Annotated in this window: 96 protein-coding genes, 2 tRNA genes, 1 other RNA gene and 1 pseudogene (1 of these 100 running past the window's edge); 37 read left to right on the forward strand and 63 right to left on the reverse strand. The window is 59.4% G+C overall.

Annotated elements, in window-relative coordinates:
• Positions 1 to 250: 250 nt before the first annotated feature.
• The 6 genes from msrQ to HX851_RS24375 form a co-directional block, all read right to left on the reverse strand.
• Positions 251 to 877 carry a protein-methionine-sulfoxide reductase heme-binding subunit MsrQ gene (gene msrQ / locus HX851_RS24350; RefSeq protein ID WP_177066185.1) on the reverse strand — a complete coding sequence of 209 codons (627 nt, stop codon included), beginning with the start codon at positions 875 to 877 and terminating at the stop codon, positions 251 to 253.
• Positions 877 to 1,890 carry a protein-methionine-sulfoxide reductase catalytic subunit MsrP gene (msrP, locus tag HX851_RS24355; protein ID WP_177058798.1) on the reverse strand — a complete coding sequence of 338 codons (1,014 nt, stop codon included), beginning with the start codon at positions 1,888 to 1,890 and terminating at the stop codon, positions 877 to 879. The genes msrQ and msrP overlap by 1 nt, the downstream gene beginning before the upstream one ends.
• 63 nt (positions 1,891 to 1,953) lie before the next feature.
• Complete coding sequence (pssA, locus tag HX851_RS24360; protein WP_017126852.1) at positions 1,954 to 2,811, reverse strand: CDP-diacylglycerol--serine O-phosphatidyltransferase; 858 nt, start codon at positions 2,809 to 2,811, stop codon at positions 1,954 to 1,956.
• 145 nt (positions 2,812 to 2,956) lie between these two features.
• The gene (gene ilvC, locus HX851_RS24365; protein ID WP_003185459.1) at positions 2,957 to 3,973 is read right to left on the reverse strand and encodes a ketol-acid reductoisomerase; all 1,017 of its coding nucleotides are present in this window, start codon (positions 3,971 to 3,973) and stop codon (positions 2,957 to 2,959) included.
• A gap of 47 nt (positions 3,974 to 4,020) precedes the next feature.
• Complete coding sequence (ilvN, locus tag HX851_RS24370) at positions 4,021 to 4,512, reverse strand: acetolactate synthase small subunit (protein ID WP_003176102.1); 492 nt, start codon at positions 4,510 to 4,512, stop codon at positions 4,021 to 4,023.
• A gap of 1 nt (position 4,513) precedes the next feature.
• Positions 4,514 to 6,238: an acetolactate synthase 3 large subunit gene (locus HX851_RS24375; RefSeq protein WP_042935595.1), complete on the reverse strand. Its 1,725-nt coding sequence runs from the start codon at positions 6,236 to 6,238 to the stop codon at positions 4,514 to 4,516.
• Positions 6,239 to 6,640: 402 nt separating this feature from the next.
• Between HX851_RS24375 and HX851_RS24380 the strand changes: the two genes are divergently transcribed.
• Positions 6,641 to 7,072, forward strand: coding sequence for a DUF4124 domain-containing protein (locus tag HX851_RS24380; RefSeq protein ID WP_177058796.1), 432 nt, complete (start codon positions 6,641 to 6,643; stop codon positions 7,070 to 7,072).
• Between the two features lie 176 nt (positions 7,073 to 7,248).
• Here HX851_RS24380 and HX851_RS24385 read toward each other — a convergent pair whose 3' ends face one another.
• From HX851_RS24385 to mrcB, 3 genes are read right to left on the reverse strand one after another with little or no spacing between them, the layout of a single operon-like run.
• Positions 7,249 to 7,578, reverse strand: coding sequence for a YqcC family protein (locus tag HX851_RS24385; RefSeq protein ID WP_177058794.1), 330 nt, complete (start codon positions 7,576 to 7,578; stop codon positions 7,249 to 7,251).
• A complete protein-coding gene (locus HX851_RS24390) occupies positions 7,578 to 8,321 on the reverse strand; it encodes a tetratricopeptide repeat protein (protein ID WP_177058792.1) in 744 nt (247 codons plus the stop codon). Before HX851_RS24390 ends, HX851_RS24385 begins: the two co-directional genes overlap by 1 nt.
• A gap of 16 nt (positions 8,322 to 8,337) precedes the next feature.
• Positions 8,338 to 10,662 carry a penicillin-binding protein 1B gene (gene mrcB / locus HX851_RS24395; RefSeq protein WP_177058790.1) on the reverse strand — a complete coding sequence of 775 codons (2,325 nt, stop codon included), beginning with the start codon at positions 10,660 to 10,662 and terminating at the stop codon, positions 8,338 to 8,340.
• Between the two features lie 117 nt (positions 10,663 to 10,779).
• On the opposite strand from mrcB, the gene HX851_RS24400 reads away from it, so the two are divergent.
• The 4 genes from HX851_RS24400 to HX851_RS24415 all read left to right on the forward strand — a co-directional run bounded on the left by HX851_RS24400 (position 10,780) and on the right by HX851_RS24415 (position 14,111).
• On the forward strand, positions 10,780 to 12,336 hold the full coding sequence (locus HX851_RS24400; protein WP_177058788.1) for a bifunctional aminoglycoside phosphotransferase/ATP-binding protein: 1,557 nt from the start codon (positions 10,780 to 10,782) through the stop codon (positions 12,334 to 12,336).
• 90 nt (positions 12,337 to 12,426) lie between these two features.
• Positions 12,427 to 12,771: a pentapeptide repeat-containing protein gene (locus HX851_RS24405; RefSeq protein ID WP_177058786.1), complete on the forward strand. Its 345-nt coding sequence runs from the start codon at positions 12,427 to 12,429 to the stop codon at positions 12,769 to 12,771.
• A 251-nt stretch (positions 12,772 to 13,022) separates the two neighbouring features.
• The gene (locus HX851_RS24410) at positions 13,023 to 13,295 is read left to right on the forward strand and encodes a TfoX/Sxy family protein (RefSeq protein ID WP_010444127.1); all 273 of its coding nucleotides are present in this window, start codon (positions 13,023 to 13,025) and stop codon (positions 13,293 to 13,295) included.
• 15 nt (positions 13,296 to 13,310) lie between these two features.
• The gene (locus tag HX851_RS24415; protein WP_177066186.1) at positions 13,311 to 14,111 is read left to right on the forward strand and encodes a Crp/Fnr family transcriptional regulator; all 801 of its coding nucleotides are present in this window, start codon (positions 13,311 to 13,313) and stop codon (positions 14,109 to 14,111) included.
• 206 nt (positions 14,112 to 14,317) lie between these two features.
• On the opposite strand, the gene deoC is transcribed toward HX851_RS24415, so the two are convergent.
• The 4 genes from deoC to HX851_RS24435 form a co-directional block, all read right to left on the reverse strand.
• On the reverse strand, positions 14,318 to 15,109 hold the full coding sequence (gene deoC / locus HX851_RS24420; protein ID WP_177058782.1) for a deoxyribose-phosphate aldolase: 792 nt from the start codon (positions 15,107 to 15,109) through the stop codon (positions 14,318 to 14,320).
• A 231-nt stretch (positions 15,110 to 15,340) separates the two neighbouring features.
• Entirely contained in the window at positions 15,341 to 16,105 is a 765-nt protein-coding gene (locus HX851_RS24425; protein WP_439899235.1) for a heme ABC transporter ATP-binding protein, read from the reverse strand.
• A gap of 2 nt (positions 16,106 to 16,107) precedes the next feature.
• On the reverse strand, positions 16,108 to 17,145 hold the full coding sequence (locus HX851_RS24430; RefSeq protein WP_177058778.1) for a FecCD family ABC transporter permease: 1,038 nt from the start codon (positions 17,143 to 17,145) through the stop codon (positions 16,108 to 16,110).
• On the reverse strand, positions 17,142 to 18,017 hold the full coding sequence (locus tag HX851_RS24435; RefSeq protein WP_177066188.1) for a heme/hemin ABC transporter substrate-binding protein: 876 nt from the start codon (positions 18,015 to 18,017) through the stop codon (positions 17,142 to 17,144). The genes HX851_RS24430 and HX851_RS24435 overlap by 4 nt, the downstream gene beginning before the upstream one ends.
• A gap of 206 nt (positions 18,018 to 18,223) precedes the next feature.
• Here HX851_RS24435 and HX851_RS24440 point away from each other — a divergent pair, with 206 nt between their 5' ends.
• Complete coding sequence (locus HX851_RS24440; RefSeq protein WP_177058774.1) at positions 18,224 to 18,541, forward strand: Rieske (2Fe-2S) protein; 318 nt, start codon at positions 18,224 to 18,226, stop codon at positions 18,539 to 18,541.
• Positions 18,542 to 18,545: 4 nt separating this feature from the next.
• Here the strand turns inward: HX851_RS24440 and sfsA are convergent, their stop codons facing one another.
• Positions 18,546 to 19,253 carry a DNA/RNA nuclease SfsA gene (gene sfsA, locus HX851_RS24445; protein WP_177066189.1) on the reverse strand — a complete coding sequence of 236 codons (708 nt, stop codon included), beginning with the start codon at positions 19,251 to 19,253 and terminating at the stop codon, positions 18,546 to 18,548.
• On the reverse strand, positions 19,253 to 20,425 hold the full coding sequence (locus tag HX851_RS24450; RefSeq protein ID WP_177058771.1) for a pyridoxal phosphate-dependent aminotransferase: 1,173 nt from the start codon (positions 20,423 to 20,425) through the stop codon (positions 19,253 to 19,255). Before HX851_RS24450 ends, sfsA begins: the two co-directional genes overlap by 1 nt.
• Before the next feature lie 397 nt (positions 20,426 to 20,822).
• Between HX851_RS24450 and dksA the strand changes: the two genes are divergently transcribed.
• From dksA to HX851_RS24520, 14 genes are all read left to right on the forward strand, one after another.
• On the forward strand, positions 20,823 to 21,269 hold the full coding sequence (gene dksA / locus HX851_RS24455) for an RNA polymerase-binding protein DksA (RefSeq protein WP_017126836.1): 447 nt from the start codon (positions 20,823 to 20,825) through the stop codon (positions 21,267 to 21,269).
• A 96-nt stretch (positions 21,270 to 21,365) separates the two neighbouring features.
• On the forward strand, positions 21,366 to 22,265 hold the full coding sequence (gluQRS, locus tag HX851_RS24460) for a tRNA glutamyl-Q(34) synthetase GluQRS (protein WP_177066190.1): 900 nt from the start codon (positions 21,366 to 21,368) through the stop codon (positions 22,263 to 22,265).
• Positions 22,266 to 22,342: 77 nt separating this feature from the next.
• A complete protein-coding gene (locus HX851_RS24465) occupies positions 22,343 to 22,519 on the forward strand; it encodes a hypothetical protein (protein WP_003176118.1) in 177 nt (58 codons plus the stop codon).
• Entirely contained in the window at positions 22,503 to 25,457 is a 2,955-nt protein-coding gene (locus tag HX851_RS24470; RefSeq protein WP_177058767.1) for a sensor histidine kinase, read from the forward strand. Before HX851_RS24465 ends, HX851_RS24470 begins: the two co-directional genes overlap by 17 nt.
• Positions 25,458 to 25,479: 22 nt before the next feature.
• Positions 25,480 to 26,913 (forward strand): sigma-54-dependent transcriptional regulator, encoded by a 1,434-nt coding sequence (locus HX851_RS24475; protein ID WP_177058765.1) that lies wholly within the window; start codon positions 25,480 to 25,482, stop codon positions 26,911 to 26,913.
• A 751-nt stretch (positions 26,914 to 27,664) separates the two neighbouring features.
• On the forward strand, positions 27,665 to 29,053 hold the full coding sequence (locus HX851_RS24480) for a polynucleotide adenylyltransferase PcnB (protein ID WP_177058763.1): 1,389 nt from the start codon (positions 27,665 to 27,667) through the stop codon (positions 29,051 to 29,053).
• A 4-nt stretch (positions 29,054 to 29,057) separates the two neighbouring features.
• Complete coding sequence (gene folK, locus HX851_RS24485; RefSeq protein ID WP_177058761.1) at positions 29,058 to 29,540, forward strand: 2-amino-4-hydroxy-6-hydroxymethyldihydropteridine diphosphokinase; 483 nt, start codon at positions 29,058 to 29,060, stop codon at positions 29,538 to 29,540.
• 354 nt (positions 29,541 to 29,894) lie between these two features.
• The gene (panB, locus tag HX851_RS24490) at positions 29,895 to 30,695 is read left to right on the forward strand and encodes a 3-methyl-2-oxobutanoate hydroxymethyltransferase (protein WP_177066191.1); all 801 of its coding nucleotides are present in this window, start codon (positions 29,895 to 29,897) and stop codon (positions 30,693 to 30,695) included.
• Complete coding sequence (gene panC, locus HX851_RS24495) at positions 30,692 to 31,552, forward strand: pantoate--beta-alanine ligase (RefSeq protein ID WP_177058757.1); 861 nt, start codon at positions 30,692 to 30,694, stop codon at positions 31,550 to 31,552. Before panB ends, panC begins: the two co-directional genes overlap by 4 nt.
• Before the next feature lie 302 nt (positions 31,553 to 31,854).
• Positions 31,855 to 33,519, forward strand: coding sequence for a glucose-6-phosphate isomerase (gene pgi / locus HX851_RS24500; protein ID WP_177058755.1), 1,665 nt, complete (start codon positions 31,855 to 31,857; stop codon positions 33,517 to 33,519).
• Between the two features lie 212 nt (positions 33,520 to 33,731).
• Positions 33,732 to 35,669: an acetate--CoA ligase gene (gene acs, locus HX851_RS24505; RefSeq protein WP_177066192.1), complete on the forward strand. Its 1,938-nt coding sequence runs from the start codon at positions 33,732 to 33,734 to the stop codon at positions 35,667 to 35,669.
• A 152-nt stretch (positions 35,670 to 35,821) separates the two neighbouring features.
• Positions 35,822 to 36,838 (forward strand): class I SAM-dependent rRNA methyltransferase, encoded by a 1,017-nt coding sequence (locus HX851_RS24510; protein ID WP_177058751.1) that lies wholly within the window; start codon positions 35,822 to 35,824, stop codon positions 36,836 to 36,838.
• 109 nt (positions 36,839 to 36,947) lie between these two features.
• On the forward strand, positions 36,948 to 39,872 hold the full coding sequence (locus HX851_RS24515; protein ID WP_177066193.1) for a DUF748 domain-containing protein: 2,925 nt from the start codon (positions 36,948 to 36,950) through the stop codon (positions 39,870 to 39,872).
• A gap of 2 nt (positions 39,873 to 39,874) precedes the next feature.
• Positions 39,875 to 40,174, forward strand: coding sequence for a DUF2845 domain-containing protein (locus tag HX851_RS24520; protein ID WP_177058747.1), 300 nt, complete (start codon positions 39,875 to 39,877; stop codon positions 40,172 to 40,174).
• Between the two features lie 167 nt (positions 40,175 to 40,341).
• Here HX851_RS24520 and HX851_RS24525 read toward each other — a convergent pair whose 3' ends face one another.
• The 16 genes from HX851_RS24525 to rlmE all read right to left on the reverse strand — a co-directional run bounded on the left by HX851_RS24525 (position 40,342) and on the right by rlmE (position 56,381).
• Entirely contained in the window at positions 40,342 to 40,698 is a 357-nt protein-coding gene (locus HX851_RS24525; RefSeq protein ID WP_177058745.1) for a BON domain-containing protein, read from the reverse strand.
• A 291-nt stretch (positions 40,699 to 40,989) separates the two neighbouring features.
• Positions 40,990 to 43,095, reverse strand: a complete 2,106-nt coding sequence (gene pnp, locus HX851_RS24530) for a polyribonucleotide nucleotidyltransferase (protein ID WP_177058743.1) — start codon at positions 43,093 to 43,095, stop codon at positions 40,990 to 40,992.
• Between the two features lie 236 nt (positions 43,096 to 43,331).
• The gene (rpsO, locus tag HX851_RS24535; RefSeq protein ID WP_177058741.1) at positions 43,332 to 43,601 is read right to left on the reverse strand and encodes a 30S ribosomal protein S15; all 270 of its coding nucleotides are present in this window, start codon (positions 43,599 to 43,601) and stop codon (positions 43,332 to 43,334) included.
• Positions 43,602 to 43,743: 142 nt separating this feature from the next.
• On the reverse strand, positions 43,744 to 44,661 hold the full coding sequence (gene truB, locus HX851_RS24540; RefSeq protein ID WP_017126821.1) for a tRNA pseudouridine(55) synthase TruB: 918 nt from the start codon (positions 44,659 to 44,661) through the stop codon (positions 43,744 to 43,746).
• A 3-nt stretch (positions 44,662 to 44,664) separates the two neighbouring features.
• Entirely contained in the window at positions 44,665 to 45,081 is a 417-nt protein-coding gene (gene rbfA, locus HX851_RS24545; protein WP_177058734.1) for a 30S ribosome-binding factor RbfA, read from the reverse strand.
• A gap of 159 nt (positions 45,082 to 45,240) precedes the next feature.
• Entirely contained in the window at positions 45,241 to 47,766 is a 2,526-nt protein-coding gene (gene infB, locus HX851_RS24550; protein WP_177058732.1) for a translation initiation factor IF-2, read from the reverse strand.
• Positions 47,767 to 47,793: 27 nt separating this feature from the next.
• Positions 47,794 to 49,275 (reverse strand): transcription termination factor NusA, encoded by a 1,482-nt coding sequence (gene nusA, locus HX851_RS24555; protein ID WP_177058730.1) that lies wholly within the window; start codon positions 49,273 to 49,275, stop codon positions 47,794 to 47,796.
• A gap of 47 nt (positions 49,276 to 49,322) precedes the next feature.
• Positions 49,323 to 49,781, reverse strand: a complete 459-nt coding sequence (rimP, locus tag HX851_RS24560; protein ID WP_042935593.1) for a ribosome maturation factor RimP — start codon at positions 49,779 to 49,781, stop codon at positions 49,323 to 49,325.
• A 143-nt stretch (positions 49,782 to 49,924) separates the two neighbouring features.
• A tRNA-Met gene (locus HX851_RS24565) sits at positions 49,925 to 50,001 on the reverse strand.
• Between the two features lie 96 nt (positions 50,002 to 50,097).
• Positions 50,098 to 50,183 (reverse strand) — tRNA-Leu (locus HX851_RS24570).
• Positions 50,184 to 50,212: 29 nt separating this feature from the next.
• Positions 50,213 to 50,599 (reverse strand): preprotein translocase subunit SecG, encoded by a 387-nt coding sequence (gene secG, locus HX851_RS24575; RefSeq protein WP_177058803.1) that lies wholly within the window; start codon positions 50,597 to 50,599, stop codon positions 50,213 to 50,215.
• Positions 50,600 to 50,603: 4 nt separating this feature from the next.
• Positions 50,604 to 51,359: a triose-phosphate isomerase gene (gene tpiA / locus HX851_RS24580; protein ID WP_177058726.1), complete on the reverse strand. Its 756-nt coding sequence runs from the start codon at positions 51,357 to 51,359 to the stop codon at positions 50,604 to 50,606.
• A 66-nt stretch (positions 51,360 to 51,425) separates the two neighbouring features.
• Entirely contained in the window at positions 51,426 to 52,763 is a 1,338-nt protein-coding gene (gene glmM, locus HX851_RS24585; protein WP_177058724.1) for a phosphoglucosamine mutase, read from the reverse strand.
• A 16-nt stretch (positions 52,764 to 52,779) separates the two neighbouring features.
• Positions 52,780 to 53,631, reverse strand: coding sequence for a dihydropteroate synthase (gene folP, locus HX851_RS24590; RefSeq protein ID WP_177066194.1), 852 nt, complete (start codon positions 53,629 to 53,631; stop codon positions 52,780 to 52,782).
• Positions 53,632 to 53,639: 8 nt separating this feature from the next.
• Positions 53,640 to 55,550 (reverse strand): ATP-dependent zinc metalloprotease FtsH, encoded by a 1,911-nt coding sequence (ftsH, locus tag HX851_RS24595; protein ID WP_177058720.1) that lies wholly within the window; start codon positions 55,548 to 55,550, stop codon positions 53,640 to 53,642.
• Between the two features lie 201 nt (positions 55,551 to 55,751).
• On the reverse strand, positions 55,752 to 56,381 hold the full coding sequence (rlmE, locus tag HX851_RS24600; RefSeq protein ID WP_177058718.1) for a 23S rRNA (uridine(2552)-2'-O)-methyltransferase RlmE: 630 nt from the start codon (positions 56,379 to 56,381) through the stop codon (positions 55,752 to 55,754).
• A gap of 104 nt (positions 56,382 to 56,485) precedes the next feature.
• Between rlmE and HX851_RS24605 the strand changes: the two genes are divergently transcribed.
• Positions 56,486 to 56,794 (forward strand): YhbY family RNA-binding protein, encoded by a 309-nt coding sequence (locus HX851_RS24605; protein WP_017133097.1) that lies wholly within the window; start codon positions 56,486 to 56,488, stop codon positions 56,792 to 56,794.
• A gap of 12 nt (positions 56,795 to 56,806) precedes the next feature.
• Here HX851_RS24605 and HX851_RS24610 read toward each other — a convergent pair whose 3' ends face one another.
• The 8 genes from HX851_RS24610 to grpE form a co-directional block, all read right to left on the reverse strand.
• Positions 56,807 to 57,211 carry an MFS transporter gene (locus tag HX851_RS24610; protein ID WP_177058716.1) on the reverse strand — a complete coding sequence of 135 codons (405 nt, stop codon included), beginning with the start codon at positions 57,209 to 57,211 and terminating at the stop codon, positions 56,807 to 56,809.
• 28 nt (positions 57,212 to 57,239) lie between these two features.
• Positions 57,240 to 57,716, reverse strand: coding sequence for a transcription elongation factor GreA (gene greA / locus HX851_RS24615; RefSeq protein WP_177058801.1), 477 nt, complete (start codon positions 57,714 to 57,716; stop codon positions 57,240 to 57,242).
• A 2-nt stretch (positions 57,717 to 57,718) separates the two neighbouring features.
• Positions 57,719 to 60,940, reverse strand: coding sequence for a carbamoyl-phosphate synthase large subunit (gene carB, locus HX851_RS24620; RefSeq protein WP_177058714.1), 3,222 nt, complete (start codon positions 60,938 to 60,940; stop codon positions 57,719 to 57,721).
• 103 nt (positions 60,941 to 61,043) lie between these two features.
• Positions 61,044 to 62,180 (reverse strand): glutamine-hydrolyzing carbamoyl-phosphate synthase small subunit, encoded by a 1,137-nt coding sequence (gene carA / locus HX851_RS24625; RefSeq protein WP_177066195.1) that lies wholly within the window; start codon positions 62,178 to 62,180, stop codon positions 61,044 to 61,046.
• A gap of 345 nt (positions 62,181 to 62,525) precedes the next feature.
• Positions 62,526 to 63,332, reverse strand: a complete 807-nt coding sequence (gene dapB, locus HX851_RS24630; RefSeq protein ID WP_177058697.1) for a 4-hydroxy-tetrahydrodipicolinate reductase — start codon at positions 63,330 to 63,332, stop codon at positions 62,526 to 62,528.
• Between the two features lie 10 nt (positions 63,333 to 63,342).
• Positions 63,343 to 64,467 (reverse strand): molecular chaperone DnaJ, encoded by a 1,125-nt coding sequence (gene dnaJ, locus HX851_RS24635; protein WP_177058695.1) that lies wholly within the window; start codon positions 64,465 to 64,467, stop codon positions 63,343 to 63,345.
• Between the two features lie 161 nt (positions 64,468 to 64,628).
• Positions 64,629 to 66,545: a molecular chaperone DnaK gene (gene dnaK / locus HX851_RS24640; RefSeq protein WP_177058692.1), complete on the reverse strand. Its 1,917-nt coding sequence runs from the start codon at positions 66,543 to 66,545 to the stop codon at positions 64,629 to 64,631.
• A gap of 100 nt (positions 66,546 to 66,645) precedes the next feature.
• Positions 66,646 to 67,212 carry a nucleotide exchange factor GrpE gene (grpE, locus tag HX851_RS24645; protein WP_177058683.1) on the reverse strand — a complete coding sequence of 189 codons (567 nt, stop codon included), beginning with the start codon at positions 67,210 to 67,212 and terminating at the stop codon, positions 66,646 to 66,648.
• Positions 67,213 to 67,444: 232 nt separating this feature from the next.
• Here grpE and recN point away from each other — a divergent pair, with 232 nt between their 5' ends.
• Complete coding sequence (gene recN, locus HX851_RS24650) at positions 67,445 to 69,118, forward strand: DNA repair protein RecN (RefSeq protein ID WP_177058681.1); 1,674 nt, start codon at positions 67,445 to 67,447, stop codon at positions 69,116 to 69,118.
• Between the two features lie 118 nt (positions 69,119 to 69,236).
• Here the strand turns inward: recN and fur are convergent, their stop codons facing one another.
• Positions 69,237 to 69,641 carry a ferric iron uptake transcriptional regulator gene (gene fur, locus HX851_RS24655; protein ID WP_177058679.1) on the reverse strand — a complete coding sequence of 135 codons (405 nt, stop codon included), beginning with the start codon at positions 69,639 to 69,641 and terminating at the stop codon, positions 69,237 to 69,239.
• 97 nt (positions 69,642 to 69,738) lie between these two features.
• On the opposite strand from fur, the gene HX851_RS24660 reads away from it, so the two are divergent.
• Entirely contained in the window at positions 69,739 to 70,266 is a 528-nt protein-coding gene (locus HX851_RS24660; protein ID WP_177066196.1) for an outer membrane protein assembly factor BamE, read from the forward strand.
• A 190-nt stretch (positions 70,267 to 70,456) separates the two neighbouring features.
• On the opposite strand, the gene HX851_RS24665 is transcribed toward HX851_RS24660, so the two are convergent.
• Together HX851_RS24665 and HX851_RS24670 are read right to left on the reverse strand one after the other, a co-directional pair.
• The gene (locus HX851_RS24665; RefSeq protein WP_177066197.1) at positions 70,457 to 70,771 is read right to left on the reverse strand and encodes an RnfH family protein; all 315 of its coding nucleotides are present in this window, start codon (positions 70,769 to 70,771) and stop codon (positions 70,457 to 70,459) included.
• Positions 70,764 to 71,198 (reverse strand): type II toxin-antitoxin system RatA family toxin, encoded by a 435-nt coding sequence (locus tag HX851_RS24670; RefSeq protein ID WP_177058673.1) that lies wholly within the window; start codon positions 71,196 to 71,198, stop codon positions 70,764 to 70,766. Before HX851_RS24670 ends, HX851_RS24665 begins: the two co-directional genes overlap by 8 nt.
• 127 nt (positions 71,199 to 71,325) lie before the next feature.
• On the opposite strand from HX851_RS24670, the gene smpB reads away from it, so the two are divergent.
• Positions 71,326 to 71,808, forward strand: a complete 483-nt coding sequence (gene smpB, locus HX851_RS24675) for an SsrA-binding protein SmpB (RefSeq protein WP_177058671.1) — start codon at positions 71,326 to 71,328, stop codon at positions 71,806 to 71,808.
• 228 nt (positions 71,809 to 72,036) lie between these two features.
• Here smpB and HX851_RS24680 read toward each other — a convergent pair whose 3' ends face one another.
• Positions 72,037 to 72,804, reverse strand: coding sequence for a GntR family transcriptional regulator (locus HX851_RS24680; RefSeq protein ID WP_177058663.1), 768 nt, complete (start codon positions 72,802 to 72,804; stop codon positions 72,037 to 72,039).
• A 261-nt stretch (positions 72,805 to 73,065) separates the two neighbouring features.
• Here HX851_RS24680 and HX851_RS24685 point away from each other — a divergent pair, with 261 nt between their 5' ends.
• The 9 genes from HX851_RS24685 to HX851_RS24725 all read left to right on the forward strand — a co-directional run bounded on the left by HX851_RS24685 (position 73,066) and on the right by HX851_RS24725 (position 84,405).
• Positions 73,066 to 74,760 carry a lactate permease LctP family transporter gene (locus HX851_RS24685; protein WP_177058661.1) on the forward strand — a complete coding sequence of 565 codons (1,695 nt, stop codon included), beginning with the start codon at positions 73,066 to 73,068 and terminating at the stop codon, positions 74,758 to 74,760.
• Positions 74,761 to 74,828: 68 nt separating this feature from the next.
• Entirely contained in the window at positions 74,829 to 75,974 is a 1,146-nt protein-coding gene (gene lldD, locus HX851_RS24690) for an FMN-dependent L-lactate dehydrogenase LldD (protein WP_177066198.1), read from the forward strand.
• 80 nt (positions 75,975 to 76,054) lie between these two features.
• Positions 76,055 to 78,862: an FAD-binding and (Fe-S)-binding domain-containing protein gene (locus HX851_RS24695; protein ID WP_177066199.1), complete on the forward strand. Its 2,808-nt coding sequence runs from the start codon at positions 76,055 to 76,057 to the stop codon at positions 78,860 to 78,862.
• A 105-nt stretch (positions 78,863 to 78,967) separates the two neighbouring features.
• Positions 78,968 to 79,246, forward strand: coding sequence for a PA2433 domain-containing protein (locus tag HX851_RS24700; protein ID WP_177058655.1), 279 nt, complete (start codon positions 78,968 to 78,970; stop codon positions 79,244 to 79,246).
• Between the two features lie 86 nt (positions 79,247 to 79,332).
• Positions 79,333 to 79,722: a transfer-messenger RNA gene (gene ssrA, locus HX851_RS24705) on the forward strand.
• Between the two features lie 187 nt (positions 79,723 to 79,909).
• On the forward strand, positions 79,910 to 81,166 hold the full coding sequence (locus tag HX851_RS24710) for an integrase domain-containing protein (protein ID WP_177066200.1): 1,257 nt from the start codon (positions 79,910 to 79,912) through the stop codon (positions 81,164 to 81,166).
• Between the two features lie 953 nt (positions 81,167 to 82,119).
• On the forward strand, positions 82,120 to 83,100 hold the full coding sequence (locus tag HX851_RS24715; protein WP_177066201.1) for an integrase domain-containing protein: 981 nt from the start codon (positions 82,120 to 82,122) through the stop codon (positions 83,098 to 83,100).
• A complete protein-coding gene (locus HX851_RS24720; protein WP_177066202.1) occupies positions 83,097 to 83,363 on the forward strand; it encodes a hypothetical protein in 267 nt (88 codons plus the stop codon). The genes HX851_RS24715 and HX851_RS24720 overlap by 4 nt, the downstream gene beginning before the upstream one ends.
• Before the next feature lie 106 nt (positions 83,364 to 83,469).
• A complete protein-coding gene (locus HX851_RS24725) occupies positions 83,470 to 84,405 on the forward strand; it encodes a restriction endonuclease (RefSeq protein ID WP_177066203.1) in 936 nt (311 codons plus the stop codon).
• A 279-nt stretch (positions 84,406 to 84,684) separates the two neighbouring features.
• Here the strand turns inward: HX851_RS24725 and HX851_RS24730 are convergent, their stop codons facing one another.
• The 6 genes from HX851_RS24730 to HX851_RS24755 all read right to left on the reverse strand — a co-directional run bounded on the left by HX851_RS24730 (position 84,685) and on the right by HX851_RS24755 (position 94,881).
• Positions 84,685 to 85,788, reverse strand: a complete 1,104-nt coding sequence (locus tag HX851_RS24730; RefSeq protein WP_177066204.1) for an HNH endonuclease — start codon at positions 85,786 to 85,788, stop codon at positions 84,685 to 84,687.
• Positions 85,781 to 87,439, reverse strand: coding sequence for an AAA family ATPase (locus HX851_RS24735; protein ID WP_369680904.1), 1,659 nt, complete (start codon positions 87,437 to 87,439; stop codon positions 85,781 to 85,783). The genes HX851_RS24730 and HX851_RS24735 overlap by 8 nt, the downstream gene beginning before the upstream one ends.
• A 104-nt stretch (positions 87,440 to 87,543) precedes the next feature.
• Positions 87,544 to 89,478: a restriction endonuclease subunit S gene (locus HX851_RS24740; RefSeq protein WP_177066206.1), complete on the reverse strand. Its 1,935-nt coding sequence runs from the start codon at positions 89,476 to 89,478 to the stop codon at positions 87,544 to 87,546.
• Complete coding sequence (locus HX851_RS24745; RefSeq protein ID WP_177066207.1) at positions 89,475 to 91,928, reverse strand: type I restriction-modification system subunit M; 2,454 nt, start codon at positions 91,926 to 91,928, stop codon at positions 89,475 to 89,477. The genes HX851_RS24740 and HX851_RS24745 overlap by 4 nt, the downstream gene beginning before the upstream one ends.
• Before the next feature lie 20 nt (positions 91,929 to 91,948).
• Positions 91,949 to 94,681, reverse strand: coding sequence for a type I restriction endonuclease subunit R (locus HX851_RS24750; protein WP_177066209.1), 2,733 nt, complete (start codon positions 94,679 to 94,681; stop codon positions 91,949 to 91,951).
• Positions 94,678 to 94,881: a helix-turn-helix domain-containing protein gene (locus HX851_RS24755; RefSeq protein WP_177066210.1), complete on the reverse strand. Its 204-nt coding sequence runs from the start codon at positions 94,879 to 94,881 to the stop codon at positions 94,678 to 94,680. Before HX851_RS24755 ends, HX851_RS24750 begins: the two co-directional genes overlap by 4 nt.
• Before the next feature lie 683 nt (positions 94,882 to 95,564).
• Between HX851_RS24755 and HX851_RS24760 the strand changes: the two genes are divergently transcribed.
• The 3 genes and pseudogenes from HX851_RS24760 to HX851_RS45160 all read left to right on the forward strand — a co-directional run.
• Complete coding sequence (locus HX851_RS24760; RefSeq protein ID WP_177058653.1) at positions 95,565 to 95,804, forward strand: hypothetical protein; 240 nt, start codon at positions 95,565 to 95,567, stop codon at positions 95,802 to 95,804.
• A 471-nt stretch (positions 95,805 to 96,275) separates the two neighbouring features.
• Positions 96,276 to 96,800: a LasR-specific antiactivator QslA gene (locus tag HX851_RS24765; protein ID WP_177058651.1), complete on the forward strand. Its 525-nt coding sequence runs from the start codon at positions 96,276 to 96,278 to the stop codon at positions 96,798 to 96,800.
• A 77-nt stretch (positions 96,801 to 96,877) separates the two neighbouring features.
• Positions 96,878 to 97,097, forward strand: a pseudogene (locus tag HX851_RS45160) (AAA family ATPase); the annotation flags it as partial.
• Between the two features lie 807 nt (positions 97,098 to 97,904).
• Here HX851_RS45160 and proX read toward each other — a convergent pair.
• From proX to HX851_RS24810, 9 genes are all read right to left on the reverse strand, one after another.
• Entirely contained in the window at positions 97,905 to 98,939 is a 1,035-nt protein-coding gene (gene proX / locus HX851_RS24770) for a glycine betaine/L-proline ABC transporter substrate-binding protein ProX (RefSeq protein ID WP_177058650.1), read from the reverse strand.
• Between the two features lie 119 nt (positions 98,940 to 99,058).
• Positions 99,059 to 99,958 carry an ABC transporter permease gene (locus HX851_RS24775; RefSeq protein ID WP_177066211.1) on the reverse strand — a complete coding sequence of 300 codons (900 nt, stop codon included), beginning with the start codon at positions 99,956 to 99,958 and terminating at the stop codon, positions 99,059 to 99,061.
• Positions 99,951 to 101,153, reverse strand: coding sequence for a quaternary amine ABC transporter ATP-binding protein (locus HX851_RS24780; protein ID WP_177058645.1), 1,203 nt, complete (start codon positions 101,151 to 101,153; stop codon positions 99,951 to 99,953). The genes HX851_RS24775 and HX851_RS24780 overlap by 8 nt, the downstream gene beginning before the upstream one ends.
• 131 nt (positions 101,154 to 101,284) lie before the next feature.
• Positions 101,285 to 101,599 carry an NIPSNAP family protein gene (locus HX851_RS24785; RefSeq protein ID WP_177066212.1) on the reverse strand — a complete coding sequence of 105 codons (315 nt, stop codon included), beginning with the start codon at positions 101,597 to 101,599 and terminating at the stop codon, positions 101,285 to 101,287.
• A complete protein-coding gene (locus HX851_RS24790) occupies positions 101,599 to 102,420 on the reverse strand; it encodes an alpha/beta fold hydrolase (RefSeq protein ID WP_177058641.1) in 822 nt (273 codons plus the stop codon). Before HX851_RS24790 ends, HX851_RS24785 begins: the two co-directional genes overlap by 1 nt.
• Positions 102,417 to 103,487, reverse strand: coding sequence for an LLM class flavin-dependent oxidoreductase (locus HX851_RS24795; protein WP_177066213.1), 1,071 nt, complete (start codon positions 103,485 to 103,487; stop codon positions 102,417 to 102,419). The genes HX851_RS24790 and HX851_RS24795 overlap by 4 nt, the downstream gene beginning before the upstream one ends.
• Positions 103,488 to 103,509: 22 nt before the next feature.
• Positions 103,510 to 105,021, reverse strand: a complete 1,512-nt coding sequence (locus HX851_RS24800) for an aldehyde dehydrogenase (RefSeq protein WP_177066214.1) — start codon at positions 105,019 to 105,021, stop codon at positions 103,510 to 103,512.
• A gap of 10 nt (positions 105,022 to 105,031) precedes the next feature.
• The gene (locus tag HX851_RS24805; RefSeq protein WP_177058635.1) at positions 105,032 to 106,021 is read right to left on the reverse strand and encodes a flavin reductase family protein; all 990 of its coding nucleotides are present in this window, start codon (positions 106,019 to 106,021) and stop codon (positions 105,032 to 105,034) included.
• 214 nt (positions 106,022 to 106,235) lie between these two features.
• Entirely contained in the window at positions 106,236 to 106,829 is a 594-nt protein-coding gene (locus HX851_RS24810; protein WP_177058633.1) for an amino acid synthesis family protein, read from the reverse strand.
• Between the two features lie 192 nt (positions 106,830 to 107,021).
• Here HX851_RS24810 and HX851_RS24815 point away from each other — a divergent pair, with 192 nt between their 5' ends.
• Positions 107,022 to 108,794, forward strand: coding sequence for a helix-turn-helix domain-containing protein (locus HX851_RS24815; RefSeq protein WP_177066215.1), 1,773 nt, complete (start codon positions 107,022 to 107,024; stop codon positions 108,792 to 108,794).
• 37 nt (positions 108,795 to 108,831) lie between these two features.
• Here HX851_RS24815 and HX851_RS24820 read toward each other — a convergent pair whose 3' ends face one another.
• The 5 genes from HX851_RS24820 to HX851_RS24840 all read right to left on the reverse strand — a co-directional run.
• Positions 108,832 to 110,079, reverse strand: a complete 1,248-nt coding sequence (locus tag HX851_RS24820) for an OprD family porin (protein WP_177058629.1) — start codon at positions 110,077 to 110,079, stop codon at positions 108,832 to 108,834.
• Between the two features lie 598 nt (positions 110,080 to 110,677).
• Positions 110,678 to 112,132, reverse strand: a complete 1,455-nt coding sequence (locus HX851_RS24825) for an NAD-dependent succinate-semialdehyde dehydrogenase (RefSeq protein WP_177066216.1) — start codon at positions 112,130 to 112,132, stop codon at positions 110,678 to 110,680.
• Between the two features lie 41 nt (positions 112,133 to 112,173).
• Positions 112,174 to 113,454: a 4-aminobutyrate--2-oxoglutarate transaminase gene (gabT, locus tag HX851_RS24830; protein ID WP_177058625.1), complete on the reverse strand. Its 1,281-nt coding sequence runs from the start codon at positions 113,452 to 113,454 to the stop codon at positions 112,174 to 112,176.
• A 228-nt stretch (positions 113,455 to 113,682) separates the two neighbouring features.
• Complete coding sequence (locus HX851_RS24835) at positions 113,683 to 115,233, reverse strand: PucR family transcriptional regulator (RefSeq protein WP_177058623.1); 1,551 nt, start codon at positions 115,231 to 115,233, stop codon at positions 113,683 to 113,685.
• A 47-nt stretch (positions 115,234 to 115,280) separates the two neighbouring features.
• A protein-coding gene (locus HX851_RS24840; RefSeq protein ID WP_177066217.1) for an FAD-binding and (Fe-S)-binding domain-containing protein crosses the window boundary here: on the reverse strand, positions 115,281 to 115,343 show its final stretch. Its footprint extends 2,865 nt past the window's final position; only the last 63 of its 2,928 coding nucleotides appear in the window; its start codon lies off the right edge, out of view; its stop codon occupies positions 115,281 to 115,283.

A 115,343-nucleotide genomic window follows, 5' to 3' on the forward strand; every position in this document is an offset into this window, starting at 1 on the left:
CATCTTTCTGTCACAAGGGTCAAAAACCGGTCAAAACACGCAACCTGTAGGAGCTGGCTTGCCGGCGATGAGGCCTGCAAGCCTTGCACCGCCCATAAAGACGCCATCGCCGGCAAGCCGGCTCCTACAGTTGATTGTGGCGCATGCAAGGCCGATGGACGACAACACATTGCAGGAGCCGGCTTGCCGGCGATGAGGCCTGCAAGCCTTGCGCCGCCCATAAGGACGCCTTCGCTGGCAAGCCAGGCGCCTACAATGGCCGTGTTGCTGCGGGGCTCGGCTTCTTTGCTATAAGGCGGGGAATTCGACGCGCCAGTGCCGGGATACGTAGTGCCAGTAGCAGCGCACCTATAGCGGCATACACCGTCCACTCCTTCAGATCAGCCCGCACGATCCACAACATGTGCAGCAGCCCCAGCCCGAGAATCACATAAACCAGACGGTGCAACTTCTTCCAGCGTGTCCCGAGGCGACGCTGACTGTAGCGGTTCGACGTCACGGACAGTGCCAGGAGACAGAGAAAGCCCAAGGCCCCGACAATGATGTAGGGACGCTTGCGCAGCTCGACACCCAACTGCGACCAATCCAGCCCCAGGACAAACACCAGGTAAGCCGCCAGATGCAACACCACATAGGCAAAACACCACAGCCCCAATTGGCGCCGCACGGCAATCCAGCCCGGCCACCCGCTCAACTTCTGCAGTGGCGTCATACCCAGGGTAATCAGCAACAGGATCAGCGTACCCAAGCCCAACCGGTCGACCAGCACCTTTCCCGGGTCCGGCCCCAAGGCAAAGATCCACGCCTGATACAACCAGAGCAACGGCCAGATCGCCGCCACGATAAAGACGCCCACACGCCAGAATGGATATCGCATCAGTAGTTCTTCCGCAGGTCCAGGCCGGTATACAAAGAGGCGACCTCATCCGAGTAGCCGTTGAACATCTGCGTCTCGCGCACATTCGGACTGAACAGGCCACTGGGCAACCGGCGTTCCCGGGCCTGGGTCCAACGCGGGTGATCGACCGTCGGGTTCACGTTGGCATAAAAGCCATACTCATCCGAGGCGATACTCTGCCAGGTGGTTTTCGGCTGCTCCGTCACCAGGCTGATCCGGACGATGGACTTGACACTCTTGAAGCCGTACTTCCACGGCACAACAAGACGCAACGGCGCACCGTTCTGATTCGGCAATTCCCGCCCATACATGCCCACGGCCAGAATCGCCAACGGGTTCATCGCTTCATCCAGACGCAGGCCCTCGACATAGGGCCAGTCGATCAGGGCAAACCCGGAGCGCTGCCCCGGCATGCTCTTGGGGTCCTGCAGGGTTTCAAAACGAATGTACTTGGCCTTGGAGGTCGGCTCGACCTGCTTGAGCAACGCCGAGATCGGAAAGCCGATCCACGGGATCACCATCGACCAGGCTTCGACACAGCGCAGGCGATAGATCCGCTCCTCCAACTGATAAGGCTTCATGAAATCTTCGAGGGCATAACGCCCGGGCTTGCCGACCTCACCATCGATCACCACCGACCAGGGTTCGGTTTTCAGCGAGCCGGCGTTCTGCGCCGGATCGCCCTTGTCGGTACCGAACTCATAGAAGTTGTTGTAGTGCGTTGCATCCTTGTACGGGGTAATCGCTTCATCCTTGACCGTTACGGCGCCCCAGCGGGTATCCGGCAGCTTGCCGGTAAACCAGGACGGCGCGTTCCCTGCCTCCACATCGGCGTAACGTGCCGCCTCGGCCGCACTGGCCCAACGCGGCAGACTGCCGAGCGCCAGACCGGCCAGCGAACTGCCCAATACGGCACGACGGGAAAGATAGAGTGACTCGGGGGTAACTTCCGACTCTTTGGAGTCGGAAGTCCTAGGAAGCTTGATCAGCATGGCAACTCCGCAGTATTGGACGACTGATGCACCAATAGACTACGGAGTGTAAGGGAAATTACATCACTCGACGCTTTTGTGACGACGCAGGTGCAACAGGTACTGAACAGGGCCGGAAGCCGCATAGGCGAGGAAGATCAACAGCAGGATCCGCGGCGGATCGCTGAACACCACGGCGAACACCAGCACTACCGCCAGGATCGCGACAAACGGCACACGCCCCTTGAGGTCCAGCTCCTTGAAGCTGTTGTACTTGATGTTGCTGACCATCAGCATCCCCGCCGCCGCCACCAGCAAGGCCACCAGGAAGGACATCTTCGAACCCTGGATACCGTAGTCGCTGAAAGCCCAGACAGTACCCGCCACCACACCGGCCGCAGCCGGGCTGGCAAGGCCGATGAAGTAACGCTTGTCCGCGGTACCGACCTGGGTATTGAAGCGCGCCAGGCGCAGGGCCGCACCCGCCACATAGATAAAGGCCACCATCCAGCCGACCTTGCCCATATCGCCCAGCGCCCAGCCGAAGGCCAGCAATGCCGGCGCCACACCGAACGCGACCATGTCGGACAGCGAGTCATACTCGGCACCGAAGGCACTCTGGGTATTGGTCATCCGCGCCACGCGCCCATCCAGCCCATCGAGGACCATGGCGACGAAGATCGCGATCGCGGAAAACGCGAAATACTTGCTCGCCCCGGCAGGATCACCCGCACTGGCGGCACTTTGCGCACTCATCGCACTGATGATCGCGTAGAAACCGGCGAACAGGTTCGCGGTGGTGAACAGGTTCGGCAGCAGATAGATACCACGATGCCGGACTTTACGGCCTTCGGCGTCATGCCCTTCCTCGACATGTTCATCGATCGGCAGCAGGCTTTCGGCGTCAGGAGCCTGGTTCGGCTCTTCGGGACGTTCGCTCATGGACAGTACCTTGCAACGGTGAAAAAAATTCGACAGAAGTTTGCGACCAGGGTTCGACCGCAAAACGATGCAGCTTTATACCAGAAGCAGCCCCCTAAACGAAAAAACGCGGCCGAAGCCGCGTTTTTCCAGACAGGCCTCGAACTTAGTTCTTGGCTTTGTCGACGATCTTGTTCGCACCGATCCACGGCATCATCGAGCGCAGTTGCTCACCGATGATCTCGATACCGTGAGCGGCGTTGTTACGACGCTTGGCGGTCATCGACGGGTAGCCGGTTGCGCCTTCGCTGATGAACATCTTGGCGTATTCACCGTCCTGGATGCGCTTCAGAGCATTGCGCATGGCCTGGCGGGATTCGGCGTTGATGACTTCAGGGCCGGTCACGTACTCGCCGTATTCGGCGTTGTTGGAGATCGAGTAGTTCATGTTGGCGATACCGCCTTCGTACATGAGGTCAACGATCAGCTTCAGTTCGTGCAGGCATTCGAAGTAAGCCATTTCCGGCGCGTAGCCAGCTTCAACCAGGGTTTCGAAACCGGCTTTTACCAGTTCAACGGTACCGCCGCACAGAACGGCTTGTTCGCCGAACAGGTCGGTTTCGGTCTCGTCCTTGAAGGTGGTTTCGATGATACCGGTACGACCGCCACCCACACCGGCGGCGTAGGACAATGCAACGTTCTTGGCGTTGCCCGAGGCGTCCTGGTAGATCGCGATCAGGTCAGGGATACCGCCGCCCTTGACGAACTCGGAACGCACGGTGTGGCCTGGAGCCTTCGGCGCGATCATGATCACGTCGAGGTCGGCGCGCGGCACAACCTGGTTGTAGTGGATCGCGAAACCGTGGGAGAAGGCCAGGGTGGCGCCTTTCTTGATGTTCGGCTCGATTTCGTTCTTGTACAGCGCGGACTGGAACTCGTCCGGGGTCAGGATCATGACCAGGTCGGCAGCAGCAACAGCGGAAGCAACGTCAGTCACTTTCAGGCCGTGGGCTTCTGCCTTGGCAACAGTGGCCGAACCTTTACGCAGGCCGACGGTAACGTCGACGCCGGAATCTTTCAGGTTGCAAGCTTGTGCGTGGCCCTGGGAGCCGTAACCGATAATGGCGACTTTCTTGCCCTGGATGATCGACAGGTCACAGTCTTTATCGTAGAAAACCTTCATGAAATACCCCTTTATATCCAGGCCTTCCGGCCATTCGCTAAATTAAGTTAGATGCTCAGTACTTTGTCGCCACGGGCAATCCCGGTGACGCCACTACGCACGGTTTCCAGAATCGAGGCCGTCCCGATCGACTGGATGAAGCTGTCCAGCTTGTCGCTTGTACCGGTCAATTGCACGGTATAAACGCTGGCGCTCACATCAACGATCTGCCCGCGGTAAATATCGGTAGTCCGTTTTATCTCGGCGCGCTGGGCGCCAGTGGCCTTGACCTTGACCAGCATCAGCTCGCGCTCGATGTGAGCACTTTCCGACAGGTCGACCAGCTTGACCACTTCGATCAGCTTGTTCAGGTTCTTGGTGATCTGCTCGATGACCTCGTCATGCCCTACGGTGGTCAGCGTCAGACGCGACAGGGTCGGGTCTTCGGTCGGGGCCACGGTCAGGCTTTCGATGTTGTAGTTGCGTTGCGAAAACAGGCCAACCACACGAGACAGAGCGCCAGGTTCGTTTTCCAGAAGCAGGGAAATGATATGCCGCATGTTAGGTACGCTCCGTCTTGCTCAGCCACATATCGCGCATGGAGCCGTCTTTGATCTGCATCGGGTAGACGTGCTCGCTGGTATCGACCTGGATATCGAGGAACACCAGACGATCCTTCATGGCGAACGCTTCTTCCATCTTCGGCTTCAAGTCTTTCAGATCCGTGATACGGATACCGACGTGACCATAGGCCTCGACCAGCTTGACGAAGTCAGGCAGCGATTCCATGTACGAGTGCGAGTGACGGCTGCCGTAGCTCATGTCCTGCCACTGGCGCACCATGCCCAGCACACCGTTGTTCAGGCTGACGATCTTCACCGGCAGACCGTACTGCAGGCAGGTCGACAGTTCCTGGATGTTCATCTGGATACTGCCTTCGCCGGTGACGCAGGCGACATCCACATCCGGGAAGCTCAACTTCACGCCCATGGCCGCCGGGAAACCGAAGCCCATGGTGCCCAGGCCGCCGGAGTTGATCCAGCGATTGGGCTTGTTGAACTTGTAGTACTGCGCCGCGAACATCTGGTGCTGGCCCACGTCGGAGGTCACGAAGGCATCGCCCTTGGTCACTTCGCACAGGGTTTCGATCACCGTCTGTGGCTTGATGATGCTGCCGTCGCCCTTGTCATAAGGGAACAGGCCGCGATCACCGCGCCATTCGTCGATCTGCTTCCACCAGCTGGCGACCGACTCCTTGTTCGGGGTCTCGCCGATTTCCTTGAGGGCCGCGACCATCTCGGTCAGCACGCTCTCCACCGGACCCACGATAGGCACGTCTGCCTTGATGGTCTTGGAGATCGATGCCGGGTCGATGTCGATATGGATGATCTTGGCATTCGGACAGAACTTCGGTGCACCGTTGATGACACGGTCGTCGAAGCGCGCACCGACGGCCAGGATCACATCGGCATGGTGCATGGCCAGGTTGGCGGTGTAGCTGCCATGCATGCCGAGCATGCCGACGAACTGACGATCGGTGCCAGGGTAGGCACCCAGGCCCATCAGGGTGTTGGTCACCGGCAGGTTGAGCAGCTTGGCCAGTTCGGTCAAGGGTGCCGAACCGCCGCCGAGGATCACGCCGCCACCCGAGTAGAGCACCGGACGCTTGGCGGCCAGGAGCATTTCGGCAGCCTTGCGGATCTGGCCGGAGTGGCCACGTACCGCCGGGCTGTAGGAACGCAGCTTGGCTTTTTTCGGGAAGATGTATTCGAACTTCTCGGCCGGGTTGGTCATGTCTTTCGGGATATCGACAACGACAGGACCAGGGCGGCCGGACTGCGCCAGGTAGAACGCCTTCTTCATGACTTCCGGGATTTCCGAGGCGTGCTTGATCATGAAGCTGTGCTTCACGATCGGCCGGGAGATACCGATCATGTCGGTTTCCTGGAACGCATCGGTACCGACCAGGGTGCTCGGCACCTGACCGGAGATGATCACCATCGGAATGGAGTCCATGTAGGCCGTGGCGATACCGGTGATGGCGTTGGTTGCGCCAGGACCGGAAGTCACCAGTACCACGCCGGCTTTACCGGTGGCACGGGCATAGCCGTCAGCCATATGGGTCGCGGCCTGCTCGTGACGAACCAGGATGTGGGTCACTTCCGGCTCTTTGAACAGGGCGTCGTAGACATGCAGAAGAGCACCACCCGGGTACCCATAGATATATTTGACGCCTTCGTCACGCAAAAAGCGGACGAGCATCTCACCGCCAGATAAAAGCTCCACGTTGTTCACCTCTAAAACGCCAGAATACCGTCCACAAACGCTGGAGACGGGTCTTAATAGGTTTACTTCTCGGCAGAGCATGAGCGACGGTGGTCGCCGACTACGTCAGCACTGACTGAGCAAGTATTGGGAGTGCCCCAAGTGTTGCGGGGGTTTCCCACCCAGCGCGAGGTAACGCGTTGCGGGTGTAACAGGTCGGCGCGGATGTGCGCCTCATGATCTGCCGAGTGGGTCTGCTTCTGGCAGTCCCTCTACAGCGGACTTTGGATTGTTCTGATTCGCCTCGCTCAAGTCAAGTCATCTGTGCGCTTTCTTCGAACTAAGCGCATGAGAAAGCAGAAGAAAACCTTTCCCGAAGGAATGTGCTAGGTTGCTGATTGAACCGTCTGACAAGGAAACCTGATGCGTACGAGCATTCTCATAGGCAGCCTGCTGTTTGCCTTGAGCCCCCTGTGCCTGGCCGCCCCGATCTACAAATGGGTCGATGCTCAGGGCGTCACTCATTTCGATGCCCAGCCACCACCGGGACAGACAGCGACCGTGGTCACGCCGGCGATCGGCACCCCACCTCCGCCACCGCCCAGGCCCGAGGTCCCGGCCAGCGCTCCGGTAGGTGATCAGAAAGCCGTGGATGCCAGGGTCAGGAAACAGGTGGCCGAACGGGACGCCACGCTCAAGGTGTTCTGCGACAAGGCGCGCACCAATCTGGCGCAATTGCAGAACGATCCGCGGGTACGCGAGGAAGTGAACGGAGAACTGCGGCGCCTGACCGAGGAAGAACGGCAGACCCGACTGGTTGAAACACGCAAGGCGATTGAAGAGAACTGCTCTTGAGTCCCGTGGTGAGGGGGTTTGTCGTAACAACGCGCCGCGCAGCTTGATGATCGTTCCCACGCTCTGCGTGGGAATGCAGCCAGTGACGCTCCGCGTCACCCATATGGCGCGGACGCGGAGCGTCCAGAGAGGCGTTACCACGCGGAGCGTGGGAACCATCGCGGTTCACAGCGTTGTTAGCGCGATTCGCTGATCAATTGATCGAACTGTGCAAGCAGCGCCTGCAACGCCCTGCCCTGCCCCGGACGCTGGGCATAGACCATCTCGGCCATGGCCAGGATGCCCGAGGCATTGGGCAGCGGCAGATCCTGCTCGAGGATGACTTTCATCTTCGGCAGGAAGATCCATTGCAACCATTGCTCGAACTCCAGGGTGTCGACACTGAAAGGCTCGACACTGGACAGGGCTTCTTCGCCCGGGGACACCTCGTCCCACCAGCCCTGCACACGCAACTCACGCTCGATCAACAGCAGTTGATCGGCGATCAACAGAAAACGACCATCCATCAGAGACGACCCTGGGCCTTCTGACGAGCCTGTGCGGCGCCTGCGGCATCACCCTGCTTGTCCCGCGCCTGGGCGATCAGGCCCCAAAGGCTGGCTTGCAGGTCCGGGCGCCCGTTGGCGAAACCCAGGCCACGACGCGCCAGTTGCTCGGCTTGCGGGGCATCGCCCTGGGCCATGCGTACCTGGGCCAGGCGATAGAGCACTTGTGGCTCACGCGGCGCCACGCGCTGGGCACGCTCCAGGCTCGAGGATGCGCCATTCAGGTCACCGCTGGACTGTTGCTGCTGGGCCGTGGTCAACAGCGCCAGGACCGGCCCGTCCAGTTGCTCGTCGGCGGACAAGCCACCGCCGTTGCCGGACGGAATACCGCTGGGCGGCAGCGAACTCGGCACGTTGTAGCTGCCCTGATTGATCGACGACGTCTGGATCGGCGCACTGTCCACGGGGCCCGGTGTAATCGGTGCCGACGAGGAAGGCGGCGTCCAGGGCTCGCTGCTGATCGGCGCGGAAGCCGCGGCGCCACCGCCCGGAACCATCACCACCACGCCGGAATCCTGCGGCACGGCCTGGTTCTGCACGGGTCGTTTGGTCACGGTCTGCCGGAAACCGCCCGTGGCGGAAATCCGATCGTTGTTGGAGACAGCCGTCCCGGAATCGACTACCGGAATCGAGCCATGGGGCACGCTCGAGCAACCGCCAAGCAAAGCCAGAGCCGTAAAAGCTGGAAACCACCACTTGTTCACTGCAAACCCTCTTCGCTTAATTCAACCAGCCCTTGACCCAATCCATCACTTCGGTGGCCGGCGCAGGCGCCGCACCACCGCAAGCCGTACCTGGCGCAGGTTCACTGCCGCGAATATACGGCATCTGCACCGCACCCGGGCAATTGGCATCGGAGCCCTGCCCGGTATGCGGATCGATCCAGGCCTGCACAATATTATCCGGTTGCGGCATGTCCAGCGGCAGCGGATCGGCTTTCTTCATGAAACTGGTCCAGACCTGCAAGGCACCGGTGGCACCGGTAAACGGCGTCTTGCCGTTGTCGTCGCGACCGAGCCAGACCACCGCCAACAGGTCCTGGCTGAAACCGGAGAACCAGCTGTCACGGGAATCGTTACTGGTGCCGGACTTACCTGCCAATGTCAGGGTTTTCGGCAAGACATTGTAGGCACTTGCCCCAGTACCCTCGCGCATCACCCGCTGCATCGCCGCCTGGATCAGGTAGATCGAACCCGGATCGAAACGCTGCTGGATCTGGAACGGATAACGCTTGAGCGGCTCACCCTCGGCCGTCAGCACGCTGCGGATACCGCGCATCGGCGTATTGAAGCCACCGTTGGCGATGGTCTGGTACATGGTCGCCACTTCAATCGGGGTCATGCCACCGGCACCCAGCAATATCGCCGGGTAAGCCGGGAACTCACGGGTAATCCCCAGGCGGGCGACCGTCTTGAGAACGTTCGGCACCCCGACTTCCAGACCCAGGCGTGCCGTTGACAGGTTGTAGGAATGCGCCAGCCCCTGATACAGGAAGATCGTGCCATGGGAGCGGCGATCGAAGTTCTGCGGTTTCCAGACCTGGCCATCCGCGCCTTTCACCGAGAACGCTTCGTCCGACAACCAACTGGTCAGCGTGTACTGGCTCGGTTTCTCCAGCGCGGTCAGATACACCGCCGGCTTGATCAGCGAGCCGATATTGCGCACTGCATCCAGAGCGCGGTTGAAGCCGGCGAAACCGGGCTGACGACTGCCGATCATGGCCTGGACCTCACCGGTTTCCGGGTTGGTCACCACCATCGCCGCCTCGACATCCTCCGAGCCCTTGCGACCGGCAAGGCGCTTGAAGGTGTCATTGACCGACGCTTCGGCCTTCATCTGCAGGATCGGGTCGAAGCTGGTGAAAATCCGCAGCCCCTCCTCGGTCAAGTCTTCGTCTCGATAGTCTTCACGCAACTGACGCTTGACCAGATCGAGGAACCCGGGGAACGAACTGTCGGCCAGGCTGCCACGCTTGGTCACGCCCAGCGGCATTTTCTTCGCCGCCTCGACCTGCTCGACAGGCACCACGCCCTGCTGCGCCAGCAGGTCGAGCACCAGGTTACGCCGTTCAAGCGCACGGTCGGGGTAACGACGCGGGTTGTAGTAGGACGGTCCCTTGACCATGCCCACCAGCAACGCGACCTGGTGCAGCTTCAATTCGGACAACGGCTGGCTGAAGAAGAACTGGCTCGCCAGGCCGAAACCGTGCACGGCGCGCTGGCCGTCCTGACCGATAAACACCTCGTTGAGATAAGCCTCGAGAATCTCCTTCTTGTCGTAGTGCAGTTCCAGCAGCAAGGCCATCATGGCCTCGGTGAGCTTGCGACTCAGGCTGCGCTCATTGGTCAGGAAGAAGTTCTTCACCAACTGCTGGGTCAAGGTACTGCCGCCCTGGCGCATCTGGCCGGCCGAGGTATTGACCCAGATAGCCCGGGCAATCGACTTCGGCGAGACACCGAAGTGATGATAGAAATCCCGATCCTCGACGGTCACCAGGGTATCGAGCAGATACGGCGGAACCTGATCGATCTTGATCAGGATCCGGTCCTCGAGGTTTTTCGGGTACAGGCCGCCGATCAGCAACGGCTCGAGCCGCACCACCGAGAGCTTCGAGCCATTGAGCGCCGACAACTCGGCGACATAATCGCCGGAGAAACGCACGCGTACCGGTTGTGCCGCTTCCATGCCCTCGTAGAACTGGAAGCCACGGGTGTTCAGGTCGACCGTGTTGCCATTGACCGCCGCCGCTCCCGGACCGTTGATCACCGCTTCGCGACGATAGCCCAGGGCATCGAGTTCGGTGAGGAAGTCCTCCTTGCTCAGCTTCTGGCCGACGAACAGCTCCAGCGGCCGGGCGTAGACCTTGGCCGGGATGGTCCAGCGCTTGCCGGAGAACTTCTCCTGCACCACGGCATCGAGGTAGACGGCAAAGCCCGCCAGCACCACGAGGCCGACCAGACTGAGCTTCAGCGCCCAGCCGAGCCAGGGACGAAGGCCGCCGGACGGAGGTTTGGGTTTGGAACGAGGGGATCGGGTACGAGTCATGGGCGCGGATTATACGCACTTTAATTCATGATCAACATGACGCTCCGGCAGTTTGCAGTCCCTTGCGCAGCGGCCATAATGGCGCCCTTGAATTTTCCGACCTTTGAAGGATCGCCCGTGAGCCAGTCCCTGATCGCCGCCCTGCAAAACCCGGCCCTCTACCCCCATCCGGTAGACGGGTTCCAGCTCATCGAGACCCATATTTCCTGGGTGCTGCTCACCGGCTCCCATGCCTACAAGATCAAGAAACCGGTCAACTTCGGCTTTCTCGACTTCACCGAACTGTCCGCCCGCGAGCACTTCTGCGCTGAAGAACTGCGCCTGAACCAGCGCCTGACCGACGACCTGTACCTGGAAGTCCTGCCGATCACCGGCACTGTCGACGCACCGCGACTGGGCGGCGACGGCCCGGCCATCGAATACGTGCTGAAAATGCGCCAGTTCCCGCAAAGCCAGCTGCTCAGCACCTTGCAGGCCAATGGTGAACTGACCGCCCAGCATATCGACGAGATGGCGCAGCAGATCGCCCGCTTCCACCAGACCGCCCCCGAAGTGCCGAAGGATCACTACCAGGGCACTCCGGAAGCGGTCATGGACCCGGTCCGGCAGAATTTCGAACAGATTCGTCCGTTCCTGCAGGACAAGGCCGACCTGGTGCAACTCGACGCCCTGCAAGCCTGGGCCGAGACCAGCTTCGAACGCCTCAAGCCGCTGTTCGCCCAGCGCAAGGCCGCAGGCTTCACCCGTGAATGCCATGGCGACATCCACCTCGGTAACGCCACCGTCATCAACGGCAAAGTGGTGATTTTCGACTGCATCGAGTTCAACGAACCGTTCCGTTTCACCGACGTCTATGCCGACACCGGCTTCCTCGCCATGGACCTGGAAGACCGCGGCCTCAAGAGCCTGGCACGACGCTTCATCAGCCAGTACCTGGAACTGACCGGCGATTACCAGGGCCTGGAAGTGCTGAACTTCTACAAGGCCTACCGTGCCCTGGTCCGCGCCAAGGTCGCACTGTTCAGCATGCCGGCCGACGCCACCGCCGTACAACGCGCGACCACCCTGCGCCAATACCGCAACTACGCCAACCTGGCGGAAAGCTACAGCACCATCCCGTCGCGTTTCCTGGCCATTACCCATGGTGTGTCCGCTGTCGGCAAGAGCCACGTGGCCATGCGCATGGTCGAGGCCCTCGGCGCGGTACGCCTGCGTTCCGATGTCGAGCGCAAGCGCCTGTTCGGTGAGCAACAGGGCAGCCAGGCAGTCGGCAACGGCATCTATAGCCAGGATGCCAGTGCACAGACCTACCAGCGCCTGCATGAAATCGCCGACATCATCCTGCGTGCCGGTTTCCCGGTGGTGATCGATGCCACCTACCTCAAGCGCGACCAGCGCGACGCCGCCGCCAAGGTTGCCGAAGCCACCGGCGCGCCCTGCCTGATCCTCGATTGCGACGCACCCCAGGCCGTCATCGAAAGCTGGCTGGCCCAGCGCCAGGCCGACGCCGTCGACCCTTCCGATGCAACCCTGGAAGTCATTGCCACCCAACAGGCGACCCGTGAAGCCCTCAGCGCCGATGAAATCCTGCGGACCAAACGTGTCCAGACCAACGAGAGCGGCAGCCTCGATACCCTGATCGCGCAGATTCGCCTGCGCCTGCCAGGTCTGTAAAAAACTATTTCAGCCGTGAAGCGGCAATTGCTTCACGGCTGAAACATAGTGGCATTATACTGGCGTCATAAATCCAACAGGAGACGTCCCATGAGCCACCCCAAGCTTCTCGACTCCGCCTTGTTCGCCTTGCTGCATAAAGATGACATTGCCGGTTTCAATAAAGCCCGTCCCAAGGACGGTCCGATCGACATGCGTGGCGGCGACTTCCGCGGCCTCGACCTGCGTGAACTGAATGCCGAAGGGGTCGACTTCACCGACGCCTACTTCCGCTCCGCCGACCTGCGCGGCGTGGATTTTCAGAATTCCATACTGGAAGGCGCCAGCGTGGCACACGCGCAGATCTCCGGTGCCTACTTTCCACCACGACTGAAAGCGGCCGAGATCCTGATGTCCGTGCAATTCGGCACACGTCTGCGCTACGACCCGGAGTAACCGCCCCGGCCTGTAGCGACTACAGACGTTGAAGTTCGCTGCCGATTGCTGCCCTGGACGGCGGCAGGCATTGCTTTTCCCCTTCTCCCGACTGGCTCGAAAACGCCAGGCCCGCGCAGCCCATGGCTTGGGCTTAGAAGCTTTTGCGCACAAGCCGACCAAAGAACCACGCTTTTCCTACTGACCGCTACACTCTTTTCAGGCTTGCCTACTCTCGTCAACGCAGCGTTCGGCCATCGCAAGGAGGCTTGATGAACGATGAACTGCAACACCTGAAGAACCTTGGCAAGACGTCGGCGCAATGGCTGCACGCTGTGGGTATCCACAGCGCATCGGATTTGCGTCGACTAGGGGCAGTGGATGCCTATCGTGCAGTAAGAACCCGCGGATTCAGAGCCTCGAAAGTACTGCTGTACGCCATCGAGGGCGCGCTGATGGACATTCACTGGAATGACATCCCGCTGGAGCGCAAAGAAGCCTTGAATAAACAACTGGAAGCGATATCGTCACGCCACAAAAATTGATTGTGCAGGTTTGTCATGTATCTACTCGGGGAGCAACCGGCGTACGCCGATGAATTGATCAATCGGCTGCAGAGCATTCCCGCTCGACTACTTGAAGGTCTGCCGCCCTGTGGCGAGGCCATCGAGTTCGAACAGACCCAGGACCTTTCCTCCCGCCTGGCCGACGATCAGCTCTATCTGATCGACAGCGGCCTGTTGCATGCGCGGGTCGACGAACGCCCGCTGTTCTACCTGCAGGAAGGCGATCTGGTGGGTTTGCGCCAGGGCATCGACTGGCCGCGCTGCCTGCTCAGCAGCGACAGCCCGCTGCGGCTGCTACCGTATCGACGCCGCGAAGTGTTCCAGCATATCCATGCCGACGAAGCCCGCAGCGAACTGCTGTTGCGTTATCTGGTCGGCCAGACCGCTCTGCTGTCGGACGCGGTTACCCGCCTCAAGCAGCCGGAGTTCCGCAGCAGCAGCGGCTTCCAGCAGGTCGCGGTCGGCGACGTGCTGATCCGCCAGGGCGACGATGCCGATCACGTCTTCATCATCATCGACGGACATGCCGAAGCCTTTGTCGATGGACACAAGGTCGGTGATGTGCCCAAGGACGAGATCTTTGGTGCCATGGCGGTTTTCACCGGCGAGAAACGCAGCGCCAGTGTGATTGCCAGCCAACCGTGCACGGTCATGCTGATTCCCAAGGAACAGTTCCTCAACCTGACCCAGAGCAACCCGCGTATTGCCCATAGTCTGATCGAGAGCATGGCCCGGCGGATCGACCTGCTGAACAAGGAAGTCACGCGCTTGAGCACGGCTGCCCAACAAGGCTGAAAGGACCTGATAAGCGGTGGCGACGGACGGTCGAGAAAAATCTGTTGACTTAGAAATGAGAATCGTTATGATTATCACAACTGATCGCGAGATCGGTTGGATTTTCTGGAAGGCCCTTGGTTCGGACTCTCAGATTATCTCCTCATCAGGCTAATCACGGTTATTGACCCGGCTTTTTGCCGGGTCTTTTTTTGCCTGGAAAAAGCTCATTGCCGTCCACGCCGTTTCGTCGCGGGCGCGGCCGACCATTCCAGTTGCGCCAGCAGCTCGTCCAGCAGCCCCGAAGCGCCCAGGCGCAGGTGATCGGCGTTGACCCAATCCGCGCCGAAACGGGCTTTCGCTAGCTCGATGTAGGTGCGCGCATCATCGAAGGTACGAATCCCTCCCGCCGCCTTCAGTCCCACCAGGCCGCCCCGCTCCGCGATGGCTTCGAGCATGATTCGCGCGGCCTGCTCCGTGGCGTTGACCAGGACCTTGCCGGTACTGGTCTTGAGAAAATCGGCACCGGCGGCAATCGCATCCTGGCTGGCCTGGCGAATCATCTGCGGATCGCGCAGCTCGCCGGTTTCCAGGATCACCTTGAGTCGACCCCGTCCCGTACACAGCTCCCGGCATGCCGAGACCATGGTCCTGCCCGTCTGGGTATCGCCCATCAACAACGAACGATAGGGGTAGACCAGATCCACTTCGTTCGCGCCAGCCTTGAGCACCGCTTCCGTTTCCGAAACCGCCGACGCCACATTCGGCCCGCCATAGGGAAAATTGACCACCGTGGCCACACGTATCCCCGGGGCATCGAGCTTGTCCAGGGTCTTGCGGGCCAGGGCCACGAACCGCGGGAATACACAGACCGCCGCCACCGGCCCGAAAGGCGTCAAGGCCCGCTGGCACAGCGAAATGATTCGCTCGGCATCGTCATCATTGCTCAGCGAGGTCAGGTCGAGCAGACCGATAGCCTGACGCGCCAGCTGCTGATCTGCCTGATTTATCTGCTTCATGTTTGCTCCCACATCCGATCATTGCATCAACGTGACAAACATCCGCGGGTCGAAACCCTCGGACGGCGCGGAGTGCGCGTTGCCGACACAATAAAGGACTCATTCGGACGAAATCACAGTGAGCCAAAGACAAAGACCTGGACTACATGAGAACAGGAGAGTTCTCCGTATAACCGGGGGAATGAGCTGACACCGTCAGACCAGCTCGACCTGAGCAGGCCCGCTATCGCTTCAGCGCGCGATGATCATCGGATGACCACGCTCCGGATGAGGCAGCACCAGCACTTCCAGGCCGAACACCGCTTTCAGCATGTCGGGCTGCAGGACCCGCTCAGGGGACTCAAGAGCATGCGGGCGACCCTTTTCCAGGAGTAGCAGACGGTCGCAGTAACGTGCTGCCAGGTTCAAGTCATGCAGGATGATCAGCACGGCGGCACCCCGGTCGGCGAACTGGCGAATCGCCTGCAAGGTGGTGTGCTGATGCAGCGGGTCGAGCATCGAGGTCGGCTCATCGAGCAGCAGCGTCTGGCCGCTGTGTCCCGGCCAGAGCTGGGCCAGTACCCGCGCCAGATGCACACGCTGGCGCTCGCCACCGGACAGCGCCAGGTAGCTGCGCCCGGCCAGGTGCCCGGCATCGGCGGCCTGCAGCGCCGCGACGACGATTTCCTGGTCGCGGGCCTGCCCGGTCTGGTGCGGCAGGCGCCCCATACCCACCACCTCCTCGACCCTGAAGGCGAAATCCAGCGTCGACGTCTGCGGCAATACTGCCAGGCGCCGGGCCCGCTCCGCGCCTTTCCAGTGCCCGAGGGGTTGCTCGTCCAGCCAGACATTGCCGTGGCTCGGCACCAGTTCACCGCTCAAGGCACCGAGCAAAGTGCTCTTGCCCGCACCGTTGGGCCCTAGCACGCCCAGCACTTCGCCCGGTTTGAGCTCAAGATCGATATCCGCCAGCACGGTCTGCCGGCCGCGACGGATCTGCAGGTTCTGCGCACGCAACATCAGGCACGCCCCCGCAACAGGAGATAAAGGAAGAACGGCGCCCCGATAAAGGCGGTGACGATACCGATCGGCAGTTCCGCCGGCGCCAGCGCCAAGCGCGCCACCAGGTCGGCGAACAACAGCAGGCTGGCGCCCGCCAGGACGGAGGCCGGCAGCAACACCCGATGATCCGGCCCGGCCAACAACCGTACCAGATGTGGAACCACCAGCCCGATAAAGCCGATCATGCCGGCTGCCGCCACCGCCGCGCCGACACCCAGTGCCGTACAGAGCACCAGTTCGCGCTTGAGCCCTTCGACATCGATGCCCAGGTGACTGGCCTCCGACTCACCGAGCAGCAGTGCATTCAGGGCCTTGGCCCGCCGCGGCAACCAGAACGCGACCGCCGCGGTGACCAGCAGCAACGGCCATAGCCGCGCGTAGCTGGCGCCGTTGAGGCTGCCCAGGTTCCAGAATGTCAGGGTGCGCAAGGTCGCATCGTCGGCCAGGTAGGTGAAGAGACCGACCGCGGAGCTGGCCAGGGCCGTCAGGGCGATCCCGGCGAGTAACATGGTGGCGACACTGGTCTGGCCGTTGCGGCGGCCGAGCCGATAGACCAGCGCCGTCACCCCAAGCCCGCCGAGAAAAGCGCAGAGCGACAGCAGATAAGGCCCCAGAGCCTCCGGCAGCCCGCCGAACGCCGCACCGCCGACGATGGCGATAGCCGCCCCAAGCGCGGCCCCACTGGAAACACCCACCAGGCCGGGATCAGCCAGCGGATTGCGAAACAGTCCCTGCATCGCCACGCCGGACAAGGCCAAGACCCCGCCCACGGCCAGCCCTAGCAGGGTGCGCGGCAAACGAATCTGCCCGAGGATCAGTTCCGCCTGCTCCAACCCCTCGGCGGGCAATGGCAAACCCAGCAAGCGCAATGCGGCACGCAGGGTATCGACCAGCGGCAGGCTGACCGGTCCCAATGCCAGCGATAGCCAGACCGCCAGCGCACACAGCAGACTCAAGCCGATAAACAGGGCTCGGGGCTTGACCAGGGTCGTCATGGCGCCGCCGATGCCGTCGGATAGAACTCACCGGCCAGGGTTTTCAGCGCTTGCGGCAGTCGCGGGCCAAGACCGCCGACCAACAAGGTCGGGTCGAGTTCGAAGACCCTTCCCGCCTTGGCGGCCCGGGTCGAAGCCAGAATCGGGTTTTCCTTCATCAGCGCCTGGCGGGCCGCCTCGCCCGTCAGGCTCCGATCGGCGAAGACCAGGACTTCGGGGTTCAACCCGGCCAGGGCCTCCACGGAAAACGGCTTGTAACCGCTGTGGGTCGCCAGGTTATGACCACCCGCCCGGGTCAGCAACCAGTCGGCTGCGGTGTCCTTGCCGGCAATCAGTGGTTTGCCACCGGCGTGCCCGAGCAACAGCAGCACGCCTGGAGCCGCCTGCTTGCCCTGCGCCTGCCTGACCCAGTCCTGTTGCTGGTCGAGCTGTTGCTGGTAGCCCTGGAACAACTGGCCGGCCTGGGCCTCGTTACCCAGCAGTTTGCCCAGGTGCTGCAAGTTGCCTTGCAACGTCGGCAAGTCGGCTTCGGCGGAGAACAGTTCCACCTGCACCCCGGCATTGCGGATCTGCGCCAACACCGGCGGCGGGCCCATTTCCTCGGTACCGACCAGGATCTGCGGACGCAGGCTGAGGATGCCTTCGGCCGACAACTGCCGCTGATAGCCGATGCTTGGCAGGGCCTTGAGGGTCTCGGGATGCTGGCTGGTGGTATCGACGCCGACCAGTTTCGCCTCACCGCCCAGCACACTGACCCACTCGGACAACGCGCCGCCGGCACTGACCCAGCGTTGCGGCAGCTCGGCGGCCATGGCGGCATGGCTGAGCGCAAGCCCGGCTCCAAGTGCAATCAGGCGGGAACTCAGGCGCATAGACGAATTTCCTTCGAAAGGTTGATCAAGCAAGCGGCGGGATCAAGGTGGCGGGTAAGAGACCGCCCCAGGGCAATCAGCTATTTGATAATTATTTGCATTTAAACGTCAACCCAAGACATGCCCTGTCACAGGTTTCGTTCAGCTCCAGCAGCCGCCATACTGCTTCATTAATTAAAGGCAAGGCGGGCGGTCAAAGGATCAGCATGAAGTTTCTCTGCGCATCACAGATACTCGCCGACAACAGCAGCCGTGGTTTCGAAGTGGATGGCAGGCCGGTGCTGGCGGTACGCCGCGAGGGTCGGGTGTATCTCTATCAGAATCGCTGCCCGCATCGGGGTATTGCCCTGGAGTGGCAGCCCGACCAGTTTCTCGACGCCAGTGCGAGCCTGATCCAGTGCGCCACCCATGGCGCACTGTTCCTGATCGAAAGCGGTGAATGCGTGGCCGGGCCTTGTGTCGGACAGTCACTGCTGGCACTGCCCTGCCGGGAAGATGCCGAGGGGATCTGGGTCCAGGCCTGAGGTGTCAGAGCAACACCGGCAAACGCTGATCGATCCGTACTTCTTCGGCGCTGAGGCTGACCCCGTAGGCAAGCACCTCGACGCCCACCGCCACGGCCTCATGCAGCGCATCGGCATAGCCCGGATCGATCTCGTGGGCCGGCCGCACTGCTTCGATCCCTGTCAGGTTCACGCAATACAGTTGCACCGCCCGCACGCCTTCCCGGGCCAGGGCGGCCAACTCGCGCAGATGCTTGGCTCCGCGCTGGGTGACCGCATCGGGAAACGCCGCGACGGCGGTTCCGTCAAAGCCGAGGGTGACGCTTTTCACTTCGACAAACGCCGGGCCCGCCGGGTAATCCAGGCGAAAATCGATCCGGCTGTTTTCCTGGCCATAAGCGACCTCGCGCTTCAGCCCGGTGAAGCCGTTGAGCTCGACGATCAGGCCGGCGCGCAAGGCCTCTTCAACCAACTGATTGGCCCGCGCCGTGTTGACACACGCCAGCCGCCCTTGCGGGGTCTCGCCTATTTCCCAGGTACCGGGCAATTTGCGCTTGGGGTCGCTGGAACGACTGAACCAGACCTGCCCGCCCTCAACCATGCAGTTGAGCATCGAGCCGGTATTCGGGCAGTGGATCGTCAGCAGTTCGCCGGCGGTGGTTTCGATATCCGCCAGGAAACGCTTGTAGCGCCTGATCAGTCGTCCTTCTTCGAGTGCAGGAGAAAAACGCATCAGCCTTGCCAACTCCGCAGGCCACGGGCAATCCGCTCCACCGCTTCCTGCAACCGCGGCAGGCTTTGGGTGTAGGCGAAACGCACATGGTGACTGGCCAGGTGACGACCGAAATCCAGTCCCGGAGTGAACGCCACATGCTCGGTCTCGAGGAAATGCTTGCAGAACGCGAAGGCATCGCCGCCAAACGCGCTGACATCCGCGTACAGATAGAAAGCCCCTTCAGGCTCCACCGCAATCCCGAAGCCCAACTCACGCAACGCCGGCAGGAGGAAATCCCGACGCCGGCCGAACTCGGCCCGACGCTCTTCGAGGATGCTCAGGGTTTGTGGCTCGAAACAGGCCAGGGCAGCGTGCTGAGCCATGCTCGGTGCGCTGATGTAGAGGTTCTGGGCCAGTTTCTCCAGATCGGCCACGGCCTCCGGCGGTGCCACCAGCCAACCCAGGCGCCAACCGGTCATGCCGAAATATTTGGAAAAGCTATTAAGGACAAAGGCGCTGTCATCGACTTCCAGCACACTGGCGGCGTCACAGCCATAGGTCAGACCGTGATAGATCTCATCGACGACCAGATGGCCGTTACGCGCCTTGATGGCCTTCGACAACCCCGCCAGTTCGTCGCGACCCAGCAGGGTGCCGGTCGGGTTGGCCGGTGACGCGACCAGGGCGCCGACGCTGTCCTCGTTCCAATGCCGGTCCACCAGTTCGGCGGTCAGTTGATAACGCACATCCGGTCCGACCGGTACTAACTGTGCCGCACCTTCCACCAGCCGCAGGAAATGGCGATTGCACGGGTAGCCGGGGTCGGCCAGCAGCCAGTGTTTGCCCGGATCCACCAGCAGGCTGCTGGCCAGCAGCAACGCCCCGGAACCGCCGGGGGTGACCAGGATGCGCTGCGGATCGACGCTCACGCCATAGCGCTGCCGGTAGAAACCGGCGATCGCCTCGCGCAGCTCCGGCAACCCGCGCGCCGCGGTGTAGCGGGTCTTGCCCGCGGCCAGGGCGGCCTGCCCGGCCTGGATGATCGGCTCCGCCGTGGTGAAGTCCGGCTCGCCGATCTCGAGGTGGATCACATCGTGCCCGGCCGCCTGCAGCTCATTGGCGCGCGCCAGCAGGGCCATCACGTGGAACGGTTCGATCGCGCGGCTGCGCGCACTGTAGGGCTGAGCCATTAGCCTTCCTTGATTGGGGTGGGCAAAATTCGATTCTACCCAACCTCGCTCCCCCGGGAACCTTTAAAACGTCCCCGATGCCAAGGTTGCCCCGGGGCAAAGCAATACGACGATGCGCCCAGGATTGACTAAAATGAACATTCAACCATCCCGTCGATCAGCCCGTCACGGTCCTGAAACCACCGTGAAACCTGCCGGCGCGATACTTGCCGACGAAGGTCCCGTCGAAGATCACCGGAAACCGACGGGGCTCGCCCGCATCTCAAGGCTCGACAACCGGGAGTAGCGCGCCCCGATTCGATCTGGTAAGTTCGCCCGCTTGCAGCCGCAGGGCCGGCAGGTGTCGGTGATGTTGAAATCCTGCGCAATGGATTAGAAGAGTAGAGGCGGTCCATTCATGCCCACCCAAGCAAAGCAGCAAAGCACTGAGCAAAAGATCAGCGGCTTCGAACCCTATGTTGAAGGCAAGGGCGAGGAGTACATGGGCGAGCCCATGCGCAAGCACTTCACCAAGATCCTGCAAAAATGGAAGCAGGACCTGATGCAGGAAGTCGACCGCACCGTTGACCACATGAAAGACGAAGCGGCCAACTTTCCTGATCCCGCCGACCGCGCCAGCCAGGAAGAGGAATTCAGCCTCGAACTGCGCGCCCGCGACCGCGAACGCAAGCTGATCAAGAAAATCGACAAGACCCTGCAGCTCATCGAAGACGAAGAGTATGGCTGGTGCGAGTCCTGCGGTGTCGAGATCGGCATCCGCCGTCTGGAAGCCCGACCGACCGCCGATATGTGCGTCGACTGCAAGACCCTTGCAGAGATCAAGGAAAAACAGGTCGGCAAGTAATCCATGCCGGACTGAACGAACGGAGCGTGCGAACGCTCCGTTTTCGTTTCTGCGTTTTCTGGCGCTGCCCTCCACGGATTCAGTACCCTGCGACTTATGACTGCCATCACCGCTTCGCCCACCTATATCGGACGCTTCGCTCCCACGCCCAGCGGACACCTGCACTTCGGCTCGCTGGTCGCGGCACTGGCCTCCTACCTGGACGCCCGTTCGGTCGGCGGTCGCTGGTTGCTGCGCATGGAAGACCTCGACCCGCCACGGGAGGTCCCCGGCGCCCAGGCCGCGATCCTCGATGCACTGGAACGCTACGGCTTCGAGTGGGATGGCGAAATGGTCCGCCAGAGCGACCGGCATGAAGCCTACGCCCAGGTACTCAATCGCCTGTTCAGCCAGGGACTGGCCTACGCCTGCACCTGCTCGCGCAAAGAGCTGGAAGCCTATGACGGGATTTACCCCGGCCTGTGTCGCAACCTCGGGCACGACATCGACAACGCCGCCATCCGCCTGCGTGTCCCGGAGCTGAGCTACAGCTTCAGGGACCGGGTCCAGGGCGAGTTCCGCCAGCACCTGGGACGCGAGGCCGGCGACTTCGTGATCCGTCGCCGTGATGGGCTGTATGCCTATCAACTGGCGGTGGTGCTCGACGATGCCTGGCAAGGCGTGACCGATATCGTGCGCGGGGCCGACCTGCTGGATTCGACACCGCGTCAACTGTACCTGCAGGAATTGCTGGGACTGTCGCAACCGCGTTACCTGCATGTGCCGCTGATTATCCAGCCGGACGGCAACAAGCTCGGCAAGTCCTACCGTTCCCCGCCGCTGACCGGCGATCAGGCCACGCCGTTGCTGATGCGGGCCCTGCGTACACTGGGGCAGACACCGCCCGCCGCCCTGGAACAGGCCACGCCCAGGGAAGTCCTCGACTGGGGAATTGGCCATTGGGATGCCACACTGATTCCCAGGGTCGCGACCCTGGCCGAAGCGCAATTGCACTGACGCCCCTTGCAGGTTGGCGCCCATCCGTTACCATCGCCGCACGTTTTCGGGCACGCCTATAAAAAAGAGAGGCCAGGATGTACATCTATCGATTGGTCCTGCTCCTGGTAGTCGGGATCTACCTGTTCTCGCCGGCGATCATGGACTGGTGGATCGACGCGACGGGCGCCTGGTATCGGCCCTATCTGCTCTGGCTGATTCTGATCGTCGTGACCTTCATCCTGCAGAGCCAAAAAGATGCCGATGAGCTTTAGCCTGACCCAGATGCTGCTGATCAGCGCCGCGTACCTGCTGGCCCTGTTCGGCGTCGCCTGGATCAGCGAACGAGGCGTGATTCCACGCTCGATCATTCGTCACCCGCTGACCTACACCCTGTCGCTGGGTGTCTATGCCAGTGCCTGGGCATTCTATGGCACCGTGGGCCTGGCCTATCAGTACGGCTATGGTTTCCTGTCCAGCTACCTTGGCGTTTCCGGGGCCTTCCTGCTGGCACCGGTGCTGCTGTACCCGATCCTGAAGATCACCCGTACCTACCAGTTGTCGTCCCTGGCCGACCTGTTCGCCTTCCGCTTCCGCAGCACCTGGGCCGGGGCGCTGACCACGGTATTCATGCTGATCGGCGTGCTGCCGCTGCTGGCCCTGCAGATCCAGGCCGTGGCCGACTCCATCGGCATCCTCACCCGCGAACCGGTGCAACACCGCGTGGCCCTGAGCTTCTGTGCGCTGATCACTCTGTTCACCATCTTCTTCGGCTCGCGCCATATCGCCACCCGGGAGAAACATGAAGGGCTGGTCTTCGCGATTGCCTTCGAATCGGTGATCAAGCTGATCGCCATCGGCGGTGTCGGCCTCTATGCCCTCTACGGGGTGTTCGACGGCCCGCAACAGCTCGAACTGTGGCTGCTGCAGAACCAGACCGCCCTCGCCGCCCTGCACACGCCATTGCAGGAAGGCCCGTGGCGTACCCTGCTGCTGGTGTTCTTCGCCTCGGCCATCGTGATGCCGCACATGTATCACATGACCTTTACCGAGAACCTCAACCCACGCTCGCTGGTCAGCGCCAGTTGGGGCCTGCCGCTGTTCCTGCTGCTGATGAGCCTGGCGGTGCCGCTGATTCTCTGGGCCGGTCTGAAGCTGGGCGCCACCACCAACCCGGAATACTTCACCCTGGGCATCGGCATTGCCGCCAACAACGAAGCCCTGGCGCTGCTGGCCTATGTCGGCGGGCTTTCGGCCGCCAGCGGGTTGATCATCGTCACTACGCTGGCGCTCTCGGGCATGGCCCTGAACCACCTGGTGCTGCCGCTCTACCAGCCACCGGCCGAAGGCAATATCTACCGCTGGCTGAAGTGGACCCGCCGCGCCCTGATCGTCGCGATCATCATGGCCGGCTATGGTTTTTACCTGTTGCTCGGGGCCGAACAGGACCTGGCCAACCTCGGTATCGTCGCCTTTGTCGCCACCCTGCAATTCCTCCCGGGCGTGCTCTCGGTGCTGTACTGGCCGACCGCCAACCGCCGTGGCTTCATCGCCGGCCTGCTGGCCGGGATCATCGTCTGGATGGTCACCATGATGTTGCCGTTGATCGGCAACCTGCAGGGTTTCTATATTCCACTGCTGAATATGATCTACGTGCTGGACGATACCAGCTGGCATATGGCGGCCATCGCCTCGCTGGCGGCCAACGTGCTGATGTTCACGCTGATCTCTCTGTTCAGCAACGCCAGCCCGGAAGAAGCCAGTGCCGCCGAAGCCTGCGCGGTGGACAACGTGCGCCGTCCGCAGCGACGCGAACTGCACGCGGCGTCGCCCCAGGAGTTCGCCACGCAACTGGCCAAGCCGCTGGGGGCCAAGGCCGCGCAGAAGGAGGTCGAACAGGCCCTGCGCGACCTCTACCTGCCTTTCGACGAACGCCGCCCCTATGCCCTGCGCCGCCTGCGCGACCGGATCGAGGCCAACCTGTCGGGCCTGATGGGGCCGAGCGTGGCCCAGGACATGGTCGAGACCTTCCTGCCGTACAAGGCCGGCGGTGAAAGTTATGTCACCGAAGATATCCACTTCATCGAAAGCCGCCTCGAGGACTATCACTCGCGCCTGACCGGGCTGGCCGCCGAACTCGATGCCTTGCGCCGCTACCACCGCCAGACCTTGCAGGAGCTGCCCATGGGCGTCTGCTCGCTGGCCAAGGACCAGGAAATCCTGATGTGGAACAAGGCCATGGAAGAACTCACCGGCGTGGCCGCGCAACGGGTCGTCGGTTCGCGACTGGCCACCCTGGGCGAACCGTGGAAAGAATTGTTGCAAGGTTTTATCAACCTGCCGGACGAACACCTGCATAAACAGCACCTGGCCCTCGACGGCCAGACCCGCTGGCTGAACCTGCACAAGGCGGCGATCGACGAACCGCTGGCCCCGGGCAACAGCGGCCTGGTGCTGCTGGTCGAGGACCTGACCGAAACCCAGATGCTCGAAGACAAGCTGGTGCACTCCGAGCGCCTGGCGAGCATCGGCCGCCTGGCCGCCGGGGTCGCCCACGAGATCGGCAACCCGATCACCGGCATCGCCTGCCTGGCGCAGAACCTGCGCGAGGAGCGTGAGGAAGACGGCGAGATCACCGAGATCAGCGGGCAGATCATCGAGCAGACCAAACGCGTCTCGCGCATCGTCCAGTCGCTGATGAGCTTCGCCCACGCCGGCAGCCACCAGCACAACGACGAACCGGTGTGCCTGGCCGAGGTCGCCCAGGATGCCATTGGTCTGCTGGCCCTGAACCGGCGCAATTTCGAAGTACAGTTCTTCAACTTGTGCGACCCCGAACACTGGGTCGACGGCGATCCGCAGCGCCTGGCGCAAGTGTTGATCAACCTGTTGTCCAACGCCCGTGACGCGTCGCCCGCCGGCAGCGCGGTACGGGTCAAGAGCGAAGCCTTCGAACACACGGTCGACCTGATCGTCGAAGACGAAGGCAGCGGCATCCCGAAGAACATCATGGACCGATTGTTCGAACCCTTCTTCACCACCAAGGATCCTGGCGAAGGTACCGGACTGGGCCTTGCACTGGTCTATTCCATCGTTGAAGAGCATTATGGACAAATCACCATCGACAGCCCGGCTGACACCGAAAGCCAACGCGGCACCCGTATCCGGGTGACCTTACCGCGTCATGTCGAAGCGACGTCCGCTGTGAACTGAGACCGTCGAGAGAACCGAATCAATGCCGCACATTTTGATCGTCGAAGACGAAACCATTATCCGCTCCGCCTTGCGTCGCCTGCTGGAGCGCAATCAGTACCAGGTCAGTGAAGCCGGCTCGGTGCAGGAAGCCCAGGAACGCTTCAGCATCCCCTCGTTCGACCTGATCGTCAGCGACCTGCGCCTGCCCGGCGCTCCGGGCACCGAGCTGATCAAGCTCGGCCAGGGCACGCCGGTGCTGATCATGACCAGCTACGCCAGCCTGCGTTCGGCCGTGGACTCGATGAAGATGGGCGCGGTGGACTACATCGCCAAGCCCTTCGACCACGACGAGATGCTCCAGGCCGTGGCCCGCATCCTGCGTGATCGCCAGAGCGGCCAGGGCGCACCCGCCGAGCGGGTCGCCAAGAGCAACGGCGCGGCGGAGAAAGCCGGTGCCGACAACAGCAATGGAGAGATCGGCATCATCGGCACCTGCGCGCCGATGCAGGACCTCTACAGCAAGATCCGCAAGGTCGCGCCCACCGACTCCAACGTGCTGATCCAGGGTGAGTCGGGGACCGGCAAGGAATTGGTGGCCCGCGCCCTGCACAACCTGTCCAAGCGCGCCAAGGCCCCGATGATCTCGGTGAACTGCGCGGCCATTCCGGAAACCCTGATCGAGTCCGAGCTGTTCGGCCACGAGAAAGGCGCGTTCACCGGCGCCAGTGCCGGTCGTGCCGGCCTGGTGGAAGCCGCGGACGGCGGTACGCTGTTCCTCGACGAAATCGGCGAACTGCCGCTGGAAGCCCAGGCCCGTCTGCTGCGGGTACTGCAGGAAGGCGAAATCCGTCGGGTCGGCTCGGTCCAGTCGCAGAAGGTCGACGTGCGCCTGATCGCCGCGACCCACCGCGACCTCAAGAGCCTGGCCAAGATCGGCCAGTTCCGTGAAGACCTTTACTACCGCCTGCACGTGATCGCCCTGAAACTGCCGGCCCTGCGTGAGCGCGGCGCAGACGTCAACGAGATCGCCAATGCCTTCCTCGCTCGCCAGAGTGCCCGTGTCGGGCGCAACGACCTGAAGTTCGCCCCGGATGCCGAACAAGCCATCCGCCACTACTCATGGCCGGGTAACGTCCGTGAACTGGAGAATGCGGTCGAACGGGCGGTGATCCTGTGCGAAAGCCCGGAGATCTCGGCCGAGCTGCTGGGCATCGACATCGAGCTGAGCGATCTGGAGGAAGACGACTTCATCGGCCTCGCGCCGCAGCAGAGCAACCCGGGCAACACCAGCCACGAGCCGACCGAGGATCTGTCGCTGGAAGACTACTTCCAGCACTTCGTCCTGGAACATCAGGACCACATGACCGAGACCGAGTTGGCGCGCAAGCTGGGGGTCAGCCGCAAGTGCCTGTGGGAACGGCGCCAGCGCCTGGGCATCCCGCGGCGCAAGACCGGGGTGGCCAGCGAAAGCTGAACGGGCCCCCAGTTCCCCAGGTAACACGCTGAGATGTGAAAAAACTGTTACCTCAGGTTTTTCGCGTAACAAAAGCCGGGTCTATCGGTAACGAAGATCCGGCTTTTTTGTGCCTGCAAAAAACTGGAAAACCCTGGGAAGCCCCGGTTTCATTGGCCCTTGCAAAAGTTGGCACGACACCTGCTATATGTCCTGTACAAGAACAATAACAAGCAATGTACAAGACAATAAAAATAAGACGAATCGACTCACGCACAATAAAAACAACACGGCGGAGGCGCAGCTAACTGATTCTTTTGGAGAGGCGTTGTATTTGGGGCTTGCCCCACGACCAGGCCGAGAACAACAAAAACTACCCTCAAGGTAGAGCCTGAACTGGTTGGATCCGATGGATCATGACAACACAGCGACCAAAGCAATCCGTTTGCTCTTATCTCCCGATTGGGAGGCGTCACAGGCATGAAGACCTGCGACACAGGGCGATCAACAAAAACAAGAAGCCCGCAACCATAATAAAAAAAGAGCACGCAACTACTTCTGGGGGAGCTTCGGCTCCCCTTGTAGTTTCCGACATATCGCTTCCGACACGCCCCCTGCGCTACCGCCAAGGCCCGCCCCATAAGGCCCCGAGCAACTCTTGCGCACTGCCGCCGCAGCTTCCTACACCATCCCTCGACTAAATGCTAGAATCCCCGCCCATCATGCGGTCATTCTTCGTGTTGGCCGAATATCCCTTCAAACAGTGCATCCCATGCTGAAGAAGCTGTTCCAGTCATTCCGTTCTCCCTTGCGTCGAACGCAACATAAACGCAGCACCCCTGAAGTGCTCAACAGCAGCCAGCATTCGCTGCAAAAGGCCCAGTTCAGCCGGTATGCGGTGAACATCGTCGAACGCCTGCAGAACGCCGGCTACCAGGCTTACCTGGTCGGCGGTTGCGTGCGCGACATGTTGCTCAATATCACTCCCAAGGACTTCGACGTCGCCACCAGCGCCACGCCGGAGCAGATTCGCGCCGAGTTCCGCAACGCCCGCATCATCGGTCGGCGGTTCAAGCTGGTGCATATCCACTTCGGCCGGGAAATCATCGAAGTCGCGACCTTTCGCGCCAATCACCCGCAGAACGACGAGGAGGAAGACAGCAATCAGTCCTCCCGCAACGAAAGCGGGCGAATCCTGCGCGACAACGTCTACGGCACCCTCGAAGACGATGCCCAGCGCCGCGACTTCACGATCAACGCGCTGTATTACGATCCGGTCAGCGAACGCATCCTCGACTACGCCAACGGTGTACACGACATCCGCAACCGCCTGATCCGCCTGATCGGCGACCCGACCCAGCGCTACCAGGAAGACCCGGTACGGATGCTGCGGGCCGTGCGCTTTGCCGCCAAGCTGGACTTCGGTATCGAGAAACACACCGTCGCGCCGATCCGCGACCTGGCACCGATGCTGCGCGAGATTCCCTCGGCCCGCCTGTTCGAGGAAGTGCTCAAGCTGTTCCTCTCCGGTTATGCCGCCGACACCTTCGAGATGCTGGTCGACCTGAACCTGTTCGAACCGCTGTTCCCCGCCAGTTTCGAAGCGCTGGAACACAACCCGAGCTACACCCATACCCTGATCAGCGAAGCCCTGATCAATACCGACCTGCGCATCAAGCAGAACAAGCCGGTGACGCCGGCCTTCCTGTTTGCCGCCTTGCTGTGGCCGGCCCTGCCGGCACGGGTATTGCGCCTGCAGGCCCGTGGCATGCCGCCGATTCCGGCGATGCAGGAAGCGGCCCACGAACTGATCAGCGAACAATGCCAGCGCATTGCGATCCCCAAGCGTTTCACCCTGCCGATCCGCGAGATCTGGGACATGCAGGAACGCCTGCCCCGCCGCAGCGGCAAACGCGCCGACCTGCTGCTGGACAATCCGCGCTTCCGTGCCGGCTATGACTTCCTGCTGCTGCGCGAAACCGCCGGCGAGCAGACCGAAGGCCTGGGTGACTGGTGGACCGATTATCAGGACGCCAATGACGCCGGTCGCCGTGACATGATCCGCGACCTCAGCGGCAAGGAAGACGCCAGCGGCGCCCCCCGTAAACGTCGTCGCACCAGTGCCGGCAAGCGCAAGCGCACCGCGGGCTCGGAAGAGTAAGTCGATGGAACGTGTCTATATCGGCCTGGGCAGCAACCTGGCAGATCCGGCGGAGCAATTGCGCAATGCCGTGCAGGCCTTGGCGCAACTGCCGGAGACCGAACTGGCAGGCGTCTCGGCGTTCTATCAGAGCGACTCGCTGCTTCCCGGCCAGCCACGCTACACCAACGCGGTGGCCGCGCTCGACAGCGGCCTGGCGCCGCTGGCCCTGCTCGATGCGCTGCAAGCCATCGAGATCGACCAGGGCCGCGAGCGTCATGAACGCTGGGGGCCGCGCACGCTGGACCTGGATATCCTGCTGTTCGGCGACCGGCTGATCGACGAGCAGCGCCTGAAGGTCCCGCATTACCATATGCAGGCCCGCCCTTTCGTGTTGTATCCGCTGGCGGAACTGGCGCCCGTCGACCTGCAACTGGCCGATGGCCGCAGTTTGAAAACGCTGTTGGCCGACTGCCCGTTCGTCGGCCTGGAACGCCTGCTTCAGTAACACCTCTTCTGGCGTGGCAGCCGGCTTGCTGGCGATAGCGATCGGTCAGTCACGACGACGTTGAATGATCCATCGTCATCGCCAGCAAGCCGGCTCCCACAGTGGTCGCCTGCCGAGGCTTTGCTGAATCGCATCAGTTACACCGGTAACACTCCCGACGTAACATTGCGGTAACACACCCGATTGACTTCCCCCGTTCTCCTCACGACTATAGGCGTCCCGTTGCCGCCCCTGCGGCGTTAAAGGGCGCAATCCAGGCTTTATAAGCACGACAAAAGAACGTGCGCCTGCATAAATGACGAATCACGCGCGTTACTCGCAGTAATTTGCACGGCGCCTGAAGAGGACTTTTTCATGCCAGACATTACCCTGACCACCTTGCAAAGCCTCAAGCAGAAAGGTGAAAAAATCACCATGCTGACCTGCTATGACGCAACCTTCGCCCACGCTTCCTGCGAAGCCGGTGTTGAAGTACTGCTGATTGGCGACTCGCTGGGCATGGTTTCCCAAGGGCATGACAGCACACTGCCCGTGACTGTGGCCGACGTCGTGTATCACACCGCCAGCGTCAAGCGCGGCAACCAGGGCGCCTTCATCGTCGCCGACCTGCCGTTCATGGCCTACGCCACCGTCGAACAGACCCTGCACAACAGCGCCCTGCTGATGCAGGCCGGTGCCAACATGGTCAAGGTCGAAGGTGCCGCCTGGCTGGCCGAGTCCATTCGCCTGCTGGCCGAACGGGGTGTACCGGTCTGCGCGCACCTGGGCCTGACCCCGCAGTCGGTGAACCTCTTTGGCGGCTACAAGGTCCAGGGCCGCGGTGAAGCCCAGGCCCGGCAGATGCGCGCCGACGCCATCGCCCTGGAGCAGGCCGGCGTCGCCATGATCCTGCTGGAGTGCGTGCCGAGCGAACTGGCCGCGGAAATCACCCAGGCGGTCAAAGTACCGGTCATCGGTATCGGTGCCGGCACCGCCACCGACGGCCAGGTACTGGTGCTGCATGACATGCTCGGTCTCTCCATCAGCGGTCGCGTGCCCAAGTTCGTGAAGAACTTCATGGCCGGCCAGACCAGCATCCAGGGCGCACTGGGCGCCTACGTCAGTGAGGTCAAGGCCGCCACCTTCCCTGGCACCGAACACGGGTTTTCGGCATGAACACAGTCAAGACCGTCCGTGAACTGCGGGCCGCTGTCGCGCGCGCGCGCAGCGAGGGCAAACGCATCGGCTTCGTGCCGACCATGGGCAACCTGCATGCCGGCCACGCCGCGCTGGTGACCAAGGCCGCCCAGCGTGTGGACTTCGTGGTGGCGAGCATTTTCGTCAACCCGCTGCAATTCGGCGCCAACGAAGACCTCGACAAGTACCCGCGCACCCTCGCCGCCGACCAGGAAAAACTGCTCCAGGCCGGCTGTCACCTGCTGTTCGCCCCGACGATCGAGGAGATGTATCCCGACGGCATGGCCGGACAGACCCGGGTCAGCGTCCCGCATCTCTCCGAGGGCCTGTGTGGCGCCAGCCGCCCCGGGCATTTCGAAGGCGTGGCGACCGTGGTCAGCAAGCTGTTCAACATGGTCCAGCCCGACCTGGTGGTGTTCGGCCAGAAGGACTACCAGCAGTTGGCGGTGATCCGTGCCCTGGTGCACGACCTGAACATGCCGATCCAGATCATCGGCGAGCCGACCGTACGGGCCGCCGACGGCCTGGCGCTGTCATCGCGCAATGGCTTTCTCAGTGAAACCGAACGGGCCACGGCCCCAGTGCTGTATCGCAGCCTGAGCACGATTGCCGGGGCCATCGAACAGGGCGAGCGCGACTATCCGAAGCTGCTCGCCGAACATACCCGGCTGATCGAAAGTGCCGGCTTTCGCCCCGATTACCTGGAAATCCGCCACGCCCTCAGCTTGCGCCCGGCCACTGCGCAGGATCGCGACCTGGTGATCCTGGTTGCTGCGTTCCTCGGCACCACCCGCCTGATCGACAACCTGCACCTGAACCTCGACACACCCGCCTGAGCAGCGATTGCCCGAGCCTCGGGCTTCGGGCAAACTGCCGCCGCCCGGGATCGCCTGAGCGGCCCGGCTCGGGCTGAAAAACGCCTGTCGGACCCGAGAGTGCGAAAAAGTACCGAGAAAAGGTCAGACAAAGCCAAGACAGACGCCTGCGTCAGGTTTACTGTAATCGCGCTGCGTCTCCCAACCGTGCCGACGCAGGTTGCCGGACACTGCCACCGATAAAAGCAGGACGTTCCGGCGTTTCTGGTGTCCAAAAAGCCAAATGTCCAAAAGGCAGTTCTCGTAAAAGGAAATCCGCAGCGATGGCGTACTACCGCACTCCTCACGACGTGACCGCTCTGCCCGCCTGGCAGGCGTTGAACCAACACCGCGAAAACATGCACAACTTCAGCATGCGCGAAGCCTTTAATGCCGATCCGCAGCGCTTCAATCAATTCACCCTCAGCAGCTGCGGGTTGTTCCTCGACTACTCCAAGAACCTGATCACCAACGAGACCCGCAACCTGCTGGTGGGCCTGGCCAATGAAGTCGACCTGCAAGGCGCGATCAAGTCGCTGTTTGCCGGCGAACTGGTCAACGCCTCCGAAGGTCGCCCGGCGCTGCACACCGCGCTGCGCCGTCCCGTGGGCGACAAGCTGTCGGTCAACGGCGTCAACGTGATGCCCGACGTGCACAAGGTCCTCAACCAGATGACCGAGCTGGTCGGGCGCATCCACGACGGCCTGTGGCGCGGCTACACCGAGAAGCCGATCACCGACGTGGTGAACATCGGTATCGGTGGTTCGTTCCTCGGCCCGGAGCTGGTTTCCGAGGCGTTGCTGTCCTACGCCCACAAAGGCGTGCGTTGCCATTACCTGGCGAACATCGACGGCAGCGAGTTCCACGAACTGTCGGCGAAGATTCGCGCCGAGACCACCCTGTTCATCGTCTCGTCGAAAACCTTCACCACCCTCGAAACCCTGAAGAACGCCCGTGCCGCCCGTGACTGGTACCTGGCCCAGGGCGGTTCCGAGGCGGAGCTGTACAAGCACTTCATCGCGGTATCGAGCAACAACGCCGCCGCCGTGGCCTTCGGCATCCGCGAAGAGAACATCTTCCCGATGTGGGACTGGGTCGGCGGGCGCTACTCGCTGTGGTCGGCCATCGGCCTGCCGATTGCCCTGGCCATCGGCATGTCGAACTTCAAGGAACTGCTGTCCGGTGCCTACACCATGGACCAGCACTTCCAGACCGCGCCGTTCGAACAGAACATGCCGGTGCTGCTGGCGCTGCTCGGCGTCTGGTACGGTAACTTCTGGGGCGCGCAGAGCCACGCGATCCTGCCGTACGACCACTACCTGCGCAACATCACCAAGCACCTGCAGCAACTGGACATGGAATCCAACGGCAAGAGCGTGCGCCAGGACGGCACCCCGGTGTCCACCGATACCGGCCCGGTGATCTGGGGCGGCGTCGGTTGCAACGGCCAGCACGCCTATCACCAGTTGCTGCACCAGGGCACCCAACTGATCCCGGCCGACTTCATCGTGCCGATCGTCAGCTTCAACCCGGTGGCCGACCATCACCAGTGGCTGTACGCCAACTGCCTGTCCCAGAGCCAGGCGCTAATGCTCGGCAAGACCCGCGCCGAAGCCGAGGCCGAGCTGCGTGAAAAAGGCCTGAGCGAAGCCGAGGTGCAGAAACTGGCACCGCACAAGGTGATCCCGGGCAACCGTCCGAGCAACACCCTGGTGGTCGAGCGCATCAGCCCGCGTCGCCTCGGCGCCCTGGTGGCGATGTACGAACACAAGGTCTTCGTGCAGAGCGTGATCTGGGGCATCAACGCCTTCGATCAATGGGGCGTGGAGTTGGGCAAGGAACTGGGCAAGGGCGTCTACAACCGCCTGGTCGGCAGCGAGGAGACTTCGGCCGAAGATGCCTCGACCCAGGGCCTTATCAACTACTTCCGTGGTCGTCATCGCGGTTGATAGCGTGCTCCCGCAGTGACCTGTGTGTACGCAGGACCTGCGGGAGCCGGCTTGCCGGCGATGAGGCGATGAGGCCCTGGGGCCTTGTGTCGCTCTGGCGGCCGCCATCGCCGGCAAGCCGGCTCCTACAGGGACCAGCACTCTATCCACTTGAACCCTCCCGCTACAGGGCGCACCCTTAGGCTTGTCGCAGACAAGAACAAGGAACCGCCATGTTCGATATCAGCACATATCCCAAGGCCGAAGCCGTCCGCCAGGCTGCACAACTGAGCCAGGCTGACTACCAGCGGCTCTACCGGGACTCCATCGACCACCCCGACACCTTCTGGGCCGAACAGGCCAGGCGCTTTCTCGACTGGTCCCGGCCATGGGACAAGGTCCAGCAATGGGACCTGCGTACCGGCCAGGCGCAATGGTTCGCCGGCGCCCGACTGAACGTCAGCTACAACTGCATCGACCGCCACCTCGCCGAGCACGGCGACAACACCGCCCTGATCTGGGAAGGTGACAATCCTGCCGAATCGGCGCAGATCACCTACCGCAAGCTGCACCACAACGTCTGCCGACTGGCCAATGTGCTGAAAGACCGCGGCGTGAAGAAAGGCGATCGGGTATGCATCTATATGCCGATGATCCCCGAAGCGGCCTACGCCATGCTTGCCTGCACGCGGCTCGGCGCGATCCATTCGGTGGTGTTCGGCGGGTTCTCTCCCGATGCCCTGCGCGACCGTATCCTGGATGCCGACTGCCGCACCGTGATCACCGCCGACGAAGGCGTGCGCGGTGGCAAGTACATTCCGCTCAAGCAGAATGTCGACAAGGCGCTGCTCAGTTGTCCGGGAGTCAATACCGTGCTGGTGGTGGAGCGCACCCAGGGCGACGTGCAGTGGGTCGAAGGCCGTGACCTCTGGTATCACCAGGCCATGCATGGTGTCAGCGATGACTGCCCGCCCGAGCCGATGGACGCCGAGGACCCGCTGTTCATCCTCTACACCTCCGGCAGCACCGGCAAACCCAAGGGCGTGCTGCACACCACCGGCGGCTACCTGCTGCAGGCGGCGATGACCTTCCAGTACGTCTTCGACTATCGCCCGGGCGAGGTCTTCTGGTGCACCGCCGATGTAGGCTGGGTCACCGGCCACAGTTATATCGTCTACGGCCCGCTGGCGAACGGCGCCACCAGCCTGATCTACGAAGGCGTGCCGAACTACCCGGACAGCTCGCGCTTCTGGCAGGTGATCGACAAGCACCAGGTCAATATCTTCTACACCGCGCCGACCGCCCTCAGGGCCTTGATGCGCGAAGGCGCCGCACCGCTGCAACGGACCTCTCGGGCGAGCCTGCGCCTGCTCGGCAGTGTCGGCGAACCGATCAACCCGGAAGCCTGGGAATGGTATTTCAATGTGGTCGGCGAGCAGCGCTGCCCCATCGTCGATACCTGGTGGCAGACCGAGACCGGCGGCATCATGCTCACGCCGCTGATCGGCTCCCGGCAGCTCAAGCCGGGCTGTGCCACCCAGCCGATGTTCGGCGTGCAACCGGTGCTGCTGGACGAGCAGGGCCGGGAAGTCAGCGGTGCCGGCAGCGGCGTGCTGGCGATCAAGGCCAGTTGGCCGGGGCAGATCCGCAGCGTCTATGGCGATCCACAGCGCATGCTCGACACCTACTTCAAGCCCTATCCCGGCTACTACTTCACCGGTGACGGTGCACGCCGCGATGAAGACGGCCATTACTGGATCACCGGGCGGATCGACGATGTGATCAACGTATCCGGCCACCGTATCGGCACCGCCGAGGTGGAAAGCGCGCTGGTGCTCCACGAGAGCATCGCCGAAGCCGCCGTGGTCGGTTACCCCCACGACCTCAAGGGCCAGGGCATCTACGCCTTTGTCACGCCGATGAATGGCATCGAGCCGAGCGACGCCCTCAGGAAGGCATTGCTGGCCCATGTCAGCCAGGAGATCGGCAGCTTCGCCAAGCCTGACCTGATCCAGTGGGCACCGGCCTTGCCGAAAACCCGCTCGGGGAAAATCATGCGGCGCATCCTGCGCAAGATCGCCTGCAATGAACTGGACAGCCTGGGTGACACCTCGACCCTGGCCGACCCGAGCGTGGTCGAGGGCCTGATCGACAAGCGTTTGAATCAATAGCTCGGAGGAATGGCTCGAAGGGATAGCTCGAAGGGATAGCCCCGCTGGTGGCGAAAGACCTCTTTCGCCACCAGCCCGACCGCGCTGCATGGGCCTGATACGCGGAAGGCTGGTAAACTCCCGCGCCACCTCCAACCCCCAAGGCGCGCTCCATGTCTTCCTTGAACCAGGCGCTGCGCGCCGCCCTCGATCATCGCCAGGACCTGCTGGCCGAACTGCATGCCCAGGGCACCGACTGCTATCGGCTGTTCCATGGCAGCCAGGAAGGTGCCGGTGGCCTGACCATCGACCGCTACGGCCCGCAACTGATGGTACAGACCTTCCACCAGACGCTGGAGCGCGAAGCACTGCTGGCCTTGCACGAGGCGATCAACCAGCACCTGCAACTGGACACCCTGCTGGTCTACAACGACCGCTCCCGCGGCAACTCGCGGATCGATCGCGAAGACCCGGTCTACCGCGCCGACGAAAGCGCCCTCGCCGACCTGGTCGGCCACGAATGGGGCCTCAACTACCGCGTACGGGGCCGCCATGCCGGGCAGGACCCGCTGCTGTTCCTCGACCTGCGCAATGCCCGCGGCTGGGTCAAACAGCACAGCCAGGGGAAAAGTGTCCTCAACCTGTTTGCCTATACCTGCGGCGTCGGCCTGAGCGCGGCCGCCGGCGGTGCCCGGGAAGTCTGCAACCTCGACTTCGCCGAGGGCAACCTGGCCGTGGGTCGCGAGAACGGCATGCTCAACCCGCAACTGCCGGCCATGCAATTCGTCCAGTCCGACTATTTCCCGGCCATCCGCCAGCTCGCCGGCCTGCCCATCACCCAGCGTCGCGGCCAGAAACTGCCGAGCTACCAGCGCCTGGAACAGCGTCAGTACGACCTGGTGCTGCTCGACCCGCCCGCCTGGGCCAAGAGTGCCTTCGGCACCGTCGACCTGCTGCGCGACTACCAGAGCCTGCTCAAGCCGGCCCTGCTGACCACCGCCGACAATGGCGTGCTGATCTGCTGCAACAACCTGGCAAAAGTCAGCCTGGACGACTGGCGTGAACAGGTCCTGCGCTGCGCGGAAAAAACCGGTCGGCCGGTACGCGATTGGCAGGTACTGGCGCCGGCCGCCGACTTCCCTTCGCTGGACGGGCAACCGCCGCTGAAAACCCTGATCCTCCAGTTGTAGGAATGGCGCCAGAAAACCGCGTCCGGCGATGTAAAAAGGGGATTGCTTCGGAACCGTAAACGCGTGCCATACTCCAACGCACCTCCGACTGAGATAGACGACGCCTCACATGTCCAAAGGATTGAAACGCGCCCTCGGCGCCTTGCTGACCGTCCTCGCGCTATACACCGTGCTGGGGTTCTTCATCTTGCCGGGCGTGGGCCTGCGCATCGCCAACCAGCAACTGGCGCACTATGCCACGGTGCCGGCCAAGCTCCAGCGCCTGGAGTTCAACCCGTTCAGCCTCGAGCTGACGCTGTGGGGCCTGAACATCGGCGAGCCGGGCAAGGAGCAGGTCGCGTTCGAGCGTCTCTATGTCAACCTGCAGACCGACAGCCTCTGGACCCACGCCCTGCACCTGGCCGAGATCCAGCTGGACAAGCCCAGGACCGAAGTGACCTTCAGCAAGGACGGCACGCTCAACCTTGCCCAGCTGTTCAAATTGCCGGCCAGCGAACCGACTCCGGCCGATCCGAATGCCAAGCCTTTCCCGGTGCGCATCGACCAGATTGAACTGGCCGGCGGTTACCTGCACTTCCAGGACCTGCGTCCGAGCGAACCCATCGAGTTCCTCTACGACAAGATGGACCTGCAACTGAAGAACCTCAGCACCCTGCCGGAAGACAACGCCGACATGACCCTGGTGGCCGCCGGCCCCGAAGGCGGGCGCATCGACTGGAAAGGCAATTTCAGCCTGGTGCCGATCACCTCCGAGGGCTCGCTGAAAGTCACCGATGGCAAGATGAAGCTCTGGTGGCCTTATGTCCGTGATGCACTGCCGTTGGACCTGGAAGACGGCGTCCTCAATCTCAGCACCGATTACAAGCTCAGCCTCGCCAAGGAAACCGAGATGCTGCTGAGCAACACGTCCCTCAGCATCGCGCCGTTTGCCATCAAGGCTCCCGATGGCCGGCCCCTGGCGCGCCTGGAGCGGCTGGACGTCAGCGAGACCAGCGTCGACCTCGCCAAACAGCAGGTCGTCGTCGGCAAAATCCGCAGCAACAATCTGGAAACCTGGGCCGCCCGTGAAGCGGATGGACAACTGGACTGGCAGAAACTGTTCGCCAGCCAGCCGGCCAAACCCACGGTGAAAGAACCGGCCCCGGCCACCGCCGACACACCGGCTCCCGCACCGGCGGCGCCGAGCAAACCCTGGCAGGTGCTGCTCAAGGACGTGCAATTGCGTGACTACCGCGTCCATCTCGCCGACCGTGCGAACAAGACCCCGGTCGCCCTCGATCTCGGCCCGCTGAACCTCGACCTGCAGAACTTCGACAGCCTCAACCAGTCGCCCTTCACCCTCAAGCTCGATACCGGGCTGGGCAAGCAAGGCAAGGTCCTCGCCAGCGGCGAAGTCAACCTGAGCCCGATCAGCGCCAGACTGAAGGTCAAGACCCAGGACATCGACCTGCGGGTGGCCCAGGCCTATGTCGAGCCGTTTATCCGCCTGGAAGTGCGCAGCGGCATGCTCGGCAGCGACCTCGACGTCAATCTGAAAAACGTCGATCCGCTGGCTTTCAGCGTGACCGGACGAGCCCAGGTCGATCAGTTGCACACCCTCGATACCCTCAAGACCCGGGACTTCGTGAAATGGCAGAAACTGGTGGTCGACGGCCTCAACTACCAGCACGGCGACAGCCTGTCGATCGACAAGGTCAGCCTGTTCCAGCCCTACGCCCGCTTCATGATCAACGACGACCGCACCACCAACGTCGATGACCTGCTGATTCCGCAGCCGGCCGGAGCCCCCAACAAGTCCCCGGCCAAGGCCGCTCCGTCGAACAGCAAGCCCCTGGGTATCCATGTCGGCGGCATCGCCATCAACGACGGTTCGGCCAACTTCGCCGACTTCAGCCTCACGCCCAACTTCGCCACGGCCATCCAGCAGCTCAACGGCCAGATCGGCACCATCGACAGTCGCCAGGCCAAGCCGGCCGATGTCGATATCAAGGGCAAGGTCGATCGTTATGCGCCGGTGACCATCAAAGGCGCGGTGAACCCCTTCGACCCGATGGCCAGCCTGGATATCGCCACCAGCTTCAAGCGCGTCGAGCTGACCACCCTGACACCATATTCCGGCAAGTTCGCCGGCTATCGCATCCGCAAGGGCCGGCTCAACCTCGACCTGCATTACCTGATCACCAAGGGCCAGTTGAAGGCCGAGAACAAGCTGGTGGTCGAGCAATTGCAACTGGGCGAGAAAGTCGACAGCCCGGATGCGGTCGACCTGCCGATCAAGCTGGCTATCGCCCTGCTCAAGGACTCCGACGGCAAGATCTCCATCGAATTGCCGGTTTCCGGTGACCTGAACAACCCGCAGTTCAGCGTGATGCCGATCGTCTGGCAGACCCTGCGCAATCTGATCGTGCGGGCCGCCACGGCGCCCTTCAAGTTCATTGGCGGGCTGATTGCCGGCGGCGACTCCCAGGACCTCAGCAACGTCACCTTCACCCCGGGCTCCAGCGACCTGAGCCAGGAAGCGGAGTCGTCCCTGACCAAGCTGGCCGCAGCTCTGAAGGAGCGTCCCAACCTGCGCCTGGAGATCGAAGGCACCAGCGCCCAGACCAGCGACGGCCCGCTTATCGCCCAGCAACGCCTGGACCGCGAATACCAGGCCACCTACTACAAGATGCTCCAGCGCCGTGGCGACAAGGTCCCGGCACAGGCGTCGCTGCTGCAGGTGCCGGACGATGAGAAGGCGCCGATGCTGGAGGGCATCTACCGCACCCTGCTCAAGCAGCAGCCGCCGGCCGAATGGGCCCAATTGAGCCGCGACGAGCGCACCGCCAGGCTGCGCGACGGAGTGATCAAGAACTGGAGCGGCAACGCCGTGTTGCTGCGCAAGCTGGGCCAGGACCGGGCCAGCAGCATCAAGGATTTCCTGGTGGACAAGGGTCAGCTGGAAGACGATCGTGTGTACTTTATCGACGCCAGCCTCGGCCAGGCCGAGAGCGATGGCCGCGTCGTCACCCCCCTGCACCTGGATAGCGAGTAACCATGCTAAAACGCCTCATGTTCAGCCTGGCGGTCATCTTGGCCGCCAGCCAGGCCCAGGCCACCACCTTGCGCTGCGAGAAGGGCCTGATCAGCTACGGTGACAGCACCTTCGACGTGGTCAGCAAGTGTGGCCAGCCGGTTGCGGTGATCGACAGGGGCTATACGGAAGTGCGCCATGGCAACCGGGTGGACGGGGTCAAGGTCGAAGAGTGGATCTACACGCCCAGCGGTGGCATGAAGCAATCGCTGCGCTTCCAGGGCGGTCAGCTGACGGATATCCAGAGTACCCGCAACAACTGAAGCCTGCAGCTTTCCTGCCGCGCAATAGAACAGGCCCCGACGCAAAGCGCCGGGGCCTGTAATGGTCACGTCCGTGTGACCCGTCGCATGAACCTCAGGGCTCAACGGATGTACTACGGGTTCATCCGTTGCTCCCTACTGCCGGTTCCGGCGAAATCCAAAGGGCGTTATTCGGTTTTCAGCGCTTCAGCCGTTACGTTCTTGACGCCTTTGATGTTCTTCGCGATATGCACCGCCGTTTCCTTCTGAGCGGCGGTCACGTGTTTCTCCGAGGACAGGGAAACCACACCATTGGCGGTTTCTACCTTGATATCCGAACCCGGAATGCCTTTCTCGGTCAGCAGATCGGCTTTGACCTTGGTGGTGATCCAGGTATCGGAAGTCTCTTGCTTGGCTTTGGTGACTTCCCCGGCGGCGACTACCATGGGCTTGGAGGACTGAGTCTGATCAGCCGCAAAGGCAGCGTTAGCCAAGGTCAAGGTCAGAGCGGTGGCAGCGGCGGTAGCGATAGCGAACTTTTTCATACGAGTAACTCCTGTTCTTCTGGAAAGTCTGCGCCGTGTCCTGGCAGCAGGGTTACCAGTAGAGTTGCAGTCGCTGTGCCAACCCATGATCAAGAACAAAACTCTTTAAATTCAACAAGTTAATACAACTCGTAAAAATCGGAATCGTGCAGATTGCATGACCACCGCCCTGGACTGCATGCAAGTTGCAGCATTTATCTGCCAGCAAACCGCTGAAATACCAGAGTTTTTCGCCGTTCATAAAAAAAGGACCCCGAAGGGTCCTTTTTTCAGCTTGAAACGCTGGGCAGATTAAACGCCCGACGCCTTGGCTGCGGCAACGTCCTTGATGGACAGCTTGATACGGCCGCGGTTGTCCACGTCCAGTACCAGGACTTCAACTTCCTGGCCTTCCTTCAGGATGTCGGTCACTTTCTCTACGCGAGCGTCGCTCAGCATGGAGATGTGCACCAGACCGTCCTTGCCCGGCAGGATGTTGACGAACGCGCCGAAGTCGACGATGCGCTCGACCTTGCCGACGTAGATCTTGCCGATCTCGGCCTCGGCAGTGATGCTCAGGACGCGCTGGCGCGCAGCCTCGGCAGCTTCCTTGGTTTCGCCGAAGATCTTGATCGAACCGTCGTCTTCGATGTCGATCGAAGCCTTGGTTTCTTCGCAGATCGCACGGATGGTCGCGCCGCCTTTACCGATGACGTCACGGATCTTGTCGGTGTCGATCTTCATCGCGATCATGGTCGGTGCGTTTTCCGACAGCTCGGTACGCGACTGGCCAATGATCTGGTTCATCTGGCCGAGGATGTTCAGGCGCGCTTCCAGGGCTTGGCCCAGGGCGATTTCCATGATCTCTTCGGTGATGCCCTTGATCTTGATGTCCATCTGCAGCGCGGTGACGCCCTTGGCGGTACCGGCTACCTTGAAGTCCATATCGCCGAGGTGGTCTTCGTCACCCAGGATGTCGGTCAGGACGGCGAACTTCTCGCCCTCTTTGACCAGACCCATGGCGATACCGGCAACCGGCGCCTTCATCGGCACACCGGCGTCCATCAGGGCCAGGGAAGCGCCACAGACCGAAGCCATGGAGCTCGAACCGTTGGATTCGGTGATTTCCGATACCACACGAATGGTGTACGGGAATTCAGCGGCATCCGGCAGCATGGCCTGGACCGAACGACGGGCCAGACGACCGTGACCGATTTCACGACGGCCTGCACCGCCCATGCGACCACACTCGCCCACCGAGAACGGAGGGAAGTTGTAGTGCAGCATGAAGGGGTCTTTTTTCTCGCCTTCCAGGGTGTCCAGCAGCTGTGCATCACGGGCGGTGCCCAGCGTCGCGACAACCAGTGCCTGGGTTTCACCACGGGTGAACAGGGCCGAACCGTGGGTCTTGGGCAGAACACCGACTTCGATGTTCAGAGGACGTACGGTACGGGTGTCACGGCCATCGATACGTGGCTTGCCGTTGACGATGTTTTCGCGAACGGTGCGGTATTCGATTTCACCGAAGGCAGCTTTGACGTCGCTCGAGGAAGGCTGGCCTTCTTCGCCCGACAGCTTGGCAACCACCTGGTCTTTCAGCTCACCCAGGCGAGCGTAACGGTCGGCCTTGACGGTGATGGTGTAGGCCTGGGAGATCGCTTCGCCGAACTCGGCACGGATAGCGCCCAGCAGTGCGGTGGCTTCAGGGGCGGCAGCCCAGGTCCAGGTTGGCTTGGCAGCTTCGGCGGCCAGCTCTTTCACGGCCTGGATAACGACCTGGAATTCGTCGTGGGCGAACAGTACGGCGCCCAGCATCTGGTCTTCGGTCAGCTCTTTGGCTTCCGATTCAACCATCAGTACGGCTTCCGAAGTACCGGCCACGACCATGTCCAGGCTCGAAGCTTTCAGTTGTTCGTAAGTCGGGTTCAGCAGGTAGCCGGTGCTTTCGTGGAACGCTACGCGAGCGGCGCCGATCGGGCCGTCGAAAGGAATACCGGAGATGGCCAGGGCCGCCGAGGTGCCGATCATCGCAGCGATGTCCGGATCGGTTTTCTTGCTGGTGGAAACGACGGTGCAGACAACCTGCACTTCGTTCATGAAACCTTCAGGGAACAGCGGGCGGATCGGACGGTCGATCAGGCGCGAAGTCAGGGTTTCTTTTTCGGAAGGACGGCCTTCACGCTTGAAGAAGCCGCCAGGGATCTTGCCGGCAGCGTAGGTCTTTTCCTGGTAGTGCACGGACAGAGGGAAGAAGCCCTTGCCCGGATCAGCTTGCTTGGCACCGACAACGGTCACCAATACGCTGACGTCGTCGTCAACGGTGACCAGCACTGCGCCGGAGGCCTGACGGGCGATACGGCCAGTCTCGAGGGTAACGGTCGACTGACCGAACTGGAATTTTTTGATTACCGGGTTCACGGTGTCCTACCTTCTTTTGTGGCTCTTGGGGAACTTGTCTTCTTGCGAAATTCTTGGGCAACGCCGGGAATCGGCCCGACTGTCATTGTCCGGGTGCTGCTTGGGGTGCTATCTACGGGTGCTATTTTCAGGTAAAGCAGGTACTCAGATAAAACTAGAGGCTGGGAGCTTGCCCTGTGCCTGCGGAAAACCCGCCGGCGCACAGCAAACAACCAACCTCATAGCGCAATCGCTGATTAGCGACGCAGACCCAGGCGAGCGATCAGAGCGCTGTAACGGCTCACGTCCTTGCCTTTCAGGTAGTCCAGCAGCTTACGACGCTGGTTAACCATGCGGATCAGACCACGACGGGAGTGGTGATCTTTACCGTTGGCCTTGAAGTGACCTTGCAGTTTGTTGATGTTGGCGGTCAGCAGTGCAACTTGCACTTCTGGCGAACCAGTATCACCAACAGCTTGCTGGTAGTCGGTAACGATTTGAGCTTTTTCTTCAACGTTGAGAGCCATGAGGCAATCCTTTTATCAAGAAACTGTTTCAGGAAAACAGTTTCAACAGGCCAGGGACAAATCCCTGTATCTATAAATGAGTAGTGACCGTGCCTGTTGACAGCCACCCTCGCCAGCCCGCTGTGACACGGGCTGGTTTCGGTCATTCCGACCGAATCAGTCGACGCGGCGCAATGCGCCCGTCTTCGCTCACTTCACCGATACCGATAAAGCGACCGTTGTGATCCTGTACCCGCACCATGCCGAATTTCGGCGCGTCCGGGGCACGTACCGGCTGGCCGTTGAGCCAGTAGAACGCACTGTGCTCCGAGAACTGCAGCAGTGGCCAGTCCAGCAGGCCACTGTCGGATGGCATCAGGAAGCGATCAACCGCCTCGTTGCCACCTTCGGCATGCACGGCTTCCAGCTCTTCGAGCGTGACCGTCTGCGCCAGGGTGAAGGGGCCGGCCTGGGTCCGTCGCAGTTCAGCAACGTAGGCACCACAACCGAGCTTCTCACCGATGTCCTCCACCAGGGTACGAATATAGGTACCCTTGCTGCAGTCCACCGCCAGTCGGGCAGTATCGCCTTCGCTGGCCAGCAATTCCAAGCGCGCAATAGTAACAGAACGCGGTTCGCGCTCCACTACTTCCCCGGCACGGGCCAACTTGTAAAGCGGCTGTCCGTCACGCTTGAGCGCCGAGTACATCGGCGGTATCTGACTGATTTTCCCACGAAAATCCGGCAGGACCGCTTCGATATCGGCACGACCAACGGTCACCGGGCGCGTCTGCAAAACTTCGCCTTCGGCGTCCGCGGTGGTGGTGGTCTTGCCCAGTTGCATCAGGGTTTCGTAACCCTTGTCGGAATCGAGCAGGTATTGCGAGAACTTGGTCGCCTCGCCGAAGCACAACGGCAGCACGCCGGTGGCCAACGGATCGAGGCTGCCGGTGTGACCGGCCTTCTCGGCGTTGAGCAACCAGCGAACCTTCTGCAGCGCCGCATTGGAGGTAAACCCCAGCGGCTTGTCGAGCAGGATGATGCCGCTGACGTTACGACGGATACGTTTGACCTGAGCCACCGCTTACTCCCGGCCGTCTGCTGGAAGGTTGCCTTCTGGCGCCACGTCGCCGACATGCTGGCTGTCTTCGGCCACGGCACGCTCGATCAACGCCGACAGGTGCGCGCCCCGCACGACGCTTTCGTCGTAGTGGAAGTGCAATTGCGGCACGCTGCGCAGCTTCATCTCGCGGGCCAACTGCATGCGCAGGAAGCCTGCCGCCGAGTTGAGCACCTTGATGCTCTGGGCGATATCGTCCGGGTTGTCCTGGCCCATCACGGTGATGAAGATCTTCGCGTGACCGACGTCACGGCTGACGTCGACCGCGGTGATGGTGACCAGGCCGACGCGCGGGTCCTTGACTTCACGACGGATCAGCTGTGCCAGCTCACGCTGCATCTGATCGCCGATACGTTGGGTACGGCTGTATTCTTTTGCCATGTCTTGTTACCTGTTACTGCCTCACGGTGAAACCCGTGTGGTCTGAAAGCGGCAAACGCCCGGCCTGGCAGAAGCCGGACCGGGCGTTGCGTTTAGAGTCCGGCTGACGCCCCGCGCAGCGAGCTGCGGCGGGTCATCATGGCTCTTGAAGTGGACGAGTCAGAGGCTGCGAGCAACCTGGACCTTCTCGAAGACTTCGATCTTGTCACCGACCTTGACGTCGTTGTAGCTCTTCACGCCGATACCGCATTCCATGCCGGCACGCACTTCGGAAGCGTCATCCTTGAAGCGGCGCAGGGATTCCAGCTCGCCTTCGAAGATCACGATGTCTTCACGCAGTACGCGGATCGGACGGTTACGGTGCACGGTACCTTCGATCACCATACAGCCGGCGATCGCGCCGAATTTCGGCGAACGGAACACGTCGCGGACTTCGGCGATACCCAGGATGTTCTCCCGGACGTCGCTGCCCAGCATACCGGTCAACGCTTTCTTGACGTCTTCGATGATGTCGTAGATCACGTTGTAGTAACGCATATCCAGGCCTTCCTGCTCGACGATCTTCCGTGCGCCAGCATCGGCACGCACGTTGAAGCCGAACAGTACGGCGCTGGAGGCCAGTGCCAGGTTGGCGTCGGACTCGGTGATACCACCGACACCGCCACCGACGACGCGCACTTGCACTTCATCGTTACCCAAGCCGTTGAGCGCACCTTGCAGTGCTTCCAACGAACCACGGACGTCGGATTTGAGGACGATGTTGAGCGTCTTCTTCTCTTCCTGGCCCATGTTCTCGAAGATGTTTTCCAGCTTGCCGGCGTGAGCGCGAGCCAGTTTGACTTCGCGGAACTTGCCTTGACGGAACAGAGCCACTTCACGGGCTTTCTTCTCGTCGGCCACTACGCTCATCTCGTCGCCAGCGTCCGGGGTACCGTCCAGGCCGAGGATCTCAACCGGAATGGAAGGACCGGCTTCCTTGATCGGCTTGCCGTTCTCGTCGAGCATGGCACGTACACGGCCATAGTTCGAACCGACCAGGACCATGTCGCCCTGGCGCAGGGTACCGTCCTGAACCAGAACGGTTGCCACCGGGCCACGACCTTTGTCGAGACGCGATTCAACCACGACGCCACGACCAGGAGCCGAAGGCGTTGCTTTCAGTTCCAGGACTTCGGCTTGCAACAGGACTGCTTCGAGCAACTCGTCCACGCCAGTACCGACTTTCGCCGAAACCGATACGAACGGGGTGTCGCCGCCCCACTCTTCCGAGGTCACGCCGTGAACCGACAATTCGCTGCGGATGCGATCGAGATCGGCGCCCGGCTTGTCGATCTTGTTCACCGCGACCACCAGTGGAACACCGGCCGCCTTGGCGTGCTGGACAGCTTCAACGGTCTGCGGCATCACGCCGTCGTCCGCCGCCACCACCAGGATCACGATGTCGGTCGCCTTGGCACCACGGGCACGCATGGCGGTAAACGCCGCGTGACCCGGGGTATCGAGGAAGGTGACCATGCCGCGCTCGGTTTCAACGTGGTACGCACCGATGTGCTGGGTGATGCCGCCGGCTTCGCCAGCCGCTACCTTGGCACGACGGATATAGTCGAGCAGGGAAGTCTTGCCGTGGTCAACGTGGCCCATGACGGTCACGACCGGTGCACGGGAGAACGCTTCACCTTCGAACTTCAGGGACTCTGCCAGGGAATCTTCCAGGGCGGTGTCGCTGACCAGGGTCACTTTGTGGCCCAGTTCTTCAGCAACCAGTTGGGCAGTTTCCTGGTCCAGTACCTGGTTGATGGTGGCTGGAGTACCCAGCTTGAACATGAACTTGATGATTTCAGCAGCCTTGACCGACATCTGCTGGGCGAGATCGCCGACAGTGATGGTCTCGCCGATCTTCACTTCACGCACGATAGGGCCGGTTGGGCTCTGGAAACCGTGGGCGTTGCGTTTCTTCAGCTTGGCCTTGCCGCGACCGCCACGACGGAAACCGTCGCTCTCTTCGTCGGTAGTACGCGGAGCCACGCGTGGCGCCGGTGCCTTTTCCTTGACCGAAGCACGATGCGGAGCGTTCTTGCGCTCGCCATCGCCACTGCCGCTACGACGATTGCTATCGTCGGCGCGAGGCTTGTCCGGACGGCGTGGTTCTTCACGCTTGCGAGCATCGGCAGCCGGAGCAGGCGCGGCAACCGGTGCTTCACGCACAGGTTCGGCAGCCACGACCGGAGCGGCAACCGCTTCAACCGCGGGGGCAGCAACCGGAGCAGCAGCAGGCTGGTGACGCGCTTCTTCTTCGGCGCGACGCTTGGCTTCTTCTTCAGCCTTCTGGCGGGCCGCATTTTCTACGGCACGACGTTCTTCCAGCTCGCGCTTGCGCTCGGCTTCGATTTCTTCCGGGCTGCGTTGTACGAAGACTTTCTTCTTGCGTACTTCAACGCTGATGCTCTTGCTACCCGCAACACGCAGGGTGCTGGTGGTTTTGCGCTGCAGAGTGATCTTGCGCGGTTCTTCCACTTTCGCCTTGTGGCTGCTCTTCAAGTGAGTCAGCAAAGACTGCTTCTCACTATCGCTCACACCTTCATCGGCGGCGGTGTGCGGCAGACCTGCCTCACGCATCTGCTGCAACAGGCGCTCTACCGGTGTTTTGACCTCATCGGCCAGTTGTTTCACCGTGACTTGCGTCATGCACTTCTCTCCTCAGGCCGCGCCTAATTACTCGAACCAGTGGGCTCGGGCGGCCATGATCAACTTGCCGGCACGATCGTCGTCGATGCCGTCGATGTCGAGCAGGTCGTCAATAGACTGCTCGGCCAGGTCTTCGCGGGTAATTACGCCGCGCACCGCCAGTTCCATCGCCAAATCCTTGTCCATACCCTCAAGCGAGAGCAGGTCTTCGGCCGGATGGGCGTCTGCCAGCTTTTCCTCAGTAGCGATGGCTTTAGTCAACAAGCGATCCTTGGCCCGAGCGCGAAGCTCGTTGACGGTGTCTTCGTCAAAGCCGTCGATGTTGAGCATTTCTTCCAACGGTACGTAGGCAATCTCTTCCAGGCTGGTAAAGCCTTCATCAACCAGTACCTGCGCCAGATCTTCGTCGACTTCCAGCTCGTCGATGAAGTTGCGCAGAATGTCACCGGTCTCTGCCTGCTGCTTAGCCTGGATGTCCGATTCGGTCATCACGTTCAGGGTCCAGCCGGTCAACTGGCTGGCCAGACGCACGTTCTGACCACCGCGACCGATGGCCTGAGCCAGATTGTCTGCGCCGACGGCGATGTCCATGGCATGGGCATCCTCGTCAACGATAATTGCCGCGACTTCGGCCGGCGACATGGCGTTGATCACGAACTGCGCCGGGTTGTCGTCCCACAGGACGATATCCACGCGCTCGCCACCCAACTCGCCGGACACGGCCTGGACACGCGAACCGCGCATGCCGATGCACGCGCCCTGCGGATCGATGCGCTTGTCCTTGGAGCGGACGGCGATCTTGGCACGCGAACCCGGATCACGGGAGGCCGCCATGACTTCGATCAGCCCTTCGGCGATTTCCGGCACTTCGATACGGAACAGCTCGATCAGCATTTCCGGCGCGGTACGCGACAGGATCAGTTGAGGGCCGCGGTTCTCGGTGCGGATTTCCTTGAGCAGTGCACGAACCCGTACACCGACCCGGAAGGTTTCGCGGGAAATGATGTCTTCACGAGCCAGCAGCGCTTCGGCGTTGTTACCCAGGTCAACGATGACGTTGTCGCGGGTGACCTTCTTCACGGTACCGGAGATGATTTCACCCAGGCGCTCGCGATAAGCGTCGACGACCTGAGCACGCTCGGCCTCGCGGACTTTCTGCACGATGACTTGCTTGGCGGTCTGAGCAGCGATGCGACCAAACTCGATGGACTCGATCTTTTCTTCAACAACTTCGCCGACTTGTGCGCCAGGGTGGGTCAACGCGACCTTGCTCGGCCAGGTTTCCACAGCCGGATCGTCAAGATCGGCTTCTTCGACGACAGTCCAGCGACGGAAAGTCTCATAGGCACCGGTGTGGCGATTGATTTCCACACGCAGGTCAACTTCGTCTTCAAAGCGTTTTTTGGTAGCCGTGGCCAGGGCCACTTCCAGTGCTTCAAAAATCACGCTTGCCGGTACACCCTTTTCATTGGATACCGACTCAACAACCAGCAATACTTCTTTGCTCATCGTACGCCTCGCCTTTCGCAAGCCATTGGATCCGCGGGATCCGCGTCTCAGTCAAAACTGGGAATAATGTTGGCCTTGTCGATCAAATCGATCGGCAACAGGAACTCGTGCTCTTCTACCTGCACCACGATGTCCTGCTCTTCCACTCCGCGCAGAAGGCCCTGAAAATTACGTCGACCTTCAAAAGGCGAGCGCAACCTTATTTTCACTTGTTCGCCGGCATGCGAGGCAAACTGTTCAAGGGTGAACAGCGGGCGTTCCATGCCAGGAGAGGAAACTTCAAGGGTGTATTCAGTGGTGATCGGATCTTCGACATCCAGCACGCCACTGATCTGGCGACTGACAATGGCGCAGTCATCCACCAGTACACCGCCTTCTTTATCGATATAAACGCGCAACACGGAATGGCGGCCTTGAGCTGAAAACTCGATACCCCAGCATTCATAGCCAAGGGCCACGACCACCGGGGCCAACAAGGCCTGCAACTGTTCTAGCTTGCTCGACACCTGAACCCCCTCGTGCATGTATGTGCATGCTATTGAAATAAACAAAAAATGGGCGAATCGCCCATCCCTGAAACGCCGTCGAACAGCGGCGTCATAAAGTGTCCAGCTAACAAAAAGCCCCTGAAAAGGGGCTCCGCTAAAACTGGTTGCGGGGGCCGGATTTGAACCGACGACCTTCGGGTTATGAGCCCGACGAGCTACCAGACTGCTCCACCCCGCGACAAAGCTGGGGCGGAAGTATACGACCGATCCCTTACAGGGTCAATGTAACCTTCCACCTACAAGAAAGCCCGCAACAGCGGGCTCTCCTGATAATTGGTACCGAGAAGGGGACTCGAACCCCTACACCCTATGGGCACAACCACCTCAAGGTTGCGTGTCTACCAATTCCACCACCTCGGCAATACAACATTTACAGCATGAAACCCGTTTTATTTCTTCTGCTCAGGAGCTGGAGGTACGTCAGTCGCTGGGGTAGCCGACTTTTGCTCCTGGAGCACCGGTACATCATCAGATGCCGGTTTTTGCTTTGGCGCTTCCAACACCGCCGGGCTTGGCAAACCTACTTGAGTCAGCTGGTGAGCTTTCTCTTTAGCAAAGTAACCTAACCCTAAGCTGGTTATGAAAAAAGCTGCGGCAAGTATAGCAGTAAACTTACTAAGAAAGGTAGAGGAACCTTGGCTTCCGAACACAGTATTTGAAGCACCTGCTCCGAAAGACGCACCAGCGTCCGCACCTTTACCCTGTTGCAGCAATACCAGAGCAACAACGCCCAGTGCACCCAACAGATGAAGAACGACTACGACTGTTTCCAGCATTTTTTCAGTTTCCCGCGGCGCGACAGATCGCACCGAACTCATCTGCATTCAGGGACGCTCCACCAATGAGCCCCCCATCGATATCCGGCATGCCGAACAGTTCGACCGCATTGGCCGCCTTCACGCTGCCGCCGTATAGAAGCCGCACACCTTGTGCAACCTCAGAATTCTCTGCCGCCAACTGCGCGCGAATGGCGGCATGCACATCCTGCGCTTGTTGCGGCGAAGCTGTCCGTCCGGTGCCAATGGCCCAGACCGGCTCGTAAGCGATAACGGCCTTGGAAAAAGCACCGATACCCAGCTCTTCGATAATACTGCCCAACTGACAGGAAACCACTTCCATCGTCTTGCCGGCTTCACGCTGCTCCAGGGTTTCCCCTACACAGAGCACCGGGATCAAACCACAAGCCTGCGCTGCCGCGAACTTGCGATTCAGGGTGCGATCCGTTTCGCCCATGATCTGGCGACGCTCGGAGTGCCCTACCAGGACCAGGGAGCAACCTGCATCGACCAACTGGCTCGGTGCAATTTCACCGGTCAAGGCGCCCTGCATGGATTCCATCGCCGAGTTCTGCGCGCCGACCGAAATCGACTTGCCTTTCAAGCCATCAATCACTTGATTGATATGCAGGCAAGGCGGGAATACCGCCACGTCAACACCGCTCGGCAAGGCCAGGGTACGCAGCCCCTTGATCAGCTCAGCGACGCTGGCGCGGGTACCGTGCATCTTCCAGTTACCAGCTACCAATGGACGACGCATGCTGTACCTCGCAGGTCAAAGTGGGCGCAGATGTTACCCAACCAGATCATCACTGGCAAGCCGAATTCAGGCGCAAACTTCAGCAACCAGTTTTGCCAGAGCCTCGGCATGGCCACGAACCGAAACTTCGTCCTCGCCCTCGACCATCACGCGTACCAGCGGCTCGGTGCCAGACTTGCGCAACAGCACGCGCCCACGACCCTGCATGGCTTCGGTCACGCGCTCGCAAGCCGCCACCACTTCAGGGTGCTTGACCGGATCGACACCACCACCGAAACGCACGTTGAGCAGTACTTGCGGGCATTTGCGCAGCGCCTGGCGCGCCTCGGCCAGGCTTGCGCCACGACGGCGCACCGCCAGCAGGGCCTGCAGTGCCGCGATGATCGCGTCACCCGTGGTCGTATTGTTCAGGCACAAGATGTGTCCAGAGTTTTCACCACCGATCAGCCAGTTGCGTTCGAGCAACTCGGCGATCACATAACGGTCACCGACATTGGCACGCACGAACGGAATCTCCAGTTCCTTGAGCGCCAGTTCGAGCCCCAGGTTGCTCATCAGGGTCCCGACCACGCCGCCGTTCAATTTATTACGCTCGGCGAGATCCCTGGCAATGATGAACACCAGCTCATCACCATCGACCACCGCACCGGTGTGATCGACCATCAACACGCGGTCGCCATCACCGTCGAAGGCGATGCCCAGGTCGGCTTTCTCGGCCAGCACGGCCGCCTGCAGCGGCTTGATGTGGGTCGAGCCGCAGTTGTCGTTGATGTTCAGCCCATTGGGTTGCGCGGACAGGGCGATAACCTCCGCCCCCAGCTCGCGGAAGACGCTCGGAGCGACCTTGTAGGTGGCACCATGGGCACAATCGAGCACGATCTTCAGGCCCGACAGGTTGGTCCCGGTCGGCACGCTGCTCTTGCAGAATTCGATATAACGACCGGCCGCGTCATTGATCCGCGAGACCTTGCCAAGCTTTTCCGAATCAACCACGGTCATTGGCGCATCGAGCAATTCCTCGATCATCAATTCGACTTCATCCGGCAGCTTGGTGCCTTCGCCGGAGAAGAACTTGATGCCGTTGTCATCATGGGGGTTATGGGAAGCACTGATGACGATCCCCGCCTCGGCGTGGAAAGTCCGGGTCAGGTAGGCGATGGCCGGTGTCGGCATCGGCCCCAGCAGCATCACATCGGCGCCCGCGGCCGACAGGCCGGCTTCCAGGGCGGACTCGAACATGTAGCCGGAGATACGCGTGTCCTTGCCCACCAGCACACGGCAGGCGCCCAGCTTGCGAAACGCCATACCGGCGGCCCAGCCCAGCTTGAGCATGAAATCAGGGGTGATCGGGTATTGCCCGACGCGACCGCGAATACCGTCGGTGCCGAAATATTTCTTTTTCATAAGTGCTCCATCATTCTTATTCTGCAGCTTCAACGGCAGCAATCATATTGACGACGTCGACCGTCTCGGCCACATCGTGCACTCGCAGAATCCGCGCGCCCTTGCTCATCGCCAGCGCCGCCAGCGCCAGGCCGCCATACAGGCGCTCACCTACCGGACGCCCGAGGGCCTGGCCTATCATGCTCTTTCGCGAGACGCCAACCAACAGCGGTCGCCCAAGAGCATGCAGCGCCTCCATATGTTTGAACAGGCTCAGGTTGTGCTGCAGGTTCTTGGCAAAGCCGAACCCCGGATCAAGGATAACCCGTTCGGCCGGAATACCTGCCGCTTCGCACTGGCGCATACGCTCGACCAGGAATGCCTGCACCTCTTCGGTGACATTCCCGTAGTGCGGATTGTCCTGCATGTCGCCCGGCTCGCCGAGCATATGCATCAGACACACCGGCAAACCGGTCGCCGCCGCCGCATCCAGCGCGCCATCGCGCCGCAGGGCGCGCACGTCGTTGATCAGGCCCGCACCGAGACGCGCGGTTTCGCGCATCACCGAAGGCGTCGAGGTATCGACCGAAATAACCACATCCAGCTCACGGTGGATGCGCTCGACAATCGGCGCCACCCGCTCCAGCTCTTCCAGAGGCGATACCGCACGCGCACCGGGCCGGGTCGACTCGCCGCCGACATCGATCAGCGTCGCGCCGGCCTGCACCATGCCCTCGGCATGCCGCAACGCCGCATCCAGCAGACTGAAACGTCCGCCATCGGAAAAGGAGTCGGGGGTGACATTGAGAATGCCCATGACATGCGTCCGGGCCAAATCAAGAACCCGGTTGCCGCAAGGCAACCGGGTCGAGGACTGAACAGAAGTCATTTCAAACCTTAGTGATCAGCCGCAGGGCCACCGATCGGTGTCTCGGGGCGTTCGTTCTGGACGACAGGCGGCGTGCCCGAAGTCCCCGAACCACCTTCCCAGTCACGCGGCTCGCGTGGTGGGCGACCGGCCATGATGTCGTCGATCTGCTCGGCATCGATGGTCTCGTACTTCATCAGCGCATCGGCCATGGCGTCGAGCTTGTCGCGGTTATCGGTGAGGATCTGCTTGGCCGTGCCGTAGCACTGGTCAATGATGCTGCGCACTTCGGAGTCGATCAGCTTGGCCGTTTCGCCGGAGAAGCTGGTGCTCTGACCGCCACCGCCACGCCCCAGGAACACCTCCTGGTCTTCATCGGCATACATGAGCGGACCCAGTTTTTCGGACAGGCCCCACTTGGTGACCATGTTCCGGGCAATCTGGCTGGCACGCATGATGTCGTTGGACGCACCGGTGGTCACACCGTCGAAGCCCAGGGTCATCTCTTCGGCGATACGACCGCCGTAAAGCGAGCAGATCTGACTGATCAGGGCGCGCTTGGACAGGCTGTAGCGATCCTCTTCCGGCAGGAACATGGTCACACCCAGCGCACGACCGCGCGGAATGATCGAGACCTTGTAGACCGGATCGTGTTCAGGCACTACCCGACCGACGATCGCATGACCGGCTTCGTGGTAGGCGGTGTTCTGTTTTTCCTTCTCGGACATGACCATGGATTTGCGCTCGGCGCCCATCATGATCTTGTCCTTGGCCAGCTCGAATTCCTTCATTTCGACAATACGCTTGCCGGTACGAGCAGCGAACAGCGAAGCCTCGTTGACCAGGTTGGCCAGGTCCGCGCCGGAGAACCCCGGGGTACCACGGGCAATAACCGCTGGAGCGACGTCGTCACCCATTGGCACCTTGCGCATGTGGACCTTGAGAATCTGCTCGCGACCACGGATATCCGGCAGGCCGACCACCACCTGGCGGTCAAAGCGGCCTGGGCGCAGCAACGCCGGGTCGAGTACGTCAGGACGGTTGGTCGCGGCAATGACGATGATGCCGTCATTCATTTCGAAGCCGTCCATCTCCACCAGCAACTGGTTGAGGGTCTGCTCACGCTCGTCATGACCGCCGCCCATGCCGGCACCACGGTGACGACCGACCGCATCGATTTCGTCGATGAAGATGATGCAAGGCGCATGTTTCTTGGCCTGCTCGAACATATCGCGAACACGGCTGGCACCGACGCCGACGAACATCTCGACGAAATCGGAACCGGAAATGGTGAAGAACGGCACTTTGGCTTCGCCGGCAATCGCCTTGGCCAGCAAGGTTTTACCGGTACCCGGAGGGCCGACCATCAGCACGCCGCGCGGGATGCGGCCGCCCAGGCGCTGGAACTTGCCCGGATCGCGCAGGAACTCGACCAGCTCGCCCACTTCTTCCTTGGCTTCGTCGCAACCGGCAACGTCAGCCAGGGTGGTTTTCACCTGGTCTTCGGACAGCAGGCGCGCCTTGCTCTTGCCGAAACTCATCGGGCCACCCTTGCCGCCCGCACCGCCCTGCATCTGGCGCATGAAGAACATGAACACCGCGATGATCACCAGGATCGGGAAACTGGCGACCAGCAACTGGGTCCAGATACTCTGCTGTTCAGGCTGCTTGCCTTCGACCACGACGTGGTTGTCCACCAGGTCGCCGATCAGGCCATTGTCCTGGATCGCCGGGCGGATGGTCTTGAAGCTGTCGCCATCGTTGCGCTTGCCGGTGATCACGTAACCGTCCACGGCAACGCGTTCGACCTTGCCATCCTTGACCTGCTGGATGAAGTCGGAATAGTTGAGGGTCTGTGGCTCGTTAGGGCTGGAGAAGTTGTTCATCACCGTCACCAGGACAGCCGCGATGATCAACCACAGGATCAGATTCTTTGCCATATCGTTCAATTAACTACCCTCTGAAGCTAGCTCCGCTTGTGGCGCGCGCTTCGCATGATATTCACCGGCATAACTTACTACATTACCTACAGCTTCGCAGGCGCCGTCTGTAACCCTTTGTGAAACATTGACTACACAATATTCGCTTATGTTCACGAGGCGAAATGCGAAATTCCTATCGCCCCGGTCAAAAACCCCGCCTTACTCGGTCCGCCCACGAAAGCCACGACCCAGCAAATACTGCTCGCGGGACCGATCGCGGGAGGATGCCGGCTTGCGTGTCTGCACCTTCTCGAACTGCTTGCGGAAGTTCCTGTGGTACTCGTCGAAGCCTTCACCCTGGAAAACCTTGATCAAAAAATCACCACCTGGACGCAAGACGCGTCCGGCGAGATCAAGTGCCAGCTCGCAAAGAAACATCGAGCGCGGCATATCCACTGCGGGCGTACCACTCATATTGGGGGCCATATCGGAAATCACAAGGTCAACCTCGGAATTTCCGACAGCTTCGAGGATCTGCGCCAGCACGGCGTCCTCGGTAAAGTCGCCCTTGATGAAGGTCACATCGGGGATGCTGTCCATATCGAGGATGTCGGAAGCGATCAGACGACCCTGCCCGCCAATCAGACGACTGGTCACCTGGGACCAGCCACCCGGTGCGGCGCCGAGGTCGATCACGCTCATGCCCGGACGGATGATCCGGTCCTTCTCCTGGATCTCCAGCAGCTTGTAGCTGGCACGGGAGCGGTACCCGTCTTTCTGTGCCATTTTGACGAACGGGTCGTTGAAATGTTCTTTCAGCCAGTTAAGGCTAGTCTTGGAACGGGCCACGGGGCACCTCGAAAATAGTCGAATCGCGATTAACTGGGCGGTCCCGGACTCGCTCGGGTAAACTGGCCGCCGCTTTTTACAAGATCAGACGCAGGGGTCAGATTATGCCGCTCACTCAAGAGCAGAAGAAACAGTACAAATCCATCGGCCACCATCTGAAACCAGTATTGACTGTGGCTGACAACGGTTTGACTGAAGGTGTGTTAGCCGAACTCGAACGCGCATTGAGCGATCACGAGCTGATCAAGATCAAGCTCAACATCCTCGATCGCGAAGCTCGCCTGGCGAACATCGCCGAGCTGTGCAAGGTCGGCAAGGCTGACCTGGTACAGGTCATCGGCAAGATGGCGCTGATTTATCGCAAGAATTTCAGCGTCAACAAGCAGTTGTCGAACGTTCACCGTTTCAAGTGATGTAGACAAGGGTCAAGGGTACGCTTCGCGTGCCCTGCCACTCTCGCCAGGGACGGGCTGCAGGACCAGTACCAGGCCGGACAGGCCAAGCACCAGATAACTGAACAGCTGCCAGCGCAACGCTTCCGGCTGCCAGTACCGCACCGCAAAATACATCCCGCACGCATACAACGCCATCAGCAGCAACTGCCCGCGAATATCGCGCCACAGGCTTGCCCGACCTTTGGCCTGGACCAGCACCAGGACCTGCACGGCCACGCAGACCGCTGCAAATCCCACCAATAAAGAGCCCAGCAGGCTGCCGATCTCTTCGATCAACAGCGGTGCCAGGCCGATCTGCGCCAGAACCGGCAGCAGTCCTACATGTAACAGCCACAGGCCGCCGACCCAGAGCATCTGGGCCAGTTGCCAGAGCATGGCGCCCGCACGCAGCGGGCGCCGCCGTTCAGATATGGCGGACTTCGACAATCTCGTACTCGATCACGCCACCGGGCGTCTTGACGGTCACGACATCGCCTTCTTCCTTGGCGATCAGGGCGCGGGCAATGGGCGAACCCACCGAAATCTTGCCCAGCTTGATATCCGCCTCATCCTCGCCAACGATGTGGTAAGTCACGCTTTCGTCGGTTTCGACGTTGGCGATCTCCACGGTCGTGCCGAAAATCACCTTGCCGGTATGCGGGATGGTCGTGACATCGATGATCACCGCATTCTGCATGCGGCCTTCGATATCACGGATCCGCGCCTCGACCATACCCTGCTGCTCGCGCGCAGCATGGTATTCGGCGTTCTCCTTGAGGTCGCCCAGCTCGCGGGCCGTACCGATGTCCTGGCTCAGCTTCGGGCGGATGACCTTGGTCAGGTGAGCGTGCTCATCTTCCAGGGCCTTGGCGCCCTGAACAGTCATGGGGTACTTGGTTATGCTCATGCCTTCAATCCTGCGTGTAGATCCTGCAAGCGACGCACGGTCTTCTCCGGACCGAACTTGAGCGCTTCGCAGATGGCTTCGCCAGCAGCAATGGTGGTTGTGCAGTAGATCTTGTGCTGCAGCGCGTTACGACGAATGGAGTACGAGTCGGCAATCGACTGGCGCCCTTCGGTCGTGTTGATGATCAGGGTGACTTCGTCATTCTTGATCATGTCGACGACGTGCGGACGACCTTCAGTGACCTTGTTGACCCGGCGCACTTTCAGGCCTGCGGCTTCGATCAGCTTGGCAGTACCGGCAGTGGCAACCACTTCGAAGCCCAAGTTGATCAGATCACGGGCCACGCCTGCAACCAGTGGCTTGTCGTCATCGCGCACGCTGATGAACGCGGTACCGCCGGTCGGCAGCACTTCGCTGGCACCCATCTGGGCCTTGGCGAAGGCTTCGCCGAAGGTGTCGCCGACACCCATCACTTCACCAGTGGACTTCATCTCAGGACCGAGGATCGGGTCCACGCCAGGGAATTTGGCGAAGGGGAACACCGCCTCTTTCACGCTGTAGAAGTTCGGAATGATTTCCTTGGTGAAGTTCAGCTCTTTCAGCGTCTTGCCGGCCATCACGCGGGCCGCGATCATTGCCAGGGAGACACCGATGCATTTCGACACGAACGGCACGGTACGCGAGGCACGCGGGTTCACTTCGATGACGTAGATGTCTTCGCCCTGCAAGGCCAGCTGCACGTTCATCAGGCCGACAACACCCAGTTCCAGGGCCATTTTCTTGACCTGTTCGCGCATCTCGTCCTGGATGTGCGCCGGCAGCGAGTACGGCGGCAGCGAGCAGGCGGAGTCACCGGAGTGAACCCCGGCCTGCTCGATGTGCTGCATGATCGCGCCGATCACCACGTCGGTGCCGTCGCAGACCGCATCCACGTCCATCTCGATGGCGCAGTTGAGGAAATGGTCCAGCAATACCGGGCTGTCGTTGGACACCTGGACCGCTTCACGCAGGTAGCGCTTGAGCTCTTCTTCCTCGTAGACGATCTCCATCGCCCGGCCACCCAACACGTAGGACGGGCGCACCACCAACGGGTAACCGATCTTCGCGGCGGCACGAATCGCTTCGTCCTCGCTGCGCACGGTGGCGTTTGGCGGCTGGCGCAGGTTCAGGCGCTGGACCATCTGCTGGAAGCGCTCGCGGTCTTCGGCGCGGTCGATGGCGTCAGGGCTGGTGCCGATGATCGGCACGCCGGCGGCTTCCAGGGCACGGGCCAGTTTCAGCGGAGTCTGACCGCCGTACTGGACGATCACGCCCTTCGGTTTCTCGACGCGGACGATTTCCAGCACGTCTTCCAGGGTCACCGGTTCGAAGTACAGGCGATCGGAGGTGTCGTAGTCAGTGGAAACGGTTTCCGGGTTGCAGTTGACCATGATGGTCTCGTACCCGTCGTCGCGCAGCGCCAGTGCCGCATGTACGCAGCAGTAGTCGAACTCGATACCCTGGCCGATACGGTTAGGACCGCCGCCCAGAATCATGATCTTGTCGCGGCCCGACGGCGCGGCTTCGCACTCTTCTTCGTACGTCGAGTACAGGTACGCGGTATCGGTGGCGAACTCGGCGGCGCAAGTGTCGACACGCTTGTAGACCGGGAACACTTCCAGCTTGTGGCGATGAGCACGCAGGCTCTTCTCGGTCACACCCAGCAACTTGGCCAGGCGCATATCGGAGAAGCCTTTGCGCTTGAGGCGGAACATCAGGTCGCGGTCGATGCTGGTCAGCCCCAGGGTCTTGACCTTCTCTTCGTCCTTGATCAGATCCTCCATCTGCACCAGGAACCAAGGATCGATCATGGTCATGCCGAAGATGTCTTCGACACTCATGCCGGCGCGCATGGCGTCCGCCACGTACCAGATACGCTCGGCGCCAGGCACGGTCAGCTCGCGCTTGAGCACGCTCATGCTTTCCGGATTGCTCAGGTCAACCTTCTCGTCCAGGCCGCAAACGCCCACTTCCAGGCCGCGCAGGGCTTTCTGCAGGGATTCCTGGAAGGTCCGGCCGATGGCCATGACTTCACCGACCGACTTCATCTGGGTGGTCAGGCGGGCGTCGGCCTTGGCGAACTTCTCGAACGCAAAGCGTGGCAGCTTGGTCACGACGTAGTCGATGGACGGTTCGAAGGACGCCGGGGTCTTGCCGCCGGTGATGTCGTTCGACAGCTCGTCCAGGGTGTAGCCCACGGCCAGCTTGGCCGCGACCTTGGCGATCGGGAAGCCGGTGGCTTTCGAAGCCAGGGCCGAAGAGCGCGATACCCGCGGGTTCATTTCGATCACGACCATGCGGCCGGTGTCCGGGCAGATGCCGAACTGAACGTTGGAACCGCCGGTTTCCACGCCGATCTCGCGCAGTACCGCCAGGGAGGCGTTACGCAGGATCTGGTATTCCTTGTCGGTCAGGGTTTGCGCCGGAGCAACGGTGATCGAGTCGCCGGTGTGCACGCCCATCGGGTCGAAGTTTTCGATGGAGCAGACGATGATGCAGTTGTCCTTCTTATCGCGGACAACCTCCATCTCGTATTCTTTCCAGCCGATCAGCGATTCGTCGATCAGCAGTTCCTTGGTCGGCGACAGGTCCAGGCCACGGGCACAGATTTCTTCGAACTCTTCACGGTTGTAGGCGATGCCACCACCGGTGCCGCCCATGGTGAAGGACGGACGGATGATGCACGGGAAGCCGAGCTTCTCGAGGACCGCATTGGCCTCTTCCATGCTGTGGGCGATACCGGAGCGCGGGCAGTCCAGGCCGATGGACTTCATCGCCTTGTCGAAGCGCGAACGGTCTTCGGCCTTGTCGATGGTGTCGGCATTGGCGCCGATCATTTCCACGCCGAACTTCTCCAGGACGCCTTCGCGCTCCAGGTCCAGGGCGCAGTTCAGGGCGGTCTGGCCACCCATGGTCGGCAACAGGGCGTCCGGACGCTCCTTCTCGATGATCTTGGCAACGGTCTGCCACTTGATCGGCTCGATGTAGGTCGCATCCGCCATGGCCGGGTCGGTCATGATGGTCGCCGGGTTGGAGTTCACCAGGATGACGCGGTAACCCTCTTCGCGCAGGGCTTTGCAGGCCTGGGCGCCGGAGTAGTCGAATTCGCAGGCCTGGCCGATCACGATCGGGCCAGCGCCGAGAATCAGGATGCTTTTTATGTCTGTACGTTTTGGCATGGGTTTGTCACTCAAATCCGCAGGTCAGTCGGCAAGCCGTCTTGAACAATCTTTGCAGAGCCCGAGGGGGCCGCCGGTCTCGGGGCCGCCCTCAGGCCTCACTTCAGCGTCGCTTGGCCATCTCATTGATGAAACGGTCGAACAGCGGCGCTACGTCGTTCGGGCCCGGGCTTGCTTCAGGGTGGCCCTGGAAGCTGAACGCGCTCTTGTCGGTGCGCTCGATGCCTTGCAGGGAACCGTCGAACAGCGACTTGTGAATCGCCCGGACGTTGCCCGGCAGGGTCGCTTCATCCACGGCAAAACCGTGGTTCTGGCTGGTGATCATCACAACGCCAGTGTCCAGGTCCTGCACAGGGTGGTTGGCACCGTGATGGCCATGACCCATTTTCAGGGTCTTGGCGCCCGAGGCCAGGGCCAGCAGTTGGTGGCCCAGGCAGATACCGAAGACCGGAATCTCGGTTTCCAGCACTTCCTTGATGGCCTGGATCGCGTAGCCGCAAGGCTCCGGGTCACCCGGGCCGTTGGACAGGAACACGCCGTCCGGCTGCAAGGCCAGTACGTCGCTGGCCGGGGTTTGCGCCGGCACCACGGTTACGCGGCAGCCGCGCTCTACCAACATGCGCAGGATGTTGTACTTGACCCCGTAGTCGTAGGCCACGACATGGTAAGGCAGGTCAGCCGCTTCGATAGTCGCGTGGCTGTCGGTTTTCAATTCCCAGACAGTGGAGCGCCACTCGTACTTTTCCCTGGTACTGACGACTTTCGCCAGGTCCATGCCCTTGAGACCGGGAAAGCCCTGGGCCGCGGCAATCGCCGCCGCTTCGGAAATAGTGTCACCGACCATGATGCAGCCGTTCTGCGAACCCTTTTCACGCAGGATGCGGGTCAGGCGGCGCGTATCGATACCGGCGATTGCCACCACATTGTTGGCTTTCAGGTAGTCGGACAGGGACATCGTGTTACGCCAGTTGCTCGCAACCAGTGGCAGGTCACGAATCACCAGACCGGCCGACCAGACGCGATCAGACTCGATATCTTCCGGCGTGGTACCGGTATTACCGATGTGCGGATAGGTCAGGGTAACGATCTGTTGGGCGTAGGAAGGATCGGTAAGGATTTCCTGATAGCCGGTCATGGCGGTGTTGAACACCACCTCACCAACGGTCTGACCGTCGGCTCCAATGGCTTCGCCGCGAAAAATGCTGCCATCAGCAAGGGCGAGTATGGCTGGCTTAGTCAAGAAGACCTCCCGTAAATAAAGCCTGAAGGGGCAATCGCAGGTTGTAAAAAAGCGGAGTGACGTATGGACACGTCACCCCGCTTCTTTCACTGAATTATTCTGCGCGCTTTTAGTGGACACACTAAAGCTGTAGCTTACAGAAAAAGGCTGTTTTGGTCCACCGCTAATGAGCCTTAAAGGCCGAGGAATGCGACAGGGCGTCGCTGAACGGTGTGAAACAGAGGTCGAAGGAGCCACAACCCGTGGGAGCCGGCTTGCCGGCGATGCGGACCTGGAGCCTGGCGGCGCCCTGACGAACGCCATCGCCGGCAAGCCGGCTCCCACAGAAGCATTGCGGTACACCCATCAATGCAGGTCGAGCACATCCTGCATGTCGTACAGACCCGCCGCCTTGCCGTCCAGCCAAAGCGCCGCACGTACGGCCCCCTTGGCAAACGTCATGCGACTCGAGGCCTTGTGGGTGATCTCCAGCCGCTCGCCTTCAGTGGCGAACAACACGGTGTGATCCCCGACCACATCGCCGCCACGCACGGTGGCGAAGCCGATGGTGTCACGCGCCCGCGCGCCGACATGACCTTCACGCCCGTAGACCGCGACCTTCTGCAGATCGCGCCCCAGCGTATCGGCGATGACCTCGCCCATGCGCATGGCCGTGCCCGAAGGCGAGTCGACCTTGTGCCGATGATGCGTCTCGATGATCTCGATATCCGCGTCGTCACCGAGCACCCGAGCGGTCAGCTCGAGCAACTTCAGCGACAGGTTGACCCCGACACTGAAATTGGCGGCGAAGACGATGGGAATATCCTTGCCCGCCTCCACCAGCAACTGCTTCTGCTCGACGCTCAGGCCGGTGGTACCGATCACCATGGCCTTGCCCGCCTTGCGACAGAACGCCAGGTTTTTCAGCATCACTTCCGGCAGCGTGAAGTCGATCAGCACATCGAACTCTTCAGCCACTTTCTCCAGGCCATCGGACAACAACACGCCGATCCGCCCCAGCGACGCCAGCTCACCGGCATCGGCACCGACCAGGGAACTGCCCGGACGCACGACAGCGGCGGTCAGACCGGCCAACGGCACCTGCAACTGCACCGCCTCGACCAGAATCTTGCCCATGCGCCCGGCGGCGCCCATCACAGCTATACGTCGCATGATCCGCTCCTTACAGGTCGCCGAAGAAACGTTTCACGCCTTCAAACCAGCCGCTGGCCTTGGGCGAATGCGAACTGTCACCGTCCAGGGAAGCCCGGAACTCTTCCAGCAACTCGCGCTGGCGACGACTCAGGTTGACCGGGGTCTCGACCGCCACGCGACACATCAGGTCGCCAGCTCCACCGCCACGCACCGGGGCCACGCCCTTGCCGCGAATACGGAATTGCTTGCCGGTCTGGGTGCCTTCCGGAATCTTCAGCTTGACCCGCCCGTCGAGGGTCGGAATCTCCAGCTCACCACCCAGGGCCGAATCGACAAAACTGATCGGCACTTCGCAGAACAGATGCTTGCCGTCACGCTGGAAGATCGAGTGCTCGCGCACATTGATCACCACGTACAGATCGCCCGTCGGACCACCCTGCGCGCCCGCCTCGCCCTCTCCGGACAAACGGATACGGTCGCCGGTATCGACACCGGCCGGCACTTTCACCGACAGGGTCTTGTATTCTTCGACACGCCCCTGGCCATGGCACGAGTCGCACGGATCGGAAATGATCTTGCCCTGGCCGTGACAACGCGGGCAGGTCTGCTGCACCGAGAAGAAACCTTGCTGCATCCGTACCTGGCCGATACCGCCACAGGTCGGACAGGTGATCGGCGCGGAGCCCTTCTTGGCACCGGAACCGTCGCACGGCTTGCAGTTGACCAGTGTCGGCACGCGAATATTCACGGTAGTACCGCGAACCGCCTCTTCCAGGTTCAGTTCCAGGGTGTAGCGCAGATCGCTGCCGCGCTGGGCGCCACCGCGCGAGCCACCACGACCACCGCCAAAGAAATCGCTGAACACATCGCCGAAGATATCGGAGAAATTCTGCCCGCCGAAGCCCGCACCGCCGCCGCCCATGCTCGGATCGACACCGGCATGACCGTACTGGTCGTAGGCCGCGCGCTTACTGGAATCGGACAGCACTTCGTAGGCCTCGTTGGCCTCCTTGAACAGGTCTTCCGATGCCTTGTCATCCGGATTACGGTCCGGGTGATGCTTCATCGCGAGACGACGGTAAGCCTTCTTCAGCTCCGCCTCGCTGGAGCCACGCTCGACCCCCAATATTTCGTAATAGTCACGCTTTGCCATAAATCGCCCCTGAGGCCAGCATCCGAACCTTGTCGCATGCTGTAAAAATTTGCGTGTTCCAGACACGCCAACGCGGGAGCAAGCTCCCGCGCGGCGACATCCTACCAGTCACCGCTCCCGAGCGGTCAACCGGCCGACCAACAAGCTACCCCTGGCGAGGCTTACTTGTGGTCTTTGACTTCTTCGAACTCGGCGTCGACGACGTCATCCTTGTGCGCCTCTTCCTGGGCTGGCTCTGCGCCGCCCGCAGGCTTCTCGGCCTGTTCGGCATACATCTTCTGGGCAACCGGAGCGGAAACCTTGGACAGTTCCTCGACCTTGGCGTCGATAGCAGCCTTGTCGTCGCCCTTGACGGCGGCTTCCAGGGCAACCAAGGCGGCTTCGATCGCGGTCTTCTCTTCGGCGGAGACCTTGTCACCGGCGTCGGCGATCATCTTGCGAGTCGAATGAACCAGTGCATCACCCTGGTTACGGGCAGCGGCCAGCTCTTCGAACTTGCGGTCTTCTTCCGAGTTGGCTTCGGCATCGCGGATCATCTGTTGAATTTCTTCATCAGACAGGCCGGAGTTGGCCTTGATCACGATCGACTGGGTCTTGCCGGTGGCCTTGTCCTTGGCACCTACGTGCAGGATGCCGTTGGCGTCGATGTCGAAGGTCACTTCGATCTGCGGCACGCCACGTGGAGCCGGTGGAATCTCGGCCAGGTCGAACTTGCCCAGGGACTTATTCTGCGCGGCCTGCTTACGCTCACCTTGCAGCACGTGGATGGTCACGGCGCCCTGGTTGTCGTCGGCAGTCGAGAACACCTGCGATTTCTTGGTCGGAATCGTGGTGTTCTTCTCGATCAGCGCGGTCATCACGCCGCCCATGGTTTCGATACCCAGGGTCAGCGGGCTGACGTCGAGCAGCAGGACGTCCTTGACGTCGCCGGCCAGTACCGCGCCCTGGATGGCAGCGCCCACGGCAACGGCTTCGTCAGGGTTGACGTCCTTGCGCGCTTCCTTGCCGAAGAAATCGGCAACGGTCTTCTGCACCATTGGCATACGGGTCTGACCGCCGACCAGGATCACGTCGTTGATCGCGCCGACATCGATGCCCGCGTCTTTCAGGGCGATACGGCAAGGCTCGATGGTGCGCTGAACCAGGTCTTCGACCAGCGATTCCAGCTTGGCGCGGGAGATCTTCACGTTCAGGTGCTTCGGACCGGTGGCGTCTGCGGTGATGTACGGCAGGTTGACGTCGGTCGACTGGCTCGACGACAGCTCGATCTTGGCTTTTTCGGCAGCTTCTTTCAGGCGCTGCATGGCCAGCGGGTCACCCTTGAGGTTCATGCCGCTTTCTTTCTTGAACTCGTCCACGAGGTAGTCGATCAGACGGATGTCGAAGTCTTCACCACCGAGGAAGGTGTCACCGTTGGTCGCCAGTACTTCGAACTGGTGCTCGCCATCGACTTCGGCGATTTCGATCACGGAAACGTCGAAGGTACCACCACCCAGGTCATAAACGATCACGGTGTGATCGCCACGCGCCTTGTCCATACCGTAAGCAAGGGCAGCCGCGGTCGGTTCGTTGATGATGCGCTTGACGTCCAGACCGGCGATACGGCCGGCGTCCTTGGTCGCCTGACGCTGGCTGTCGTTGAAGTAGGCCGGAACGGTGATCACCGCCTCGGTCACTGGCTCGCCGAGGTAGTCTTCGGCGGTCTTCTTCATCTTCTTCAGCACTTCGGCCGAAATCTGTGGCGGCGCCATTTTCTGGCCGCTTACTTCAACCCAGGCGTCACCGTTGTCGGCCTTGGCGATCTTGTAAGGGACCATCTGGATGTCTTTCTGCACGACGTCTTCTTCGAAGCGACGACCGATCAGACGCTTCACCGCGTACAGGGTGTTATGCGGATTGGTCACCGCCTGGCGCTTGGCCGACTGGCCGACCAGGATTTCGCCGTCGTTGGCGTATGCAATGATCGAAGGCGTGGTGCGCGCGCCTTCGGCGTTTTCAATAACTTTTGGTTGACCGTTTTCCATGACCGAGACGCACGAGTTGGTGGTCCCCAGGTCGATACCGATAATCTTGCCCATTTTACTCTCCCGAAACTTTGATTTTTTTGCCGCAGCGGTTATGGCCAACTGCGGTAGCACTTAAACGCTTGACTTATAGATGGGGGCCTTGCAGCCGATTTCAAGCCTGCTCGTCAATCGTCGGCGAAACCGGTGCAACCGCCTTGCTCACCACGACCATCGCCGGGCGCAGCAGGCGACCGTTGAGCTGGTAGCCCTTCTGGAACACTTTCAGGACGCTGTTCGGCTCGACGTCGGCGCTCTCCTGCATGGCCATGGCCTGGTGCAGCGATGCGTTGAACGGTTCGCCGTGCGGGTCGATGGCCTCCAACTGATAACGCTTGAGCGTGTCCTGGAACATCTTCAGGGTCAGCTCGATGCCTTCGCGCATCGGGCGAATGCTTTCATCGTCAGGGTTGGACAGGTCCAGGCCACGTTCCAGGCTGTCGATGATCGGCAGCAGATCACCGGCGAACTTCTCCAGCGCGAACTTGTGCGCCTTCTCGACATCCTGCTCGGCACGGCGACGGATGTTCTGCAGGTCGGCGGCGACGCGCAGCGCTTGGTCATTCGCGCCAGCCAGTTGCTCTTCAAGCACCTGCACGCGAGTCGCCAGGTCATCGCTCGAAGCGTCGCCAGCCTGGTTGGCTTCTTGATTTTGCGAATCCAGATTCTGTTCGTCAGCCATAAAAAACCTCCTTTCAATATCGTCAGCGAGCCGGGCTCGCACTTCTGCCCACGTATATGGGGCCGCATTTTGCAGGTTCAAGGGCCTTGCTGCATACCGCGGGCCGAGCGGTACATTCCCCTTCGAGCTAAAAAACACCGCCATTCAAGCGAATCGAGCTAAGCCCAGGCATTGTCAGTCGAAATCAAAACACTGTATAAATAACCAGACATTAAGCCTGGGAGCGGCCTTCATGCTGGTGCACCTGTCCGTACACAACTACGCAATCGTCGAACATCTCGATCTGGAACTGGATCGCGGGATGAGCGTCATCACGGGCGAAACCGGCGCCGGCAAGTCGATCATGCTCGACGCCCTCGGGCTGACCCTGGGCGATCGCGCCGACAGCGGCGTGGTGCGCCCCGGCGCGGACAAGGCCGACATTCTCGCCACCTTCGACCTCGAAGACATCCCGGAAGCCCGCAACTGGCTGGCCGAACGCGACCTGGACAATGACGGCCCCTGCATCCTGCGCCGGGTGATCACCGCCGAAGGCCGTTCACGCGGCTATATCAATGGCTCGCCCTGCCCCCAGGGCGACCTCAAGGCCCTGGGCGAGCTGCTGATCGACATCCACAGCCAGCACGAACACCAGTCCCTGCTGAAAACCGATACCCATCGGCGTCTGCTCGACGAATACGCCGGCGCGACCGATCTCGCCCGCCAGGTACAGCTCGCGGCCCAGCGCTGGCGCCAGACCCGCCAGGAGCTGGAGCGCCTCTCCAACTCCGGTGACGAACAGCGGGCCCGCCATCAGTTGCTCAGCTATCAGTTGGAAGAGCTGGAAAACCTCGGCCTCGGGGAAAACGAACTGGAGGACCTGGAGCAGGAACACAAGAACCTGACCAACGCCGAAACCCTGCTGGGCATTTGCCGGCAAGTGGTCGAGCAATGCAGCGAGAGCGATTCGGGCAACGTGCTCAACGCCCTGACCGCCAGCCTCAATCGCCTGGGCAGCGTCAGCAACGGCTCCGGTGCACTGGGCGAAGCCACCAACCTGCTGGCCAGCGCGCAGATCCAGGTCGAGGAAGCCGTCGGCGAACTGAACCGCTTCCTCGATCATTTCGATGCCGACCCGGCACGCCTGCAACAGCTCGAAGAGCGGCTGGACGCGATCTACACCCTGGCCCGCAAACACCGCATCCAGCCCACCGAAGTCGCCACCCTCCAGCAGAAATTGCTGGACGAAATCGAAACCCTGAATGCCAACGACGAAGCCATCGAGCGCCTCGGCGAAGAACTGGCCGCCTACGCCCGGCATTATCAGGAACGGGCACGGGAACTCAGCGACCTGCGCCATCAGGCCGCTACCGGCCTGGCCGGCGCCGTCGAACAGGAAATTCAGCGCCTGGGCATGCCCGGCGGGCGCTTCAGCATCGAACTGCACGCCAACACCAGCAGCGAGCCACTGCCTTACGGACTGGAACAGGTCGAACTGCTGGTCAGCGCCAACCCGGGCCAGCCGCTCAAGGCCCTGGCCAAGGTGGCATCGGGCGGCGAACTGTCGCGGATCAGCCTGGCCATCCAGGTGATTACCGCGCAGACCTCGCGCATCCCGACCCTGGTATTCGACGAAGTGGACGTGGGCATCGGCGGCCCGACAGCGGAAATCGTCGGCCAACTGCTGCGCCGCCTCGGCGAACGCGGGCAGGTACTGACCGTCACCCACCTGCCGCAAGTCGCGGCCCAGGGTCATCACCACCTGTTCGTGCACAAGGTACGTGGCAGCGATGCCACCCACACTGCCGTCTCCAAACTGAGCAAGACCGAGCGGGTCGAGGAAGTCGCGCGCATGCTCGGCGGTATCGACCTCACCAAGGAATCCCTGGCACACGCTAAAAAGATGGTCGTTACCGCGAAAATCTAAGCGCTCGACCGCTTCAGGCAACTCACTCAGGCGGCAAAAACATCAGGTAACAAAAAGCACGAAGGCGACCCTGGGGTCGCCTTCGATCGTTTCACGGACCTGAGTCCGCGCGACAGGCTTATCGTTTCTTACGCACGTACAACACCAGATTGTGGTCCACCAGCTCGACGCCATGCTCCTCGGCAATGGCCTTCTGCAGCTTCTCGATTTCCGGGCTGACGAACTCGACGACAGCTCCAGTTTCCACATCGACCATATGATCGTGGTGACCGCTGTCCGCCAGTTCGAATACCGCGTGGCCGCCATCGAAGTTATGGCGAACCACCAGTCCGGCCGCTTCGAATTGGGTCAGGACACGGTAGACCGTGGCCAGACCGACGTCCTCGCCAGCTTCCATCAGCGCCTTGTAGACATCCTCGGCGCTCATGTGACGCTGCTCGGCAGAGTCCAGCATTTGCAGAATCTTGACCCGCGGCAAAGTCACCTTTAAGCCGGCTTTACGTAGTTCGCTATTTTCAACCATGGTCAGCTTTCTCGCGATGCTGCTTCGCAGCTTCTCTTAATACGGGTATGATCGGGGTTTACGTTGTCCCAGCCAAGATAGTGGAAGTCGCCCACCGATGCAAAACACCAAGCTCTTGCTAACCAGTTTTACCTTAGTGGGACTGCTCGCACTCGCCGGTTGTTCATTCCCCGGGGTTTACAAAATCGACATCCAGCAGGGCAATGTCGTCACGCAGGACATGATAGACCAGTTACGCCCGGGAATGACCCGCAAGCAAGTAAGGTTTATCATGGGCAACCCCCTGCTGACCGACACATTCCACGCCAATCGCTGGGATTACCTGTATAGCCTGCAGCCCGGTGGCGGCGAACGCCAACAGGAACGTGTCAGCCTGATCTTCAACGACAATGACCAGCTCGCCAGCCTGGCCGGCGACTTCATGCCTGGCGTGAGCCGCGACGAAGCCATTCTCGGCAAGGACAGCGGCACCAGTGTCGAGGCTCCGGCCCAGAACGCTGAAAAGCCAAAACCGGAGAAACCGGCCAAACCAGGTTCGTTGCTCGACCAGATCCAGAAAGACGTCGACGGCGTAAAAGCCGTGCCGGTTCCAACACCGGAACCGCTGGACACCTCGCCGCAGTAATGTCGGCGACGCAGCAAAAAGCCCGGCATGTCCGGGCTTTTTATTGCCTGAAAAAATCCCCTGCCCGCGCCTCTTTCTTGTGGGAGCCGGCTTGCTGGCGATAGCGGCTGATCAGCCAGAATCGTGGTCGATTGACACCAAGCCATCGCCAGCAAGCCGGCTCCTACGGTACTGCTGCGCAAGACAACGGCTACAGGTTCTGCGCCCGGGCCCTGGCCGCTTTTTCCGCACGCAGGCGCCGCACTTCTTTCGGATCCGCCAGCAGAGGCCGATAGATCTCGATGCGATCGCCCTCCGCCACGGGCCGAACCTCGGGATCAGCGATCACCTTGCCGAAGATACCCAGCGGGCAACGCGACAGATCGGTCACGGGGAACTGCTGCGCCATTTCCGACAACTCGACGGCGCCACGCAGTGTCGTGCCCGCCGGGACCGAAAGCGCCAACAGGCATTGGCGACCGACCTCCGCGTACACCACCTCTATCGAAACCCGGGAATCAGCCATGGAGCTGCTTGGCCCGCTGGCAGAACGCATCCACCAAGGTATTGGCGGCCTGGTTGAACAGCGGCCCGAGGGTCGCCCGCACAATGGGCCCGGCATAATCGAAGGTCAGGTCCAGGCTGATCTTGCAGGCCTTTTCCCCCAGGGGCTTGAACACCCAGACGCCGTGCAGTTGGGTGAACGGCCCCTCTTCCAGGTTCATCTCGATCGAGTGCCCCGGCACCAGCGTATTGCGGGTGACGAACTGCTGGCTCAGGCCGCCCTTGGCCACCCCCAGCGTGGCGCGCATGTGCACGTCCGAGCTTTCCAGCACCTGGGCCGTCGAGCACCACGGTAGAAATTCCGGGTAACGCGCGACGTCGTTCACCAGGTCATAAAGCGCCTGTGCCGGATAAGGCAGCAGGGCCGAACGTTGAATATGGGTCGTCATGTCAGCGTTGATTCCACGGCTGGGCGGCAAACAAAAGTGGGCGCATTGTCCGGGATTCATCCTACGCGCTCAAGCACGCAGCTTCACCGTAGCCGACTGACGCGCAACCCCCTATAATGCCGCCCCTATGGCTAAACAGAAGAAACACCCCACAGGGACCATCGCGCAAAATAAAAAGGCGCGTCACGATTACTTCGTCGAACAACGGTTCGAGGCTGGTCTGGTCCTGGCCGGCTGGGAAGTAAAAAGTTTGCGGGCAGGCAAGGCGCAACTGGTCGACAGTTATGTCTTGCTCAAGGACGGTGAGGCCTGGCTGTTCGGCAGCCATTTCACGCCACTGACCACCGCCAGCACCCACGTCATTGCCGACCCGACGCGCACGCGCAAGCTGCTGCTCAACCAGCGCGAGCTGGAGAAGATCTTCTCCTCCGTGCAGCAGAAAGGTTACGCCTGCGTCTGCCTCTCGTTGTACTGGAGCAAGCATCTGGTCAAGTGCGAGATTGCCCTGGGCAAGGGCAAGAAGGAATACGACAAGCGTGATACCGAACGCGAGCGCGACGCCAGCCGTGAACTGCAGCGTGCGGTGCGCAACAAGGGCAAGGAAGACTAAGCCCGAGATGCCACCGAACCGCTGCAGGAGCCGGGCTCGAGCCTGATCGCTCCCACGCTCCAGCGTGGGAATGCCTCACCGGACGCTCTGCGTCCAGCTTTCCGGCGACGACGCAGAGCGTCGAGGGTTGCACTCCCACGCAGAGCGTGGGAACGATCAATCAGGTACTTTGCGACTGCTGCGCAGTCGAGCGGGGCAAGCCCCCTCGCCACATGACCTGGCCGCCCTTCATATGCCCTTGCGCCGCTCCGCCCGCGCCACTCGCTGCACTTCCTGACGCACCTCTTCCAGCACCTCCTGCACATACAGGATATGGCGACTGGAGACTTCGCGGGCCTGTTCCGCCCGACCTTCGATAATCGCCAGGTACAGCTCCCGATGCTGACTGATCAACATGTCGCGGGTTTCCGTACGCTGCTTGTACATGCCGCCGATATTGATCACCACGTTGCGCTTGAGCAGATCGAACAACCCGCGAATGGTGTGCAGCAACACCGCGTTGTGACTGGCCTCGGCAATCGCCAGGTGGAAGTTCGCGTCAGCTTCGCCCTCCTCCGCCCGACTCACTTCCCCCTCGCGGGCATAACAGCTCTGCAATAGCTCGAACGCAATGCGCAATCGCTCCCGATCCACCTCGGTGGCGCGCAACGCCGCGTAGTAGGCGCAGGACGCCTCCAGGGTGTGGCGAAACTCAAGTAGATCGCGCTGGGCTTCCGGATTGCTTTCCAACAGATGCAGCAGCGGATCGCTGAAGGTAGACCCCAGCGACTCCACCACATAGTTGCCGCCCCCCTGCCGACTGACCAGCAAGCCCTTGGCCACAAGCTTCTGGATCGCCTCGCGCAGCGAAGGCCGCGAGACACCGAACTGCTCGGCCAACGCACGCTCGGCCGGCAGACGCTCGCCGGACTTCAACGTGCCCTCGAGAATCATCCGCTCGAGTTGCTCGACAATATCGTCAGACAAACGGCGCTGACGAATCTGATCAAACCCCATCACTTACTCCTCACGATCCCGAACCCTTGTCGGGACCGCCTATTCTGGCCTATTGGCGCCGCGCCAGCACCTACCAGACACCGCAAAAATCACCCGCTCAGCACTCTCCCGAACGCCTCTCAGACGAAAGTTTGAGAGCGGCAAATTGACACGCACCCAACAAGGCTTTTAACCTAGCCCACAGCGATTGTAAATTGGTAATACCAATTATCCAAATCAGCTGATCAGTGCCTGACCAACAACAATTAGGGGCCACCCCACATGCAAACCTGGCAACAGCTCTACAGCCCTCTCGGCAGCCTCGGCCTGTCCGCTCTCGCAGCCGTGATTCCCATCGTGTTCTTCTTCCTCGCCCTGGCGGTGTTCCGCCTCAAGGGTCATGTCGCGGGCAGCATCACCCTGGCCCTGGCGATCCTGGTGGCGATCTTCGCGTTCAAGATGCCCGTGGACATGGCGCTCGCCGCCGCCGGCTACGGCTTCGCCTACGGTCTCTGGCCGATCGCCTGGATCATCGTCGCCGCGGTGTTCCTCTACAAACTGACGGTCAAGAGCGGCCAGTTCGAAATCATCCGCAGTTCGGTGCTGTCGATTACCGATGACCAGCGCCTGCAAGTGCTGCTGATCGGTTTCTGCTTCGGCGCGTTCCTCGAAGGCGCCGCCGGTTTCGGTGCCCCCGTGGCCATCACCGCGGCACTGCTGGTGGGCCTGGGCTTCAACCCGCTCTACGCCGCCGGCCTGTGCCTGATCGCCAACACCGCGCCGGTGGCCTTCGGCGCCCTGGGTATCCCGATCATCGTCGCAGGCCAGGTCACCGGCATCGACGCCTTCAAGATCGGTGCCATGACCGGCCGCCAACTGCCGTTGCTGTCGCTGTTCGTACCGTTCTGGCTGGTGTTCATGATGGACGGCCTGCGTGGCGTGCGGGAAACCTGGCCGGCCGCGCTGGTCGCCGGCCTGAGCTTCGCCATCACCCAGTACTTCACCTCGAACTTCATCGGCCCGGAACTGCCGGACATCACCTCGGCCCTGGCCAGCCTGGTCTGCCTGACCCTGTTCCTGAAAGTCTGGCAGCCTCGCCGCACGGCAGGCGCACAGATCGCCGGAGCCACCTCGAGCGCGGTGATCACCGCCAGCGTCGGCGGTTTCGGCCAGCCACGCAGCACCCTCGCCTCGCCCTACAGCCTGGGACGGATCTTCAAGGCCTGGTCGCCGTTCCTGATCCTCACCGTGCTGGTGACGATCTGGACCCTCAAGTCGTTCAAGGCGATGTTCGCCACCGGCGGCGCGATGTACAGCAGTGTGTTCAACTTCGCCATCCCGCACCTGGACCAGTTGGTGATCAAGAGCGCGCCGATTGTCGCCACGCCCACCGCGATCCCCGCGGTGTTCAAGCTCGACCCGATCTCGGCCACCGGCACGGCGATTTTCTTCTCCGCCCTGGTATCGATGCTGATCCTCAAGATCGATTTCAAAACTGGTCTGACCACTTTTAAAGAGACCTTCTACGAGCTGCGCTGGCCGATCCTGTCCATCGGCATGGTGCTGGCCTTCGCCTTTGTCACCAACTACTCGGGCATGTCCTCGACCATGGCCCTGGTACTGGCGGCGACCGGCACCGCCTTCCCGTTCTTCTCGCCGTTCCTGGGCTGGCTGGGCGTGTTCCTGACCGGTTCGGACACCTCCTCCAATGCCCTGTTCAGCTCGCTGCAGGCCACCACCGCGCACCAGATCGGGGTCAACGACACCCTGCTGGTAGCGGCGAACACCAGCGGCGGCGTAACCGGCAAGATGATCTCGCCGCAATCGATCGCCGTCGCCTGCGCCGCCACCGGCCTGGTGGGCAAGGAGTCAGACCTGTTCCGCTTCACCCTCAAGCACAGCCTGTTCTTCGCCACCATCGTCGGCCTGATCACGCTGGCCCAGGCCTATGTCTTTACTGGCATGCTGGTGCACTAGAGTGATACCTGCCGGGGGCTGTCGACGCCCCCGGCACTGCGCCTTTCAACCCACGCTGCGAGCACTCCATGATCATTTCCGCCTCTACCGATTACCGCGCAGCCGCCCAACGCAAACTGCCGCCGTTCCTGTTCCACTATGCCGACGGCGGGGCCTACGCCGAACACACCCTGCGTCATAACGTCGAGGACCTGGCCGGGATTGCCCTGCGCCAGCGCGTGCTGCGCAACATGTCCGAACTGAGCCTGGAAACCCGGCTGTTCGGCGAAACCCTGAGCATGCCCGTGGCCCTGGCCCCCGTCGGCCTGACCGGCATGTATGCCCGGCGTGGCGAGGTCCAGGCCGCGCGCGCGGCGGCGGCCAAGGGTATTCCCTTTACCATGTCGACCGTGTCGGTCTGTCCGATCGAGGAAGTGGCCCCGGCCATCAGCCGGCCCATGTGGTTCCAGCTCTATGTCCTGAAAGATCGCGGCTTCATGCGCAATGCGCTGGAACGCGCCAAGGCAGCGGGCGTCAGTACCCTGGTGTTTACCGTGGACATGCCGGTGCCGGGCGCCCGCTACCGTGACGCCCACGCCGGGATGAGCGGCCCGAACGCACCACTGCGCCGGGTCTGGCAAGCCATGACCCATCCGCAGTGGGCCTGGGACGTCGGCCTGCTGGGCAAGCCCCATGACCTGGGCAATATCTCGACGTATCGCGGCAACCCCACCGGCCTGAACGACTACATCGGCTGGCTCGGCGCCAACTTCGATCCGTCGATCTCCTGGAAGGACCTGGAGTGGATCCGCGAGTTCTGGGACGGCCCGATGGTCATCAAGGGCATTCTCGATCCGCAGGATGCCCGCGACGCAGTGAAGTTCGGCGCCGACGGCATCGTCGTCTCCAACCACGGCGGCCGTCAGCTCGACGGTGTGCTGTCCAGCGCCCGCGCCCTGCCGGCGATTGCCGACGCCGTCAAAGGCGACCTGAAGATCCTCGCCGACTCGGGCATCCGCAGTGGCCTGGATGTGGTGCGCATGATCGCCCTCGGCGCGGACACCGTGCTGATCGGGCGCGCCTTCCTCTACGCCCTGGCCGTCGCGGGCGAAGCCGGCGTGAAGAACCTGCTGGACGTGTTCGAAAAAGAAATGCGCGTGGCCATGGTGCTCACCGGCGCCAAATCCATCAGCGAAATCAACCGTGATTCGCTGGTCCGTGAACTGGGCGCCTGAACACTCCGCCCGCACGAATCACCGCCTGATTGAACGGGGTACAGGGCGCAGCCGATGCCACGACCCCGTTAGGAGTTTGCATGAGCCTGCCCACCCCGTTCCTCCATTCGGTGGAACAACTGATTCCCCGCGAGCGCCGCTTCGAGGATGCCCTCTCGACCCTGGCCTTCGGCACCGACGCCAGCTTCTATCGCCTGATCCCCAAACTGGTGATCCGCGTCGAGTCCGAAGATGAAGTGGTCGCCCTGCTCAAGCTGGCCGGTCGCGACCAGGTGCCGGTGACCTTCCGCGCTGCCGGCACCAGCCTGTCGGGCCAGGCCATCAGCGACTCGGTCCTGATCGTCCTCGGCGACAACTGGAATGGCCGGGAGATTCGCCACCAGGGCGGCCAGATCCGCCTGCAACCCGGGGTCATCGGCGCCCAGGCCAATGCCTGGCTCGCCCCGTTCGGTCGCAAGATCGGCCCGGACCCGGCCTCGATCAACGCCTGCAAGATCGGCGGCATTGTCGCCAACAACGCCAGCGGCATGTGTTGCGGCACGGCGCAGAACACCTATCACACCCTGGCCGGGATTCGCCTGGTGCTGGCCGATGGCAGCCGCCTGGACACCGAAGACCCGGCCAGCGTCGCCGCCTTTCGCCAGAGTCACGCCCCACTGCTCAAGCAGCTGGAAGTCCTTGCCCGGGAAACCCGCGCCGACACCGAACTGGCCGCGAAGATCCGCCACAAGTACCGCCTGAAAAACACCACCGGCCTGTCCCTCAACGCCCTGGTGGATTTCGACGAGCCGCTGGATATCCTCAGCCATCTGCTGGTGGGCTCCGAAGGTACCCTGGGCTTTATCAGCGCGGTGACCTACGACACCGTGATCGACCACCCGCACAAGGCCTCGGCGCTGATCGTCTTCCCGGATGTGGAAACCTGCTGCACCGCCGTCACCGTACTGAAGAGCCAGCCAGTGTCCGCCGTCGAACTGCTCGACCGCCGCAGCCTGCGCTCGGTGCAGGACAAACCCGGCATGCCGGCCTTTGTCCGCGAACTGTCGGGCAACGCCTGCGCGCTGCTGATCGAATCCCGCGCCGCCTCCTCGTCGCTGCTGCAGGAACAGCTGGCGCGGATCATGGCCTCGTTGGCGTCGTTCCCGGTGGAAAAACAGGTCGACTTCACCGAAGACCCCGTGGAAAACGCCCGCCTCTGGGCCATCCGCAAAGACACCTTTCCGGCTGTGGGCGCCGTGCGCAAGACCGGCACCACGGTGATCATCGAAGACGTGACCTTCCCCGTCGAGCAACTGGCCATCGGCGTCAACCGCCTGATCGAGCTGTTCGACAAGCACCACTACGACGAAGCGATCCTGTTCGGCCACGCCCTGGAAGGCAACCTGCACTTTGTCTTCACCCAGGGCTTCAACAGCGCGGCGGAAGTCGCCCGCTACCAGGCCTTCATGGATGACGTCGCGCAACTGGTGGCCGTGGAGTTCGGCGGCTCGCTCAAGGCCGAGCACGGCACCGGTCGCAACATGGCGCCCTTTGTCGAGCTGGAATGGGGCAGCGATGCCTATCAACTGATGTGGGCCATCAAGCGCCTGCTCGACCCCCAGGGCATTCTCAACCCGGATGTAGTGCTCAGCGACGACCCACAGATTCACCTCAAGCACCTCAAGCCCTTGCCGGCCGCCGACGAGATCGTCGACAAGTGCATCGAATGCGGCTTCTGCGAACCGGTGTGCCCGTCGAAAGGCCTGACCCTGAGCCCGCGCCAGCGCATCGTGATCTGGCGCGATATCCAGGCGAAAAAACGCGCCGGTATCGACACCTCCGAGCTTGAAGCCGCCTATCAGTACCAGGGCATCGATACATGCGCCGCCACCGGCCTGTGTGCGCAACGCTGCCCGGTGGGCATCAACACCGGCGAACTGGTGAAGAAACTGCGCGGCCAGGCAGCCACCCATGTGAAAAGCGCCGACTGGCTGGCAACACACTTCGCCACCACGCTGCAGGGCGCCCGTTTCACCCTGCATGTCGCCAATGGCGCGCGCATGCTGCTGGGAGCGCCGCGCCTGGCCCGGCTCTCGGCGGGCCTGACGCGCCTGTCCAAGGGCCGGGTTCCCCAGTGGACCAGCGCCATGCCGCAACCGGAGCGGGCGGTGCGTTTCAGTCCATCAGTCGATGACTCGCGACCACGGGTGGTGTACCTGGCCGCCTGCGTCTCGCGGGTGATGGGCCCGGCGGCGGGTGACCAGGAGCAGATGTCGCTGCTCGACAAGACCCGCGGCCTGCTGGAAAAGGCCGGCTACCAGGTGGTGTTCCCGGACAACACCGAACAGCTGTGCTGCGGCCAACCGTTCGCCTCCAAAGGCTACGCCGAACAGGCCGAGCACAAGCGCCAGGAACTGATCGGCGCCCTGCTGCAGGCCAGTCGCGGCGGTCTCGATCCGATCTACTGCGACACCAGCCCATGCACCTTGCGCCTGGTCCAGGACCTCGGCGACAGCCGCCTCGACCTCTACGACCCTGTCCGCTTCATTCGCACGCACCTGGTGGACAAGTTGACCTTCACCCCCCAGGACGCCCCGATTGCCGTGCACGTGACCTGCAGCACCCAGCACCTGGGGGAAAGCCAGGCCCTGATCGACCTGGCGCGGCGTTGCAGCCACAACGTGGTGATCCCCGAAGGCATCCACTGCTGCGGTTTCGCCGGCGACAAGGGCTTTACCACCCCGGAACTGAATGCCCATTCGCTGCGCACCTTGAAGGACGCCGTGCAGTATTGCGCGGAAGGCATCTCCACCAGCCGCACCTGCGAGATCGGCCTCAGCCAGCATGGCGGGATCGACTACCACGGGCTGGTCTACCTGGTGGATCGGGTGACCCGGGCAAAAAAATAGAACCTTCGGCCAACCGCGGCAGTCCACTGATCAGGCCCTGCCAAAAGGGCCTGATGCCCACCTGCGGCAGCCTCGATATCTGAACCCCGGTTCAAGGAGATAGCCATGAAACGTTCCGTACTGCCAGGCCTGTTCGTTATCGCTTCGCTCCTCGCCGCCCCGGCCTTTGCCGACGGCGAGAAAGATCTCTGCACCACCAACCTGCAGACCATCAGCAATGCCAAGACCACCATCCTGGCGGCCGACCTGCAAGGCCAGATCGACAACAGCGTCCAACAAGCCAAGGCTGCCCAGGCGAAAGACACCACCGAAGGCACCAAGGAATGCATCGCCATTACACAGAGGGCGATCCAGCAGATCCAGAACAGCCAGAAAGGCGGCTAGTGAAACGCAGGGTGTCCCTTCGGGATGGCCTTTCGAGCCACAGTGGCGTACACTGCATATGCCTGCTGGTAATGCACAGCAGGTTCGGGGCCGTTTAGGATTCGACGCCGGTTGCGAAACTCTAGGTGCATGCCGAGTTGGTAACAGAACTCGTAAATCCACTGTTGCAACTACTTATAGTTGCCAATGACGACCAATACGGTGCTGCTCTCGCTGCTTAATTGCAGCTGACATGCACTCCTGGCACCTTCGGGTCCAGCAATCATCAGGGGATGTCTGTAAACCCAAAATGATTGTCATATAGAACAGAATCGCCGTGCAGTACGTTGTGGACGAAGCGGCTAAAACTTACACAACTCGCCCAAAGCACCCTGCCCGTCGGGTCGCTGAGGGTTAACTTAATAGACACGGCTACGCATGTAGTACCGACAGCGGAGTACTGGCGGACGGGGGTTCAAATCCCCCCGGCTCCACCAAATGATCAAAAAAAGACGTCCACGGACGTCTTTTTTTGTGCCTGCAAGCCAGTAAATACGCGGCTTCCAGCGCTTTTGCGATCTTTAGAGAGTTTTTGAGTTCCAGCCGTTCGGGTATTCCAGGCGGTATTCCACCTCACCCGGTGCTAATCTTTGGAATACCGAATCAGTGCCTGAGGAGAATCTCATGCCTGCTCAAAACCTCCGTCTCTCAGATCGACAGCTCAAGGGAGTCAAACCCGCGTCCAAGGATTATGTCCTCACGGACGGTGACGGTTTGCAGCTCCGAGTACGCAGCAACGGCTCGTTGTTGTGGAATTTCAACTACCGCGAACCGGTGACCAAGAAGCGCATCAACATCGGCTTCGGGACCTACCCCGAACTTTCACTGGCGAACGCACGAAAGAAGGCAGTCGAAGCACGCGAGCTGCTCGCCCAAGGCATCGATCCGAAGGTGCAGCGCAATACGTTGAATGAAGCCAAGCGCGCAGAAACGGAACACACCTTCGAGAACGTGGCCACCGCCTGGTTCGAGCTCAAGAAAGATTCGGTCACTCCGGCCTACGCCGAGGACATTTGGCGATCGCTCACGCTGCACGTGCTCCCCGACTTGAAGACGACCCCACTCGCGAAAATCACCGCGCCGATGGTGATCGAATTGCTTCGTCCGATCGAAGCGAAAGGCAGCCTGGAGACAGTCAAGCGTCTTAGTCAGCGACTCAACGAGATCATGACTTACGGCGTCAACTCCGGCCTGATCTTCGCCAACCCACTCAGCGGCATCCGGGCGGTTTTCAAGAAACCCAAGAAAGAAAACATGGCTGCACTTCCGCCCGAAGAGCTCCCCGAGCTCATGCTGGAGATCGCGAATGCCAGTATCAAACGCACGACCCGCTGCCTGATCGAGTGGCAGTTGCACACAATGACTCGCCCTGCCGAGGCGGCGACCACTCGCTGGGCAGACATCGACTTTGAAAGGCGTGTCTGGACCATCCCTCCGGAGCGGATGAAGAAGCGCCGTCCACACAGTATCCCGTTGAGTGATCAAGCAGTCGCGTTGCTGGAGTCACTGAAGACTCACAGCGGCCATCGCGAATATGTCTTCCCGGCAGACAGAAATCCGCGCACCCACGCCAACAGCCAGACCGCCAACATGGCGTTGAAACGCATGGGCTTCCAGGACCGCTTGGTCAGCCACGGCATGCGCTCGATGGCCAGCACCATCTTGAATGAACATGGGTGGGACCCGGAACTCATTGAGGTCGCACTGGCGCATGTCGACAAGGATGAGGTGCGGAGCGCCTACAACCGAGCTGACTACATCGAACGCCGGCGACCGATGATGGCTTGGTGGAGTGAGTTCATCCAGAAAGCCGCCACCGGTAGCCTGCTCGCCTCAGCATACGGTCAAGTCAGAGACAAGAACGTGGTGCCGATCCGCTAGCGCTATACAGATGCACTTATGCCAGCGACAACAACTGTGCACGCAACATTCGGGGCAAGCAGCCTCGCTTATCCGCTTCTAAGCGCGGGTCCATCCAAACAGGGCTGCAAAGCCGCACTGTTTGGATGGACCTTACTTTGAAGAGCTAAAAGCGACCACGTTGTCCATGATTTACCACGGAATTCCACCGGTGGATAATCGTTCTTCAAATCCACAGTGACGCTGAAATTCGAACCTTGACCGGGTTTATCCACAGGCGTAAAACTGGCCGTGCAAGCGCTGTCGATGACAGCAACCCAGGTGACCCGAACCTTGAAGGTCACGCCGCTCTCGCGGTGGTTCTCCCCCCAAATGGCGATTCGCGTCCGGCAGCTCGCCCGATCACCTCCCCGGTGATGGATGCCTACTTCAGATCATGGCCCTCGTGCGCCAGACAACACCTCCTACTTCGCTGCCCTGCAGCAACCTATCCGCTTGGCCGAATCTTGCGCCAACCTGCGCCCGTCTCTTTCTCCTGGAAAGAGACGGGCGCTTCTAACACTGCTGCAGCCCTCATCGCACTTGGCTTTGCGGCAACTTCTCTCGTGACAATCGGCGTGACAAACGCCGATGTCACCAGCAACAGCGCTGTAGATGATGGTGCCGCAGACCAAGGAATGGACTGCACCTGACTGACAGTCAGGCTTGCCCCGGTCATCGCATTGCTGCGTACACCTGGCTCAGGATCTCGCGGCACTGGTCTCGTCAGCCAATGCAGCCTCCCCCCGCCCACCGGTAACGGTGCTCAGGAGGCCAGATCATGAGATGCCCTTGCTCCCGGTCGTAAGGAGTCGCCAGTCCCGCGTTAGAGGACACCCCACAGGTCGCAGGGGCCTTGATCCCTGACAACACTCAGCATTCTTGGCGGGATGACGTGGGGCGACGATCGGAGATCGAAAGATGAGGTGACTGACATGACATTGGTGGGTAGACGCGATGGCCGCAATTTCGGCTACGGCAGGCAATTGAGTTACGCAGGACTGCAGGCGCTGAAAGATATGTTCGGCGGAGGCCATTACGGCACAGTCAAAGCGCACTGTGATCGGTGGCAGGCATTCGTTAAATGGTGCCGCTCCGAACTGGGGCCCGGTATCAATGATGCGCGGCAGATTGATCTGAAGGTGTTGGCCGACTATGCGGCGCATCTGCGCGACGTAGTTGGACGCGGTGAGCTCGCCGTCAGCACTGCACAAAACCGGATATCCAGCGTTAACAGAACCATGGCGGCGCTTCGCGGTGATCAGTGCGTGAAGTTGCCAAGTCCGAGCAAGGCGTTGGTTATGCGGCGCACCGGGGTTCGACAGTCGGTGCCGCAAGGCCAAGACCGCGAACAGGTTAAGCAGATCGTCGACGCACTTTGCAACCATCATCAGCTACGAGCCGCTGCGATTGTTCTGTTGGCGCGAGCCACTGGCATGCGCTTGCGTGAGGCTATCTTGGCTGACCTGCCACGGTTAAGCCGTGAGGCCAACGACCTAGGGAGGATTAACATTCAAGATGGCACCAAAGGCGGCCGCGCCGGTGCCTCGGCGCCACGTTGGATTGCGGTGGACGACCATGTTCGAGGTGCACTTGGGTTTGCACGACAGGTGACGCCTGCGCGTAGCCGCAACCTGATTGCACCAGACGAAAGCTACCTGACTTTTCTGCAGGAGATCGTCCGCCCTGCGCGGGATATTCTGCATGCACTCAACCTCAAAGGCTTCCATGAGCTACGAGCGGCGTACGCATGTGAGCGCTATGAGCAAATTACCCGGCATCGCGCGCCTATCAACGGCGGTCAGTGTTGCCAGGTAGATAGGAACCTTGACCGTGAGGCCCGGAGGCAAATCAGCTATGAGCTGGGGCACGGGCGGATCGACGTGGTCGCTGCCTACATTGGAGAGCGCGCATGAGCAAGTCATTCGACATGGAGCTGTTTTTGTCTGCGGTGTTGACGGGCTCGCACGCAACTCGACAACGCCATGTACGACAGGCGAAAATCATCCAGGCTGAGATTGCAGAGCGCTGGCAGCGAGAAACGCCTTGGGCTTGGCAGCGGAAGCATGTGATTTGGTTCCTCGAAAAACGCCTAGCCCGACGCAGCAACGCAACGCGGTATTACTACCTCCTAACCCTGCGACTGCTCGCTCGTCGCTTAGAAAAGTCATGGGTATGAATATCGCAGGCAACGCGTTGAGATCAGCAATTTGGCTCACTAAGGCAAAGCGCAGTCGCTGAGCTACTACGTTGGACTAAGCCTCTCATCAGGAATAGAAAGAGCCATGTCAGTCCCGACCTACGACCAGTTCATTGAGCCCATCCTACGTTTTCTCGCCACACATCCTGACGGTTCCACCGCGAGCGAGGCTCACGAAGCCGCCGCCATGACTCTTGGCCTGAGCGAGTCACAGCGGCAGGAGACCATCGCAAGTGGCCAGGCCACCTACAAGAATCGATCAGGCTGGGCGCATGATCGGCTAAAGCGTGCTGGCTACTCCAGCAGCGCCAAGCGTGGCTATTGGCAGCTGACCGACACCGGCCGCGCGTTTGCCCAAGCCAACCCGAACCCGTTGAGCCCAGAGCAAGTCGAGCACCTAGCTGTGAACTTCATGAGCGTGAAGCTGAAGACAGCGCCGGATGCCGCCTCGCTGGATGGAAGCAGCGACACGTCAGAGCCTGTTGCCAAGACCGACCTCGCCACTAGCAGCCCGCAGGAGCGCCTAAATCAAGCCATCCTCGAGCTGCGCACCAGCGTCGCGGGTGACTTGCTGGACAACTTGCTGCAAGCCAGCCCGACGCGCTTCGAGCACATTGTTCTCGACGTGCTGCACAGTCTGGGCTACGGCGCGAACCGGCAGGCTCTGCAACAAGTCGGCGGCAGTGGCGACGGCGGCATCGACGGCGTGATCTCGTTGGACGCACTGGGGCTGGAAAAGGTTTACGTGCAGGCCAAGCGCTGGCAGAACACCGTCGGGCGTCCTGACCTGCAAGCGTTTTATGGCGCCCTGGCCGGGCAGAAAGCCAAACGCGGTGTATTCATCACCACCTCCGGCTTCACCGCCCAGGCAGTTGATTTCGCGCGCTCGGTCGAGGGACTGGTACTGGTCGACGGTAAACGCCTGGTAAACCTGATGCTCGACCACGAGGTGGGTGTCAGCTCGCAGCTTTACAAAGTGCCCAGGCTCGACAGTGACTACTTCGACGAATCGCTCGGCTGAGCCGACGCTCGACAGCCCAATTCCATTTCGCCACTATGGCCTCGACAAGCTCGCAGGCCGTCGGCGCCCTGCGCCTTTCGAACGCCCATCCAATGCCAGTGAGGCCCTATGAACGCCCGAGAAGCCAACCTCATCGCCAAACGCTACCAAGCACGTAAACAAGCGTTCGACGATTTGCACGCGCTATTGCTGCCTTTCTTCCGCCACACTTAAGCGCCACACAGCACCGCTAAACAAATCACGCCTGCTATAGCGCACGCAAGAATTCTAAACTTGGAGTTAATTGACTAGTGCCAACTCAGAGTGCCAAGCAGCTAACCGCGTTGGCTCCTGCAAGGCAGCAGCCAGCGCTTGATACACTTCGTAATGAGGCTCACCGACGGCAAGGTTAATCTGCCACTGCTCGACGTAAGACTGAATTTCAACTGGGGTGTGGCGAGCTTGTGCGCTTTGTAGCCGACGCTTTTCCGTACGTATCAATACATCCTGATGCTTGGCATATTCCGCCTTGAATTCACGCGACCACCGGCTGGTTAGATTGAGTAGCGCGTCTAGCTTGTCAGCTTTTGGCTGATCAGCAGGAGTGGTGGCGGAGCAACGCACAGATAGCTCAGGTAGCACGTACCCGAGCTGCAAAACCCCATTCCCAGGACGAAAATATGGGTGAAACCAATCAGTAAAGCTGCCAGTGGAATGCACTGGTTTGTCGCCCTTATTCGGAGCCTCGTTGCAAGTGCTGCAGATTAATTGCAGGTTGTCCTCACATATGCTGAGTAGCGGAAACGCGCTCTTGATGATCCAGTGGTCGACGTGCGGTGTGTCGCCAAGCGGGCCGCCGCACAACACACAAATCTCACGTGCATAGGGGGCAGGGTTAAGCCGGTGCGCATTGCGGAAAGCGCTTACATAGTCGGCATAGTTCACGCCACCTGCAGCAGTGGGTGCGCCATTGGGAAAATAGGGCAAACCACTCCTAAACCCCTTTTTGTAAAAACTTTCCATCAGGGTTTTGAACGCAAGCCAGTCAGACTTACTCGCAATTGGGCGATTGATTGGCCACGGGGTGGGCGCTGGCTGAAACTGCGTTGCAAGCGCCGTGACAGTCTGTATCCAAGCGACCAACGCTACCTTCAGGACTGGCGGCATAGCCGCCACAGTTTGTGCCCGGCTCAACAGCGATTGGCCTGCTTCAACGCACTGGAGAAAGTCCCATAACCAATCCGCCTCAATCGCGCTGGCCAGAACCGGAGGTTGTAACGCCTGATGACTAATGTGAGCGCCTGTGGTCGTAGGATCACACAGCCACAGCGCAAAGCGCTGCATCAACCGCTGGCAAGCGGCCAGCGCGGGAGAACATGAAACACGATAGATTGGTTTAATCATTTTTACCCCGCCAGCTGTTAAGCAGGGTACGCAACTCACTGCGATAGAAGCCCGAACCCATCCGGAGAATTAGATGCTCCAAATCTGCCATTTCAGCAGGTGTTCCGGTGGCTTGCCGAAGCTTGCTTTCAATAAATTCTTGGGCACGTTTGCCAATACTGTCATCGGCACCGAATACTGTCATCATCAACGCGCTCGGGTCGGTGGCGAACGTCGGCTCGTCCACGCTGCGCACGGAAGAGCCTTCCGAAGTTTTTTTCACCATCACGATCTCGTTGTTGAACACATCAGAGAGCACGATGGCAGAGTGAGTTGAAATTAATACGTCGTTTGCGGTATCGCCAATTGCGTCATCAATGATGTCAACAATCTCACGCTTCCATTTGTCGTTGAAATGGGTTTCTGGCTCATCGAGCAATAGCAGCGCATCCTGCTGCCCTTTTAACAGGTGAAACAATGCCATCCTGCCAAGGAACATCTGCTCACCGTCTGACATTTCTTCATATCGAAGCACACCGACATCACTTGCGGTGGCGCTCGATATCGCATCTGGCGCTGGCGCTCGGCGCATCCGTAGTTGCACATCCTCAAAAAGCTCAGCGTCTCTCAGCGTCAGCAATCGCTCAAACAATTTGAAAGGTGTAGTCGACTCACCGCCGAGCAAATGCAGGAGGGCTTGTCGCTGCGTTTTACAAATGTTTAGATCGTCGTCACCCGTTTGCACGGGGAGCGTCCGCGCATCGAACTGCCCGCCCATATCGAAGATCACGGTTCGTCGCAGTTCAGTAGGGTGCGGCTCGGCTATTACCTCCCCTGCGCATAGCCACCACTTTAACGACAAATCCTGAATTTCCTGTCCCCACTCCTTCGGCAGAAAGCGTCCCCGAAACGCGATGGTCACAAGATGGTCACACGCACCATCCGCCAGCAGTTTTGCGAACCCGTCGGTTTGCTTACTTTCATTGTGAGAGTCAACCGCAGGTCGCGAGCGTGACAACACGACAACGAGTAACGCGCACTTCAATAGCGTCGCGTCTAGCAGTATGGGTCGCCCAGCGCTGTTGATGCGCCTCTCACGCTCAATATCATCCGCCTCAAGCGACGCGCCATCTTCCGCGTTATTTTTTGCAGACGAAAGCGCTCGCTCAAGCGCCATAGTCCATCCTGGTGGGCGCTCATCATTTACTTCTTGGCTGTTCACCTCGGCAGCAGACACACCATCTTGATTGCGCCCCCAGACAGAACGCCAGGGGCGAATGTCACCCGTGGTGTACGCCAGCACGGCCGAAGGCATTGCAATCCCAGGCGACTGGGGCCACGTGCCAGGTAGTACGAACGGCTCTAGTTCATACTGTGAAAACATCTCGGGGTCCCCCATATCGGCCGCGCGAATGCGCATCACAGCAGCGTCAAATGCCTCCACGCTCGTATCGTCTGGCCAATAAAAGCCCTCTCTCATCCAGATGCTCGCTTCGGACTTTCTGCCAAAGCAATCGACTAAAAATGTTCGATGACCTTTCTCGCCGCGCTTCCCCAGTTCGTAGACCAGGCTCACAGGAAACGGCGGTAGGCGTTCGTCGGCTAAAGCGAGGAACACCTCCGCCACCGCACGTAAGAGGTTCGACTTTCCACTACCGTTGAGTCCGATCACGAAACGTATTGCGCAATCGCGCCCGAGCGGCGAGCCGCTGGCGAATCGCACTCGGAGCTCAGATATCGGCGGATAGTTTCGCAAGTGCAAGTATCGAAGTCGCACTATGCAATCTCCTCCACGGTCACCAAACTCGGCGCGACACCCAATCGCTTCGCGAGATCATCGCGTAGCGCATTAAGGTCAGCATAATGACGGCCCTGATCGATCCAATCAGTTCGCGAGTGACCATAGTCGTCTTCGAGCTGTGTGACCTGAAACATTTCGTCAGCGCCCGCCCGCGCGGACGTTTCACGGTCAAGGGACGCTCGAAAATGGTAGGACACGTCGGCCTCATCACCAAAGCGCGACATGCGCTTCAATGCAGAGATGTCGTCCAAACGCGTGCGCTCGTCTTCCCGCAGCGGACGAAACGCCTTATGAAACGTGTCGCTGTTGGTTGCGACGTCGCGGCGAAGAATGCTGACCTGAGCAATCAACCCCAAATCAGCCAGTACACCGAGAGCGCGGCCGACTTGGTTCGGTGACCACTCCAACCCGCCAAGTGCATCGCGAACTGCATCGCTATCGCAGAACGCCGCGAAGTCAGAAGTATCCTCGGTGAACACAGGATGAAACTCATACCTGCTAAACCCCTTCAGGACGCGGCGCTGGAATTCGCTGAGCTCGGCGAGTAGCCAATGGCGCGTGGGGCGCACTGTGATATCGGCTTGTGCAAGGAAGCTGGTTTTGGCGGCACCAGTCAGAGAGACCTTTGCTCCGTGTTTTCGTAGTAGCGCATCACGAACCTTGCCAGCCTCGACGATTTCGTCCGTATGAAGTGCTCGCCATTGGGCAGTCAACTCTCCAATCAAGGCTCTCTGAGTAATGATCTCCTGCAATTCAGAATACAACTCCAGCTTGCTAAGCATCTGTGCTCGCAGTAGCTCAATTTTACGCACAAACTTAGCGAACGCCTCTTGAAGAAGCAGTGGTGGAAGCGGCACTGTTATTCGCCCCAAGCCTGTCGGGCTTACGTTCGCCATGCTGACAGCCTGTTTGGCCGAATTCAAAAGACGATATTTCCCGTAGGCACTGTTTAAAGTCGCCCAGAGGTATTCCGGCAGCATTTCTGGCTTTAAGCGAAAGCGTACGAGGTAAGAAGCAAAGCTGTATGTGCCGGCAACAGGGCGCCAAACAGCACATTTACCGACCAGCTCCTTGGAGTTCGTCCGGTTGAACAGAAGGTCTCCATCTCGCAACTCGGTAGAACTGATGTCTTTTTTCGACAGACTGGCGTACTTGAGGTTTGACAGGTCTATCCAGCCACTGGTGGTGATGCTATTCATACGCAACACCGCGTGCGTTCCAGTCTCACCCATGGCTTCGGATACTCCGTACTGGGAGTCCGCCACGTAGTCGCTAATTCGAACGGGATCAATCAAACCATCAGCAGTGAACCATTTACCAAAGTACTCCCAGTAAGCCGTCCGAACTAGGTGGTCAAATTGATCGCTGATGGATTTCTTGGCCTTAGCCACTACCTCCGTCTGCCGCAGCACGTCGACGATTCGCTTCTGCTCGGGGAGTGTAGGAAGCGGGATCTTCACTCGAGAGAGGAAGTCAGGCGGTACCCGCTGCAAGCCTCCTGTTCCCACAAACGCAGCTGCGGCCCGATCACGAAAGGCTTTCTGCCGAATAAAACTGAAAACATATTCAGGAAGTACGACACTGGTCGGGCGTAGTACATGAAACTCTGTGGACCCAAAGCCCAATCCATTTTCAAGATCGCGTGCGACTGCGGCTTTCCCGTTTTCCATACAGGGCGTAACTTTCGCAAATAGCACGTCGCGCTCACGAAAACTCGTATAACCCTTGGCAACCTCTGTAAACGAACGGGTTTCTGGCTTGCTGATAACACCGCTATCTTCATCGACAGCGGACATAGGCACAAAAGTGACGGTGGTACCGTCATTGGGTCGATCTTCGGCAAGTAGCCGAGGGTTGAGCTCGCAAACATCTGTTAGTCGAGCTTGCTCCCACGTTTCAGGCAAACTCATTCCCGCCCCTCCACCATCGCTAGCAACTTGTCCAAGCCATTGATGATGTCTTGCTCGGTGGTTTTGAGTGTGCCGATTAACTCAGCTACACTTTTGTCGCTCTTAAGTTGGGTGAAATCAAAAGGCTTGTACTGCCCAGCGGACAGATTCCACTCACGCGCCTCAATACAGTCAGGGTCGAGCAAGCCATCCTTGAGTGCGCCCTTGTCGTCGTAAAGCCCATCGGCCAAAATTGCTTGCACATAGCTTGGGCGCACCCAGCCATCGGCATCGTGTGAGCCTATGAGCTGACCATCTTCGCTCTGCCATTCGTCGTTGCGCGCCCAGTCACGCACAGGCACCACCCAATGCTTGGCCGCGCTAAGCTCAGTGGCCTGATCAATAGCCAAGCTGCGCAGGGTGACGTCGAAGCCGTCGAGTTTGGCGACTTCGCGGGCCGTTTCAGTCAGCTTTTCTCTGATGTCATGTACCGCCATGGCCTTGGGCGGCTGATTGCCTCGCAATAGGCCCAGCACATAGACGTCGAGTTGAACCTCAGCGAGTGCTGCCTTAACTAAGTCTTTCCAGATCGAGAGCGCTGGAGAGTCTTCTTTTTCGAAAAAGGCCTCCATCTCACGGGCCAATCTCTTGAATTCCGCCTCAAAGGGCTTAGACGCTTTTTTCCACGCATCTATGAGTTCGGAATCGCTGGTTTCTTCGGCAAGGCGTGCACTAATCGTGGCATTCCAGGCCTTTTGTGCAGCTGGGGTAAATGCCTGAATTGCCAATTCAATCAACACACTCCCAGAGGCTGACCGCACCTTCTCTTCAGCCTCTTTGGGATCGGCAGGAAGCTCGGGAAACAGCTCGCGAATACTCCACACCTGACCGTCCCACATACTGGTGTCGGCTAAAGCTGAAAATGCCTCACCAGCAGGCGTAAGCTTGTCGGCGGTATCGCGCAGCAGGGCCTGACGCCACCGCTCAGTGTAGAAGCGGGGTTGCAACAGCGTTTTCTCATTGAGCTGCGCGCCTGAGCGTCCTTGAGAAATCCAGGCTTTGAACTTTTCAAGCGCATCCCACAGGTCGTTCTGTTGGCCAGGACGGGCACTGCGCTTGGCATCTTTGGAGTAGCCGTCTTCCTCCACTTCATAAAACCAGACGTGTTCACTGAGTGGTGTGGCGTTGCTGGGCAAGATTTGTTTGTTGTCACGGCGTGTGACTTTTCTGAAAATCAAGACGGAGGTCTTAACGCCGGTGTAGGGCTGAAAGACCCCGCCTGGAAGAGAGATGATTCCCTCCACCACGTGCTCGGCAAGGAGCTCGCGGCGCAGGCGCACGTGAGCATCGGTATTACCGAACAGGACGCCCTCGGGAATGATCACTGCGCAGCGGCCACCAATATCCAGCAAGTCGAGCATCAACCATAAAAATAGAAGTTCGCTCTTATTGGTGATCGTGTCCCCTTTTTTCTTGCCGCCACCGCCGACACGCGGAAAAAGTAAGGTGTCGGGCTCAAGATCGCCGCTGTCGACCGTACCGGTAAAGGGTGGGTTGGCCAACACGAACTGGTAGCTGCCTGGCTCCAACAGCTCCTTGAGCTTGGCCTTTCCTTCGCGCTTACTGAGTGAGTCGCCCTGCAGCAAATGCGGGTCGGTGACGTCGTGCAGCACCAGGTTCATCCAGCCGATGCGGGCCATGGTCCGGTCGTTATCCAAGCCGACGAAATTGGCTCCGTTATGGATAGCGGCGTATTGCTCAGATGTTGCCGCAGCGCCATCGGTACGATGTGGAGTGCCATCCCATTCGAGCACAAGGTTTTCTTGCGCTGAGTATTTGCGCATCAGATGCTGCTGGGTACTAAACAGGAAGCCACCTGTTCCGGCGGCAGGGTCGATTACACGTTGACCAGGCTCGGGGTCGAGCAACTCCACCATAAACCGGATCAGATGACGTGGGGTGCGGAACTGGCCATTCTTACCCGCCGTAGCGACTTCGCTGAGTAGGTACTCAAAGGTGTCGCCCATGATGTCTTGGGCAGCAGAACCCTCACCAGCACGGGCGAAGAGTTGGTCGATAGCGTCAATAGCATCCGACAACACCTTGCCTTTGTTAGGATCGAGCTGAAAGTAAGCATCAGCCATGCGGTTATTCAAGCTGGCCAGCTCAGTACCGTCAGCGCTAGTGTTGCTGAAATGTTTTTCGAGCTCGCGGAGCCAGGGAAACACTATGTCGATTAGGTGACTCGGATTGGTTTTTTCATGGCGGATGTAGCTCCACCTACAACCTTCAAAACCAGTATAAATTGACTGAAAACCACGCTCTAGCCGCTTGAAATCTATGTCTTCTAGTCGCTTAAGAAAGAGTAGATAGGTGATCTGCTCGACTGCCACCAAGGGGTTGGTGAGGCCGGCAGCCCAGAAACGATTCCAGAGTTCGTCGACTTTTTTCTTGATATGAGGGGCAAGCATTCAGCAGTGTCCTTGATGGATCAGGCAGTCTCATCCAACAAGTTGTTGGTGAGATTGATGAGTTCGTCGATGTCTCGCGACGGAAATAGCGTTTCCACGCGCCCTACACGCGACAGCGGAGGTTCGTTGAGTGCAGCGCGGGTAATGCGCCCATGGCGCAGCACAGCAGCCTTTACGGCCCGCAGGAAGTTAAGTTGGTTGGCACGCAAATAGCCGTGTGCCGCAATGAACGCATCGAACGCGGTACTGATGCGCTGCTCTCGGTTAGGAAGGTGCGCACCTTCGCAAAGTATGTGGCGCAAGAAGTCGGCCAACGATGCGGTGGGAGCCTCAAAGGCCTTGCGCAAGGTGTCTTCGGTGACGAACAGATCAGCCTGGTTCAGCGTATCGCTGATTCGCTCCAATTCGTCATCGCCCAAATGCTCACCTTGCTTGAGCTTGGCCAACTCAGGAAGCTGGTCAGCCAATTGGCGCACCAGCGCCTCTACCTGCTCGCGATAGCTTTCGGCAAAAGCACCTTCGCCTGTGGGGCCGTAGATGATCCAACTGCGCTGGGTGATGCTGTCTGGCAGGTTGATTTCAACCGTGCGGCTGGGTGTGGTGGTGCGGTAGCGCATCAGCGGGGCGAATACATTTTGTAGTGTGACCAAACGCGCCATATCCAAGTGCTGCCAGAAGCCGGCCGACTGAACCCAGGCACGTTGTTCGGCTACACGTTGCACCTGAGGAATGTTTACGGCCAAACTATTAATCGCCTCGTGAATGCGCTCACGCACTTTGGCCTGTTCGCTTGCATCACCTTTAAGCCAAGCCACTGAGAGACGCTCGCACCAAATGCGAAATTGAAGTTCATCCAGGCCAGCCAGTGGGGCTAGTCGCATCAGGGGGGCGATGGCTTGCGACAGGTGTTCAATTGCGCTTTGACTGGGCTTTGGCCATTGCGCTGCCAGCGCGTCGAGCTCGTCCCAGTGCGGACGTACATTGATGCTGTGACGGGGCAACGCCTGCAGCATCGCCTGCAGATCGGCAATGGTGGCTTGTGTGTCTTGCAGCTGTGCTTCCAGGAGTTGCCACTTCTCAAGCTGCAGTCGGAACAGGCGAACCGGTAGCGGTTCGCTGGGATGGTCGACCTCGCCGTCGGGTTTGAGCTTGAAATACGCGAAGTTTTTCCAGTGATCGATGATCAAGAAATCTTTCTTGATCTCACCGGTGGCCTTGTCGGTATGCAGCCGCGTGCCGCGCCCGATCATCTGCCAGAACTTAACCTTGCTAAATACGGGCTTCGCGAAGACCAAGTTTTGGATGGCGGGGACGTCTACGCCGGTGTCGAGCATGTCCACCGAAATAGCCACACGCGGCATCGTGCGGTACTTGAAATCATCCAGGGTCGCGTCAGCGCGCTCCATATGGCTATCGATAATTTCAGCCATGCCTTGGCGCTGCAGCTCAGGATACAGACGGTTAAATCCCTCGTAGAGCCGCTTTGCATGGGCGTGGCTGACGGCGAAGATGATGGACTTGTGTGGTAGACCGCGCACATCTTTGCGGCTCTTATCCATAAACTCTCGCACCATGGCGTCATTGGTGCCTTGGTTGATGATTCCCTTTTCGATGTCACTGCCATCGAAGTTGAGCTCATCAAGCTCAACGCCTTGATCGCGAGCCATCTGTTTCAAGGGCTCGGGTAGTGCGTCACCTTGGATGCCCTGAAGTTGAAAATTGGTTTGTGCATCCAGCACGCGGTAGTTGACCAGGTTCTGGTCGGCAATCGCTTGCTCGTAGCTGTAGTAGTAGCTGGGCGCGCCGTCACCACAATCAAACAGTTCGAAAGTGTTGTGATCGATGTAGTCAGTGGGGGTCGCGGTCAGCCCGAGCTGGATGGCGTCGAAGTGATCGAAGACGGCCTTATATCGTTGGTAGATAGAGCGGTGGCTTTCATCGGCCACGATCAGATCGTAGTAACCCACCGACAGGCGCGAATAAACCTGCATCATGCTGGGGTAAGTCGAGAACTGAATGCGTGCACCGGAGGTTTCGCCGGACTCGATGCGAGCCAAACTCTCGTTGGGTAAGTGGGACTTGAACTCCGACATAGCTTGGCGCACTAATTCCCGGCGGTCGGCCAGGAATAGGACTCGCTGTATGCGCTTTGATCGCAGCAAAGTATCAACAAGGGCGATGGTCGTCCGGGTCTTACCTGTGCCTGTAGCCATCACCAGCAAGAATTTGCGCTTGGCCGCATCTACCCCTTCAGTGACACGCCGAATAGCTTCGTTCTGATAATCGCGGCCTGCGATCGCAGCGCTGATGGTGACACCGCCCAGCGGCTGAGCAAACTGCCGCTGATGGCGCAGTCGCTCTAAGTCGTCTCGCGTGTAGAACCCCGAGATTTTTCGGGGCGCATAACGCTCACGATCCCAGAATTGAATCTCTTTGCCGTTGGTGAGAAAAATGAAGGGGTCGTTACCGAATTTGGCCTTGATTGCGTCTGCGTAGTCAGCGGCCTGACGCTTTCCAGCAAGCTCATCACGCGATGACCGCTTGGCCTCGATTACAGCAATCGGATTGCCATCTGAACCGAGAAGAACGTAGTCAGCAAATTGCTCGTTGCCATAGTTGCCGGCGGGCTCGGCTGTTTTGAGCAAAAATTCTTCGACAAGAGTCCGCCGACTTTGAGACCAGCCAGCATGAGCAAGCTGAGAGTCGATGACCTGAGCTCTTGTTTGCGCTTCATTGTGGCTCGGAGTAGTCATTGCTCATTCCCTGAGTTTTGGTGCTCGTCTGCGCCACCCGCACGCACCCACTCATCGACCTCAGATAGCTGAAACTTCCACAGACGACCAACTTTGTGCGCCGGCAAAGCCTTACGCTCGCGCCAGCGATACACCGTGTCTTTGGCCACCCCCAAGTGAAGGGAAACCTGTTCGGCAGTGACCCAAGGTTCAGTGTTCATTATGGTTACGCTCAAGCTTAAGCAGCCATAGTCGTTTAAAGTCGGCTGAAGTCTATCAGCATGACGGACACTGCTGTAGTGATTCGCCGGTAAAAAACGCTGAAAAGCGCTGCACCTGGGAGCAGGATTCAGAAGAACCAGCTATCGGCCCTCTAAGACATCCCCATCAGCAACCAGCTGATGCTCGTCGACCAAGCCGAGATAGGTCGCAATGAACTGAAGGCGCAATCACGGAATCAAGAGGCGCTGGAACCGTGAGCAATTCGCCGAGCGCTCCGCTTGCAAGAAGCAGGTCAACGTCCTGCTATCCATAATTTTGATCGCCCGAATCGACTCGCTAGCCAAGCAGCACGGCGTGAAACGCGCCCAAATCATTGAGACCCTGGTGAGCAGTAATTCTGACGCTAGCGTGCCCCTTCATGTCGATTAAAAGAGGTTGCGCCGGCAGGGATGATCGGAAGAACCTCTAGATCCATATCAGCATGCCGAGCTCGTTTTCAACCAGCCAGGTATTCCAAAAGGTATTCCACCGAGCTTTACACCAAAGATCTTCTTTCCATATTTCAAACATATAACCGATAGTTTCAAATCCCCCCGGCCCACCAAACAAGCTAGACAGATCAGGCACTGAGCGATTCGCGAAGTGCCTTTTTTGTGCCCGAACGAATCAGGGGAAGGAAGACATGCCACAAGAAAGGCTCGACCTGTTACGGCTTCCAAAACCCATCCGCGACCCGATCAACGACCTGGTCCGCGCCCTCAACGCCACCAGCACCGTCGCGGACGTGGAAGCAGAAAGGGCCATCCAGATCACCCTGATCGGCGGCCTGGAAAGCGCCAGGCGCCTGCGACCAGCCGATATCGAAGCGCTCTACATCATCTTTGACGATGCCGTGGAGGCGAAGTTGAAGCAGTTGGTGTGAGGGTGGTGAGTTCAAAGAAACAAAATGCGACAAACAGATCCCACCCCGCCAACAAGACACCCCCACAAAATTATCGGATACTTCGCACGCCATCTTGGTCTATGACCGACTGAGCAATGCTCCCCCCTTCGTTAGGCTGGTCGAGTCACAGGCATACCTGTGACCGGGTGTCGCAACCTGAACTCATATACGAAGGCGCGGTAGCTCCGTAACGATGTAGTCAGCGCTTCTGGCGTATGGCAGCTGCGTTCTATGGTGGACCGCGCGAGGCAGGCTTCGGCTTGGCCGGTGTTCCTTCGTGTACCGGTTTGCGACCCTCGCGTGGTCTGCCACCCTCACCGTGTCGCAACGGCGGATGGCAGTTCCTTAACCCCACGAAGGAGATAAGGAGAATGGTCTATCCCCCTTTCATGCCCGGGCACCGCCTATTACATCGGGTGTTAGCGCAATCCGATCACGGAGACCTACTCCATGATTGATCGCTTATTGCTCTCCCGCTTACCCACACCCACCCCGATCAAACTCGCCTCCCTGAGCCCTACCGAAGCGGTCGATCATTTACGTCATGCCGCCCACCTTTGCCTGGACGGTGCCCGAACCCTGGCCTTTCAGAATGACCAACAACAGGAACTAGGCAACAAACTGATCCTCGATGCCATTGCCTTTTATGACACGGCACTCCTCCGACAACGTCATCCCACCTCACTCACGCCAACCGCCACCACCCGCTTCAACGCCTGCGCCGATCCACTGCCTGGAAGCCCCACGCCCTGGGAAAAGCAGTTCGCCCACGAAATCGCCAGCGGCGCACGCTGCGCCGGGCGTTGGGTAGAACGGCAAACCACCCAGCCTCTATGGTGGGAACTGATCAAAGCGCGTCGTGACTATCCGGAAGGTGATCGACGCGAGGCGTTCGAAGCCGGTTTTCTACGTTATCTGCAGCAGCGACTGATCGCAGCGCAATACCGGAGCGCACGCAGTCTATCGCCTCGTTGAGCATATAGGCGGCAACGTTCGCGTTGCCGGCCTCTTTGATTTCCAGAAGCCCCCCCCTAGAAAGTCAGACAGGTCTTTTAGTGAACATCCAAGTGATCTGCTCTGATAAACATGAACCAGCGCCGGGTAGAAGCCAGAAAAATTGATATTCCTAGACTGACTCCACCAACCTGGCAGTCGGTACTGGATCATGAATATGAGGCGTGGGATAACGCTCCGTTTAATATAGATACTGCCCTGGCGTCTCCGGCGCAGGCAGTGGCGATGATCACCGAACGATTTTTATCTAAGGAGTAGGGCCCGCTAAAAGTTCAAGGTCGCGAGGTGTGATTAGCAGACGCTTACAGTTAAAAGCGAGCCCGCTGCCTACCCCCTAGAAACCGAAAAGCCCTGCTGTCCGAGAGGACAACAGAGCTTTGGCATGCGAGGCAACGTAGCGTGAACCAGTCAACCCTTATCGGGCTAGAACCGACCCTAAAAGTTTTGACCACTCAATTCAGCTATGCTGATCTCCAGTGGTTAGGGTTACCTTTGCTGGTATCCCGTACACGCCCCACCAAAGGGCTATGCCCCAGGCCTTTAGCCGCCTGAATGGCGGCCTCCTGTGTTCTATGACGAACCCCATCAACGCTCGCCCCACCGGCATGCTCAAGTACATAATGGTCGATTGCCGCACCGTCTGGCCTGCCCTTCGGGCGCGGCTCCACATATACGTTAGCCATATTTATAATCCATTATCTGCCGTCATTGGCAGATAACACGATGGCTCAATCAAAAGAAAATTCAAGCCGTCGAAAGAAAATAAATGTCTGAGGCTGTTAACGACGACTCTGCCTTACCCCGTCGCGGATTGGTATCCCACCTGAGTGGGAGGTAGCTGCCCTGTAATGCTGTCTGAGCCAGCGAGATCAAGCGATCTGCTGCCGCATCAGTGGATGTCTGCCTGATCTGTGCAAGGTGTGTTCGCTGGCCGCTTACCGTATGACTGCCATCGGGATATATCCTTAACGAAAAAAGCAGCTATCAGCGAGCTGATAGCTGCAACCAAGTGGAGCAGCACTGGTAACGTTGAGGAGAGAAAACGTCGTTTAGTAACGTGCGCTGTTACTTAACCGCCTTGGCCTTAGCGACCCAGCCGTCAAAAACTGCTTTGTTTTGAGCAATCCATTCGTCCGCCAGCTTGCGAATGGTGGTTTCACTCGCGCGTTTCTCGCTGAGGGTTTGCTCCCAGGAAGACCATGCCTGGAGCGGGAATGACACTTGCTCAAGCAATGCTTTCACAGCAGGGTTGGCGGCGATGAACTCCTTGTTTCCAACGCTCTGCCAGTTCCATGCAGCCATTGCCATCCGGCATGGATCGGCATTGCCCGCGCACCCAGGAACACCCGGTGTGAGCGCGCTTTGAGTGCTATGCATCGCTTCAGGTAACGCGTCAAACGGGGTCGGTAGCCAGACCACATCTTTGCCAGGTACCAAGGCTGCGGTCATCCACGAAGGAATCCAGGCGTAGAACAATACAGGTTCCCCACGCTTGACCTTCGCGATGGTCTCGAACATCAACGCTTCGTACTTACCAGTAACAGTGCGTATGGTATTGCGCAGTCCAAACTTATCGACTTGATACTGAATGACTGCGTCACAGCTCCAACCAGGATCACAGGAGATCATGTTGGCTTTGCCGTCCTTGCCGAACAAACCCGCAATCTTTGGATCCTTGAACTGCTCCAGAGAAGTGATGCCGTACTGGTCAGCAGTCTTTTTATCGATCATGTAGCCGTTATAGCCCCCCCCCTCAATCGCACCCGGCCCAATTTTGACCAGCTGATCCTTGACCTTATCAAAGCTAGGTTGTCGTTGAGGGAAGTTGAGGTCGACCGCGACATCCAGATCGCCGTTTGCTGCTGCCTCGAAGAACAACACTGAACTCAGCGTACTGAGTTTAACGTCATAGCCGAGCTGACTAAATGCGTCTTTGACAATTCGATTGACGACATAGTTTGCCCCCATACTATCCGCTTGGGACATTCTAATAGTGCGACCTTCTCCTGGCAAATCCGCAGCGTGAGAAGCGGCCATCATCGTGCACGCTAATGCGCCTGCAGTCACTGTTGCGAGGAGAGTCTTAAACTTGAAATTCATACAGCCCCCTGAACACTAGACGAAATAATCTTGGCAGCTTGAGTCTTGAGGTCAGCAACCGACGAGGTCTAAACAAAGCTAGCACCACGCTGACCTCAAATGTTTATAGTTATGCTCAACTATGCTCTTGCTTTTTGAGGCCACACGATCCGCCTAAAGAGCGATTGGGCCTTAGTCTTTTTCACCGGTAAGGCAAGTTTCTGCGTGATCCGGTCAAGCATCATTGCGAGAAGCACAATTGCGATACCGCCCACAGCTGCGCGCCCTACATCAAGCCTGCCTAAGCCCTGAAGAACCACAAGGCCAAGACCATCCGCGCCGATCATTGCGACAACAACCGACATAACCATGGCGGTCAAGACGGTCTGGTTCAAGCCACCCAGAATGGTTGGAATGGCCATGGGAAGCTGTATTTCCCAAAGCAGCTGACGCTTATCAGCACCGAAGGCCAGCCCCGCTTCGACAATTTCAGTGTCGACCATACGAATCCCCAGATAGGTAAACCGAATCAAGGGGGGCGCTGCCGCGATCACCACCGCCACTTCACCTGAGACCGTGCCGACGCCAAAAAGCATCACAACTGGAACCAGATAAACGAAGGACGGTGTAGTCTGCATGATGTCCAGGATGGGGCGCACAATGGCCCAGGTTCTTTCACTCCTGGCGCATACCACTCCTACCGGAACACCTATCACCAGACAAATCACAATCGCGGTCGTGATCAGCGAAAGGGTCGTCATGGCTTCATTCCACAATCCCAAGCCTGCTATTGCAGCCAGGGCCAATGCCGTGAAAATTGCCACGCCGGCGCTTGCAACTCGCAACGCAAGCAGGAACATCAAGACAACCATGATTGGGAATGGTACCGTATGAAAAATCTTGTCGTTGAACGTCAGGAGATTCTCGATCGGCCAACGGATTGCCATGAAAACGGAGCGAGCGTTAACCCCAAGCCATTCCACGGAGTTGGATACCCACTCCTCTACGGGAAGAACCGCCAAATCTTGAGCTTCAAGCATTTTGCTCACCCTCCAAGCGTGCACCTGGCGACGACACGGTCGCGATACAATTCAAAATATTCCCAGCGTCCAACATCCCGACCACCTCTCCCGCTGGACTAACCACAGCCGCATGAGTGGAACTACCGAGGATGCGAGATGCATCGATCAGTTTGCTACTCTCAGGAATAACGGTATACGAGTTGGATATCACTTCCATAGGCGACCGGCCAGCAGCGACCTCTGAAATGGCACCGGCATTAAGCGAACCGATTATTTTATTACTCGAATCAACGACAATGCCGCCACCGGAACTCAGCGCCGCAGAACTCAGAACTTTGTGACCTTCGAAAGTGTGAATCACGCTCGTCGGCAGCATGACGGCGCTGGCATCAAACAGGCGAGATCTGTCAACTTCGCGGGTAAATCCGCTCACATAGTCACTGCCGGGAGACATGACGATATCTTGGGGCGTCCCCTCACGAGCAACTTGGCCATCGCGCATAATGGCAATGCGAGTACCCATTTTAAGGGCTTCTTGGAAGTCATGCGTGATGAACAGAATGGTCTTTTTGAGGGTGCGCTGGAGCCGTAGAAGTTCGTCCTGCATCTCGGAGCGAATCAATGGATCAAGAGCACTGAACGCTTCATCCATAATGAGTACGTCAGCGTCAGTCGCAAGTGCACGCGCCAAACCTACACGCTGCCTCATACCGCCTGATAGCTCGTGTGGGTAGTGATAGGCCCATTTGGCCAAACCGACGATCGAAAGAATTTCCTCCGCTCTTTTTCGGCGTTGTGCACCATCCATACCGCGAAGCTTCAGGCCGAACTCGGTATTTTCAATGATGCTTTTGTTTGGGAGCAGCGCAAAGTGCTGAAATACCATTGAAATCCTGGTACGGCGAACCTCACGAAGCTCCCTCTCCTTCAGAGGTACGATGTCCTGACCGTCCAGGATGATCTTTCCGGCTGTAGGCTCATTGAGACGATTGATACACCTCGCGAGCGTAGACTTGCCCGACCCTGAAAGCCCCATGATCATGTAGATCGCGCCGCTGGGTACAGAGAGGGAAACATCGTTTAGCCCGACCACGGTGCTCGTTTCTGAGAACACCTGATCTTTACTCGCACCTTTACGCAGGAGTTCCATCGCCTTTCCCGGGGTCGGGGAAAATACCTTGTAGAGATTCTCGATTTTAAGTCGTGCGTCCACGTGTACCTCCAACATTTTTAATCCCGTTAGACCCTTGGGCGCTTATGCCGCCCAAGGTATCCATGAACCAGGCAGGGTCTAAGCCCTTGTAATTCGAGCACGCTGCAGCAAGGCGTCTCGTCCAAACTTAGCTACTTGAGTGGCGAAAACTCAGTAGGTATTAGAATTTTATTTTCAGCTGATTCAATCAATTCCGATATCTTGGGAAGAAAATCTTTCCAAGCTGGATCACTCGCCAATTTCGCACGGCGAACCGCACGATCTTCAAGACTTTTGTAAGCCCAGATATGGACGATTTGACTCAGGGGGCCAATTTCGGTGGTGAAATAGCCAATGAGTTGGCCAAGAATGGGCTGTTGAATTGAAATGCCCTGCTCTTTGATTAATTGAAGATATTTAGCCATATGGCCGTTGCGTATTTTGTAGGTTCGTTGCTCTACTATCATTACGCACCTCCCAGGGGTGTTTCGTGCATAAAATCATCCAACGTCTTTGCAACCAATGCAGGGGCCTCAATTAATATTGAATGCCGCAGTTTCGGAAAGATCACCAGTTTGGAGCCTGCAATCTGATCATGCATGAAGCGCGCCATCCGTGGATTGGATCCGCTATCCTCCTCTCCGGTCGCTATTAACGTTGGGCAATCAATCTGGTTGAGGTTGTCGCCGTAGTCACTTTCAGCGAGCACCCGATAGGCTGATGCGTAGCAATCAGGATCATTGCTTGCATTTCTGGCCCGCAGCTTCAGGATTAGCTCGGGGTTTTTCAGCTGAAAGTCCTCAGTTAGCCACCGTGATAGGGAAGCATCGTAGTGAGACCCCCTATCACCGGTTTGCAGCGCGAGCAAACGAGCCTGGACGCGAGCCCTTTCCTCATCATTTCGCCCTGCTACCGTGGACAGCAGCATCAGCCGCTTAACTCTGGCCGGGTTGGTCAAAGCAAGGCGTTGAGCAATGAGGCCTCCGAGGGAAAATCCAGCCAGATTGAATTGATCAAACCCAACGATGCTTGCCAAACCAACGACCTCAGCGACCATTTGGTCAGTGTCGTAGAACCCTCTTACCAAGCTGGACTTCCCGTGGCCTCTCAGGTCAAACGTGAGGATTCGGTAGTGATCGCTCAACAATTCAACGATGGGCTCCCAAGCCTCAAGGCTGGAGCCTACGCCGTGTATACATACCAAAGGTTCCGCACCCTTCCCGGCCAAGCGATAATTGAGGGTAACTGCGCCGATGACCGCTTGGCGATCAGAGACCGACCCCGTCATGGCTTCGAACTCAACCGTTGCGCACGCTCCCGCTCTTGAAAGACCGGAATGATCTCCTCAATGAAGAAACGCAAGGTTTTCTTCTGCAATTCAAATGGCAGGTTGAAGTTGAGACCTACGCTGTACTGGTCTACCCCGGCTGCCTCGTAATCCAGCAGTTTGGTGATCACTTCATCTGGGGTACCAAACATCAGGTTCCGGCGAATATTGTCCGGGTTGTAGTTGTCTTTACCCTTCACTGCCTCATAGGGCACAGCCTCTGGAAAACCATTGGTAACCGTGCCAGCGTTTTGCATGAGGTTTTCGAAGAAACGCCCATGATCGATGCTGTGTTGAACCGGAACGACCCAGTCATCCGGCTTTTCGTAGACGCATGTACGACGCTGCATCATGAAGCGAGGACGCGCGACTTCTGGGTGATCGCTGACCGCTTTATTGAATTTCTCACCCAACGCTTTTACCTCGGCGACTGGCATGGCCAAGGGCGTGGACATGATGTTCGCGCCGACGCTCACCGCCCAATCAAAGGTGCCTGGGTCTCGTGCAGCTACCCAAATGGGAGGCTGGCCGCTTACGGGCTTCGGGACAGCAGCTGTTTTCGGGAATTTCCAGTAGCGCCCTTCGTGCTTGTAGTCTCCCTGCCAGAGCTTTTTGACAGCTGGCAGCAACTCCTTCATGTAGCCTACGCCTTCGCGCTGATCGATTCCTGGCTGCATGCGGTCAAATTCGTATTGGTACGACCCCCGCGCGATACCAAACTCCAAGCGCCCTCCAGTGAGGTGGTCACAAAGCGCGGCCTCAGCCGCCAGGCGAATTGGATTCCAGTAAGCAGCCGCGATGGTGCCGGTGCCAAGGCGAATCTGTTCCGTGTGTTGACCCAACCACACCAGTGTCTGAAATGGATTCGGGGCGATGGTGCATTCCAACGTATGGTGCTCAGACGTCCAGAGCGTTTCGAAGCCACCTTTGTCAGCCATACGTGCCAGTTCAAGCATGTTCGAGATCGTCTCGTGCATCGGAGTCGATGGGGAGAAACGTTCCAGGCTCATTGCAAGAGCGAATTTCATAACAGTAGTCCTTTCAAAAACATTAACGGAGACGAATCACGAACGGATCCTGCATAGCGCCGGAATAATCAATGACGATGTTTTTGGCCCGTGAAAACTCTCTCATCACGTCAAAACCACCCCGACGACCGTATCCGCTGTGTTTGAAACCGTTATTGGCTGACATGTAAGCGGCAGAGCGATAAGTGTTAATCCAAACCGTGCCAGCATCGATCTGATTGGCGAATCGCATCGCACGGTCGATGTCCTGAGTCCAGATACCTGAGGCAAGGCCGTAATTGGTATCGTTGGCCATTTCAATCATTTCTTTTTCAGAGCTGAATGGCACAACACCCACGACCGGGCCAAACAGTTCATCTCGCATGAAGTCCATGGTGTTGCTCGCGTTGGCAAGCACCGTAGGTTCGTAGTACCAGCCTCGGGCAAGTGCCGCCGCTTTGGGCCTCATACCCCCTGCCACGAGCCGAGCACCTTGCTCCTTACCCGATGCTACGTAGCCTTCGAGCTTTTCCACTTGAGCCTTGAGCGCGAGCGGGCCCACATCCGAAGACTCTTCCATAGGGTGGCCTACTTGAATCTTCTGCGTGCGTTCGGCCAAGGCCTCGACGAACTTTTCGTAAATGGTCGCCTCAACGAAGCATCGCGACCCGGCCACGCAAGTCTGGCCAGCAGCTGCAAAGATCCCTGACACAACTCCGTTTACTGCCCGCTCGATGTCCACGTCACCAAACACAACGTGCGGCGACTTACCGCCCAGTTCCATCTGGCAGGGAGCCAGATGCTGCGCGGCGTTGGCTGCAATGCGTTTACCGGTGTCGGTGCTGCCGGTGAAAACATACTTGTCTATGCCTGGATGGCGAGTCAGGGCTTCACCCGTTACACCGCCGTTCCCACTGACCACGTTGATCACGCCTGCCGGAAATCCAGCTTCCATCGCGAGCTCAGCCAACGCGAAGGTTGAAGCCGTTGCATGCTCTGAAGGTTTGATGACCACAGTGTTTCCGATAGCGAGGCAAGGTGCCAACGTGCCGGTCAGGAGCATCAAGGGCGAGTTCCAAGGCGTGATCATCCCGATCACGCCAAGCGGTTCACGAACGTTGAAGTTAAGCTGGTCGAGTTTATTAACCGGGATCGTATCGCCTTGAAGCTTGTCAGCCATCCCGGCAAAGTAGGTGTAGGAGTCAGGCATGGCGCGCATCTGCGCACGCATTTCTTTCAGCAACTTGCCATTGTCTCGGCATTCCAACAGGGACAGCTCTTCGGCGTTCGCCGCGATCAGCTCAGCAAGACGGCGTACAAGCTTGCCCCGATCGGTCTGCGTCATCCGGCGCCACTCGGGACTTCTGAAGGCATTGCGTGCAGCCTGAACCGCTGCGTCCACATCACTCGCATTCGCCTCAGCGAACTGATACCACACTTCGCCAGTTGCTGGATCAAAGCTATCGATATAACGCTCAGCGGACGGCGTGACATATTGGCCATTGATAAACAAATCAAGGCGTGAATTTTCAATAGTTTTCACTGTGGTCTTCACGGTCTACACCTCAGAGTTGCTGTTCACGAGTGAAGTCAGCCCACGTCTTGGCTGCTCCATCTATTACTGCCACGCGCCCGCCGTCCGAAGACCCCATGTAAATGCTGAATTTCTGATCTTGTCGCTCTTTGACGTAACGGCGCACAACAGCACGTAGTTCATTACTTGGCATGGCATCGAACGGAATACCGTTCACATTGAAAAACTCAAGCCCTTCTGGCAGATCCTTTGTTTCCGAGTCAGCAATGTGCGCCCTGAAAACCATATAACCAGGATCTTTATCTTCTACGTCAAAAATCGAGTAGAGGAATGTCTTGTCAGGTAGGAGACTGATGCTCTTATTAGCGACGACCAGTTCAAACTTATCTTTCTGCTTCGGTGATTCCGGGAGCGACCAACCACCTTGACTGTCCTTACGGAGCAAAATGCTGTCCTGGGACTCGATCAGATAGGCACTCACCATGCCATGGGAGTTAATCCAACTCTCAGGCAGAGGATTCTCCAAGTTCGCGTAGCTGCCGCGATTGAAGCAGAGCGGTGATTTAGGACTGGTGCCAAAAGCCTGGATTTGTCCGATGAGCACGATGTGATCTCCTGCATCCACACGATTGTGCGTGGTGCAGTCAAACCAAGTGAGGCTATCGGTCAGGATGGGCGCGCCGGTGTGAACCTTGTCATGGCGAACACTTTCAAATTTATCCGTGGCTTTGGACGCAAATTTGTTGGATACGTCCAACTGTTCCTCATGGAGCACATTGACGGCGAAGCTCGCGCTCTCGCTAAACGCTTGATAACTGGCAGCTGCCTTGGCGACGCAAACCAGCAGCAGTGGCGGATCGAGTGAAACGGAGGTGAAAGAGTTAGCGGTCATGCCTCGCGGCAAACCCTCTGGGTCACTGGTGGTAATCACGGTGACGCCGGTAGCGAAAGTACCGAAAGCCTGACGCAATGCCTTGGGGTCGATTTCCGTGTGCTGAACTGGGGCGGTACTGGTAGTCATGGCGACTTTCCTTTTGCTTCTCTTGCTAGAGAGGCTACCCCTCCAAAAAGCTTGTCTCTCCTACGAAAAAACGCAGCGTCATAACTATTTTTCCTCCGGTTCGATGCAGGCAAATTCCATATTGCGCGGCCCGGTGCGGAGGTCGAATCCTCAAAAATGTGGAAACCCCTGATCGGAGACCGACCAGGGGTTCATGGCGATACAGAAGTGGCGCTCAAGCCTTGTTGGATTTTTCCTCTTCCATCTCTGCCATATCCTGGAAGCGATCAGCGATCCTGGGATGAGGGCGAGAACCATCCGCTGCGCCGATAGCTACGAGAATCTCGTCAGGGCCTGGGGCATCCGCGACCTGGAACTGCGCTGTCAGGAAGTGGGAACGCTTACCGGTTTCGGTCTTGTGCACCATGGGTACCGAAATCAGCGCACCAGGGCCGTTACGAACGTTGGTGAAGCTGAGGTAGGCGGTGCCCTCTGCCGCCTCGCGGAACATGTTCCCAAAACGCAGGGTATGGATCAGCCCGGAGGCATGTTCGATCTCACCGTTAGTACCTACACACGCCGCTTTGCCATACGCCTCGATCTGGGCAGCAGGCATCAAGGCGATGAGCCGGTCTGTCATTTCTTTGCCCAAACCTGGTGCAATGCGCAAGATTTCAGGACGCAGATTGTCAACATACCCTTGACCAGCCCAAGGGTTCTTCAGGATCGCAGCTACCACAACCATGGTAATTGGGCGTTCCGCCTCCTTACTCCCCTCAATCAAGGTTTGCTCGATAAACGTGCAGTATTTGCGGACGTTCAAACTCATCAGTTCGTTGCTCCTTATCAGCCAATCTCGTGGGATGTGGTGACGAGATTACGGGAGCCCCCGCCCCCACGCTTCCTACGAATCGACGTAGAATGGAGGAATATTTCACTCTGTATCGCGCTACCAAACGCGATTTACGACCGTCATATTCGCTGCTTGAGGGTAATAACGGTGAAGTTCTTGAACACTACAATGCAGCTGGTATCCCTTCGAGATATCGCAAGCCAGATCAACTCCGGCGCGAACCTGGACGACACCCTCTCACAGCTTGTCAGGGTCAGTTGTGAGCATGCCGACTGGGCCATGGGATCGATCATGGCCATCGACATGGCGGCAGGGTTCGCGTATGTCGTTGCAAGACATGACCCCACGCTGATTATAAAGCCTCTCATAGGTCAGTGGGAGCTCTCACATAGCCCCGCAGTTACTGCGCTTCAACTCAACGAACCGGTCTACATCGAAGACGTCCGGGAAAGCGAATACTCTGGATATAAATCCGAGTCTTATGAACGGGATTACCGAACCGTAGTGGTCATGCCAATGGGGTGCAAAGACTACGAAGGCCGACCTATGGTGTTGAGTGTCTTGTCACGGCACATCAAGCCACTGTCAGAGGAAGACCTCGCTTTCCTAGGAATGATTGTGCACCTGGGCGCGATCGCTGTTGCCCGCGAACACCAACTTGAAGCTCAGCGCTCAACCGCTGAGCAGATGCAGCAGGCACTGCGCGTCCACACCACTTTGCTAGAGCACGTGCTGGCCGAGAATTCCGTTTCCTCTATTTCTCTAATGGTCGGAAGCTTGCTCTCTACACCCGTTGTGGCCGTCGACTTCAACGCCAATCAAGTTATCGCTGGCAGGTCGCCTGATGCTTTGCTGTTCGACGACAGTACTTGGCAGAAAGCAGCGTCAGGCGCTCTCAGCACACAGATCAGCAAGACCTGCCAAGAGTCTTTGAGCCTATCAATTCGCGATTCTGTGCAGTTGTTCCTAGACGATGGCACCAGAAACTTCACGTCCAGGGTGCGAATCGAGCCACTCATGATCGACCACGAACTCGTCGGCGCATTGGTCTTGTTTTCTCCTGCCACTGCATTGACTGAGCTGAATCAGATTATGCTTGAGAGCGCGAAATTTGCTCTGAGCGTTCAGATGATGCGCAGTTTCATTAGGTTCAGGTTTGAAAACCGCAGTTTAACCGAGCTGTTTTTCGAGATATTTGAGAGGCGCTGGCGCGATGATGCTGACATTCGGCAACGTGCGAAAAGATTGAATGTGAACCTTGACATCCCTCAGCAACTCATCGTGATCGATTTTTCGCCCGCCAACAAAGCGGTAATTAAGCCTACGCTTAATCTAAGCCAGAATGTGGTCAGGATCTTACAGCGTGCAAGCATTGATCCCAGCGTCATCACAACCGAACATGGACTGGTATGTGCCCTTCCTTATCAGGGAGATAACTCCAATAAAAAGCTGCAAAAGGTAATCAAACAGATCACCGATGATCTCAGCTATTATCTGGAAGCAGAACCAATTGCCGTGGCAAGCTCAGCTTGTCATCAACTAGGCGACTACTCCCTGGCCTGGGAGCGATGCAAGAGAATCATTGATATCGCCAAAATTTTCGGGCGCAGAGGCCCGCTGTCGAATAAAGATTTTGGGCCAATGCCAATTTTGATCGCCGCAGCGGGAGGTGAAGATGTCCGAGCATTCGTTAATGACAGTGTTGGAGCCATGACAGCATATGACCAGGCGAACAAAACAGACTATGTCGAAACCCTCTCATGCTTCTTAAACGAGAGCTGCAAACCCCAGGCATGCGCAGACTCAATGGAGATCCATGTCACGACACTCCGATATCGTCTTTCAAGAATAAAAGAGCTGTTTGATGTCGATTTGGAGTCGCCTGAGAAACGTTTCTCTTATGAACTGGCAATACGTCTGAGCAGGATCATTTCTGCATAATGCCCTCCCACCTGTAAAGACAGGTGGGAGGGTGAAGTCAGAAGATATTGATAGGGTATTCAGTGATAACACGGATCTCGTCGATCTTTCCTCCACGGTCATCACTTCGGTAGCTAGCCTGACGCACTCGGAACGTCAGGTTTTTAGCCACCCCGCTCTGCACGACATAGCGGCCCTCGATATTTCGCTCCCAAGCCTTACCGTCGAGGTCAACCCCCCGACCATTTTTAAAGTCATACCCTTTCACGTATCGTGTCATGAAGCTCAGGCCTGGCACCCCGAATGATGTCATGTCCAGGTCATACCGTAGCTGCCAAGATTTCTCATCCTCATAGTCAAAGTCAGAGTACTGAACGGAGTTTGCAAAAAAGTAATTTGCTCCACCGTCTGCGCCGTACAGGTAGTCACCTTTACCGCTGACCTGTTGGTACGCTGCCATGAATTGATGTGCGCCGGTCTTGAATGTTGTGGCGAAGCTCCAAATATTGTTATCCAGATCTCCGCTACGCTCATCGCCAATGCTTTCGGTATGATAGCCGTTAAAGTCGAATTTCAGACTTTGACTTTGGTTAAACGGCAACAGATAGGAAGTATTCGCGTAGAGTTTCTTGTAGTAGTTTTCTGTCGTTGCATAGTACAGGCCGCTTGACAGCCTGTCAGTGAACTTATAAGTCCCCCCTAAGTAATCAACGGCTGTCATCCGTTGGCTGTCATGGGAAGATTGGTTCCGGTTGGTTAGAGCTGTGAAATGGCCGGCGTCCACTCGAAGGTCTTTTATTTCTTTGCTGACCAACGAAAAACCATCGACTGTCTCCGGGAGCAAGCGAGTATCGTTCATATTCAAAATGGGCAGCGTTACGATCTGTGTGCCGTACTTCAGTACGGTATTAGAGATCCGGGCCTTGAAAACCCCACCGCCCTTCGAATACTCATCCTTCGCCCCATGGCCATCTTGCTCAAGCAGCGCCGTACCGCCACCCGTGCGACCGTCGCCGGTATCCAGCTTGAGACCCAACATTCCAAGGGCGTCGACACCGAATCCGATTGTCCCCTGGGTAAATCCTGATTCTATCGTACCTATGAAGCCCTGAGCCCACTCTTCCCCATAATTCTGAGCCGCCCCAGATGCTCTGTTGTCACGCTGCATATACATATTGCGCGCGTTAACAACAATTTTCGTATCATCGACAAAACCTTTGGAATCGGATTGCGCACTGGCACAAGCAAATTGTTGACCACTCATTGCCACTACTGCAACCGCGACGCCCATCTTAGCTTTCCGCATCTGAAACGCTCCTAGTTCTATTTTTAATCGCGAAGGCATATTGTTCGAAAAAAGCCTGAGCTTATTCCGGCTAAGTATTGCTTGAACGCAACACCAGATGCTCTTGTGGCATACTTGGCGGAGAACAGTTAAGTATCCTGTCTAGTTCTATGGCTAATATGCCCAGCCATCATTAAATGGGTTCTTAGAGGGAAGGGAGTGCAGCCACCATCAGTTCCTGATGGCACTTGTATCGTATTTTCCGAGTAGCACTCTCACAACCTACGTTACCAAGAACAACGCATATCAATTTTCCTCCGTAATGTAGGAGGAACGGTTAATGCGATGCTAGCGATTGGGGCGCGAGTCGCGGGAGAGAGCCACGTGGTTGGATGCGACTCCATGGAGAGTGAGTGCTGCCATCTGGCCGGCATCGCACCACCGGGCTAGCCCCGCTGGTAGGGAACCAATCTAAATTTCCCGAAGAATTTTTTCTGCCCCTGCGCTGACGCAGTTTGGGATCATCAATAAAAAATCCCCTCCAAGCCTTAACTTGGAGGGGACGTCTACGCCACGATAGCAACGGAGTGCTAGCCTGCGCAGTTGCGCAGGGTGGCCGTTACAGAGGGGCAAGCCCTACTGACACAAACTTGGTGTCCAGGTATTCCTGAATGCCCCACATCCCCCCTTCTCTGCCTAATCCGCTCATTTTCATACCGCCAAATGGGGCTTGAGCTGTAGAAGGAGCACCGTCGTTGATACCGATGAGACCAAAGTCCAGACGCTCGGAAACACGGTGGGCAGTATCAAGGTCTTTCGTCCACAGATACGCTGCCAGTCCATAAGGGCTGCTGTTAGCGGCGTCCACCACTTCGTCGATCGACTCGAACTCCAAAATCGGGGCAACGGGCCCAAATGTCTCCTCTTCGAGTATCCGCATACCGGGAGCCACATCACACAGCACGGTCGGCTCAAAGAAAAGGCCACCAAGGGTTTTCCCACCGACGACCACTCGGGCGCCCTTGCTGACGGCATCCTCGACATGTTCTCGAACCTTGGTGAGACCCTGGGCGTCTACCAGCGGGCCAATCTGCGTTCCGTCGTCGGCCGGATTACCAACCTTCAACGCACCAACACGGGCTGCCAGGGCCTCAATCAACTGGGAGCTCACCGATTTGTGTACGTAAATGCGATTGGTGCAGACGCAAGTTTGACCAGCATTGCGAAATTTACACGCCATGATTTCGTCTGCAGCGCGGTCGATGTCTGCATCGCCAAATACGATGAAAGGAGCATGGCCACCTAGCTCCAGTGAAACTCGCTTCATCGTCTCCGCCGACTGACGGTATAGGAGCACGCCCACTTCGGTGCTGCCTGTGAAGGTCAGCTTCCGAATGCGACTGTCCTTGAAAAACACGTTCGAGACAGCGGCGGGTTGAATGGACGTGATGACTTGCAGGGTACCCTCCGGGCCTCCTACCTCTCGCCAGTATTTCTCAAGCAGAATCGCAGTGATTGGCGATTGTTCTGCAGGCTTCACGATCACTGTACAGCCTGCTGCCAAAGCCGGCGCAACCTTGCGCGTGATCATCGCCGCAGGGAAATTCCAAGGCGTAACGGCGTACACTGGCCCAACGGCTTGGCGACTCGCGTAGAGGCGCTTGTGCTCGTGCTGGCTTGAGAAGGTTTCACCATACAGTCGCTTGGCTTCCTCGGCGTACCACTCGGTAAAGCCGGCGGCGTACATGACCTCACCCAGGGCTTCCTTGATCGGCTTACCCATTTCCTGACTGATCGCGGAAGCAACCTCATCCGCCCCCGCCACTATCCGGTCAAACCATTTACGAAGCAGCTGGCTCCGGTGGTAAGCCGTCGTACGCTTCCAGCTATCAAAGGCCGCAACAGAGACGTCAGCCAACCGTTTCGCATCCGCCTCGACGCAATCAGGAACCTGGGCGAAGACGTCTTGTGTTGCTGGGTTTACAACATCATACAGGCCACCTTCCGCGCTGCCCTCAGGCAACGACGGCAACGCCCATAATCCGCTTGCGGCACTGTTTACTTTGGTATTCACAAATACATGCTCCAACGACTGCAGTTTTTAGGAGACGGGCTTCAGGCGCCAGCTGCCAACAATGCGCGCTCGAACATACTCAGCGCCTCAGCGACATCCTGCTCGGAGATGACCAGAGGACAGATGAACCGAACGACGTTGCGGTGAACACCGCACTTGATGAGCAGCAGGCCTTCCTGGCGTGCGGCGTCGAGGATGCGTTGGGCCAAGCCTGCATCCGGTTCCTTCGTCAGGCGATCTGAAACGAGCTCAACCGCAGCCATTGCGCCAATGGCGCGTACGTTGCCGATGCTCTTGAAGCGCCTCTCCAGGGCTTGAAAGCCATCAAGCAATTGCGCACCGATAGCTTGGCTGCGCTCCAGCAGGTTCTCCGTTTCGAAGATCTTGATAACTTCCAGCGCTGCAACGCATCCGAGTGGGTTGCCACCGTAGGTACCACCAAGCCCGCCAGGTTTAGGAGCATCCATGATGTGGGCGCGGCCCACCACGCCAGAAATTGGTAAGCCGCCTGCCAGGCTCTTGGCCACGGTGACCAGGTCTGGCTGGATGCCGGAATGTTGGAAGCCGAACAGCTTGCCAGTGCGGCCAAAACCTGTCTGGATTTCGTCACAGATGAGCACGATGCCAAGCTCTTCGGTTTTTTTGCGCAGCGCACGCATGAACTCCACAGGCGCTGCGACGAAACCACCATCGCCTTGCACCGGCTCGATGATAATGGCTGCAACTCGGTCGGCTGCAATCTGGGTGTCAAACACCTCTTGCAGGGCCTCCATCGCCTTTTCAGTCGTCACGCCACGGTACTCATTTGGGTACGGCACGTGGTAGATGTCCGGGGCGAGTGGGCCGAAATTCTGCCGGTAAGGTTGGCTCATTCCAGTGAGTGTCATGCCCATCAACGTGCGACCGTGAAACCCACCACGGAATGCGATCACGCCTGGGCGATTGGTGTGACCCCGTGCAATTTTGACGGCGTTCTCGACAGCTTCTGCACCCGTGGTCAAGAACACCGATTTGTAATGCTCGTCACCGCCAATCAGGTTATTAAGTTTGGAGGCCAGATCGACATACTGATCGTAGGCTGCAACCTGGAAGCAGACGTGGGAGAAAGTCCCAAGCTGATTACGCACGGCCTCGACCACCCGAGGATGGTTGTGACCGACGTTCAGAACTCCGATGCCGCCGACGAAGTCCAGGTATTTTTTCCCTTGGTCGTCCCATACATAGGCGCCAGCCGCACGGCTAATGGTGATCGGGTGTGCGATAGCCACGCCGTTCGAGATGTGTTGCTTGATGCGAGAAGCTGAGGTTTCTGGGGAGGACATAGCGGTCACCGTGTTGTGTCAGTGCCGCCATGCTATTGACCACGCGCTGACGCAACTACCTACGTAAAGTAGGAAGTAAACAGCATAATTTCCTCCGTTTTTGCCGACCGAAACAAGTCAGCTATGGTGTTGCCTATTTGACTTAAGGGCGGTGGATGATGAGCGTCATTGCCTACTGGCCTTTTGCTTTGCACGGCTGGAGCAAGCTCCCAGTGCAGAGTGGCAGAGCTATCGCTCAGACATGAGACTGAACATCTCGCAAGCCACCTGTAGCTTGAACCGCGCTTCTGGATCATCCAGGGCGAGCCCGAGGATTGCCTCAATCCGGCCAAGGCGATAGCGCAGCGTGCTGATGTGAATACCAAGGGCGCGCGCCGCATGCAAAAGCTGGAAGCCCTCAGTTGCCAGCGTCATCACGGTATCAGTCAGCGAGTTTCCACGTTTAGGTGATTCGAGCGGCAGTATCAGCTTCTCCACCAAAAGGCGACGGGCATCCGGATCCCCCATAAGGGCTCGGGAAAAAAGCACCTCGTCGAAACTGTGCAACCTGCCTGGTTTGAGCAGCGGGGTTAGGGCCGCGACGTCTTCAGCCCCGACTGCCATGCCAGCCACACCGAAATGCAAACGGCTGACGGCAAGTGCCCCACCCTCATCCCGTAGAGTCCTCCAGATTGAATCGGCCGACACCTCCCCTGGAAGAAGAAAGCTTATCTGGTTCAAGGAGACCGAGATTAAGGGCGGACAGTTGAAATCCTGAAGCACCTGGGCAACCCGGTTTGTCAACCGAGTCCTCCGTGTGAATCCTTCCATGCTCAGTGGGATTGGCTCATCAAGCAGCAACAGACAGACGCGATAGCCTCGGTTTTCACTCCAGCCCGATGCCTTGGCGCGCTCGATAGCGCTGGGTGTAGCGGAGAACTTACCTTCTAGCAAACCCGCGACGAATGCATATCCAAGGCGGGTTTCAAGATCAGATAGCTCGCGCTGGTGTGTCAAATGAAGGGCTGCAATGACCCCAGCGTGCTCGATAGCCTTGGAATCGAGTTCTTCGAACACGCCTTCACTTTGATCCAGCCAAAGCACGCCTAGAATTTCGTCATTGGTTCTGATGGGCACCGCAAGTCGGCCAGCAGGGGCGCTTGGATCTTTGAAAATGAAAGGTGCATTTGTACGAAAAAGGTGAGGTAAAGACTCCCGCTTCGTCAGCCTGGCCAGCAACGCTCGTTCCTCTGCGTCACGGATGGCGAGTCGGGATGTCCCAATGACGTCCCCACCAATTGAAACGATGGTGGCATCTTTCTCCAGTGAGCGCCGCAGGGCGGTGACAACACCGTCGAGGTTGCTGGCGGCGGTCAGGGTTCGATGGATGAGGTCGCTGCGACGGATCGTTTCAGCCTGCATATCGATTATACGGGCGAGTACATCCTGAGTGATCTGGCTGAAGTGGACATCCCACGGAAGCTCCAGCAATGGCAGATCGAGCTTGTTGGCCTCATCAATTGCAGCGGCAGAAAAGTGCTCTCGGAAATGGGGTACGGCCAACACAACCCCTGCGAGCCTTAACCCCGCGAGCTCCCTAACCATGCTGCGAGACTCTTCATCATTTTCCGGCCAGTTGTAGCCTGTGGTCAGAAGCAGATCTCCTGGCTTGAGCCAGTTCGTGATGTCTGGATGATCTACGATGTGCACCCAGGTGATTTCACGATTCATGGCACCGCTGCCGGCAACGATGGTAGCTTCGCGCAGCACTGTTTGTTCCATGGCAGTGACCAGTTTCATAGACACCTTTCGTAGCTGAGTTAGAGAGGCATGAGATGTTTAGCTGGTCAGCCTTCCTTGCGAATGTCTTGCGAGATCAGCACCTGAGAAAGGTATTCAGCCAGGTGCAA

Source organism: Pseudomonas gingeri (genome assembly GCF_013385635.1).
Classification (GTDB): Bacteria; Pseudomonadota; Gammaproteobacteria; order Pseudomonadales; family Pseudomonadaceae; genus Aquipseudomonas; species Aquipseudomonas gingeri_A.

What these genes read in the sequence shown, in the direction of transcription:
- msrQ (WP_177066185.1), bottom strand. Translation starts at nt 877, where the DNA reads ATGCGATATCCATTCTGGCGTGTGGGCGTCTTTATCGTGGCGGCGATC.
- msrP (WP_177058798.1), bottom strand. Translation starts at nt 1,890, where the DNA reads ATGCTGATCAAGCTTCCTAGGACTTCCGACTCCAAAGAGTCGGAAGTT.
- pssA (WP_017126852.1), bottom strand. Translation starts at nt 2,811, where the DNA reads ATGAGCGAACGTCCCGAAGAGCCGAACCAGGCTCCTGACGCCGAAAGC.
- ilvC (WP_003185459.1), bottom strand. Translation starts at nt 3,973, where the DNA reads ATGAAGGTTTTCTACGATAAAGACTGTGACCTGTCGATCATCCAGGGC.
- ilvN (WP_003176102.1), bottom strand. Translation starts at nt 4,512, where the DNA reads ATGCGGCATATCATTTCCCTGCTTCTGGAAAACGAACCTGGCGCTCTG.
- HX851_RS24380 (WP_177058796.1), top strand. Translation starts at nt 6,641, where the DNA reads ATGCGTACGAGCATTCTCATAGGCAGCCTGCTGTTTGCCTTGAGCCCC.
- HX851_RS24385 (WP_177058794.1), bottom strand. Translation starts at nt 7,578, where the DNA reads ATGGATGGTCGTTTTCTGTTGATCGCCGATCAACTGCTGTTGATCGAG.
- mrcB (WP_177058790.1), bottom strand. Translation starts at nt 10,662, where the DNA reads ATGACTCGTACCCGATCCCCTCGTTCCAAACCCAAACCTCCGTCCGGC.
- HX851_RS24405 (WP_177058786.1), top strand. Translation starts at nt 12,427, where the DNA reads ATGAGCCACCCCAAGCTTCTCGACTCCGCCTTGTTCGCCTTGCTGCAT.
- HX851_RS24410 (WP_010444127.1), top strand. Translation starts at nt 13,023, where the DNA reads ATGAACGATGAACTGCAACACCTGAAGAACCTTGGCAAGACGTCGGCG.
- HX851_RS24415 (WP_177066186.1), top strand. Translation starts at nt 13,311, where the DNA reads ATGTATCTACTCGGGGAGCAACCGGCGTACGCCGATGAATTGATCAAT.
- deoC (WP_177058782.1), bottom strand. Translation starts at nt 15,109, where the DNA reads ATGAAGCAGATAAATCAGGCAGATCAGCAGCTGGCGCGTCAGGCTATC.
- HX851_RS24430 (WP_177058778.1), bottom strand. Translation starts at nt 17,145, where the DNA reads ATGACGACCCTGGTCAAGCCCCGAGCCCTGTTTATCGGCTTGAGTCTG.
- HX851_RS24435 (WP_177066188.1), bottom strand. Translation starts at nt 18,017, where the DNA reads ATGCGCCTGAGTTCCCGCCTGATTGCACTTGGAGCCGGGCTTGCGCTC.
- HX851_RS24440 (WP_177058774.1), top strand. Translation starts at nt 18,224, where the DNA reads ATGAAGTTTCTCTGCGCATCACAGATACTCGCCGACAACAGCAGCCGT.
- sfsA (WP_177066189.1), bottom strand. Translation starts at nt 19,253, where the DNA reads ATGCGTTTTTCTCCTGCACTCGAAGAAGGACGACTGATCAGGCGCTAC.
- HX851_RS24450 (WP_177058771.1), bottom strand. Translation starts at nt 20,425, where the DNA reads ATGGCTCAGCCCTACAGTGCGCGCAGCCGCGCGATCGAACCGTTCCAC.
- dksA (WP_017126836.1), top strand. Translation starts at nt 20,823, where the DNA reads ATGCCCACCCAAGCAAAGCAGCAAAGCACTGAGCAAAAGATCAGCGGC.
- gluQRS (WP_177066190.1), top strand. Translation starts at nt 21,366, where the DNA reads ATGACTGCCATCACCGCTTCGCCCACCTATATCGGACGCTTCGCTCCC.
- HX851_RS24465 (WP_003176118.1), top strand. Translation starts at nt 22,343, where the DNA reads ATGTACATCTATCGATTGGTCCTGCTCCTGGTAGTCGGGATCTACCTG.
- HX851_RS24470 (WP_177058767.1), top strand. Translation starts at nt 22,503, where the DNA reads ATGCCGATGAGCTTTAGCCTGACCCAGATGCTGCTGATCAGCGCCGCG.
- HX851_RS24475 (WP_177058765.1), top strand. Translation starts at nt 25,480, where the DNA reads ATGCCGCACATTTTGATCGTCGAAGACGAAACCATTATCCGCTCCGCC.
- HX851_RS24480 (WP_177058763.1), top strand. Translation starts at nt 27,665, where the DNA reads ATGCTGAAGAAGCTGTTCCAGTCATTCCGTTCTCCCTTGCGTCGAACG.
- folK (WP_177058761.1), top strand. Translation starts at nt 29,058, where the DNA reads ATGGAACGTGTCTATATCGGCCTGGGCAGCAACCTGGCAGATCCGGCG.
- panB (WP_177066191.1), top strand. Translation starts at nt 29,895, where the DNA reads ATGCCAGACATTACCCTGACCACCTTGCAAAGCCTCAAGCAGAAAGGT.
- panC (WP_177058757.1), top strand. Translation starts at nt 30,692, where the DNA reads ATGAACACAGTCAAGACCGTCCGTGAACTGCGGGCCGCTGTCGCGCGC.
- pgi (WP_177058755.1), top strand. Translation starts at nt 31,855, where the DNA reads ATGGCGTACTACCGCACTCCTCACGACGTGACCGCTCTGCCCGCCTGG.
- acs (WP_177066192.1), top strand. Translation starts at nt 33,732, where the DNA reads ATGTTCGATATCAGCACATATCCCAAGGCCGAAGCCGTCCGCCAGGCT.
- HX851_RS24510 (WP_177058751.1), top strand. Translation starts at nt 35,822, where the DNA reads ATGTCTTCCTTGAACCAGGCGCTGCGCGCCGCCCTCGATCATCGCCAG.
- HX851_RS24515 (WP_177066193.1), top strand. Translation starts at nt 36,948, where the DNA reads ATGTCCAAAGGATTGAAACGCGCCCTCGGCGCCTTGCTGACCGTCCTC.
- HX851_RS24520 (WP_177058747.1), top strand. Translation starts at nt 39,875, where the DNA reads ATGCTAAAACGCCTCATGTTCAGCCTGGCGGTCATCTTGGCCGCCAGC.
- HX851_RS24525 (WP_177058745.1), bottom strand. Translation starts at nt 40,698, where the DNA reads ATGAAAAAGTTCGCTATCGCTACCGCCGCTGCCACCGCTCTGACCTTG.
- rpsO (WP_177058741.1), bottom strand. Translation starts at nt 43,601, where the DNA reads ATGGCTCTCAACGTTGAAGAAAAAGCTCAAATCGTTACCGACTACCAG.
- rbfA (WP_177058734.1), bottom strand. Translation starts at nt 45,081, where the DNA reads ATGGCAAAAGAATACAGCCGTACCCAACGTATCGGCGATCAGATGCAG.
- infB (WP_177058732.1), bottom strand. Translation starts at nt 47,766, where the DNA reads ATGACGCAAGTCACGGTGAAACAACTGGCCGATGAGGTCAAAACACCG.
- nusA (WP_177058730.1), bottom strand. Translation starts at nt 49,275, where the DNA reads ATGAGCAAAGAAGTATTGCTGGTTGTTGAGTCGGTATCCAATGAAAAG.
- secG (WP_177058803.1), bottom strand. Translation starts at nt 50,599, where the DNA reads ATGCTGGAAACAGTCGTAGTCGTTCTTCATCTGTTGGGTGCACTGGGC.
- tpiA (WP_177058726.1), bottom strand. Translation starts at nt 51,359, where the DNA reads ATGCGTCGTCCATTGGTAGCTGGTAACTGGAAGATGCACGGTACCCGC.
- glmM (WP_177058724.1), bottom strand. Translation starts at nt 52,763, where the DNA reads ATGAAAAAGAAATATTTCGGCACCGACGGTATTCGCGGTCGCGTCGGG.
- folP (WP_177066194.1), bottom strand. Translation starts at nt 53,631, where the DNA reads ATGACTTCTGTTCAGTCCTCGACCCGGTTGCCTTGCGGCAACCGGGTT.
- ftsH (WP_177058720.1), bottom strand. Translation starts at nt 55,550, where the DNA reads ATGGCAAAGAATCTGATCCTGTGGTTGATCATCGCGGCTGTCCTGGTG.
- HX851_RS24605 (WP_017133097.1), top strand. Translation starts at nt 56,486, where the DNA reads ATGCCGCTCACTCAAGAGCAGAAGAAACAGTACAAATCCATCGGCCAC.
- HX851_RS24610 (WP_177058716.1), bottom strand. Translation starts at nt 57,211, where the DNA reads ATGCTCTGGCAACTGGCCCAGATGCTCTGGGTCGGCGGCCTGTGGCTG.
- carB (WP_177058714.1), bottom strand. Translation starts at nt 60,940, where the DNA reads ATGCCAAAACGTACAGACATAAAAAGCATCCTGATTCTCGGCGCTGGC.
- dapB (WP_177058697.1), bottom strand. Translation starts at nt 63,332, where the DNA reads ATGCGACGTATAGCTGTGATGGGCGCCGCCGGGCGCATGGGCAAGATT.
- dnaJ (WP_177058695.1), bottom strand. Translation starts at nt 64,467, where the DNA reads ATGGCAAAGCGTGACTATTACGAAATATTGGGGGTCGAGCGTGGCTCC.
- dnaK (WP_177058692.1), bottom strand. Translation starts at nt 66,545, where the DNA reads ATGGGCAAGATTATCGGTATCGACCTGGGGACCACCAACTCGTGCGTC.
- grpE (WP_177058683.1), bottom strand. Translation starts at nt 67,212, where the DNA reads ATGGCTGACGAACAGAATCTGGATTCGCAAAATCAAGAAGCCAACCAG.
- recN (WP_177058681.1), top strand. Translation starts at nt 67,445, where the DNA reads ATGCTGGTGCACCTGTCCGTACACAACTACGCAATCGTCGAACATCTC.
- fur (WP_177058679.1), bottom strand. Translation starts at nt 69,641, where the DNA reads ATGGTTGAAAATAGCGAACTACGTAAAGCCGGCTTAAAGGTGACTTTG.
- HX851_RS24660 (WP_177066196.1), top strand. Translation starts at nt 69,739, where the DNA reads ATGCAAAACACCAAGCTCTTGCTAACCAGTTTTACCTTAGTGGGACTG.
- HX851_RS24665 (WP_177066197.1), bottom strand. Translation starts at nt 70,771, where the DNA reads ATGGCTGATTCCCGGGTTTCGATAGAGGTGGTGTACGCGGAGGTCGGT.
- HX851_RS24670 (WP_177058673.1), bottom strand. Translation starts at nt 71,198, where the DNA reads ATGACGACCCATATTCAACGTTCGGCCCTGCTGCCTTATCCGGCACAG.
- smpB (WP_177058671.1), top strand. Translation starts at nt 71,326, where the DNA reads ATGGCTAAACAGAAGAAACACCCCACAGGGACCATCGCGCAAAATAAA.
- HX851_RS24680 (WP_177058663.1), bottom strand. Translation starts at nt 72,804, where the DNA reads ATGGGGTTTGATCAGATTCGTCAGCGCCGTTTGTCTGACGATATTGTC.
- HX851_RS24685 (WP_177058661.1), top strand. Translation starts at nt 73,066, where the DNA reads ATGCAAACCTGGCAACAGCTCTACAGCCCTCTCGGCAGCCTCGGCCTG.
- lldD (WP_177066198.1), top strand. Translation starts at nt 74,829, where the DNA reads ATGATCATTTCCGCCTCTACCGATTACCGCGCAGCCGCCCAACGCAAA.
- HX851_RS24695 (WP_177066199.1), top strand. Translation starts at nt 76,055, where the DNA reads ATGAGCCTGCCCACCCCGTTCCTCCATTCGGTGGAACAACTGATTCCC.
- HX851_RS24700 (WP_177058655.1), top strand. Translation starts at nt 78,968, where the DNA reads ATGAAACGTTCCGTACTGCCAGGCCTGTTCGTTATCGCTTCGCTCCTC.
- HX851_RS24710 (WP_177066200.1), top strand. Translation starts at nt 79,910, where the DNA reads ATGCCTGCTCAAAACCTCCGTCTCTCAGATCGACAGCTCAAGGGAGTC.
- HX851_RS24715 (WP_177066201.1), top strand. Translation starts at nt 82,120, where the DNA reads ATGACATTGGTGGGTAGACGCGATGGCCGCAATTTCGGCTACGGCAGG.
- HX851_RS24720 (WP_177066202.1), top strand. Translation starts at nt 83,097, where the DNA reads ATGAGCAAGTCATTCGACATGGAGCTGTTTTTGTCTGCGGTGTTGACG.
- HX851_RS24725 (WP_177066203.1), top strand. Translation starts at nt 83,470, where the DNA reads ATGTCAGTCCCGACCTACGACCAGTTCATTGAGCCCATCCTACGTTTT.
- HX851_RS24730 (WP_177066204.1), bottom strand. Translation starts at nt 85,788, where the DNA reads ATGATTAAACCAATCTATCGTGTTTCATGTTCTCCCGCGCTGGCCGCT.
- HX851_RS24740 (WP_177066206.1), bottom strand. Translation starts at nt 89,478, where the DNA reads ATGAGTTTGCCTGAAACGTGGGAGCAAGCTCGACTAACAGATGTTTGC.
- HX851_RS24745 (WP_177066207.1), bottom strand. Translation starts at nt 91,928, where the DNA reads ATGCTTGCCCCTCATATCAAGAAAAAAGTCGACGAACTCTGGAATCGT.
- HX851_RS24750 (WP_177066209.1), bottom strand. Translation starts at nt 94,681, where the DNA reads ATGACTACTCCGAGCCACAATGAAGCGCAAACAAGAGCTCAGGTCATC.
- HX851_RS24755 (WP_177066210.1), bottom strand. Translation starts at nt 94,881, where the DNA reads ATGAACACTGAACCTTGGGTCACTGCCGAACAGGTTTCCCTTCACTTG.
- HX851_RS24760 (WP_177058653.1), top strand. Translation starts at nt 95,565, where the DNA reads ATGCCACAAGAAAGGCTCGACCTGTTACGGCTTCCAAAACCCATCCGC.
- HX851_RS24765 (WP_177058651.1), top strand. Translation starts at nt 96,276, where the DNA reads ATGATTGATCGCTTATTGCTCTCCCGCTTACCCACACCCACCCCGATC.
- proX (WP_177058650.1), bottom strand. Translation starts at nt 98,939, where the DNA reads ATGAATTTCAAGTTTAAGACTCTCCTCGCAACAGTGACTGCAGGCGCA.
- HX851_RS24775 (WP_177066211.1), bottom strand. Translation starts at nt 99,958, where the DNA reads ATGCTTGAAGCTCAAGATTTGGCGGTTCTTCCCGTAGAGGAGTGGGTA.
- HX851_RS24785 (WP_177066212.1), bottom strand. Translation starts at nt 101,599, where the DNA reads ATGATAGTAGAGCAACGAACCTACAAAATACGCAACGGCCATATGGCT.
- HX851_RS24790 (WP_177058641.1), bottom strand. Translation starts at nt 102,420, where the DNA reads ATGACGGGGTCGGTCTCTGATCGCCAAGCGGTCATCGGCGCAGTTACC.
- HX851_RS24795 (WP_177066213.1), bottom strand. Translation starts at nt 103,487, where the DNA reads ATGAAATTCGCTCTTGCAATGAGCCTGGAACGTTTCTCCCCATCGACT.
- HX851_RS24805 (WP_177058635.1), bottom strand. Translation starts at nt 106,021, where the DNA reads ATGACTACCAGTACCGCCCCAGTTCAGCACACGGAAATCGACCCCAAG.
- HX851_RS24810 (WP_177058633.1), bottom strand. Translation starts at nt 106,829, where the DNA reads ATGAGTTTGAACGTCCGCAAATACTGCACGTTTATCGAGCAAACCTTG.
- HX851_RS24815 (WP_177066215.1), top strand. Translation starts at nt 107,022, where the DNA reads ATGCAGCTGGTATCCCTTCGAGATATCGCAAGCCAGATCAACTCCGGC.
- HX851_RS24820 (WP_177058629.1), bottom strand. Translation starts at nt 110,079, where the DNA reads ATGCGGAAAGCTAAGATGGGCGTCGCGGTTGCAGTAGTGGCAATGAGT.
- gabT (WP_177058625.1), bottom strand. Translation starts at nt 113,454, where the DNA reads ATGTCCTCCCCAGAAACCTCAGCTTCTCGCATCAAGCAACACATCTCG.
- HX851_RS24835 (WP_177058623.1), bottom strand. Translation starts at nt 115,233, where the DNA reads ATGAAACTGGTCACTGCCATGGAACAAACAGTGCTGCGCGAAGCTACC.